Origin of the sequence: Klebsiella sp. RHBSTW-00215, from assembly GCF_014103785.1 — a bacterium.
Taxonomy (GTDB): domain Bacteria; phylum Pseudomonadota; class Gammaproteobacteria; order Enterobacterales; family Enterobacteriaceae; genus Klebsiella.
The window spans coordinates 4,592,108-4,707,450 of record NZ_JABXQS010000001.1; the positions used below are offsets into that span (position 1 = coordinate 4,592,108).

The window sequence follows — 115,343 nt, forward strand, 5'->3', positions numbered from 1 at the left end:
TGGCGTGTTTATTGTTAACACGAAAAACACCGGCTTTATCGCTGTACAGTGCCAGCGGTTTACCATGCTTATCGATATAGCGCCGCGTGGCTTCGAAGTAAGAAAACGTGGACTCCGATTTAACAAACAACAGTTCCATCAGTTTGCTGGTTGCATCATCAACATAGACCAGCGCGGTGCAGGCCGGGCCACGGCCTTCAAACCAGTCGTGATCACAGCCATCTATTTGTATCAGCTCACCAGTACACGGACGCCGGTACCGTGGTTGAGGGATCCTTGCGGCACGTTGTTTACGGGGAACCCATAAGCCAGCCCGCACCATGATGCGCCGGACAGTTTCTTTGCCAAGAAACAGTCCGTGGAGTTCTTCGAGCTTTTCACGCGCCAGAGTCGGACCGAAATCAGCATAACGCGTCTTGATCAGTTCCAGAGCCTGATCTGCGAGCCCGGGTGGCAACTGGCGGTTACCACGCATGCCACATCGTCTGCTGGCCATACCAAGCGGTCCGCCTTCACGGTAACGGGCAAGAAGTCTGCGGCATTGCCTGTCGCTGATACCGAGGTGCTCGGCCGCACGGCGCGTTGTGATGCGACGTTCAATGACGTCCTGTATAATCTTGATCCGGTTGATCTCTTTCAAAGTAAACACTCCTGAGCTTTCTGCGCTCATGATATGCCTCCCGGTAGTTTAAACGGACCAGTGAAGCTTACCATAGCGCGGACATCTGAATTGAGCCACAGGCGGACATTACTATTGAGCCATTACAGTCTCAGTGCGCATAATGTATATTATGTTAAATTAGGCCTTAAGCTTTTAATCCATGTTAGTCTCCCTCATCCCTGCAGTCTTTCAGATGTCTCTTTTATCAGATTGCCCTGTTGAAATCTGATGTTGATATCATCCTGGAACGATCACTATTGAAATTACGTTGCGCGCGATATCTGGCCTCGTATGAAGCTCGCTCAGGCTCATCGCCTTCTCCCATATCCTAAGATGGAAATGAATTCTGCCTCCCAATGTTTCTGGTGCGATGCGAGAACCTTTTGTTTTTAACAATGTTGTCTATGATTAATGGAACACACTAACACAAGGAATACTATGCATATTCGAAAAGGATTAAAAACGGATCTTGTACGCTTGGAATGTTGTGATTTTTCATTCACCATTACTCATGCCGCCAGCGCACCTTTTATAAATAACGATTTGTTAATTGAACCACTAGTAAGTTCGTACATCAAAACTTATGAACTCGATATTCAGACTTTGGAAAATCATTGTATTAATTCGGATTCAATATTTCTCATTGCTGAGACTGAACACCATGAAATTGCGGGATTTATCACTGCCTCACTGAGTTGGAATAAATTTGTCTCAGTTGATTACATCGCCATAGAAAGTTCTAAACGCAGATGCGGCACGGCTAACAAACTGATGTCTGCTGCTCATGTCTGGGCCCGAAGTATGAACGCTGCAGGCTTAAAGCTTGAGACGCAAAACGTCAATGTTCCCGCATGTTTATTCTACAGAAATTATGGATTTTCTTTAGGTGGATACGATCGTTATCTCTATAAAGCATTGCCTGAAAAAGATGAGATTGCGCTGTTCTGGTATTATATGTTGATTTGATGAACAGGTAAATAATCACTGACTTTAAAGCGTTAATTATTCTGAATTTGGATTTTTTGATCACCTAATCGCTGCGAGTGACTAATATTACATTTCATTTGTTAAGGAGGCTGGTATGACATCAGGAAATAACTCAATGCTACATTACCCTCGTCCACCGTTTGTGGAACAACCGCAGCAGACCCCAGGGTTAGCATCTGAAATGAAGCCTCTGCCCGATCACGGAGAGACAAGCTATATCGGCTCAGGAAAACTCAGCGGAAAAAAAGCATTGATTACCGGGGGGGATTCCGGTATTGGTCGGGCTGTTGCCATTGCTTATGCCCGTGAAGGTGCTGATGTTGCAATTGGATACCTCCCGCAAGAAGAGTCCGACGCGGCTGCCGTTATTGCCCTAATACAAGCTGAGGGCCGGAAAGCGGTAGCGATCCCTGGCGATATTCGTATTGAATCATTTTGTGATACGTTGGTTGAAAAGGCGGTAGCAGAACTTGGCGGGTTGGATATTCTGGTCAACAATGCTGGAAGACAGCAGTATTGTGAATCTATTGAAGAGTTAAGCACTGCCGCGTTTGATGCCACTTTTAAAACAAACGTCTACGCTCCTTTCTGGATTACCAAAGCAGCGCTTCGTCATATGACTAAAGGGGCTGTTATCATCAATACATCATCAGTCCAGGCATTTAAACCCAGCGAGATTCTGTTGGATTACGCCCAGACGAAGGCATGCAACGTTGCGTTTACCAAATCTTTGGCAAAACAGTTAGGTTCTCGCGGTATCCGCGTTAATGCTGTTGCTCCAGGTCCATACTGGACACCGCTTCAGTCAAGCGGCGGACAACCACAGGATAAGGTTCAGCAATTTGGGGAGGACACACCCCTTGGTAGACCAGGTCAGCCCGTAGAGATTGCGCCTCTTTATGTTCTGTTTGCCTCGGACAGTAGTTCTTACTCTTCCGGTCAAGTCTGGTGCTCAGATGGTGGCACTGGAGTAGCATAACCGAAATATTGTCGCTGCGGTGCAGCATCCCAACGATACCGCAGCGATTCTTCTGGAACAAAAAATTGGCCTGTAAGGATCCTTTTATGTGTGTATTTTTACTGTAACATCTATTTTTACTATTATTTAGGTTTTTTCTGATATCAAACTTATAACACATACTCTCATCAACCTGGTGTGAGCGAGTCCGAGCTATAATTAAATAGACAGGTTGCAAAACTAAGCGAAGCGGCTAAAATAATTATTAAATGACTAACTACATAGGGAGATATTATGGGTTTCTGGCGAATTGTTTTGACAATTATTCTACCTCCGTTAGGCGTTCTGCTGGGTAAAGGGTTTGGCTGGGCATTTATCCTTAATATTATCCTGACGCTTTTAGGGTACATTCCTGGGTTAATTCATGCCTTTTGGGTTCAGACCAAGAATACTTAATGATGCGTGTTGAAGAGGGATATTATTTTTCGAATTTTGTGATTTAAAAGCCCTGCTATTCTTACACCGGGAGCGGTAATCGCTCCTGGACAAACAATCAAGATATTATACCTGAACATTCACATGTTTGTGAAACGACTAAAATAAGCGAAATATAAGCATCTTGCCTAAAAAACATTGCCGCCTCCTCTCCTCCCTGCAAAGACGGCAATCACCTGTCAAACTAAGCTTCTGGAGACTGACTCTCCAGCCACCGGTAAACCGATGACAGATCCTGCGCCGCAAACCCTTCTTCCGCCGCTTTTTGCCAGATATCGGCAATTTTATCCAGCACCGGCATTGTCGCTGGAGAAGCCAGCGCTAGCGCCAGCTTCGCATCCTTCAGTGCATGCACGAGCTGCATTTGCGGCGCATATTGATGTTTTGCGATAGCGTCCAGTTTTACTTTAACATACGGCGCGGCCAGCGGACCGCCCTCTAGCGCGCTCCAGAACTGCTCTGGGCTGAAGCCAAGATTTTTTGCTAAAAGCGTACTCTCGGCGACCCCTTGCATCATCGAAATTAGCCACGCGTTCAGTACTAACTTCATTTTCTGGCTGTTACCCGCAGCGCCAAACCACTGCGTACCACGCGAAATGGCAGCAAAAACCTGCTCAACGGCGGCACACTTTTCCTGCTCTCCACTGGCGAGAACCAGAATTTGTGCGTTCTCTGCTGGCGCTTTAGTACCGGAAACCGGCGCATCGACAAACTGCATCGCTGGCTGGATCTGCTTGAGCAAGTCAATAGCCTGAAGGGTTTCCTGTACGCCAATAGTCCCCATCTGGCAATAAATTGCCTGCGACTTACAGGCCGGGGCGATCTCAGCCAGCACCGAAAGCGTGGCTTCGGCATCACTCAGCATGCTGATAATAACATCGGCGTCCGATACGGCCTGCTGGGGCTGCGCATAGCACGTCAAACCATAAGCCTCTAGATCTTCCCCTCGCCCCGGAGAGCGGTTCCATGCGGCGACGGTAAAACCTCTTTTCAGCAAGTTACTGGCAAATGCATGTCCCATAGCACCCAATCCCAGCACCGTAACCTTTGGTAAGTTCATCATTTATTCCTGATACGTTGTTAATTCGGATTATGTTAGCAGCAGCACGGGGTCTGCACTGGCAAAGTTCACCGCGATACTTGCTGCTGCCGGAGCCCAGTACAACCCGTTCCAGCTGCCCGTGGCGATTAAGTCCCCCGCGCGTAGAGGTTGAGATTGCGCTGCCGCATGGCGGGCAAGCCAGGGTATCGCACTCAATGGGTCGCCGAAAGGATGAATTCCGCATCCGGCTGCAAGTAGCGTCTGATTCACCTGCACGGAAACGCCGATCGTGCCCCATTGCGGATAAGGCATAAACGCCTGCGCTTCACCGAGGATCAACGCACGATTAAGCTGCCGGTCGGCAAGGCGTAACAGCGCGCTTGGCGCGTCCACTTCATCCCACCGGGAATCGCACAGTTCGATTCCCGGCATCCAGACGTCGATGGCGGAATAAACCTCGGAAAGAGAACACCCGGCATCCAGGTCTCTCCCAAGCCGCACAACAATTTCAGCCTCAATACCATAGGCAAAACAGAATCCAACAGGAATCTGCCAGCCTGATGTATACACCGCCGTCGTAGGGATCCTGGCCGTGCTGGAGGAGCTTCCCGGCGCCCCGCCCAGCTTCCAGATATTTGTTGCATCATCGCTAAACCACCCCAGCGCATCGGCCACCCGTTGCTGTACGGCATAGGCGTCAGCATCAGATACCAGATGCAATCCTGCTGTTGACTGCCGTGATCCAGTCTGCCACCCGCGAATTAAACGCGCGGCAACGCGCTCTACATCAGTCATAAAGGTAGCTCGCTTTTACGCCGACGGACCTGAGCCGGGCCAGGGCGTTTACAGGCCAGAAACTGTCCGCGTCCCTGCTCTCCTCGCGGCTCGCCATCCCAGACAATGTCCCCGCGCGAGAACGTCATCGCGGGCCAGGAACTTAGCTGCATACCGGCATAGGGGGTGTAATCGACATTGTGGTGCAGCATGTCGTTGGTCAGCGTAAATACCCGATCATCATCCCAGATAACCAGGTCGGCATCAGCGCCAATAGCAATGCTGCCTTTACGCGGATAGAGACCGTAAAGTTCTGCCGCATGGGTTGATGTTAGCGCGACAAAGGTCTGCGGCGTAATTCGACCTGTTCGTACACCTTCCGACCACAGCAACGCCATCCGGGTCTCAACGCCGGGGATCCCATTAGCAATTTTATCGAAGGACGCCTGTTCGCCGTGTGCTTTCTTACCATCCGGCCCCTCAAATCGATACGGAGCGTGGTCTGAGGAAAAGATCTCGAAAGCACCGTTTTCCAGGCCGTCCCAGATAACCTGCTGGTTTGCAGCATCCCGCGGCGGTGGACTACAAATGCAGCGTGCGCCCTCAAAGCTGTCATCGCAGCCCAGATCATTGGCGGTTAAAAACAGATACTGTGGGCACGTTTCGGCATAAACCTTCAGGCCCAGGCTTTGCGCCCAGCGGACCTGTTCCACCGCCTCACGACCTGATACATGAACAATAAGGATCGGCACATCAACCAGTTCAGCAAAGGCAATTGCCCGATGGGTTGCTTCGCGTTCAACAAGCATTGGACGAGCGACGGCATGATAACGCGGCGCGTGCAGACCGGCCGCCAGCAGGCGCTCCGTCAGCCAGGCGATACAATCACTGTTCTCAGCATGTAGCATCACCATCGCGCCTTCACGACGTGCCAGCGACAGCGTTTCAAGAATCTGCCGGTCGCCTAGCTTAAGCGCATCGTAGGTCATATAGATTTTAAACGAGGTGTACCCCTCGGCGATCAGCGCCGGTAGTTCATTTTCCAGCACATCGGGCGTTGGGTCCGTCACAATCAGGTGGAAGGCGTAATCTATCACCGGTTTATCACCTACCCGGCGATGGTAATCTTCGACGGCCTCGCGCAACGAACCTCCCTTTTGCTGGCAGGCAAATGGAATGACGGTCGTCGTTCCACCGCATGCGGCCGAGAGCGTGCCGCTGAGAAAATCATCAGCCATCACCGCCCCATCCTCGCTCGGCTGGTCTAAGTGCACATGACTGTCTATCCCTCCTGGCGTCACATAGCGCCCGGCAGCATCAATCTCGCATTTACCCGGCGGCAACTCCATACCCAACGCGGCGATACGCCCATCAATAATACCAATATCACTGGTGAATATATCCGCGGCGGTCACGACTCGAGCACGGCGAATTACGGTATCGAACGGTTGCATATTATCCCTCCGCCATCAACCGACCCCAGCCGGTAGCACGGCGCGTATCGACGCCCATCATTTTTAACATATCCCACACCACAGTCACTACGGTATCAAACACGGGAACGTCGAATTCCTGCTCCCACTGCGTAACGCTACGCGCTGCGTTCAGATTGGTACAAAACGTGGTGACGGCTTGCGCCCCCAATGCAACAACCTTAGCGATTTGCTGTTCCAGCGTGGTTTCGTCCACTTCAGCAAAGGAAAAGTTATCCTGTAACGCCAGATGGCTCTCATGTCTGGCGTCAATGTTTAGTTGCGCATAATTAGCGATGATGCGCTCCTGCACCTCGGCCAGATACGGCGTTACCAGACCAAGCTGACGAACCTGCCAGAGAGCCAGAGCGCGATTCAAAGCCAGAACCGATGTTGTTGCCGGAACTCCGGTCGCCCGGGTGATGGCGGCACATAGCTCAACGTCGGCATCAAAGCCCAGCCAGCCCGCAGATGTGCCGCTCCAGCCAATGACATCGACTTTCGCATCCGCCAGCAATCGCGCGGCTTCGATGACCTGTTCGCATTGAAATTGCCCCAGCGCCTTATCGCTAAGCGCGATTTCAGTCACGCGGAATCGGGAAAAATGCACGCTGACTTCCGGAAAATCAGCGATCAGCGACTGGGTCAGCGGCTCAAGCGCGGTATTTGACGACGGCGTAAGTATCCCCAGCCGGATCCGCTTAGTCATACTGATACTCCCCGTTGTTCTTGGTTTTCATTGCGGTTTACTCCTCCGTTGGTTCTGGTCGTAGCAGCGACAGAATATGGCGTTTGTAATCGTTAAAGATTTTGCTCGTAGGATCGCGTGGGCGATCGAGGTCTATCGGTAGCAGTTCGCGGATCCGCCCCGGGCGAGCAGACATCACCGCGACATGGGTTCCAAGCGCCAGAGATTCATCAATCCCGTGGGTTACAAAAACAATGGTTGCCTTACTCTCTCGCCAGATACGAATAAGCTCGGCATGCATATCGATTTTGGTTTGCTCATCAAGGGCGCCGAAAGGTTCATCCATCAGGATAACTTCGGGGTTCATCAGTAACGCACGAGCAATACCCACGCGCTGATTCATTCCCCCTGAGAGCTCACTGGGATAGTGGTTTTCAAAATTTTTCAGACCGACCATTTCGATAAATTTCTGTGCTTTCTCCCGGCGAATATCTTTGCCAAAGCCACGCATCTTCAAATGGAAAGCCACATTTTCCCAGACGGGTAGCCAGGGCATCAGATTCGCCTGCTGGAAGACCACTCCGCGGTCGGCCCCCGGTGCGCTGACCGGTTGCCCACCGACAATAACGCTTCCCTCGCTGGGGTGATCAAACCCGGCAATCATGTTCAGTAACGTCGATTTGCCGCAGCCGCTGGGGCCTAACAGGCAAAGGAAATCGTTGCGCGCTACGGAGACGCTGACGTTATCCAGCGCCCGTACCCCGGTAGAGCGTTTAGGGTCATCAAATACGCGCGACACGCGATCCACGGTGATAAGAGCCATTTCTCAACCTTCCTTTTGTAAAGTGGAACCACGTTGCCAGCGCAGAAAATATGCGCCGATGCGCTTAATAACGTAATCACTGAGGAAACCCAGCAGCCCAATGCTGACCATTGAGGCAATGACGATGTCGTAGCGCAGGAAGTAGTACGAATCCCACAGCACATAGCCAACACCGCTTTTCACCGCCACCATCTCAGCGGTGACGGTGAGCATCCATGCGGAACCGATAGCAATACGTAAGCCGGAGAAAATAGCGGGCAGCGCCGCCGGAAAAACGATATGTACCAGCAGTTTCCCCGGCGTTCCCCCCGTCATGGCCCCTGCACGTAACAGATTGCGGTCGCAGCTTTTCACGCCATGAATAGTACTCAGCAGAACCGGAAAGAACGACCCCATAAAGACCAGGAATATCGCTGGTTTATCGGCAATACCAAACCAGATGATTGCCAGCGGGATCCAGGAAACCGGCGGTACAGGGCGCAAAATTTGCAGTACCGGTTCGAACAGATTCTCAGCCGTCCGCGACCAGCCAATCGCCATACCCACAACAATTCCCAGAACGGCAGCAAGTGCGAATCCGGCGAACACACGATATGAACTCGAGGCGACGTCAAAAATCCAGTTGCCACTGTAATTCTGCGTATTCCCATCGGTGGCGAATACCCAATCGGCCCAGGCGATGACGACCTGAGATGGCGCTGGCAGTAGCGCCCGAGGTAAAACCCCCGAACGAGAGAAGAGTTCCCAGCCGACAATCAGCAGCACGGGGATGATAAAACGCTCAATGCGTTGATAGATGCGGCCAAACATTGAGGCGCTACCAGAGCGGCCTGCCGCTCGGCTTTGCATGGCGTTGCTCTTCATATCAATACCCTAATTCAGTCTTCGGTTTGCCGGTAACGGCTTCAAGGAACTGGTAGTCCATATTTTTCTCCACCGCTTCGCTGACATCGCTATTGATGTACTTGAGCTGACGCATCATTTGCGCGATGGCAACCGCCGAAGCGCGATGCATCTCATAGTCGGGATAGAGATTGTCGACCGCCCCGCGGGCGATAGCCGCATCAAGGCCAGTCACTTTTTGGATGGTGTTGGCAAACAGCGCTTTATCGGCGGACATAAGCCCGTTGACCTTCACGATAGCGCGCACGGTCTCCAGCACACCTTGCGGATGTGTTTTAATCACGTCCGGACGGGTGATAATCAGGTTTGTTAACTTACCTGCTGCCTGGTCATAGGGATAATCAAAGAATTTCGCCGCCTTTACGTCGCGGATCTGCGTCGCAAACGGCTCAACTGACGTCACCAGTTCCACTTCTCCGCGGCGCAGGGCTTGGGTGTGGTCGGCGGGGTTAGGGATATTGACGAATTGAACGTCCTTATTAATGTCAATACCGTGTTTCAGGAACGCACCGCGCATCTGAATATCCTGCGCATTGCCGCGCGACGCCGCCACGCGGAATGGCTTATCTTCCGCTTTATACTGACGGATCAATTTGACCAGTTCTTGCCAATTTCCGGGCTGAACGGGCAACGAGTTAGCAATAAGAATCTGCGAACCTCCGCTTATCTGCCCTGATATCGCGACAACCTCAAATCCCTTATCGAGCGCGGTGGCATAATGCAGATAGGTGACCTGTGCAATATCAATACTTTTGGACAATAACGCTGTTAATACGTCATTGCCGGTATTAAACGGAATGGCTTCCAGTTTTATTCCTGTAGCATTTTCCGGCGTTAGGGAGAGCGATGTGCAGTGAGCGCACTTTGCATAGCCGAGTTTAATGGTGTTTTGATCGTCGGCCCGGGCCGCCGTTATGGCGCCCAGGCAAAGGAATAGCATGAGACCTGTGCGTATAATCATGCGGAATGGTGAATTTAAAGTGAACATAAAGCCTCCTATTGTCACTAACTGATTGTAGATTGTGACAATATTAATGCAGGCTTTATGCCACAACTGCAGTAAGTCGATTTTTACTGTTATTAGAAAAGAAAAAACCATTTAATATGTTGATTTTTATATTTTTATTTAAATAAAATTATTGTTCTCCATTGAGAAAATAGCGATTTACCCCTTCATTTTTATGCACCATTTTGGTGATTTTTTGCAGAAACGAACCAGGGTAGTGCATGATTAATACGAGTCTTGTTATTTTTTGTGACAGTACTAATATAAATAGTGGCAATTTTAAAAGGATCCTCACGTGCTGACCCAAAACAATGAAACTCCTCTCTCGCGTAAAGCGCGCAACGCCGGGCAAATCCTCGGTACGAGCGACAAGCGTGATGTCATTTATGAACGTATCCTCAACGCTGTTATGGAACATCGACTTATTCCAGGCACGAAATTAGTGGAAGAAAAGCTGGCCAGCGTTTTCCAGGTTAACCGAACCCGAATTCGCGAAGTACTGGCCCGCTTAGCTTATGAAGGCGTCGTAACGACAATTCCTAACCGCGGTGCTTTTATCTCCAGCCCCTCGGTCGAAGAAGCCCGGCACATTTTTCAGGCCCGGCGAATACTTGAACCTGCTTTGATACGCAGCCTGGTCGCCAGAGCTGACCGTTCGCTTTATGAACGTCTACATCAACATATCAGCCTGGAAAGAGCTGCCCGCGAGGCGGGCGATAAACACGCAGTTATTCGCTTATCCGGCGAGTTCCACCTGCTGATTGCGCAAATGGTCGATAGCGCACCACTGACAAAGCTGATGCGCGAGCTAGCATCCCTGACCTGCCTAATCATTTTGTTGTATGACTCTCCGAACGTTCCGGCATGCCCTAATGATGAGCACACTGCTATTGTTGAGGCGCTGGAACAGGACAACGAAGAAGAAGCCATTCGCCTGATGATTAGTCATCTTGATCATATTGAAGCCACGTTGGATCTCTCGGTAGATGACGATACCGATGTTGATCTGGAAGCGATTTTTGGCTAACGCTCTATTTTCTTGGGTATTATCAGGAGCAGCAATGCGGTTATTAATAGTCAATCCGAACATTACGCAAAGCGTTACCGCGCTGATTGAAACCGAAGCCCGACGAACGGCGGCGGCGGATACACAAATTATTATGGCCACCGCGCAAAGCGGCGTAGCCTATATTGAAACCCGGTTTGAAGCGTTGCTGGGCGGGCACGCCGTTGCCACTATTGCAGGTCAACGGCTCGGAAGCTACGACGCGCTGCTGGTCGCTGCCTTTGGCGATCCGGGTCTTTTGCCGCTAAGAGAAGTTCTGGACGTACCCGTGATCGGTATGACCGAATCAGCATTAATGACCGCAGCGCAGCTCGGACCCCGTTTCTCTATTATTGCCATTTCCCGACGTATCACGGGTTGGTATCGCGAATGCGTAGATCGCTATGGCATGTTGTCTCGTCTTGCCAGCATTCGTTATCTGGATAGTCCGCTTCATGATGCCGGTAGCGTGCAGCTGGAGCACGCAGAGCGTCTGCTAGCGCTCTGCCATCAGGCAGTGAATGATGATGGCGCCGATGTCCTGATTCTTGCCGGTGCACCGTTAGCTGGTCTGGCGAGAGCGCTGGCGGGTAAAATCCCCGTTCCGGTGGTAGATGGCGTATCCTGCGGCGTGGCTCAGGCCCAGGTGCTTTATCATCTTGATTCAGGTATTGCCAGGGCGGGTAGCGTTGCGCCTCCACCGCTAAAGCCAAATCAAGGGCTGGATGATGCTCTGCTGGCTTTACTCAATCGCGCGTAACCCGCTGTCCTAACTCAGAATGAACTTAAGGGCTGAGGCAACCAAATACAGCAGACAAATATATTGTATCGTCTGCCATCCCCATCGGGCGTAACGCCAGCGGTAACGTTCGCGGGCGTTAGCTTCAGCAATAGCCGGGTCGATACCCAGAACCGCTTTTTTCGCCTTCCGTCTTATAAAGCTCCAGATTCCCAGGGCAAGAAGTAAAATCATGATCGCTTTTAGCAGCAGGGAGAGGGAGTCATGCATTTTGAAATTAACATCCTGTATTATCCACATGGACGTTCAGTCTATCGCGATTTGTCGTCAAGGCAATCCTGATACTGCAAAACCATGTCTTCACGGATCTCCCCTTCTTGTCTTCATTCTGGTGATAAACCACAATAATTCGAAGGCTAATTAAGGATTGTCGATCGTTAATTAATCTTTCAACTCTGATTGCAAATCGCAAAACTAATCTGACACTGAACCCTCCCTATTTGTAAAAAAATGAAGGTTGAATCACATGTAATTACGGCTGAGTGCCAAATTGCCATGTAGACTTGTCATAACTATTGTTGTTAAATACAAATATGTTACCAAATTGAATATTTCACCAATAAAAAGAACCAGACTCTTCATTCATAAACATGAGAAGGTGGATATGCTATGGTTATTGTTTGCAATTTACTGCAGGTGACAATATGAAAATTATGCAAAGCCACGAGTTTTTCTTGTCAGAAAAACATGCCTTCTGCCTTTTTATGCTTGGTCAACAAAATCTTGAAGAAGTTCATGGGCATGACTTTGATGAGATCGTTATCGTACATGAAGGTAGTGGATTTCACATAATCAACGATAACGTGCAGTTCATCTATAAAGGTGACTTCTTTTTTGTTTCAACAATCGACACGCATAGCTATATATCCACAAACAACCTATCGGTAATTAATGTCCTGATCCACAAAAGCCGCCCTTTTGCGTTCCTGTCAAATGTTAGCAAGCTCATTGCAAAAATAGAAAAAAACAACAGTCTTAACAACCAACACAATGTTTCTTTATCATCGGATGATTTGGAAAGGATCATTACTCTGAGCCAGGTTATTAATCGTCGCCAGGATGACGATTTCGATGATGCCTATTTCTCTGCCACCGAAATGGCCTTCTTTGGCATTATAGACACGCTGTACCAGCGTACGCAGCGAAGAGCCACTCGCCAGTATCTTGATGCCTCTGGAAGAAAATATCTGCTTAATTTTCTGAAATATAACTACCTCCGGCATATTCATTGGGGCGATCTGTGCGATGAAAGTGGCATGGCTAAACGCACGATGTTCAGATTCATTAAAGATATCACCGGTCATACGCCGGGGAATTTTCAGCAGCTATTTCGTCTGTTGAAAGCTCAGGAACTATTACGTACCACGGATAAAACCATCAATGAGATAGCCATCATCTGTGGTTTTCAAAATGCCATCAGATTCACGGAAAGTTATAAGCGGCGCTTCCGCTACCCGCCGTCCCAGGAGAGAAAGCTCATCCGTTAATTAATATAGTCAGCAAACATGTATTAAAACGCCTTATTTATAAGGTGTATTTCCATGCAAGGGAAAGGAATATCGTCATACCTCGAATATTTATCTCATTATAATTATCTCCTTAGAGAGGATAACAAGTATGTCAGTAAAAAAAGTACCCAACCCCTGGTATGTCGGGGTCGTGTCGGGAATGGCATCCTACATTGACTCTGCCGCTATTGTGTCAAACGGTACCGCCCTGGTTATTTATCAAAAAACAATAGGTACCACCGCAACGGAAATAGGTATTCTTTCGGGACTTCTCACATTATGTATTGCGCTTGGTGCGTTTACCGGCGGACGCTTAGGAGACCGCATCGGCAGGCGTAAAGTATTTATTATTACCATGGCCATGATTATCATCGGCACCACATTACTTGCTTTAGGCTCGACATTTCATTTATTGCTGATCGGCACTTTATTAGTCGGTTTGGCAACAGGCGCTGATTTACCCGTTTCGCTGGCAACCATTTCCGAAGCGGCCACGGATAAAAACAGAGGAAAGATCATCGCCCTCTCCAACCTGCTATGGACCATTGGTATCGGCATCACCATGGCGATTGCCGCCGTTGTGGGTGAATGGGGAAGAAGCGGCGCGCAAATCATGTATCTGCACGTGGGATTGGTGGCCGCCGTCTTGTTGATTTTGCGCTGGTCTATTCCCGAATCACCTTTGTGGCTGGTTGCTCGTGATGAGCTCCGTCGTGGCGTCACAACGGTTCGCGCGCAAAAATCCTCATATAAAGATCTCCTTCAGGGAAAATATTTGTGGCCATTTGTCGCGCTTTGTATTTTTTACGCGTTTACCAACCTCGCCGCCAATACCGGTGGACAGTTCGGAACCTACGTTGCGGTTAACGTGGTGGGGATTAGCGTCGGCACAAACTCGTTATGGAATTTGCTCATCATGCCTGTTGGTATGGCCTCCGGTATTTTGTTTATGCGTATTGTCGATACGCATAAACGTATGCCCTTTTATATATTAGGTGCCGTCCTGCTGACCGGCGGATACGCCCTACCGATGATTTTTAACTTCTCTCCAGCATCATGGTTCTGCTGCATGTTATTTACCAATATGGGGAGCGGTCTGGCGTTCGAAGGAATAATGAAAGTCTGGTCGCAGGAGTCATTCCCGACCATGCTGAGATCCACCGCTCAGGGCGTCATTGTTGCCGTTGCCCGCCTGTCATGCGGCCTGCTCGCTTTCGTTACCCCCGTATTGCTTGATGCTGGCCCGATGGTGCTGTACGCCACGCTCTCATCTATCGTCGGTGTTGGTGTGTTTATTGGCTGGCTCTGTTTCCGGGGCAAACAGCGTAATGAATTTAATGATGAAGCAGAAATGCTCTCCCCTGATGTCCGTAATAGCGAAATGAATAAGCATTTAGCTGGTGAAAACTAAAAGGAGCGGTAACATGTTAGCGATTAAAAGCGTGTCATTAAACTATTCCCCAACGCTAAACGGCACTGAGACGATGCCGGTATTGGGCTGGGTGATTGACAGCAGCAATCAAAATGTTGAACAAGTAAATAGACAAATTCAGTTAAGTGAAAACGCAGCCTTCACCAAGGTTGTTTATGACAGCGGTTGGGTTACCAGCGCAGAATCACAAAATATCGTCTTACCTGATCTTGAGCTTAAGAATTCACGTCATTACTTTATTAGGGTGAGGATGGGTGATAATCATGGCGAGCAGAGCAGTTGGAGCGAGAGTGCTGCGTTTATTACCGGGCTGCCGGGTTCAAAGTGGACGGCGGATTTTATCTCTGCTGAAACCAGCGAAGATAAAAATGACTCCAGAGGTACACTGCTCAGAACGCTTTTTAAACTCCAGGACTGCGCCGATATTCATTCTGTTGTTGCCCATGCCAGTGCCCTGGGTCTGTATAAACTGTATGTCAACGGTGAAAAAGTCGGCAAGGATGAGCTGACTCCCGGATGGACCAGCTATCACCACCACCTGCTCTATCAAACCTACGACCTGACTCATCTGGTTAATAGCGGGGAAAATGCGATTGCCGCCAGCATTGGCGCCGGTTGGTATAAAGGCGATATGAGCTTTAATCGCCAGCGTAATTATTATGGTGAACGTACCGCGTTTATCTGTCAGGTCGTCGTGACCTATAAAGATGGGCGTCAAATGATGTTTGGTACGGATAGCCGCTGGCTGGCCGCTGACTCACCGGTATCATTCTCGGAGATTTACGATGGCGAAATCTATGATGCGCGTCGTGAACAATCCGCATGGAATATGGTGAATTGCGATACGGCCGGATGGCGGCCGGTCAGCCTCGTGACAGCAAGCAAACAGGCTCTGCAAGCGCAAGGAGCATGTACGGTGCAGGCTGTAGAATGCCTTAAACCTCTTGCCCTTCTCGTGACACCTGAAGGCGATACTGTTATTGATTTTGGGCAGAATCTTACCGGATGGGTTGAATTCCACGTCAATGGTCAGGCCGGAGACAAGGTTATTCTTCGCCATTTCGAAGTACTGGATAAGGACGGCAACGTCTATCTTGAAAACCTGCGTTCGGCAAAGCAGCGTATTGAGTACACGCTGAAGGGAGCGGATGTCGAAGTTTACCACCCTAACTTTACCTTCCAGGGCTTCCGCTATGTGAAAATTGAATCCTGGCCTGGGACCATTGAGCTGGATGATTTTAAAGCTGTAGTGGTGCATTCACAAATGGAGCAGACAGGCGAATTCCTCTGCTCTAATCCGGATTTAAATCAACTGCACCACAATATTTTGTGGGGCTTAAAGGGGAATTTCGTTGATGTCCCCACCGACTGCCCACAGCGCGATGAGCGTTTGGGTTGGACCGGCGATGCGCAGATTTTCTGCCGCACCGCGAGCTATCTGATGCAAACGCGCAACTTTTTTGCCAAATGGCTGACCGATCTTCGTTATGACCAGACGCCGGAAGGCGGCGTACCGCACGTGGTTCCCGATATCCTCACCGGCAGAAGCGACGAAGACCGCTTTATGCGCGACGGTTGCACTCATTCTGCCGCCGCCTGGGCCGATGCTGCGGTGATCAATCCCTGGACGCTCTATTTGATGTATGGCGATACCGTAACGTTACGCAACCAGTATGGCAGCATGAAGACGTGGGTGAATTTCATGCGCGAACACGCTGTCGATAATAAATGGAGCTATAAATTACAGTTCGGTGATTGGGTCGCTCTTGATGCCAAAGAAGGCAGCTATTTTGGCGCAACGCCAAACGATTTAACCTGCATGGCTTATTATAGTTTATCTACTTTGTTGCTGGCTAAAACGGCAAAAGTACTCGGATATACGGACGACTACACGGAGTATTCCGCGCTTTATACCTCAATCGTCAACAGCTTCCAGCAAGAGTTTTTTACACCTAACGGGCGTCTGGCAGCAAGAACACAAACCGCGCATATATTGGCCCTGCATTTTGATCTGGTCCCGGAACGGTTCAGAGAAAGAACCATCAATACATTGGTTGAACTGCTTAATGAACATGATGGGCACCTGGTCACGGGATTTGTAGGTACGCCCTATTTCTGCCACGCGCTTAGCAACAACGGTCGCAGCAAAGAAGCCTGGCAACTACTGCTAAAAGATGACTTCCCCTCCTGGCTCTATCAGGTTAAAGCTGGAGCAACAACCATCTGGGAACACTGGGATGGTATTAAACCCGATGGTTCAATGTGGAGCCCGGATATGAACTCCTTTAACCACTACGCTTATGGCGCAATTGGCGAATGGATATATCGGGCGGTCGCTGGTATCGACACCGATGAAGATAACCCGGGATTCAGACATATCCTTATTAAACCGACGTTTGGCGGCAATCTTGAGTGGATGAATGCCTGCTACCGTTCGGGATATGGCGAAATTAGCGTGAACTGGCAGAGAGATGAGCATCAGGAGATGACGCTGGATATCACCATCCCCCACAACAGTCGGGCCACGATTATGCTCCCGGCTGCTGGTGAAATTACAGAGCACCACTCTCTCGAATTTACCCACACGGGCGATGAATATCAGGCATCGGTCGGTTCCGGTAAATATAAAATAAAATATCTAGAGTCGCGTTCGTCATAATTAAAACCTCTGCCTCGTCATTATTTGAATGAACGCTATCGTCACACCTTCGATGATGGCGAAGCACGCTTTTGCGCAATATCACCTCTGTTAATTAATGGAATTATATAATGAAAAATAAAACTGCCCTGCTCTCTATGGGGTTATGTCTGGTGGCCCCAGCATCTTTTGCTGACTCACCGGAAATATCAATGGAGCAACGTCTGCAGCGCCTTGAGCAGCGGCTCTATTCGGCAGAATCGCGGGCGCAAACTGCTGAAGATGAAATCAAACAACTGAAGTCCAGTCAGACTCTGAGTCACACGCAGCCAGTCCCGGTAGTGGGAACGGCCTCTGCGAACGAAACGCGTAATAATAAAACGGAGCCGACATTAACGCTCAGCGGATTTGGTGACCTCAAGTTTTATGGCGACGTTGAATTTAATATGGATGCGGAAAGTCGCAAAGGTTCTCTTATTAGCCAACGCGACGATAGTAATGAGAAATGGGATATTAACGGGCGCATCTTATTAGGTTTTGATGGTTACCGGGGGCTGAACGATGGCCGTTTTGCCGGATTTACGGTACAACCGCTTGCCGACTTGAATGGCTCCGTTAATCTTGATGATGCCGCCTTCTTCTTCGGCAAAGAGCAGAACTGGAAAATGAAAGTCGGCCGCTTTGAGGCTTTCGATATGTTTCCCCTTAATCAGGATACTTTTATTGAGCATTCCGGCAATACTGCGAACGATCTGTACAACGATGGTCACGGTTATATCTATATGATGAAAGAAGGTCGCGGGCGGTCTGATTCCGGCGGCAGTTTTATGTTGAGCAAACAGCTGGATAACTGGTATTTCGAATTAAACACCCTGGTTGAGAATGGCAGTTCGCTACTGGTTGATAAAAAATATCACGGTCGCCAGATAGATAATGAGAAAAACGTGGTTTATCTGCGCCCTGTTATCTCCTGGTCTGAAGATGTGCTAAGCGCCGCCGTGGCAATGGAGTCCAACGTCGTGAACAATGCCTGGGGCTATTATGACCAACAGGGGAAATGGGTAAATCAGTCCAGGCGAAACGGCTACGGCGCGACATTCACCTGGAACGGCCTTAAGAAAGATCCTGACAACGGTATTGTCGTTAACCTGAACACCGCCTATCTGGACGCTTCAGGTGAAAAAGACTTCACCGCCGGCATTAACGCCCTGTGGCAGCGTTTTGAACTTGGCTATATCTACGCGCACAACAAAATTGAGCAATTTGATGGCCGTTCGCTGGCAAACTGCGACGATGGCTGCTGGATAACCCAAAAAGGCACATATGACATTCATACGTTGCATACCTCATACCAGCTTCCCGACCTGATGGATATGAAGAACTTCAATATCTATTTAGGCGCGTACTGGTCATGGCTGGATGAAAAAGACGGCGATGAAAGCATGCACGATCGCTACGGTGCACGCGTGCGCTTTAAATACTTTTTCTGATAACTGAGGCGGGTCAGATTTTATGGGGAGCGCCTCGCTCCCCGCACCAGATATAGCCTACAACGAAATACCGGAAAACGACATAAAACCCAGCGACATTAACCCGGCGGTAATAAATACGCTGCCTAATCCGCGTAATGCTTTGGGCATATTCGCGTACTTAAGTTTTTCACGGATTCCGGCCAACGCCACAATCGCCAGCATCCAGCCGATACCGCATCCGGTGCCGTAGGTCAGCGACTCAAGGAAAGTGTACTCACGCTGGACCATAAAAATCGTCGCGCCAAAAATGGCGCAGTGAATGGTCAGCAGCGGCAGAAACGGACCGAGGGCGTGGTTTAACGCATGGAAGTATTTGTCGATAACCATTTCCAGAATCTGCACCAATGCAGCGAGAACGCCGATAAAAGTGATGAAATCGAGAAAGCTCAGGTCAACCCCATCGATCAGGGCATTCTCTTTTAAAAGGTAATTGTAAATGAGGTTGTTAATGGGCGTTGCTATCGCCAGCAAGGCCGTCACCGTCAGTCCGAGACGAAAAGCTACATCAATTTTTTTCGAAATAGCCAGAAAGGTACACATACCAAGGAAAAAATTGAGCGCCATATTTTCGACGAACACCGCACGGATAAAAATATTCAGGTGAGTTTCGAACAAGACAACCTCCATGTCGTTGAGTTATTTCTTAATAGTGCCAAATTTTCAGCCAAAACAGGAAATTAAAACTCGGTTTTGCCGAGTTGATCACCTTTTAATTTCCTGTGTTTTGGTAGGAACAGAAGTCACTCATTCTCTTTCTTGCTTAGCGAAACGAGCGCGAAAGCATCTGAATGTACTCATTAACCGCTACCGGTTTCGAGAAGTAGTATCCCTGATAGATAGCGATCCCCATATCCTTAAGCACCTCAAGCTGGCCCTTATCCTCAACGCCTTCCGCAATGACCTGGCAGTTAAATTTCTTCGCCAGATTGACCATGTTCTTGACCACCAGCGCAGAGGCATTATTGGTCACAATGTTAAAAGTAAACACCTTATCAATTTTGATAATTTCAGGGTTAAACTGCTGAATGTAGTTGTAGTTAGCGTGCCCGGTACCGAAATCATCCAGCGAAAACTGTACGCCCATTTTTCTGAGCCGATCCGTCACTGCCGACGTTTGCAAGGTATTTTCAATCGATTCCCGTTCAGTAATTTCCAGCACCAGGCGTGCCTGTAAGTCTTTCAGTTGCTGAATAAACGTCTGACATAGCGCGACAATCTCGTCGTCCTGGAAGTTTACCGAGCTGGTGTTAAAACAGATAAACAGCCCTTTTGGGATCACTGACTGCTGGCGGCGAAACTGGCGAATGACCTCGGCGAAACAGATCGCCGTGATCTCTTTGATCAACCCGGTCTGCTCAGCGACAGAAATAAACTTATCCGGCGCAATAAACCCCAATTTTGGGTGCTCCCAACGCACCAGCACTTCCCCGCCAACCACCCTTCCCGTCTCATCGCTGACGATGGGCTGAATATACGGTTTGAGCTGTTTAAGTTCGATCGCTTGTCTGAGCTGATACTCAATCGTATTGCGGTAGCGCAGATAATTCCTGAATAAAAACGTGAGCAACAAGGAGGCCAGGATAATCGCGATCAACGTATGTTGCTCATAGCGAATAAACGCCCTCACCCCGGATGCCCAGGCACGATCGGCGATGACTGAGAAGTTAAACTGCTCTGACTTTAAGCTAACGGGGGCTTTGATATCTGGCGTGGCGATGACTTCCCCCTTACGCGTCATCACCCGATCGCCGACCTTTAGATACAAATGCGAGTCGCCATCAAGAACGGTCAGGATATTGTATAAATAATAACCATCAACACCGACAAGAACCGTATTTCCTTTATCATCCTGTTCGCTATACACCATCAATGGATGCATAGGCGTGATTTCATTACCGCTGAATAATTGCAGAGCACCTTGCGTATATTGAGTCCGATCGAATTGAAACTTCCGCCCCCCAAATACCGAGGTGCAGTATATTTCATTATTCTTACCAAAATTCACCGTCCGCACATCAGGAATGGTGGCAACCAGGGTGCGCAACTCTGTCAGGACATTCTCATCACAGTTTTTCCCCATAAAAGGTTCGGCCATATTAGCGGCCTGTTCCGCATGTGAAACCGTGACATCGAGACTCGCTATCGCCTGCTGAAGCCGCGAATGGACATCCTTATCGACTTTTTTTTGCATTTGCCAGTAGCAAAGTCCCGTACCCAGGCTCAGTACCGTAATCAGAAATAAGAATATCCACAGATGGCGGCGTAAAGATGAATATTTCATTGTGTTAATCCAGTTCGACTCACCATGAAAGACTGGTGGTCAATTGTTTGGTCAAATTTTAACAAACCCTGTTTAAACTTGCCCTGAACCAATCAAGTTTTAATGCATATCAATGATATACCATGGCAAACAGTTGCGTGATGCGAGGAAAAATTTATCGTTCTACAACTCACACGTCAACGCGGTGACACATGCAGCTAAACTATTGACTTAATGTCGAATAATACGAAAATGACTCTTTTGCACGACGACCAGAAAAGCTGGCAAATATGATGATCCGCTCTCGTAGCTCTCTTTTGACTAAATTGAAAATATCCGGCGTAGTGATAGCCGCCGCTCTGTTACTGGCTCACTGTACCAGTAAGCCACCTGTTTCTCTGGTCACCCCGATACCGCCCGTAGCGAAGCAGCCAACGTTGCCCAAAAGCCATGAGCCGGTGCGCGGCGTCTGGTTAACGACCGTATCGCGCCTCGACTGGCCGCCGCTGGAATCTGTTAACGGCGGCATCGACGCCAGTCGTCGCATTCGCCTGCAGCAGGAAGCGCTGATCGCCAAGCTGGATAATCTGAAAAATCTCGGGATCAATACCGTGTTCTTCCAGGTGAAGCCGGACGGCACCGCGCTCTGGCCATCAAAGATTTTGCCGTGGTCCGACATGCTGACCGGGAAAATTGGCCAGGATCCTGGCTACGATCCGCTGAAGTTTATGCTCGATGAAGCGCATAAGCGTGGAATGCGCGTTCATGCGTGGTTTAATCCTTATCGCGTCTCCGTCAATACCCGTCCTAAAACCGTGACTGAGCTTAACAGCACGCTTTCGCAGGTTCCCGCCAGCGTCTATGTCCTGCACCCGGAATGGATCCGCACCTCCGGAGACCGCTTTGTCCTTGACCCGGGCATTCCGCAAGCGCGTGACTGGATAACCAGTATTGTTGCTGAAGTCGTTGAACGCTATCCGGTTGACGGCGTACAGTTCGATGATTATTTCTACACTGAATCGCCGGGATCGGCGCTTAACGACAACCGGACATTCCAGCAGTATGGCCAGGGTTTTGCCTCGAAGGCAGACTGGCGGCGGCACAATACCCAACTGCTGATTGAACAGGTCTCCCGCACCATCAAACAGCTTAATCCCGACGTGGAATTCGGCGTCAGTCCGGCGGGCGTCTGGCGCAATCTGTCGCACGACCCGGCGGGTTCCAACACCCGAGGCGCTGCGGCCTACGATGAGTCTTATGCCGATACCCGTCTGTGGGTTCAGAAGGGTTGGCTGGATTATATCGCCCCGCAAATTTACTGGCCCTTCGCTCGCGACGCGGCTCGCTACGATGTACTGGCAAAGTGGTGGGCTGACGTGGTGAAGCCCACCAATACCCGTCTCTACATCGGCGTAGCGCTCTACAAAGTAGGCGAACCGTCAAAGAACGAGCCCGACTGGATGGTCAGCGGCGGCGTGCCTGAACTGAAAAAGCAGCTTGATCTGAATGAATCAATGCCGCAAATTCAGGGCACGATTTTGTTCAGAGAGAACTATCTGAATCAACCACAAACCCAGCAGGCCGTTAACTACCTGAAAAGCCGTTGGGGCGGTTGATTACTTCACCTGACAGGCTAGATGCCTGATACCACAACCATCGCTGGAGGTTTTATGCTTAAGAAATCGCTCATTGCTCTGTCTCTGTTTTGCGCGCTGTCGCCCGCTGCTTTTGCGGGCAATAGCGAAAGTGAACAGTTAAACAAAAAGAACGTTATTGAGTTTTATAACAAAGCGTTAAACGACAAAGATTTTGCTGCCGCGAAGCCCTACCTCGGCGATCGTTACATTCAACACAACCCGATGGCGAAAGATGGCGAGGAGGGTTTTCAGCAGTTTATCGCTTTCCTGAAGAACAAATATCCCGACTCGCACAGCGAAATTAAGCAGGCGTTTGTCGACGGGGATCACGTGATCCTGCACGTCGAGGTTACAGGGCGTGAACCGGGCGTCACGCGTGCAATCATCGATATTTTCCGCGTCGACGAGCAGCATAAAATCATCGAACACTGGGATGTGACCCAAACCGTTCCAGAAAAGACCGCCAGCGGCAATAGCATGTTTTGACCCACCAGCCAGCGGAGCACCTCTCTTTGGCCTTCCCTCTTCCCAAAGCCTCTTTGATCGTATTGAGGGCTTGTTTAAACAATTTATTTACTTTACTGTAAAGTAAATAAATTAATGGGGAGAAAATGATGTTCAGCGGCAAAAAATGGGCAAAGCTGTTTTTTTTCATTGGATTATCACTTTTTCCATGTTTGTTAAGCGCCTCGTTGCTGAAACCAGTTCCCAGCGAGGCGCATCTACTGGAGGCGTGCTCACCCGAACAGGATCCGGCACAGGCTAAACTTTGCCGCACCCTCTTCATCTATGAATATGCGCAGAAACGGCAACACGATCTGCGCGTTCTGTTACAACAGAATATTTTCAGCATCCAGACCTACGACTATCTCTGGAGTGAATATCAGCGCACGAAGTCATGCATTGAAATCCATCGATATCTCGTTGCCAAAGCCTGCGATGTGCTGAACTGCCCGGCGGCACCCTCTTCGCCTTTTCAAGGGCAACGCCCCGACTCCAGCCTTATTGAACCGCCGCCTATTTTCGCCCTGCAAGAACCCATTAACTGATCCGAGGTGATCGCGATGCTGGCCCGCTTTTTTATCTTTCGACCCGTTTTCGCCGCCGTCATCGCCATTTGTATTATGGCCGCCGGAACCCTTGCGCTATTGACGCTTCCCGTCGAACAATACCCGGATATCGCCCCGCCGGGCGTCAATGTCACGGCGAACTATCCTGGTGCCTCCGCTGAAACCGTCGAGGACAGCGTCACGCAAGTTCTTGAACAGCAGATTAAAGGCATTGATGGCCTGCTTTACTTCTCCTCCAGCAGCAGCTCAGCCGGACAGTCGCGGATCAGCCTCAGTTTTGATCAACATATCAATCCCGATATGGCGCAGGTCCAGGTGCAGAATGCCGTCAATCAGGCGATGACTCGTTTACCGCAGGAGGTTCAACAGCAAGGGATCACGGTGACAAAATCGCAGGGTGACAGCCTGATGGTGGTCGCGCTGTATGATGAAAGTCATCAGTTAACCAGTATTGATATCAGCGACTTTCTTATTAGCACTCTTCAGGAGCCACTTAGCCGGGTTGATGGCGTCGGAGAGACGACCGTTTTTGGCGCGCAGTATGCCATGCGCATTTGGTTAAATCCGCTGCAACTCACCAGCTATAACCTGATGCCTTCCGATGTACAGGCCGCCGTTGAAGCGCAGAATACGCAAGTTACCAGCGGGGAAATCGGTTCACTTCCGACGCTAAATGGGCAGTATCTGAATGCGACGGTAACGACCCAATCACGCCTTGAGCATCCACAACAATTTGAAAACATCATTCTGCGCACCAACAGCGACGGCTCCGTGATTTACTTGCGCGACGTTGCGCGCGTTGAGATTGGTGCTGAAAACTATCAGAACCAAACGACGCTTAACGGTTTTCCTGCCGCCGGGATCTCCATTCAGTTAGCATCCGGCGCCAACGCGCTGGAAACAGCGGAGAAAGTCCGGACAGAGGTAGAGCGTTTAACGCCGCGCTTCCCGCAAGGCGTTATCGCCGCTTACCCGCGAGACAGCACGCCGTTTGTGACGGTCTCGATCGAAAGCGTGGTGCATACGCTGATTGAAGCGATTCTTTTTGTGGTGGCTGTGATGTATCTCTTTCTCCAGAGCTGGCGGGCGACGCTGATCCCAACGCTCACGGTTCCGGTTGTCCTGCTGGGGACCTTCGGCATTCTTAGCCTGTTGGGCTACAACATCAACACCCTGACGCTGTTTGCCATGGTTCTGGCGATCGGCTTGCTGGTTGATGATGCGATCGTAGTAGTGGAGAACGTCGAGCGCTTAATGGCGGAGGAAGAACTCACGCCACTGGAGGCGACTCTGCGCTCCATGCAGGAGATAACCGGCGCGATCATCGGTATCGCGTTAGTTCTTTCCGCCGTTTTTATTCCGATGGCATTCTTTGGCGGATCGGTGGGGATTATTTATCGCCAGTTCACCGTGACCATTGTCTCCGCAATGGCGCTCTCTGCGCTGGTCGCCCTGACCCTGACGCCAACGCTGTGCGCCCATCTGCTACGGCCCGGGCACATCAAAAAAGGGATGTTTTTCACCTGTTTCAATCGTGGCGTTGAGATAAGCCAGAATCGCTACCTTGCGCTGCTTCGGCAAATAGCCGGTCGTCCTTTTCGTTTTGCGCTGCTGGCTTTGATGCTGTCGCTATTGATGCTCTGGCAATATCAGAAGCTCGCGACAGGGTTTCTCCCCGAGGAAGATCAGGGCGCAGTGATGGTTCAGTTTACCCTCCCTTCGGGCTCGCCGATGTCGATGACCGAAGAGGTGGGGGCTGAGATTACACGCTATTTTATGACCGAGGAGGCCAACAACCTGAATGTTATCTTTATGGTGACAGGGAGAAATAACGCCGGCAGCGGGCAAAATGTGGGGATGGCTTTTGCTGAATTAAAACACTGGGATGACCGTCCCGGCGCGTTCAATAGCGCGCAGGCCATTATCTCGCGGGCAAACCAGCACTTTAATCAAACATCCCGGATTGCCACCATCAGCATCACATCTCCGCCTACGGTTCGCGGTCTTGGGCAATCCAGCGGTTTTGAACTGTGGTTGCAGGATAGCGCGGGAAATGGCTATCGCGCCCTTACTGAAGCGCAAACCGCTCTGCTTAACGCGGCCAGAGAAAATCCTAATCTGAACGCCGTGCGAATCAACAGCCTCGAAGAAAAAGCCCAGCTACAGGTGGATGTCGACCGACAAAAAGCGCTGGCGCAAAGTCTGGATCAGGTCGATATCAACAGTACGCTCTCCGCGGCCTGGGGCGGGGTTTACATCAATGACTTTATCGATCGAGGGCGCGTTAAACGCGTCTATATGCAGGGCGATGCGCAGTGGCGTTCAGCGCCAGAACACTTATCCGCCTGGTTTGTGCGCGGTAGCAGCGGCAATATGGCCTCTTTCGACAGTTTCGCCTCATCACGTTGGACCACCGGGCCGCAGATGTTGCAGCGCTTTAACGGTTTATCCGCCGTTCAGTTTCAGGGCGGCGCGGCCCCGGGCTTCAGTTCTGGCAAGGCAATGACGGAGATAAGCGGACTGGCGGGCGCTCTTGACGGCTTCGACATACAATGGAGCGGCCTCTCCTTTCAGGAACAGGCATCATCCACGCAAACGCTATGGGTGTATCTGGCGTCGCTGGCATTCGTGTTTTTATGCCTGGCTGCGCTGTATGAAAGCTGGTCTATCCCGATCTCCGTGATGCTGATCATCCCTCTTGGTATTTTGGGGGCCGTGGGCGCATCAAGGCTGGTCGGGTTCGAAAACGACATCTACTTTCAGGTCGGCATGCTGACCACCATGGGGCTCTCCGCCAAAAATGCGATCCTCATCGTGGAGTTCGCCCTGACGCAGTTCCGACAAGGAAAAACGCTGGCTGAAGCGGCCCTGGAAGGCGCGCGATTGCGATTGCGCCCTATCGTCATGACTTCACTCGCATTTGTTGTCGGTGTTATCCCTCTGGTACTCTCTACCGGTGCAGGCGCTTCCAGCCAAAAAGAGATAGGGACTGCGGTGATCGGCGGTATGCTCACCGGGACCCTGCTGACGTTGCTTTTCGTCCCACTATTTTTCTTGCTGGTTCAGCAAGGGATCGTGCAACTGAAAAGACGCAAACCGTAAGGATTGAATCGATGGCGAATCAACGCGGGCGGCCAATGAAAGCCCGCCCCCGCATTTTACAAACTGCCCGCGAACTGTTTCTTCAGCATGGGCTTGATGTATCTCTGGACACTATCGCCGCCGAAGCGGGAACTTCGCGACCGACGCTGTACAGCCATTTCCCCGGTGGTAAAGACGCGCTGCTGCTGGAAACTTTTGAGTTTCTCAATGATAAAATGCAGCCACCCTTGCGCCAGCTCTTACAGGAAAGTCAGCAGGATCTCCCGGCGCTGCTGCGCGGTTTCGCGAAAGTCGTACAGCAACACTTTTATACGCCGGAAAATATTCATTTTCAGCGCTTACTGATCCAGGTGCTGGTGCAGAAACCTGAGCTGTACCTCACTCTCGAACAAAGACCTTCAGGTCGCGTATTACAGGCGTTAAGCGAAATACTGACGCAAAAACGCGACCAGGGCCTGCTGAATATAAGCGACCCGAACCTCCAGGCTACCGCGTTTCTCGGCGCAATTATGGGCTATCTGCTCCCGGGAGCGTTAATTGCGCAAAAAGCGGTGGAGCCAGAGAAGCTGGACCAGCTTGCGGAGTGTGCGATTAACGTCTTTCTCTCGGCCTGGGAATATAAACCGTAAATTTTTTTCATCTAAGCGCAACTTTTCTGCCTGCTCCTGCGAATTGAATAACTGAGTTGACCAAAACCCAGATTGTCCATCCATCGCAGGAGCTGATAATGAAATCAATAAAAACCCTCGTGTCTACCCTGACCCTCGCCGCCGTCATCGCGTTACCTGCATTCAGCGCCAGCGCGGCGCTGCCAGTAGGAGCTAAAGCCCCTGACTTCGAGCTGCAGGGTGCGCTGGCCGGTAAATCGCTGACATTCTCACTTAAAGACGCGTTGCAAAAAGGTCCCGTGGTGCTCTACTTTTTCCCGGCGGCCTTTAGCGCAGGCTGTACCATCGAAGCGCATGATTTTGCTGAAGCCACCGATGATTTCAACAAAATGGGCGCGACGGTCGTTGGTGTCACCGCAGGCAACACCGATCAGGTGAGCGATTTCTCCAAACTAGAGTGTCGGGATAAATTCACCGTGGCAGCCGACCCAGGTGCCAAGGTCGCGGCGCAGTATCAAACGCTGATGGAGATGAAAGGCAAAACGCTTTCCGACCGTACCTCTTACGTGATTGCGCCAGATGGCAACATCTTACTGAGTTACACTGATAGAAACCCGGAAACGCATATTGAGAAAACCCTGGCTGCCGTTAAGCAGTACGACGCATCTCACCCGCAAACCCACTAAGCACAGAGGCCAGCGATGTTAACTGCCATGCTGGCCGCCTTTATTGGCGGCATCATCCTCAACTTTATGCCCTGCGTATTTCCGGTCGTCTCGCTGAAAGCGCTGGGTTTGCTGCGTCACTCAGATAATGCCGCCAGCGCACGGCGCGAAGGACTCGCATTTTTGCTCGGAGTGGTGATAACCATGATGGCGCTGGCAGGCATTCTGCTGGCGGTGCGAGCCGGTGGTACTGCGGTTGGCTGGGGTTTTCAGCTGCAATCACCGCTGGTTATCGCCCTATTGTCGTTGATTATTCTGACCGCGGCGCTCAATTTGCTTGGCGTATTTGAAGTGGGCTTAGCCGCGCAGCGCGTCGGGGCGCTGAATATTAACCGAGGCGAATTTATGCGTTCCGCGCTGACTGGCGCATTGGCTATAGTCGTCGCAACGCCCTGCGCCGCCCCCTTTATGGCCAGCGCCATTGGCTACGCTTTAGTTCAGCCGCCTGCAGTGGCGCTGACGGTTTTTCTGGCCCTGGCGCTGGGTTTTGCGGCACCGTTTACTCTCATCTCACTGTTCCCGGCGCTGGCAAAAGTGTTGCCGCGTCCCGGCGTCTGGATGGATATTCTTAAGCGCGTGCTGGCGTTTCCGATGTTCGGCGCTTACGCCTGGCTGGTCTGGGTGCTAGCACAGCAGGCCGGAAGCAGCGCGCTGGCGGCATTACTTGCGGCCTCCGTCGTGCTAAGTTTTGCCGCGTGGCTGTACGGCATCGCCCAGCAGCGTCGTTTTCACGGCAAAGGTCACAAGGTGCTGTTTACGGTCACCGCGGTTCTGGTGGCTGCGGTTATTGTCCCGCTTCCGGGGGTCATGAAAGCCGAAGGCACGCCGCCCACCGAGGCTCAAACTGCCGACGTGACCGCGCAGAAGTGGACGCCGCAAACCGTCGCGCAACAGCGAGGACAGGGAAAACCCATTTTCGTTAACTTTACCGCCTCCTGGTGTATCACCTGCCAGGTCAATGAAAAAACGTCGCTCTCTACCCAGGCAGTTAAAGAGGCGCTGGCAAAAACCGGGACCCTGTATATGGTGGCTGACTCCACAAAATTTAACCCCGATGTCGATGACGCGCTCAACCAGTTCGGCCAGGGCGGCCTGCCGTTATACGTGGTTTATCCGGCGGACGGTAGCCCGCCGAAGGTGCTGCCGCAGGTTCTTACCCCTGGCATTGTGGTCAACGCACTTAATCAGGCTGCCGGTAAAAAAGCGTCATAGCACAAGGCGGATTATGCAAACAAACGATAGCGCGCGTGAAAGCTGGCCCGCGCTAATGGAACGGGCGCAGGCGGGCGACAGGCTCGCCTACACCCGGCTGTTAAAAGCGCTGGTGCCGGTGATCCGTTCGCAAATACGTAAACAAATCAGCGACGATACGCTAGTCGAGGATGTGATTCAGGATGTCCTGCTGACGGTACATCGGGTTCGCCATACCTACGATCCGGCATTTCCCTTTCTGCCCTGGCTGATGGCGATTATCTCAGCGCGCGTGATTGATGCGCTACGGCGGCGCGGTCGTCGTCAGCACTGGGAAATTAACGAAGAGACTCTGCCGGACGTTCCCTCCACGCCGCAAGGGCAAAATCAGGATACCCAGGAGGAGCTGGCGGATTATTTGCGCCAGCTGCCCGTTCGCCAGCGTGAAATCGTCGAACACGTGCATCTGCGAGAAATGAGCCTGACGGAAGCCGCCGAGCATAACAATCTAAGCGTTGCGGCGGTGAAGTCGCTACTGCATAGGGCGCTGAAGAATCTGCGCCGTTTTGGAGCCCATCATGACCGATCATAATGTGTTGATTGAAAAACTTAGCCGCGAGATGCAGCCGATAAAGCGTCCGTGGCCAACAGACAAACGGGTCTTCGGCTGGCTGGCGGTGGCGCTGCCCTGCGCAATCGCTGTAAGTTACTTGCTACCGCGAGGGTTAACCGATTGGTCACAGCCGGGGGCCATATGGGCTGTCGCGCAGCTACTGTTGGCCTTTTTGCTCGGGACGCTGGCCATCCGCAGCGCTTTCACTATGAGTATTGCCGGGCGGCAGGCGCTAAGTTGGAAAGCATTGCTGCCCATCGGGTTGATGTGGCTCGGGTTAAGCCTGCGCAGTATTCCCGGTGATACGCCAGTGATGCACGATAACGACAGCATTAGCTGCTTTACCTTTCTGCTGGCAGTAAGTTCGCCGATGATTGTACTGATGATTGCCAGCCTGCGGCGCACCCGCGCGCTCAACCCGGTACGCAGCCTGGCGATGGCGGGATTGGGGATCGCCAGCCTGGCGGTGAGCCTGCTGGCCTTTTGTCACCCGGTACATCTGCACGCCCTGGATTTCGTGATGCACCTGGCCGCCATAGTCGCAATTATGGCGCTGACGATTCTGGTCGGTAGGCGTTGGGTGAGCGTTGGCGAGTGATTATTGATTTGTACGACAAATTTTACTATGTGATCTTCATCACTATTCAGCATCGGCCAGGGGGGTAACCTGGAAAAGTTATTTCATTGAAGAGAGAAGCTTATGAACGCAGTAAAATCACTAAAAGCAGACTGGGCGATTATTACGGTGATGATTGTTGTCGCGGTCGTGATGTATGGCTACTTAATTCCTAAGTACTGGTAATCTACGTTATACCTGTGTTGAACCGCCCATCCGTTCGGGCGGCTCACAGAATTATGCCTACTGCTGCGGGTTATTTAACGTCTTAATCAAAAACGGCACCGAGTCGCGTAAAGACGGGTTAACCGTACCGCTATGATCCAGTCCTTCGTAGATATGCACGTCCGCTTGCGTTCCCGCGCTTATCACCGCATCAGCAAAACGTTTTTGCATCGCCGTTGGCACATTCACATCGACGCTACCCATGCCAATAAATACCGGATGATCGATTTTCAATGTTGGATAGAGCATCGTGCCTACGCTGGCGCTGAGCAGCGAATCGATACCCGGCTTGAGAGAATTGCCGGCATTAAGCCCTGCCTTCATCACTTCATCGTTTAATGGCGTAATACACAGGTTGGTCGCCTCTTTAAGCAGCGGCAGCGCTTTCGCCTGGAAATAGTCGGCGGGATTTAGCTGCGGATTAGCATCGGCGGCTGAAAGATAGATATAGAAGATATAGGGAATTTTCGGATCGCCACCGGTCTGGACTTTGCCACCCGCAGGCGGAAGGATGTCAGCAGCGGTGGTCCCTTTTTCAAAATAAGGCGTACCGGTCAACACCGTTGCGCGAATATTCAGCTCTGGCGCATATTCAGGCTGATATCCTGCACTGGCGAACGCGGCATGTGCGCCCTGGGACTGCCCTACCAGAATAAGCTCATTCTTAAGCGGAAATTGTTTCAGCGCCGCGCGAACTCCATCCAGAACACTCCACGCTTCACCACGAGCATTAAGATAATGGTGTAAACCCGAAGAACCCAGTCCGGCATAATCCGGGGCAACCACCGCATAGCCTAACGACAGCCACGTATTCAAATACTGCTTATCGCGATCGCTACGCGGGTTTAACGAAGGCGCACAGTGATTAGCAACGCCAACGGTGCCGTGGGCCCAGACAACCACAGGCCATCCGCCTTCTGGGGTTGTACCGAAAGGAATAAATACGGCGGCAGTATCTTCGCGCACGGTTTTGCCATCAACGCCGCTGTGGGAAGGATAATGCAGGAGATACTGTTTCGCGGCTTCGCTTAATCCGTGCTCTTCACTGAGTGGAGAAATCACATCCGCAATAACCGGTAGAGAGCTCATTGAAAGAAGCAGTAGCGCTGAGGTCGCAGTAAGAAGTTTCTTTGAGATTGAATAAGTCATGACATCCTGTTCCTGTCTTTGTGATGCACTTATTGTAGACCCTTACGCTTGAATATCAGGTCAATGAAGCTAGCACTTCTCAATCAGGTGTAGCTGAACTTTATTACGCCCCGCTTTTTTAGCCGCATATAACGCTTTATCAACGCGATTAAACAACTGATCTATCTCTTCGCCATGCTGATGTTCCGCAACGCCAATACTGACCGTAACAGGTACCAGCAGGTCCGGCGTATGATGTTCGCTGATGGCATAGCGAATTTTCTCCGCCATCTCCAGCGCCGTTTCCAGCGATGCATTTGGCAGGAACAGTAAAAACTCCTCACCGCCCCAACGATAAATTTTATCGTCGATGCCCCCGGCAGCGGCCAGGAGAGCGGAAATTGCCAGCAGAACTTCATCACCCTTCTGGTGCCCGTAATCGTCATTGATCAGCTTGAAATGGTCGATATCCACCAGTAACAGGCAAAATCCTTCCGGTTTAAACGAAGGCGACTCCACGACGCGGTAAAATTCGCGACGATTAAGCAGTCCGGTGAGCGAGTCGTGTGAGGCGGAGAACTCCAGCTCTTTCTTTAAATGCACTTCTTCGGTGATATCGTGAATAATGCACAGCATCAGGCGCACGTTGTATAAAATCACCGGTCCAGCATAGACCTGAACATGCCGTATCGCGCCATCGGAAAGTATGTGGGTAAAATTAAGTGGTTTATGTCCCCCGGGTAAACTCACCACGTTATGCATAATCGGCAGGACGTCGCGGCCGAGGGTATTTATCTGCCAGGTATGCCGGGTCCGAATTTCTTCAGAGGAGTAGTTATAAAAACGCAGCGCCGCAATATTAGCATCAACAATTCGGCCATCTTTATTGGGGTCGATTAATAGCATCGGTGCCGAGTTAGTCATAAAAAAACGGGCAAAGAAACCATTATTACGCCGTTGATAAGAACGAGAGGCTGTATTAACCGATCTATTCTGCGGCAGCAGTTTTACCGCCTCAAAGAGAATTAAGGCTCCCTGCTCCTCTAATGTAATCAGGGTCGTTTTACAGCTGATAGAGGCCAGTCCCTCAGCGGTTTCAATGGTCCATATTTCATAGACTTCGGTAATATTCTGCAAGTAGCGCAAATAGTGCTGTAGCGCGGTTTCCGGGCATGTCGAGAAGGTCCCTTTGCGCATTTGAGCGAGGGTCATATTGCCGCACAGCATCTTAGATGCCTGGTTGGCGAAGATGATATTTTCATTGAAAGGATGGACTACCCAAACGGGGGTGCTTAATAAGTCAAAAATAACAAGTTCTTTTAATAGCATACAAACCTCCGCCCTTCCAAACCTTCCACTTCAACAACCACATCATATGAGCAGGTAATGCATTGAGCGTAAAATTAACAATAATTAATATATTTTTGAACGTATTGCCGGAAGATTGCCAAGTATAGTCCGTTTTGCCAATCAAAAGACCGTTTGTGATAGCAGGATGGCATTTCATTTGAAATAAAAATGAGATTTTTCTTAATTTCAAGAGGATAAGCAAGAAACACGGATCTGGTAGTATCTTTTTAAGAAGAAATATGCATTAAAACAATGTCGTGTCAGCTCTCTTTTCCTGAAATCAGAGTCTCTTCGCTTTTTATCGTTCCAAATAATGATAGATTTTTATCATTAACGGATAAGGAGTGACGTTTATGTCTGCGAAGAAAGTGACCATGACCGACATTGCCAGAGATGCCAGAGTCGGCATTGCGACGGTGGACAGAGTGCTTAACAAGCGAACCCCGGTCAAAGAAAGTACGGAACGCAAAGTGCTTGAATCCGCGCGTCGCTTAGGGTTTGCCCTGGAGCAATCGCACTATCGGCTGGCCGCCGGTCAGTCGGCAGTTCCTCTCAGAATGGGATTTATCCTGCTGCAGCAATCGCACTCTTTTTATTCTCAACTGGCGCAGGCTCTCGAGCTGGCGGCGATGCCCTGGCATGCCCCAAATCAGGCTCCCGTTTTTCTGCATTATGATATTAATGCTATCGACGAGATGGTCGCTGGTATCGCTCGCCTGAGCGATGACGTTGATGTCATTGGCATTGTGGCGCTGGATAACCCGCTTATCCGCCACGCCGTCGCTCAGGCCGCCGATAAAGGCGTGCGCGTATTCACTCTGCTCTCCGACATGGCCGTCGCGCAACGCAGCGGCTACATAGGCCTCGATAATCAGAAAGCGGGCCGCACTGCAGGCTGGGCGGTTGACCGACTGTGCCACAGCGAAGGGGAAATCGGCATTATCGTCGGCGATAACCGGTTTATCTGTCAGGAAAACTGCGAAATTAGCTTCCGCTCTTACCTACGTGAACATGGTAAAGGCGATTGGGTGCTGGAGCCGGTACGCTGCCATGAAAGGACTGATATTGCCCATCAGGTAACGGACAAAATGTTGCAACAATACCCTTCACTGACGGCGATTTACGCGCCCTGCGGCGGCGTTGAGGGTATCATCGCCGCGCTACATGCCCATCAGCGCCAGCATCAGGTCACGCTGATTTGCCATGGTCCCGTGGAGAACGGCGAACTGGCGTTAATCGACGGCACCATTGATTTGATGATTGCGCATCGGCTAAGCGAGTTTGCCGCCGCGACGATACGCGAGTTTGTGCAGGCAACCAGCCAGTCGCAGGCGACGTTTACCGCCGCGCTACAACCTTTCGATCTGCTCACCAAAGAAAATCTCTGATTTCCTGCGTTACCCGCAACGCGCGCTCTTTCTCTGCGCGCCTTCTCGCGCCTGATATTGATAAAAAACTATCAATTTAACTATCAAAATAAATCTTGAATCACATCAAAGAATTTAAATTTCATCATTGTTGATTTTGAAATATTCATTCAATACTGGTCATGTTTTCTCCTCAATCTGCAAAGGAATCCATCATGACCATACATATTGCCAATGCGCCATGTAGCTGGGGCGTCGATGATCCCAAAAACCCCTATCTGCCACCCTGGTCACAGGTGCTGCAGGAAGCGGCGACCGCGGGCTACAAGAGTATCGAACTGGGGCCATGGAGCTACCTGCCGACTCAGGCTGATGAACTTAGCGCGGCGCTGAATAAACAGGGGCTGTCGCTGGTAGCCGGAACGATCTTTGACGATCTGGTCAGCGAAGAAAACTTCCCGAACATTGTCGAACTGACGCACAACCTCTGCCGCAATCTGTCGCAGGTTCCAACGGCGGAAAAAACGCCCGGAAACTCGTTCCAGCCGCCCTACCTGGTGATCATTGATTTCGGTAATCCGCAACGGGCCAAATACGCCGGACGCAGCGACCTGGCACCACGGCTTTCCCCCGCCGACTGGAAGCGGATGATTAGCCACATTGTCACCATCAGCAAACTCGCGTGGCAGGAGTACGGCGTTCGCCCGGTTATCCACCCTCACGCAGGCGGTTGTATCGAATTTGCCGATGAAATAGACCTGCTGGCAACGCAAATCCCGCACGACGTTGCCGGGCTATGCCTTGATACCGGTCATCTCTACTACTCGGGTATGGACCCGATTAGCTGGTTGGATCGCCACTTTGACCGGCTCGACTACCTGCACTTTAAAGATGTCGACCCGGAAGTGTTCGATAGCGTGATTTCCCGCGGTATCGACTTCTTCGCCGCCTGCGCGGAAGGTGTGATGTGCCCGCTTGGCAGCGGCGCTATTGATTATCCGGCGGTTCACGCGTTTCTGGATAAGCGCGGCTATCAGGGCTGGATAACCATCGAACAAGAACGTGACCCGCGCAACGTTGAAGGCAGTTTGCAGGCGGTCACGGAAAGCCTGCGCTACCTGCGCTCCGTCGGATTTTAATCAGGAGATAACCACATGATTAACGGTACAAAACCTGTAGGCAGGTCGTTACGCTGGGGCATGGTTGGCGGAGGTGGAAGCAGCCAGATTGGCTATATTCACCGCTCTGCGGCGCTGCGCGACGGTGCGTTTACCCTGCTGGCAGGCGCATTCGATATTGATGCCGAACGCGGGCGAGAATTTGGTCAGCAGTTGGGGGTGAGTGCTGAACGTTGCTATCCCGACTATAAAACCCTGTTTCGTGAAGAAGCGGCGCGAGAAGACGGCATCGAAGCTGTTTCCATCGCTACGCCGAACAACACTCATTACGAGATTTGCCGGGCGGCGCTGGAAGCCGGGCTGCATGTAGTCTGCGAAAAACCGCTGTGCTTTACTGGCGAAGAGGCCGATGCGCTGGTGGCCCTTAGTGAGAAGCAGCACAAAATCATTGGCGTCACCTATGGCTACGCCGGGCATCAGCTGATTTTGCAGGCCCGAAAGATGATTGAACAAGGGCTGCTGGGCGAGATCCGTATCGTCAATATGCAGTTCGCACACGGTTTCCACAATCAGCCGGTAGAGCAGGAAAACCCCAGTATCCGCTGGCGCGTTGATCCGAAATTTGTCGGTCCCAGCTATGTCCTGGGCGACCTGGCCACGCATCCGCTGTTTCTGGCAGAAACCATGGCCCCGAAGCTCAACATCACCCGTCTGATGTGCTCTCGCCAGAGCTTTGTCAAAAGCCGCGCCCCGCTGGAGGATAACGCCCATGTGCTGATGGAATACGACAACGGCGCGATCGGCTCGATGTGGTGCTCGGCGGTCAACAGCGGTTCAATGCACGGGCAGAAAGTACGTATCGTCGGTGAAAAAGCCAGCCTGGAGTGGTGGGATGAACAGCCAAACCAGCTGCGCTATGAAATCCAGGGCGAACCGGTGCGAATTCTGGAGCGCGGCATGTCATATCTCGACCCGCTGGCTTTACAGGATGACAGGATCGGCGGCGGACATCCCGAGGGGCTGTTTGAGGCCTGGTCAAACCTATATCGGCGCTTCGCTATCGCCATGGATGCGACCGATCGCCGCGACGCCGCGCTGCTGGAAAACTTCTGGTATCCGGATGCCAAAGCCGGCGCGCTCGGCGTGCATTGGGTGGAGAACTGCGTGCGTTCAGCAGATAACGGCGCCAGCTGGGTTGAGTTTCGTTAATGTCGAGCCGGCAACGGCGGCAATCCTGGCATAGGCCGGGTAAGGCGGCTCGCCGCCACCCGGCAAATTAAAACGTGACAATGTCACTAAAATTCGCCAAATTCACAGCATTGTAATCAAAAAGCGAATGTCGTATAACATTGGCCAAACCGAGGGGTGTCCCGTGAGGGCTGAGATGGCGTAAGCCGAACCCTTTGAACCTGATCTGGGTCATGCCAGCGAAGGGACGGGTTGGCATTTCCGCCAGTTTTGCGCCATTGCCTGTTCACACTTCAGCACGCCCGGATCTCCCCTTAATCAGGAGGTCCTGTGATTCTTCCCGCGTTTACTCAAGGTCTTTACGGTCGTCTGCGTCAGCAGGCCGGTGATGACTGGCAACATTACGTCGCCCATCCCTTTCTGCGCCAACTCGCCGACGGTACCCTGCCCGAACCCGCTTTCCGCCGCTATCTGACCCAGGACTACCTGTTTCTGATCCACTTTGCCCGCAGCTATGCGTTGCTGGTCAGCAAGCTGCGTACGCTACCGGAAATGCGTACCGCCGCCGCGTCGATGAACGCCATCCTCGACGAACTCCCGCTGCATGTTGGCTACTGCAACAGTTGGGGGCTGAATGAGGCGACAATGGCCAGCGAACCTGAAGCCGCGGAAACCGTCAACTACACTCGCTATGTGCTGGACATTGGTTATTCCGGTGACGCGCTGGATCTGCTGGCGGCGCTGATGCCCTGCGTTGCGGGTTATGCGGAAATTGGGCTTGGTTTGCTGCACGATCCAGCAACAAATTTGACCGCTAACCCTTATGCCTCCTGGATCCGTAACTACGGTGATGAGGGCTACCTGAACGGCGTCAATGCCGCCATTAGCCTGCTGGAAACGCTCTGGCAACAGCGCGGCGGCGAGGCGCGTTTTGCTGAACTCAGCGCTATTTTTACCACCGCCACGCGGCTGGAAGCTAACTTCTGGCAAATGGGGTTGAATGTCGTCACGGAGCGCCCGGCGTGACTGCGCCCGGCATTACGGTGCGTGGTCTGAGCCTGCGCTTCGGTTCGCGGCTGGTTTTCGATAATCTGACGTTTGATATCCCCGGCGGTCAGTGGGTTTCGCTGCTGGGGGCCAGCGGTGCCGGGAAAACCAGCCTGCTGCGCATTCTCGCCGGGCTGGCAAAAGCCAATGCGGGCGAGGTTCGCGCCAGCGACGGTCAGCCGATAGCTAAACGGCTGGCGTGGATGGGGCAAAAAGATCTGCTCTATCCCTGGCTAAACGTGCGTGACAACGTCTCCCTCGGCGCGCGTCTGCGCGGGGAACGGGTTGATACCCAGCGGGTTGCGACTTTATTACAGCAGGTTGGCCTTGAGTATTGCGCTAACGACCGCCCGGCCTCGCTCTCCGGCGGTATGCGCCAGCGGGCGGCGCTGGCTCGCACCCTGTATGAAGACCGACCCATTGTGCTGATGGACGAGCCTTTTTCAGCGCTCGATACCATCACCCGCACGAAAATTCAGACGCTGGCCGCCGAGCTGCTGGTGAACCGCACCGTGGTGCTGATTACCCACGATCCGATGGAGGCCTGTCGGCTAAGCCATTGCCTGCTGGTGCTCTCTCCCGCCCCCGGTAATATCGACGATTCACACCGCTTATCCGGCGTACCGCCGCGCGCGCCGGACGATCCGCAGCTGTTAACCAGTCAGGCGGAACTGTTACAACAGCTAATAAGGGCTAACGGATGAGCGGGAAACTGTTTCGTGGCTGCGTAGTGTTCTGCGGCCTGCTGCTGCTCTGGTGGTTGGCAAGTCGTAGCGGCATTCCCGCCTTTTTGCTCCCATCGCCGTCGGCAGTCGGTAATGCGCTATGGGTCAATCGGGCTTATCTCGGCTGGCACACTCTGATTACATTGAGCGAAATACTCAGCGGCCTCGCGCTCGGCGTCCTGCTCGGCGTGATTCTGGCGCTGTGCATGATCGTCTCGCCGCGTCTTCAGCGCTGGCTGATGCCGCTGGTACTGACCAGCCAGGCGATCCCGGTCTTTGCCCTCGCCCCGCTGCTGGTGCTGTGGTTTGGCTTCGGCATGAGCGCCAAAGTCATGATGGCGGTGCTGGTGATTTTCTTCCCCGTCACTTCGGCGTTTTTTGATGGTCTGCGGCGGGTCAACAACGACTATCTCGATCTGGCGCGCACCATGGGCGCTTCATTTGGCGCGCAGTTGCGCCACGTGCGGATGATGGCGGCGCTCCCGGCGCTCGGCTCGGGCCTGCGGATGGCCGCCGCCGTGGCTCCCATTGGCGCAATTATCGGCGAATGGGTCGGCTCAGCTGAAGGCCTGGGCTACGTCATGCTCAACGCCAACGCCCGCCTGCAAACCGATATCTGCTTTGCCGCCCTGTTTATTTTGGTACTGCTGACCGTCCTGCTGTGGCTGGCGGTGGATGCTTTTTTACACCGGTTGATCAACTGGACGCCGGAATAACAACATATAAGGAATAACGATGCGTAAATGTATACTCGCCGGAGTCACCTTCACCGCGCTGCTCAGCGCTCAGGCGCTGGCTAACGAGAAGCTCACCCTGGTGCTGGACTGGTATATCAACCCCGATCATGCGCCGATAATGGTCGCCGAGCAGATTGGCGCGTTTAAAGAAGCGGGCCTGGACGTTAAAATTGTACCACCGTCCGACCCGGCGCTGCCGCCACGACTGGTGGCTGCCCGTCAGGCCGACCTGGCAATTACCTATCAGCCGCAGGTGCACTTTTTTGCCGATGAAGGACTGCCGCTGGTGCGTGTCGGCACGCTGATTAACTCGCCGCTAAACACGGTCATTGCGCTGGATAAAAACATCAAAACTCCGGCTGACCTGAAAGGTAAAAAAGTCGGTTATTCGGTCAGCGGTATTGAACAGGCGACGCTGGCTACTATGGCGCAACACGCGCAAATCGATCCCAAAAGCATTAATCTTATCAATGTGAACTTCCAGTTAACCAGCGCCCTGTTGGCCGGTCAGGTTGATGCGGTCATTGGCGGTTACCGTAATATAGAAGCGCTGGAAATTAAGCTTCAGGGGAAAGATCCTGTGGTGATGAACGTCGAGGACTATGGCGTACCGGCCTATGATGAGCTGGTGATTGTCGCCAACCGCGATGAAGTTAACGCTCCGAAAATCAAAGCATTCCTCGGCGCGTTGCAAAAAGGCGTCACTTACCTGCGCGCCCATCCGCAGGAGACCTGGCAGGCGTTCGCCGCCGCGCATCCGGAGCTCAACACCGAGCTCAATAAGCAGGCATGGCTGAAAACCATTCCTCTGTTTGCTACCGATCCGGCCGCGCTGGATAAACCTCGTTATGAAGCTTACGAACAGTTTTTATATAACAACAAGTTGGTGAAAAAAGTCACACCTTTAGCAAATTATGCGCTTGAACTGCATTGATTCATCCTGGTGCTGGCGGAAATTTTTTCGCCAGCAACGTCAGCGAAGCGGTAATAAAAAATGAGAAATTACTTCACTAATAATTACAATTTTAAAGGTCTTTCATCCTTTAAAACACTTCACTTCTATCAATGAGTTACCCCCATTTTTAACAATGTAAAAATAACGTAAAAATACCGCAATCAATAAAACGTTGAATGCGGATTTAAAAAGCCATATATTGTGCCCGCTTTATGCATAGCGATTCAATTTCTTACACCAATTTATTCAACCAGCATTCAACCGTAACGCTGGTTGTGGGAGTGATATGATGACGGATAAAGTCCGTATTGATACTTTAGGCGCAGATTTATTAGATGCAAACAACGATACCTTTTTGGCCCGTCAGGCTGAATTCGAATCGAATGTCAGGAGCTACCCGCGCAAGCTACCCCTTGCGATTACCAAAGCGGAAGGCGTTTGGCTGACCGATGCGGATAACAAACAGTACCTGGACTGCCTTGCCGGCGCCGGTACTCTGGCACTCGGTCACAACCACCCTGATGTGCTGCAGAGCATCCAAAGTGTCATTACCAGCGGCTTGCCGTTACATACTCTCGATCTGACGACTCCGTTAAAAGATCGCTTCTGTGAATACCTGCTCTCCCAGTTACCGGGCGAAGGCAAAGAATACTGCCTGCAGTTCACCGGCCCGACCGGTGCTGATGCCGTGGAAGCGGCGCTGAAGCTGGCGAAAAAATACACCGGCCGTTCTTCCATCATCAGCTTCTCCGGCGGTTACCACGGGATGACCCACGGTGCGCTGTCCGTCACCGGTAACCTGTCACCAAAAGAAGCCGTCAACGGTATGATGCCGGAAGTGCAGTTTATGCCTTATCCGCACCAGTACCGCTGCCCGCTGGGTATCGGCGGTGACGCAGGCGTGAAAGCGCTGACTTACTACTTCGAAAACCTGATTAACGACGTTGAAAGCGGCGTGCGTAAACCGGCGGCGGTGATCCTCGAAGCCGTTCAGGGTGAAGGCGGCGTGAACCCGGCTCCGGTCGAGTGGCTGCAGCGCATCCGTAAAGTGACGCAGGAACACGGCATTCTGCTGATCATCGACGAAGTCCAGGCGGGCTTTGCCCGTACCGGTAAATTCTTCGCCTTCGAACACGCGGGCATTGAGCCGGACATCATCGTGATGTCGAAAGCGGTAGGCGGCGGTCTGCCTATGGCCGTTCTGGGTATCAAAAAGCAGTTCGATGCCTGGGAACCGGGTCACCATACCGGCACCTTCCGCGGCAACCAGCTGGCGATGGCTACCGGCCTGACCACCCTGCGTCACCTGAAAGACAACAACATTGCCGATAAAGTCGCCGCCCAGGGCGAGTGGCTGAAAGGCAAACTGGCCGAGATGCAGAAACGTTACCCGGTTATCGGCCACGTGCGCGGTCTGGGCCTGATGATTGGTATCGAGATCGTCAAACCGAACGAAGCGCCGGATCACATGGGTAGCTACCCGGCTGATGGCGAGCTTTCTGCGCTGCTGCAGAAGAAATGCTTCGAAGCGGGCCTGATCCTCGAGCGCGGTGGCCGTCACGGCTGCGTACTGCGCCTGCTGCCGTCCCTGCTGATCAGCAACGCTGAGCTGGAAATTTTCTTCGACAAATTTGAACAGGCCCTGCTGGCCGCCGGCGTAAAACCGGTCTGAGTGGAGTAAGTGACCGCAATGTCCAAATTGAATCCAATTCTTGCTGGTTCTGCGCAGAGTATTGACGCCTATCAGCAAGCGATTGCTCAGACCAGCCAGGCGGTAGCGCAGTGGCTGCAGCAACCTGAGATGTATCAGGGGAAAAGCGTTGACGAGCTGCGTGAGCGCATCACCCTTGATTTCAACGAACAGGGTCTGGGCAACCAGGCGGCGATTGAACGTGCGATAGAGTACTTCCTGAAAGACAGCCTGTCGGTACACCACCCGCAGTGCGTGGCGCACCTGCACTGCCCGAGCCTGGTGATTAGCCAGGCGGCGGAAGTGCTGATTAACGCCACTAACCAGAGCATGGACTCCTGGGACCAAAGCCCGTCAGCGACCATCATCGAGATCAAGCTGATTGAATGGCTGCGCGATCAGGTTGGTTACGGCGCTGGCGATGCAGGCGTATTCACCAGCGGCGGCACCCAGAGCAATATGATGGGTCTGATGCTGGCGCGTGATGCCTTTTTCGCACGCATGGGTCATTCCATCCAGCAGGATGGTCTGCCGGGCGATATTCGCCAGTACAAAGTGCTATGTTCTGAAAACGCCCACTTCTCGGTGCAGAAGAATATGGCGCTGATGGGCCTTGGCTACCGTTCCGTGACGCTGGTGAAAACCGACGAATTCGCGCGAATGGACGTTGCGGACCTGAAAGCGAAAATCGCGCAAGCGCAGGCTAACGGCGAGCAGATTATGGCCATCGTCGCCACCGCTGGCACCACCGATGCGGGGGCGATTGACCCGCTGCGTGAAATCGCGGCAGTGGCGGCAGAGCACCAGATCTGGCTGCACGTTGACGCAGCCTGGGGCGGCGCGCTGCTGATGTCGGAGAAATATCGCGATCGTCTGGACGGCATTGAGTTAGTGGATTCCATCACCCTGGATTTCCACAAACAGTTCTTCCAGACCATCAGCTGCGGCGCGTTTTTGTTAAAAGAAGCCCGCCATTATGAGCTGATGCGCTATCAGGCGGCCTATCTGAACTCTGAGTTCGATGAAGAGCACGGCGTGCCAAATCTGGTGTCCAAATCGCTGCAAACCACCCGCCGCTTCGATGCGTTGAAGCTGTGGATGGGTCTTGAAGCATTGGGCCAGAAACAGTACGCGGAAATCATCGATCACGGCGTGACGATGGCGCTGAACGTGGCGGATTACGTCGAGACTCAGCCGACGCTGGAGCTGGTGATGCAGCCGCAGCTGGCAAGCGTGCTGTTCCGTTCGCGTCCGCAGCAGATGGCAGGCAGCGACGATGCCGCCATCGCCCTGCTCAACCAGCGGGTTGGCGATGCGCTATTGGCCTCCGGTCGTGCGAACGTCGGCGTGACCGAGCACAATGGCGTGACCTGCCTGAAGCTGACGCTACTGAACCCGATCGTCACCTTAGATGACGTGAAGGTGCTGCTGAGCCTGGTAGAACGTACCGCCCAGGAACTGCTGGCGCAGTAAGCTAGTTTCGCAATAAACGCTGAAAGCCGATAATTCACTTTATCGGCTTTTTTTTATATTTTAAAAAGTGACATTGTCACTAACAATCCCGGAGGCGGTGCTGCGCACCTGTCCGGGCTACAGCTACACAGCCGCCATCGGGCCGGTAGCCCGGACAAGGCGCGTTAAGCACCGCCTCCGGGAAAACAGCGCGCAATCCAACTGCAATCGCTAGCTCAGACTCTCGCCTCTTGTAACAGCTGCTGGATCATCCTCTCCTGCTGGACATAGTCTCCTTCGCCAAAAGCGGTATAGCGCAGCTTGCCTTTGGCATCGAACAGATAATGCGCGGGCCAATACTGATTACCAAACGCGTTCCAGATGGCGTAACCGTTATCTGCCACGATGGGGTAAGTCAGCTGCCATTTTGTGACCGCTTCACGCAGCGCGGGCAGCGAACGCTCCCACGGATACTCCGGAGTATGTACGCCCACCACCACCAGCCCGGCAGCGCGATATTTATTCGCCCACTCGCGCACGTAGGGCAGCGTGTGCTGGCAGTTAATACAGTCCCGGGTCCAGAAGTCGATTAATACTACTTTGCCCTTTAGCGAAGCGTTACTGAGCGGCGGACTATTGATCCACGTACTACCGCCTTCCAGTGCAGGCATTTCGCTGGTTGGTTGCGGCGCAACAACCGGCTGGAGAACCGCTTTTTGCTCCGGCTGCGGCAAACCCGCGCTGAGACGCTGCTCCAGCCGTTGCGTCAATCCGTTAGCCCCTTGCAGAAAACTGTCCGCCCCGCTGGCTATCAGCACCACCGATGCCAGCATCGCCACGCCCGCCAGCTGACGCAGGCGTTCGCTAAAAGCCAGACCTTTACGCAAACGCGCAGTCAGCCGGGAGCCGAATAGCCACAACAGAGCCAGCATCAGCGCGCTACCGCTACCGTAAGACAGCAGTAGTAATCCGCTGGTGACCGAGCTGCCCTGAATAAATCCAAGGCTGAGGATCGCGCCCAGTACCGGCCCGGCGCACGGTGCCCACAGCAGGCCAATTGCCAGACCCGCCAGCAGCGCGCCTGCCCCTCCGGCGTGCTGATAGCTGTGCGCGTTAATACGATTCCCTAACGCCACCACCGGAGCCGCCAGACGCTGCGCGGCCTTTGTGGATATCAGGCTCACTCCGACCAGCGCCAAAAACAGCAGCGCCAGCCAGCGTCCGGCAAGCGTCAGGCTCACCACCCAACTACTGGCAACCGTCACCAGCAGTGAAACGGCGGTAAACATCAGCACCATGCCGCTGAGCATCAGCAGCAGATGTGCCCTTTTACCGCGCACGCTGGCAAAAATTAACGGGATAACCGGCAAGGTACAAGGGCTCAACAGCGTCAGCATACCGCCGAAAAAAGCAATCAGAATGGACATACACGCTCTCCTCAGATGAGTTAGCTGCCTGAAGCGGCAGCCAACCCATTACAGCAGGCGTATGTATGGCTAAAGTGTCTGAAATAGCGGGAATTTGTCAGCTTAGTTATCTGTAGCGCTCGGGGATACAGAAGGATACAAAGCGGTGGCAAACAGCAGCACCGAGGCCTCCAGACCGCCGCTTGAGCGGTTGCGCAACGTCAGCTTGCTCGCCATCTGACTGGCTAGCTGTGCGGCAATTGCCAGACCCAGCCCGGTGCCGCCGGTATCGCGATTGCGCGAATTCTCCAGCCGATAAAAAGGTTGCAGCACCGCCTCCAGTTGATCATCGGGGATCCCTGGCCCTTCATCGGCAACCTTAATTGTAATATCACCGTTTTGCGCATGTTCGAGGCTAACGGTGACGCTATCGCCAAATTTCAGCCCATTATCAATCAGATTGCTCATAATGCGCCGCAGCGCCTGCGGCTGAATCAGCACCGGTCGCTGGATAGCGCCGGGAATAAAGCGCACCGCTTTGCCAATATCAGCATAATCACAGACGATAGTGTCGAGAAAATCATTCAGGTTGAGGCGCTGGCGCGTCTCTTCCAGCGGCTGGGCGGAGCGGGCAAAAGCGATCCCCTCTCTGACCAGACGGGTCATATTGTCCAGGTCCTCCAGGAGCTTGTCGCGTAGTTCCAGCCGCTCCGCCATCTCGACCCGCAGCTTCATACGGGTAATTGGCGTTTGCAGATCGTGAGAAATTGCCGCGAGGATCCGCGCCCGCTCCTGTAAATGGTCGTGAATACGCGTCTGCATGGCGTTAAATGCCCGCGCCGCGTGGCGAACTTCAACCGGCCCTTGTTCCGCCATCACTTCAGGCGCATTCATTGCCGGTTCGATGTGGTCAATGGCGCGGGTGAAACGGGTCATCGGGCGCACCACCTGACGCACAGCGTACCAGGCACAAAACAACAATAGTAAGAATTGTGCGGCCAGTACCACGGGTAGCCAACGGGCGATCGCCGGCAGGCGCGGCCATAAATCAATGGTTAGCGGCGCGCCGTCGTGCAGGGTGACGTGGGCCTGAATATGCTCGCGCGGACCGGGGATCGCCACAATGCTTAGCGGATAAGTGCCGCTGAGCGTTTCTTGCAAAGTCCGCACCGCATCACGTACCCGCCAGCTGGTGGGATAGTCGCCGCCTTGCCCCGCCGTAAGCTGATAGCGATAGTTACCGCGCGCCAGCCGCGCCAGCCACTGTGGGCGTTCGGCGGCAGGAAGACGATTAAGGATCGCCACGCTGGTGGCGACATCGTATTCGAGGTTGCCCAGCATCACGCTGCGGGCGCTGCTCATCCGCTCATAAAGTAGCAATGATAGCGTTAAGGCGTTCGCCAGCAGCAGCGCGAGGAAAATCATCACAACCAGCCGGGACTGCAACGATGCGGGCCAGAGCTTCATTCGCGGGCCTCGCGAATCGACACCGGAACCGAGAGCACATAGCCTTCGCTGCGGACGGTTTTGATATAGGCCGGTTCGCGGGCATCTTCGCGCAGGCGCTGACGTAAACGGCTCACCAGCAGGTCAATGGAGCGCTCGAACAGTTCGGCATCCCTTCCCTGCGTCAAATTCAGCAGCTGATCGCGATTCAGTACCCGCTGCGGGTGATCGAGGAAAACCCGCAATAACCGATATTCCGCACCGCTTAGCGCGACGATAGTGCCGCTGTCATCAAGCAGATGCCTTGCCGAGGTATCCAGCAGCCAGTCGCCAAAGGCGATGAGTCGTCCGGCCTCGGTAATCTGCAAATTTGGCGGCAGCGCCCGGGTGCGGCGCAGAATGGCCTTGATGCGCGCCAGCAGCTCGCGAGCGACAAAGGGCTTCACCAGATAGTCATCGGCACCCATTTCAAGCCCCAGAATTCGGTCGCTGTCGTCGGTGCGCGCGGTCAACATCAGAACCGGAATGTCCTGCTGACCGTTGCTGCGCAGTTGGCGACAGAGAAGTAAACCGTCGTCGCCGGGCAGCATCAGATCCAGAACGATCAGGTCCACCTGATGCGCGTTGAGCACCGCCCACATCGCCTTGCCGTTGGCGGCCCCCGTCGCACGATACCCCGACTTTTCCAAATAACCGGTGACCAGCTCACGAATATCGCGGTCATCATCAACAACCAGAATATGATCAATACGTTCCAAAGCAGGCTCCGGTAAAAAAATGCCACTCAAAGAGAATATGCGCTATCGCCGGAAGCGCAACTTCACACCCCGGCGCAGCAGTTACAGATGATCGGCATCGACAACCGCCTGCACGAACGCCTGGGGGGCTTCCTGCGGCGGGTTATGGCCGATATTGCCTTTGAATTCGCGATGCTCGTATTTGCCAGTAAATTTAGCGCGATAGCTTTCAGGTGCCGGGTGCGGCGCACCGTTGTTATCACCTTCGATGGTGATGGTCGGAACGCCAATAGTCGGCAAAGCCGCCAGTTTCTGCTCGTAGTTTGCGTATTTCGCTTCGCCTTTCTCCAGCCCTAAGCGCCAGCGGTAGTTGCTAATGGTCACCGCCACGTGATCGGGGTTATCCAGCGCCTGCGCGCTCTGTGCAAACTGCGTATCACTAAACAGCCAGCCCGGTGAAGCCTGGTGCCAGATAAACTTCGCAAAATCGTGAGTGTTCTGCCGATAGCCCGCCTCACCGCGTGGGGTGGCAAAATAGAACTGATACCACCACGACAGCTCAGCCTGCGGCGGCAGCGGTTTTTCGCCAATTTGCTGACTGCTAATCAGATACCCGCTCACCGAAACCAGCGACTTCACCCGCTCCGGCCACAGCGCGGCTACGATATCCGCCGTACGTGCGCCCCAGTCAAAACCGGCAAAATCAGCTTGTTTGATATGCAAGGCATCCATCAGATTGACGATATCTTTCGCCATTGCCGAAGGCTGACCGTTACGCGGCGTTTTCGCTGAAATAAAGCGCGTGGTGCCGTAACCGCGCAGATAAGGCACGATCACCCGGAAGCCCTTCTGCGCCAGCGCCGGGGCGGCGGCGTAGCTCTGAATATCATAAGGCCAGCCGTGTAGCAGGATCACCGCTTGCCCGTCGCGGGGGCCGATATCCACATAGCCAATATTGAGATCGCCCGCCTGTATCTGATGCAGAGCGTTAAAGGCGGCGCTGTCCTCCGCCGCGCAGACGCTGGCGGAAACCAGTGAGGAGCAGATTAGCGCCAGGGCGGCATATTTACGGGATAAAAAAGTGGTGTTCATGATGGTTGCCTCTTCATGGTTTGGATGACAGGCCTATCACAACACCGCGATGTATCTGCACTGTGCGCGCAGAGGGGGGATTTTGTCGCACCGTGTATCGTCATTGAACTCAGATACACGGTGATACAAAACGGAAAAATCAGACATTATCCGGCGGCAAATAGTTAGCCACAAAACGAGTCAAAATCGACGATGCCACAGGACTCTCTTCGACTTCACGGCTCAGTTTATCCGGGTCAACGCCCTCATTACGCAGAACCGCCTGACGATACGCAATCAGCGAGCGGGCAATTTCCGGAGTGATTTCCGGGTGGAACTGCGTGGAGACGGCATGCTCGCCATAGCGAACAATCTGGTGCGCATCGTGACTGGACGAGGCCAGCACCTTCGCCCCTTGCGGCAGTCGGGTCACGGTTTGCATATGCGTCAGATGTGCGCTGAAGGGGGCCGGATGGTCAGCCAGCAGGCTGTCAGTTAATCCATTCGCAGAGAGAGTAACGGTTTTGCTTCCGGCTTCGCGCCCTGCAGGATGGTAATCCACCTCGCCACCAAGGGCGTGCGCCATAAGCTGATGCCCATAGCAAACGCCAAACAGCGGCATCTCAATAGCCATCGCGTCGCGGATCCACCCGGCGGTCATTTCACTCCATGGCAGGCGCTCGGTCACCATATCCCATGACCCGGTGATCACCGCCACGGTGTGGTTATCCGGCGCGGGAAGCGGTTCCCCGGCAAACACCCGCGCCACGCTGATTTTATTGCGCCACGGCGCGAGCAAATGACCGAACCAGACGGGAAGATCGCCATGGTCAGAGGCGATTTCAACCGGCGGAGTGCCGGTCTGGATAAGAAGTAGCGTATTTCGGCTTAACGACATCAGAACGCCTTTTTCACAACAACACAGAACTCTACTATGAGCAAAAGCGCTAACGGCGGCAAATAACCAATCCGTTAACGCTTATGCTCTGAGTGAATAATGCCCTATTGCGCGTCAGCGCTGTCTACCTGTGGGACGGTTGACTCCGGGTCCTGTCCCGCTGGCGCATTGGCAGGGTCAAAAATATGGTCGAGGATCGCGCGTGCCGTTGGCCCGGCAACCACGCCATCGCCGCCACCGTTTTCCAGAATCAGCGCCATCGCTACCTTCGGATGCTGATACGGCGCAAACAGGGTATAGAAAATATGATCGCGCAGGCGTACCGGGATCATTTTGGCGTTATACACCTGATTCTCCTTCAGGCTGAAGACCTGCGAAGTCCCGGATTTCGCCGCAATCTGATACGGCGCGGTATGAAACAGCTTATAGCCCGTGCCGTTGGGCTGGTTCGCCATGCCGTACATCCCGTTGCGCACGATTCCCCAATACGGTGAATGCGGGTCGCCAACCTGCGGTAAATTTTGCGGCGGCTGATAGCGCTCGACCTTGTTGCCCTGCTTCATAGAGTAAAGCAGATGCGGGTTTTGCACTTTGCCGTTATTGATAAGCGTAGTCAGCGCTTTCACCATCTGAATCGGCGTGGCGATCCAGTAGCCCTGGCCGATGCCGACGGAGATAGTGTCCCCTTGATACCACGGTTTTTTATGCACCCGTTGCTTCCATTCCCGGCTCGGCAACACTCCAGCGTACTCTTCGTTAAGATCGATGCCGGTTGATTGGCCATAGCCGAATTTGCTTAACCACTCATGGATACGGTCGATGCCCATTTCGAACGCCACCTGGTAGAAAAAGGTATCCGCCGACTCTTCAATCGCTTTGGTGACGTTAAGCATGCCGTGACCGCTCTTCAGCCAGTCGCGATAGCGCCGCTGGGTACCGGGTAGCGTCCAGGTCGGCGCGCCGAAGAAAGAAGTTGTTGGGGTGATGACCCCAGCCGACAGCGCCGACAGCGCCATATAGGGTTTAACCGTTGAGGCGGGAGGATACAGCCCCTGGGTGACCCGGTTAATCAGCGGCCGGTCAGTATTATCAAGCAGCGAGCGGTAGGCTTGATAGCCAATACCTCTGACAAACGGGTTTGGGTCATAGCTCGGGCTGGAGACCATCGCCAGCACGCCGCCATCGCGCGGATCCACGGCCACTACCGCCGCTCGCTGCCCCTTCAGCACCGACTCGATATACTGCTGCAAATGCAGATCCAGCGTCAGGTAGATGTTCTTTCCGGCAACCGGCGGTACCTCTTTTAGCAGACGTACCACCCGGCCATGGTTATCCACCTCAACTTCCTGATAACCCGTGGTGCCGTGCAGCGCTTTCTCGTAATAGCCTTCAATGCCCTGCTTGCCGATATTATGGTCAGCGGCGTAGTTCTCTTCTTCGCCCGCTTTCGCCAGCTTTTGCAGGTCACTGTCGTTGATTTTCGAGACATAACCGACAACGTGCGCCAGCTCCGCGCCATACGGGTAATCGCGCTGCTGATAGCTATCAACGGTGACGCCGGGGAAATGAAATTCATTGACCGCAAAGCGCGCCACTTCCACGTCGCTGAGATCCGATTTTAAGGTCACCTCTTTATAGCGGCTGTTGTGGTGCATGTCGTCGCGGAAATCAGCAATATCTTCGGGCGTTAAATCAACAATCGGCGTGAGCTGTTGCAGCAGCGCCGTCATATCGGCGATTTTGCTCGGGATCACCTGTAAACGGTACAGGGTGATGTTTTGCACCAGCGGAATGCCGTTGCGGTCGAAAATCAGCCCCCGGCTCGGCGCAATGGGCAGCATTTTGATGTCGTTCTGATTTGAGCGGGTTTGATAGAAGTCGTGCTGATCTACCTGCAGGCGGTAGAGGTTAATAATCAGTATGGCAAAGCAGACCACCACCAGTAGAAAAGCAATGACAGCACGGCGAATAAATAGCATCTCTTCCGCTGAGTGGTCGCGAATTTCATCTCTCATTAGGGACATTAGCGGTCATTTACCTAGATTACAAAGGGCCTGAAAAGGGAAAAGCGGGGAAGAATAGCGTTATCGACGCGGGAGCCCTACCGAAAGGTTGCTAATGATTTGGCAGAAATGTATCAGTATGTGAGGGATAATAAGTGACAACGTCACACTGTTGACCTCTGCTGGCGACTCAACAGAGGTCAAACCCATTAGCCAGCATAAAGAGAGGCCGTCTGCTACCTGCGTGCCTCAAAGGCGATTTTAACCGCCATCCCCGCCAGTACCGTCGCCATCAACCAACGCTGAAACTGTTGCCATAAAGGACGTCCAACAAGAAACAACGAAACCTGCCCGGCCAGCACCACAAGCAGCGCATTGACCGCCACGCTAATTATTGCCTGCGTAAACCCCAGCACCAAAGACTGAGAGAGAATGCTGCCGTGTCCTGGCGTAATAAACTGCGGCAACAAAGAGAGGTACATAATGGCGATTTTTGGATTCGCCAGATTGGTCACAAAGCCCATCAAAAACAGTTTGCGGCCGCTATCTGCGGGCAGATCGCGCACCGCAAAGACCGAACGGCCTCCCGGCTTCACCGCCTGCCAGGCCAGATACAGCAAATATGCGACGCCGCTAATGCGTAAAATGTCATATGCATAGGGAACAGCGAAGATCAGCGCGGTGATACCGAAGGCGGCGCACAGCATATAAAACACAAAACCCAGCGCCACGCCGCCCAGGGAAACCAGCCCGGCCCTTCTTCCCTGGCAAATCGAGCGCGAAACCAGATAGATCATATTCGGCCCCGGCGTCAGCACCAGACCAAGGGCGACAAGAGCAAAGGTTAGCAACGACGAAAACTCAGGCATAGCATATCTCCAGTCAATGAAGTGATGCCCAGGCGCGCGGCGGCTAAAACCATGCTCCCCAACAGTAACCTGTCTTAAGCGCCAGTAACATGGTGCTGAACAGTATGGTCGCGTTCGGCGGCGAGCGGCAACTCACCTGAACAGGTGGGCGTCATCTTTTAGCTGATTTTGTCTTTTTCTGCCGTACTGGAGCGATAGATAAAGAAAAGCGCCAGCCCCAGGCAGATAATCGCCCCCAGCCGTCCAGGCGAAAAAGTGATGGCATCATTTCCCAGCCAGCCAAAGTTATCAATCAGCAGACTCATGGCCAGTTGGCCAAAAATCACCGCCACCGTCGCCGTTGCGGTGCCAATACGCTGTACCGCCAGCACCATAATCACAATATAGGGCACGCCGCAGAATGCGCCCAGAAGCTGCCATTTCGGTACGTCCAGCAGCGTAGCCGCCTGGCGGGGTTCAAAGTAAAAAATCAGTAGCGCCGTAATCACTCCACCTACCGCAAAAGTGAGAAACGCACTACGGAATACGCCAACCTGGCTGCCTAACCGGCCATTGATCGCTGCCTGCATGCTCAACATTGCACCGCCAACCAGCGCCAGCAAAATCATTATGCTACTCATGAGATATTCCTCAGCTTGTGGCGATTAAAATCAGGGCGACAACGATAAACAGCAGAGCGATAAGCCGCCGACCATCAATTTTACGTTTTGGCGAGCCAAACAATCCGTAATGGTCGATCAGCAGGCTTTTGCATACCTGACCGGCGAGAATGCCAATCATGGTCATGGCGATACCGATAACCGGCACGGCAACAGTTAAGATGACGACGTAAATCGGCCCCAGAATTCCCCCGGTGAGCTGCCAGCCCGGCAAGGAGAAAAATGAAGGGCTTTGTCGTGGGCCAAACAGCAGCATCAGCAGAAACGTCAGCGCGGTTCCAACGCCAAAAATACTGAATGTGGCCCATAAATCCCCTACCTGCCCGGCCAGTGGCCCTAAAAGACCGGCTTCAACGGACAATCCCATACCGCCGACAATCACCAAAAAAATCAGTAATAACTGCATCGTTGCTACTCGCTTATTGATCAGGCGGCAGAGCATAAAGCAGCGGAGTGATGTAAAAAACGATACAATCAAGGAAACACTTTTGCGGATATTGCATTAATGAGTGATGCAGACAATGTGAATTTTCGGGCGCTACAGCTATTTATCGCTGTTTACGACAGCCAGAGTTTTTCAGTCGTCGCGCGGCGGGAAGGTGTTTCTCCCTCTATGGTGTCGCGGGTCATCCATCAGCTTGAGGACTCCCTCGGTCAACAGCTGTTTTATCGAAACACCCGCGCAGTGGTGCCAACCGAAGCCGGACGCCTGTTCGCCACTCATGCCAGAAGCATCAGCGAACAGTTCAGCGCCGCCAGGCGCGATCTTCAGGACCGGAGCCTCCAGCCTGGTGGACTGGTGCGCATCAACGCCCCGGTCTATTTTGGTCAGCGCCATATCGCACCGTGGCTGCCGGGCCTGACGGAACAGTATCCGCAGATGCAAATTGAACTGGCGCTGACCGATGACTTCATCGACCCTCACCGTGAAGCGACCGACGTTATTTTTCGTATCGGCAGCCTGCCGGACTCCAGCGTTCATGCCAGAGTGCTTGGTATGCAGCACCACTACCTGGTTGCAGCCCCGGAATATCTACAACGGCGCGGCATTCCGGAGACGCCAGAGGATCTTCGCCAACACAACACGCTGGTCTACAGCGGTTCAAACGGACCTAATCGCTGGCTGTTCCGCCTTGCGGATGGAGAATGGGTGCACTATCCGCAAACTCCGCAGCTGGCCTCAAACAATGCCGATGCGTTGCTAACCTCTGCGCTGGGCGGTATGGGCGTGGTGCTATTTCCTGACTGGATGGTGAATGAAGCGATTGGCGAAGGAAGGCTTATTAAACTGATGACCGATTATACCGCCGCTATCAGCAGTACGCCTTCGCCGGTTTCCGCCATTTACCCTCACGCCCGGTATCCCTCACTAAACGTGCGCGCGGTGATTGACTATTTTATCGACGCTTTTGGTACGCCTTTATACTGGCAGCGCTAAGCGGTTATACGCACTAAAATTGTCATAACTCAAACAATTAGCATTCGATGAAGACGAAAGCACTTTAACGTTTCCTTTACCCCTTTGTTACGACTATGGTTATTACGGTGGTTGTGATAACCAACCGTTTAACAACAATAATTGCACGGTTTTTATAATAGTAATTGAACGGAAATAGCTATTAAATCCGTAGACTCATTCAAATATCGCTTATTGGTAGCAGTGTATATCGTAATGGCATTCACAAAAGCAAACGGAGCCTGATATGAGCACGTCAAACGATCCTTCGAACACTCCATCGGCAGGGAAATGCCCTTTTCACGCCGAAACGCCAACGCAGAGCGCCGGTGGTGGTACCGGCAACCGCGACTGGTGGCCAAACCAACTACGTGTGGACCTGCTAAATCAGCACTCCAATCGATCGAACCCGCTGGGTGAAAATTTTAACTACCGGGAAGAATTCAAAAAACTCGACTATTCAGCGCTGAAAGCCGATATCCGCGCCGTGTTGACCGACTCGCAGGAGTGGTGGCCAGCAGACTGGGGCAGCTATATCGGGCTATTTATTCGTATGGCCTGGCACGGCGCCGGTACTTACCGTACCGTTGACGGACGCGGCGGCGCAGGCCGTGGTCAGCAGCGCTTTGCGCCGCTGAACTCCTGGCCGGATAACGTCAGCCTGGATAAAGCTCGTCGCCTGCTATGGCCGGTGAAACAGAAATATGGTCAGAAAATTTCCTGGGCCGACCTGTATATGCTCGCAGGTAACGTGGCGCTGGAAAACTCCGGTTTCCGTACCTTTGGTTTCGGTGCCGGTCGTGAAGATGTGTGGGAACCCGATCTGGATGTTGACTGGGGCAACGAAACCGAGTGGCTGGCGCATCGCCATCCGGAAAGCCTGAATAAGCAAGCCATTGGCGCCACCGAGATGGGTCTGATCTACGTAAACCCGGAAGGGCCTAACGCCAGCGGTGACCCGCTCTCCGCAGCCTCTGCGATTCGCGCCACCTTTGGCAATATGGCGATGGACGATGAAGAGATCGTCGCGCTGATCGCCGGGGGACATACGCTGGGTAAAACGCACGGTTCCGCAGTGACCACCCACGTTGGCGCCGAGCCGGAAGCGGCACCAATCGAAGCACAGGGCCTCGGCTGGGCGAACAGCTACGGCAGCGGCGCGGGCGCGGATGCCATCACCTCCGGCCTGGAAGTGGTCTGGACGCAAACCCCGACCCAGTGGAGCAACTACTTCTTCGAAAACCTGTACAAATATGAGTGGGTACAGACCCGCAGCCCGGCTGGCGCAATCCAGTTTGAAGCGCAGGACGCTCCGGAGATTATTCCTGACCCGTTTAATCCGGATAAAAAACGTAAGCCGACGATGCTGGTTACCGACCTGACGCTGCGCTTCGATCCGGAATTCGATAAGATTTCCCGCCGTTTCCTTAACGATCCGCAGGCCTTTAACGAAGCCTTTGCCCGCGCGTGGTTCAAACTGATCCACCGCGATATGGGGCCGAAATCCCGTTACATGGGCCCGGAAGTACCGAAAGAAGATCTGATCTGGCAAGACCCGTTACCGGCAGCCATCCACGCTCCGACCCCAGCGGATATCGCCACGCTGAAAACCGCCATTGCCGAGGCAGGCCTGTCGGTCAGCGAACTGGTTTCCGTTGCCTGGGCATCAGCGTCCACGTTCCGTGGTGGCGATAAGCGCGGCGGTGCCAACGGCGCGCGTCTGGCGCTGGAGCCGCAGAAATCCTGGCCAGTCAACGCTATTGCCTCCCGCGTTCTGCCGACGCTACAAGCGATTCAGAAAGCGTCGGGCAAAGCGTCATTGGCCGATATCATCGTGCTGGCAGGCGTGGTTGGTATTGAGCAAGCCGCTGCCGCTGCGGGCATACGGGTAAACGTACCGTTTGCGCCTGGCCGCGTTGATGCGCGTCAGGATCAGACCGATGTTGAAGCGATGGACCTGTTGCAACCATTGGCCGATGGCTTCCGTAACTATCGCCGCGTTGAAGGCGGCGTTTCAACAGAGACCTTGCTGATCGATAAAGCACAGCAGCTAACCCTGACGGCTCCGGAAATGACCGTTCTGGTCGGTGGTCTGCGTGCGCTGGGAGCGAACTTTGATGGCAGCCAGCACGGCGTATTTACTGACCGTGTGGGCGTGTTGAGCAATGATTTCTTCGCCAATCTGCTCAGTATGGGCACCGTCTGGAAAGCCGTGGACGAGCAATCTGAGCTGTTTGTCGGTCGTGACCGTAAGAGCGGCGAAGAGAAATACACCGCGACCCGCGTTGATCTGGTATTTGGTTCCAACTCCGTGCTTCGTGCGCTGGCGGAAGTTTATGCCAGCAGCGATGCGCAGCAGAAATTTGTCACCGATTTCGTGGCAGCATGGACCAAAGTGATGAATCTGGATCGCTTCGATCTGTAATCCCTTCCCCCGACGGGCTTCGCGCCTGTCGGGGTTTTCTCTCGCTCTACTTCCATCAGTCGGTTCACGGCAACTTTTGCAAAATACTCGCCATGATCACCGTAAAATTCCGCACATCTGTTTTAACGTTAAACGCAGGGTTTATCGCTTTGCGGCCAATGAAGCCATCAATAAGCGCGAAAATGGTCATTGTGGCCTCTTGCGCGTTAACATGCGGACTAAACTCTCCAGCCGCTACGCCTTTGCGGATAATGTCCGCCACGCCCTCGCGCATAACCTTGTCGCTGGCAGAAAAAGCCGCGCGCAGATGCTCTTTTCTGGCCGACTCCGCAATGATCTCCACCCACAGTTGATGAGATGACGGATAGCCCACTTCCTCTATGCACGAGGTCGCGAGAGTGCAAATCTGCTCAAAACAGGAGCCGTGAAACTGCTCCTGATGCTTTGCTAGCGCTGATTTCTGCTCTTCAAAGATGATCGCTTCAATCAGCTCATCTTTGCCTTTGAAATAGGTATACATCGCCCCGAGACTAATCCCTGCACGCTGAGCAATCTCCCGCACGCTGGTGCCGTTAAAGCCCTTTTCAGCAAAGCAGGCAGCCGCCGCGACGATCAGTTTATGGTACGTTTCTGAATCTTTTGACATTTTTACAACCTCCAGCGATGGGCAATTTTAGCCTCTTTTGCGCGGGACTGGCTAGACGTTGTACCGTGATACTTGCGCAAACTTCAGCTGAGAGATATGGTGAATGAACGTTCGTTCATTTTTGTGTTCACATCTGACCTGAGGACTTCATGACTCACTCAACTCACGATAATCTCCGTCTGATCTTCCCGCAATGGCAAGGCGGGAACAACGCGCCCTACTATTTTGGTTCCCAGCTTCTTGCCTGGCTGGCTCCCGCATCGCAGGGGCCGGTTGCTGAAGTCGCCGTCACGCCGCCATCCGATAAACCGCTGGTGAATGAAAACGGGATTGTGGGACGTCGCCAGGTTGTTGCCCAGTTGCGTGATGCGCAGGAGAAAATCGCCGCGCACCGTCCACAAACCATTGTGACGCTGGGTGGCGATTGTCTGGTCTCACTGGCGCCGTTCGCTTATCTCACTGAGAAGTATGGCGATAAGCTTGGCATCCTGTGGATTGACTCGCACCCGGACGTGATGACCCCGGCACAATATCCGCACTCTCATGCTCACGTCCTTGGCGCGCTGATGGGCGTGGGAGACAACGAGCTGACTCGCGACGTTAAAACGCCTCTATCGCCGCGCAAAGCGATGATTGCCGGTATTCACAGCCCGCTGGAATATGAAGCACAGTTTATTGCCGACCACGCTATCGCGACCTGCGATCCGCAAGCGGTGAGAGACGGCGCTCAGGCGGTAAGTGACTGGATAACCCGCGAAGGTATTGAATATCTGGCTGTCCATCTTGACCTTGATGTGCTTAACCCCGAGCTATTCCGCTCGGGGCTCTTCGCCAGACCGGGACGCGGGGAACACGATTTTGGTGATGTGGCTGAGGGTAAACTGACAATGCCCGAGGTGGTTACCTTAGTTAATCAGGCCTGCGCGCTGGCCGCTCCTGTAGGGCTTACCGTCGCGGAACATCTGCCCTGGGACGCAATAAACCTTAAGCAGATGCTTGCCGAATTACCACTTCTCAAATGATTGCCGTTCCCCTGATATCTTCAGGGGAACACGGCCTACTCCCTGATGGGGATGCCGTCATGAAATTCATTGAATAATCAATTAAATAAGAACTCTGGATAACTGAATCTGGCAACGCTTAATGATTGACACCAATCGTTATATATTGACATACATAGCGATCATCTCTACCCTTAATCATCATACAATTATAATTCGTACCCTTCAGACGGAGACGTGAGTCGCTCTCGCCTCATTCCACTTTCACCAGTCTGAAATTAAAACTCATGCGCTTAACGAAACTCGCTTTATTGACCGGGGTTATTCCCTGCACCTCATTGTTTATGGCGATGACCGCCCATGCCGAAGAGACCATGGTGGTCAGCGCCGCGCCGCAGGCCAACGCAGAATCTCTTGATGACAATACCCCTGCAGCACAAAAGCAGGCGACGCTGGGTAACCTCGGCAAACGCAAGCTTCTCGATGCACCGTGGGCGGTACAAACCATGTCGGATTCTCTGATTCGCCAGCAGCAGCTCAGCAGCGTTAAAGACGTTTACCGCTATATGCCTTCCGTACAGGGCGAAGGCGTGCGCCCGCAAACCCGCGGCATGCAGGGTAGCGTAGTACAAAACAGTATGATTGATGGCCTTAACGTAGTCTCAACCACCGAATACCCGGCGGAGCAGTTCCAGCGTATCGAGGTGTTGAATGGTATGGCGGGCGCGCTGTACGGGCCGGCTAACCCAGCGGGGATGTTTAACCTGGTATCAAAGCGGCCAACCGATGTTCCGCTGCGTCGGGTAACCGTCGGCGGCGGCACCGGTTCGGGTGCCAACGCAGCGCTGGATCTGAGCGGACCACTGGATGCTGGTGACCGGGTTAAATATCGTCTCAACCTGATGGATCAGGATGGTAGCGGCTATACCCACGGCAGCCGCCAGCGCAATCAGTATGCCGGGCTGGCGCTGGATTTTCAGCTGACCGATAAAACCGTGCTTGAGAGCAACTTCAGCTACTATCACTTCTATCAAAAAGGGATGCCCGGCAGCTTTGCTCTCGCCAAAGGCACCCATTTCCCGTCGGCATTGGACCCAACGAAAGACAAATATGGCCAGTATTACGCCGGGAATGATGACACCACCACCACCGGTAGCCTGCATATCAAACATGACTTTGACGGCAACTGGCTGCTGGATGTTGGCGTGCTGCGTCAGATTGCCGATCGCGAATCCACCGCCGTCACCAATACGCTCACCGATAATAAAGGCAACTACACCACTACGACTGCCAACTCTGCCGCCAGCCGTTTTACGATCAACAGCTATCTGGCGAACCTCACCGGCAGCGTGGAGACCGGATGGCTACAGCACGATCTGGCGTTCGGCATGCGCGGTTTTGTGTGGAAAAACTATAATCCGCGCAGCGGCGGCACCCAGACGCTGGGCAGTTCCTCGCTAAACGATAATCCGACGTTTGAGCGCCCAAATTATCCTGATTTCACTGACCGCTATCATTCAGCCACTACCACCCAGCACGTGTTTCTGCTGAGCGATACGCTGACCTTTAACCCGCAGTGGAGCCTGCTGCTTTCCGGCAGCGAAAACCTGTTTACCGTCAGCAACTACAACAAAAGCAGCCAGCGCAGCAGCAAAAGCGATGATAACGGCGTCAGCGGTTCCGCCAGCCTGATGTATAAACCGATTGATAACGTCACCCTCTATACCACCTGGGCCAACAGCATGCAGCAAGGCGATAGCGCGCCAACCGGTGCTAATAATGCCGGTGAAGTGCTCGACCCCTACCGCAGCCACCAGATTGAAATCGGTGCCAAATATGCGCCGACACAGGATTTGCTGCTAAGCACCGCGCTATTTCAGGCTGAACGTCCGTTTGCTTATACCAACAGCAACGGCGATTTCGCTCAGGACGGTACGCAGAAAAACCGCGGGATCGAGCTGATGGCCGATGGTCACGTCACCCGTAATCTGCGCCTGTTTGGCGGCGCGACCTGGCTTGACCCACGCCTGCATGACACCTCAAGCGCCAACGCGGATGATAAACAGGTCGTTGGTTTGCCGCGCTTCACCGCCAACATGCTGGCGGTTTACAGCATCCAGCAGCTGCCAGGCCTCGACGTGAATGGCAACATTCATTATGTTGGCCGCCGCGCGACCGATAACGCCAACGACAGTTGGGTCGGCAGCTATACCACTGTCGATCTTGGCAGCAACTATCGCACCCGGTTGTTCAATACCGACACCACCTTTAGGTTAGCAGTCACTAATATCACCAATCGTCACTACTGGACCAACATCGTTCCCGGCGCGTTAACCGGCTATACCGGCGCCGGATACGCCAGCGCGCAATTAGGCGCGCCGCGTGAAGCGACGGTCTCAGTGCAGTTCGACTTCTAAGGAGCCCAATGAAAAAATTAGCTGCTGGTTTACTCTGCGCTTTTCTGGCCTTCCCGGCGCTGGCTTCCCGTCAGGTGACCGACGATGCCGGACACAACGTTACCCTTCCCGACAGCGTGGACAGGATTGCCGAAGGCTGGTACGCCCACCATTCGCTGCTGATGACGCTGGGAGTGGGCGACAAAATTGTCGCTACCGTCAACCGCCCTGACGCGCGCCCGTGGATGTTCCATATTGCGCCGAAGCTGCATCAGGCACTGATCGCTCGCGGGCCGCACTTCACCAGCGAGGCACTGCTCGCCCAGGGAGCCCAGGTGGTATTTGTCGCGAAAGATAACGGTGACGCCGCCGCATTTCGCCAGGCGGGCCTGCCGGTTATGGAGATGCGTTTTACCGACTATCCTTCGCTACAGCACTCGTTAACCACCACCGCGCAGGTGATTGGGAGTCAACAGGCTCTGGCGCGGGCTAGCGAATATAATCAATATCTTCAATCAGTTATTGATAGCGTCGGGCAAAAAACAGCGTCACTCAGTGATAATGAACGCCCACGAGTACTGCATATTCAATCGCTGAAGCCGCTGAAAGTTGACGGCAGCCATACGCTGATTGACACCTGGATCCGCCTGGCGGGAGGTCAAAACGTCGCAGAGGAGATTAATGGCAACATGCAGGAGGTTTCGCCGGAAAAAGTGCTGGCCTGGCAGCCGGATATTATTATCCTCGGCCCCGGCAGCGGCGACTGGCAGACATCGGCCTGGGCTGGGCTTTTTGCCAGCCTGAAGGCGGTGAAAAACGGTAAGGTGGTGCAGAATCCGTCAGGCGTTTTCCCGTGGGATCGTTATGGCACCGAAAGCGCATTGCAAATTCAGTGGGCAGCAAAGCTGTTTCATCCTCAGCGCTTCGCCAATGTTGATATGGTGAGCGTCACCCGTGATTTCTATCAGCGCTTTTTTGATTATCCGCTTAATGAGAAAGAGGCTGGGCGGATTTTACAGGCGCTACCGCCGCAACAGTAAGTCAAAACCCCAGGCCACAGGCCCGGGGTTCAGATTGCTGACAAAGTGCACCTTTCTGGAATTGCCCGGTGGCGGCTAGCGCCTTACCGGGCCTACGAAAAATGCACAATTTGTTGATATTGTGGGTTTTGTAGGCCGGGCAAGGCGTCAGCCGCCGCCCGGCAGAAACGCGAGCACAATCTTTAAAACTGGTTTGTCATCAGTCTCAACCCCAGGCCCGGGGTTCCTTTTATCTTATCCAGATAGTCAGCAAAATAATGATGACCGCAATCATCACCACCCGAATAAACACGTTATCCAGCGGAGTTTTTCGCATTATCTTTTCCTCACTCTATGATTTGCCGGAGGGCCAACAGCAGTACCAGTAAACCCACCAGGAAAAACATCAGCGCGATGAGGTTGTCTGGAGAACGATTCATCTCGACACCTCCTTTTCATCAGAACCACTGACCGAACCGTTTGATATAGAAGCGCTTCATCCCTTGCGCCACCAGGCAGTAGCTCAGCAGCGTGGCAACCAGCCACGGGAAGTAGCTCAGCGGCAGCGGCTCTAATCCCACCATCGCCCCCAGCGGCGAGAACGGGATATAGATACCCAGCGCCATAATCAGCACGGTGGTCAGCAGAACCGGCAGCGTGGCGCGGCTCTGGATAAACGGGATCTTCTGCGTTCTCAGCATATGCACAACCAGCGTCTGCGACAGCAGCCCTTCGATAAACCAGCCGGACTGGAACAGCGCCTGCGCTTCGACATTATTCGCCGCAAACACGTACCACATCAGCGCAAAAGTGGAGATATCGAAGATGGACGACGTCGGGCCAATCCACAGCATAAAGCGACCGATGTTTTTCGCATCCCACTTACGCGGTTTGCGCAGAAACTCTTTGTCCATCTTGTCCCACGGCAGCGACAGCTGGGACAGATCGTACATTAGATTCTGGATCAACAGATGGATCGCCAGCATCGGCAGGAACGGGATAAACGCGCTCGCGACCAGCACCGAAAAGACGTTGCCGAAGTTAGAGCTGGCGGTCATGTTCAGGTACTTAATAATATTGCCGAAGGTCTCACGCCCCTTGATGACGCCCTCTTCCAGCACCATCAAATCTTTTTCCAGCAGGATGATATCGGAAGCCTCTTTGGCGATATCCGCCGCACTATCGACGGAGATCCCCACATCAGCGTCACGCAGCGCCGGTGCATCGTTAATACCATCACCGAGGAAGCCAACGGTATGGCCGTTTTTCTGCAATGTTTTCAGAATGCGTGATTTCTGTAGCGGCGTCAGTTTGGCGAACACCGCGCGCTTTTCTACTTCGCGCTCCAGTTCGTTATCCGTCATCGCTTCGATCTGCGCCCCGGTCAAAATGTCGTGCGCATCAATTCCTACTTCAAGGCAAATACGCGCTGTCACCACCGGGTTATCACCGGTTAACACTTTCACCGCTACGCCGTTATCACGCAGCGCGGTAATCGCTTTTCCCGCGCTCTCTTTCGGCGGGTCGAGGAAGGTCAACATTCCTTCGACCGTCAATCCCTGCTCATCGGCAGTACTGAGCGGAGTTGTCAGAGCGGCATCATCCAGCTTGCGGGTCGCCAACAGCAGGACGCGGAAACCCTGAGCGTTGTAGTCCTCAGTTTTGGCTAACAGCAGATCGCGACGGGTTTCATCCAGCTCGACCACCTTATCGCCTTCGCGCAGATGCGTCGCCACCATCAGCATCTCTTCAACTGCGCCCTTGCAGATCAGGCTTTTGTCGCCATGACGCACATCTTCTACCGAGACCGACACACGGCGACGCACAAAGTCGAACGGCAGTTCATCGAGCTTCACAAAGCGTTCTTTCGTCGAGGGGGAAATCCGCCCTTCGCCAAAACGCAGCACCGCTCTGTCCATCAGATTACGCGCGCCGCTCTGGCTGCTGCTGTTCAGCCACGCCAGGGTCAGCACCCGGTCGCTCTCGGCGCCGCTCACATCGAGATGATGCTCAAGAATGATATTGTCCTGAGTCAGGGTGCCGGTTTTATCGGTGCACAATACGTCCATCGCGCCAAAGTTCTGAATGGCGTTCAGACGCTTGACGATCACTTTGCGCCGCGACATGGCGATAGCGCCTTTCGCTAAGTTTGAACTGACGATCATCGGCAGCATTTCCGGCGTCAGGCCCACCGCGACCGCCAGGGCGAATAATGACGCCTCGACCCAGTCGCCTTTGCTGAATCCGTTGATCAGCAACACAATAGGCACCATCACCAGCATAAAGCGGATCAGCAGCCAACTGACGCTGTTCACTCCGCGATCGAACGCCGTCTGGGTACGGGTTCCAACAATGGATTTCGCCAGTGAACCAAACCAGGTACGGTTTCCGGTCGCCACAACGACCGCCTGCGCCCTGCCGCTGGTGACGTTGGTACCCATCAGGCAGATGTTGCCCAGTTCAAGCAGGCTTTTATCCTTGTTCGGCGAAGGTAGCCGATCGCTGTCCTTGCCGGAGACGCTGGCCATCACGTCATATTTCTCAACCGGTAGCGACTCGCCGCTGAGAATCGACTGGCTGACAAACAGGTCCCGCGACTCCAGCAGACGAACGTCCGCCGGAACCAGGTCGCCCGCAGCGAGGAAAATCACATCGCCCGGCACCAGTTCTTCAATAGGAATCTCTTCCTGAACCGGGCCGATATTGCCCGGGCCGCGACGCAGCACCGTGGCGGTAGTGCGAACCATCGATTTCAGCGCCTGCGCCGCCTTGTTGGTGCGAAACTCCTGCCAGAAACGCAATAACCCGCTCAGGCTGACCATCGTCACAATAATGATAATTCCGGTCAGATCGGTCTCTTCGCCGTTACGCAGCGGTAGCCAGTAATCGGTCACGAAGCTGACGGCGGCCAGCGCCATCAGGACATAGATAAACGGGTTATTGAATGCCTGCAGAAGCTGGATCAGCGCCGGAGGTGCCTGTTCATGCGCAACCTCATTGCGGCCATAATCCTCAAGCCGCTCAAAGGCATCTTCCGTTGTCAGCCCCTGACGGCTGCTGTTTAGCCGCGCCAGCGTATGGTCCGGGCTGTTAAACGCCTCAGTCTCAATTGCGAAGCTCTTTTTATGCTGCTTATCATTTTCTGACGCAGACCGGTTTACTTTCCGGTTTTCTATTTTCATGTCAGTCATGATTGTTCCCCAAATTTAAAACGTGTTTGTCCCTGCATAAAATATCTATGCATAATGTATTTCTTTTGCTATTAAGCGCGTATTACTTTAGGCCTATGGGAATATCCATCATTCCCTCCTTATGCGACCATTCGCAGGGTAATTGAATTAAGAAAGCGTTAGTGAAATATAAAAAAGCAGCAAGCATCCTTCCATTTTACGGGAAGAAAAAAACTGCCAATTTTAACGATGACGCGACAAAACCTCGCCCTGACAGGCGATTAGCGTCGAAGATGTGGTGGAGGAAACAGCGTGTTTTTAAACATGAACATAACGATTATCCTCGCAGCAGCGCTGCGTTTACTTTATATGGGATGCAATCGTCAATAACAGGAGGATTGCTGCCCGCCGGGTGGCAAGCAGCGCAGAAGAAATAGCGTCAGCTTGCCTTGATGTTTAAGTAAGGGTGACTGTCCAACATATTTCTCCTGATTGAATTTGTGCTCATTATAGTCACTCAATTATTTGAGTAAAGTTAAAATGTCGCTCTGGTGATGGTTTGTTTAGAATTATCTAATAGCTAAAATTATTTGATCATTTGACGTTACAGAAAAAGAACTCAGGCCCCCATTCCGCTTCCCCCGGTGGTTTGCTTCAAATCCTGCCGCCTGTGTCGCTTAAAACCAGCGTATTCACGAACACTTTCACATTTCATCAACATTTTCCGCTGCACAGCGTCGTTAAGAGAAGCGATTAAAAATTTAAAACTATTAACAATCAATTAACATTAGCAGGCAAACATTTTATCTGAGGAAAATAATAATATGTCTACCACCCAGGTTCTGGGCGACGCCACGTTCGCCTCCCCAGGACAACCCCACGCCAGCTTAACCGCTCGCATCGATGCGCTGCCCGCCTCCATCGGCCTGTGGTCTTTTATCACTCTGCTGGCGCTGGGCGGCTTCTTCGAGCTGTACGATCTTTTTCAGACCGGGTATATCAGTACCGGACTGTTGGCAGAGGATATTTTCCATACTGGCGAGAACGGCATCTTTGGTATCTCCGACCAGGCGGCTTTCGCCTCATCCACCTTTCTGGGGCTGTTTATCGGTGCCAGCCTGCTTGCACCGCTGGCGGATAAACTGGGGCGACGCCACACCTTTATGTTTGCGCTCGCCTGGTACGGCATTTTTTCATTGATTATGGCTTTGCAGAACAGCGCCGAAGGGGTAATTTTCTGCCGCTTTCTGGTCGGGATCGGCCTAGGTATTGAGCTGGTAACCATCGACACCTATTTAAGCGAATGGGTACCGACGCATCTGCGCAACAAAGCCTTCGCTTTCGCTTTCTTTATCCAGTTTTTATCGGTGCCTGCGGTAGCGCTGATGTCATGGATGCTGGTGCCGCTCACCCTTTTCGGCCTCACCGGCTGGCGCTGGGTGATTATCTTCGGTGCTCTTTGCTCCCTGGTAATTTGGGTTATTCGCAAAAAGCTGCCGGAGTCAGCGCGCTGGCTGGATGAAAAAGGCCGTCATGAAGAGGCGCACGAGGTGATGTGCGAAATGGAACAGCGCTGCGGCGTTTCTCCTTCCCCCCGCCACCATGTCGAAAAACAACCGTCTCAGCGCAAAATGGGGGCTTTCAAAGAGATCTGGGCTCCGCAGTACCGCAAACGCACCATCATGCTGATGGTGATGAACTTCTTCCAGGCAATCGGCTTCTTTGGTTTTGGTAACTGGCTGCCCGCGCTGCTTTCCGGCCAGGGGGCAAGCATCACCCATAGCCTGCTGTATGCGTTCTTTATTACGCTGGCCTACCCGATTGGCTGCCTTTTCTGCACCCGCTTCGTACATCGCTTCGAAAACAAATGGCAGATAGTTCTCTCGGCGCTGATGACCGTGGTGTTCGGCACCCTGTTTGCGCTACAAAACAGCCCGGCGCTGCTGGTGATTTGCGGATTTATGATCACCTGGTCCAACGCCTGGCTGACCATCAGCTACCACGCCTATCAGGCTGAAGTGTTCCCGACACGTATTCGCGCACGGGCGGTAGGTTTCTGCTACTCCTTCAGCCGCCTGTCGACGGCGATCACCAGTATTCTGATCGGCATTATTTTGCAATATGCCGGTACGCCAGGCGTCATCAGCTTTATTGTCGCCAGTATGCTGATGGTGATGCTGTCAGTGGGAATTTTTGGTCCAAAAACCCGGGGAATTAGTCTGGAAGATATCTGATAGCGAGCGCCACTCTATGCCTGACAGAACACACGTCAGGCTTGAATTTATCCAGTCGCAGATGGCAGGCTAAGAGCGAGTAGTCGCTAATCAGGTAGGAAAAATGGATCATCCTTCAGCAAAAAACATCGTCGCGCTGTATGAAAAGCAGTGGGCCACGTTTCAGACCCTGCGCTCTACCAGCCTGTTTGAAAAGCCGTGGCTGGACAGATTTCTCAGCATCATCAAGCCTGGAGGAGCGATCCTGGATATTGGCTGTGGCAATGCCTCGCCGATTGCCGAATATCTGCTCAGCCGGGGTTTTCGCGTGACGGGTGTTGATGCTTCGCCGTCAATGATTGCCCTGTGTCAGCAGAAATTCCCCGCCGGCCGCTGGCTAACCGGAGATATGCGCGAACTGGCGCTGGCAGAAAAATTTGATGGCGTGCTGGCGTGGGACAGTTTTTTCCATCTTCCGCGGACCGATCAGCGCAGGATGTTTAGCCTCTTCGCCGCCCATGCTGATGACGGCGCGGCGTTGATGTTTAATACCGGTACCAGCAACGGCGAGGCGATCGGCCTGTTTGCTGGCGAGCCGCTTTACCACTCGAGCCTGGCATCGGAGGAGTATCAGGCATTGCTACAACAATATGCTTTCAAGGTGGTGAAACATAGCGTGGAGGACCCGCAGTGCGGTGGCCGCACGGTCTGGCTGGCGGCTAAGCGCGGCTAGCTTACCGACTCGCCAAAAATCCTTTGCGCATCGGCAAAACATTTTTCCGCCAGCGACGATACCGGTTCTTTGTTGCGCATAATCAGCGCCAACATCGAGTCGATTTCAGTCTCCGCGATGGGTCTGATGTCCAGATTATCGCTCAACGCTTCAAGACCGTTATTGAGCGGCATGATCGCGCAGCAGATCCCGGCCTGCACCGCCTGGATAATCTGAAAAGTAGAGTCGCTTTCGAAGACGTACTTCGGCGCCAGCCCCTTGGCCTTAAAGCTCATTTCTATCGATTCGCGGTAGTACATGCCCTTCGTCAGAAACCCCAGCGGCAGCGCGGCCAGCGTCTCCCATTCAGGAGTCGTATCCTCAAACTGATAGTGACGCTTATCATGCAGCAAACCCATGCGGGTATTTGGCAACCAGACCACATTAAACAATTGGCTATCGACGTGGTGCAGATAGCAGATCCCAAGATCCAACTGGTTGCGGCTAACGCCGTCGATGATCTGCTCCGAAGTCATCGATAGCAGGCTGAACTGTAGCTCCGGGTATTTATCCGCCAGCGGTTTAATCAGTTGCATCGGATTCAGGCTGGCTAACGGCACCATTCCGACTCTTAACTGACCTACCATCTGCCCGCGACAAATCGCCGCCTCCGCTTCCAGCCCGTCGTGCGCTGCCAGCAGCGCTCGTGCCCACGCCAGAATGCGTTCCCCTTCCGGGGTAAATCCCTCAAACCGCTGCCCACGCTGGATCAGCGTCAAATTAAGTTCTTCTTCAAGATTGCGAATACGCATAGAAAGCGTGGGCTGAGTGATATAACAGGCCGCCGCGGCCTGGCCGAAATGACGCGTCCGGTCGAGCGCAATCAGATATTTAAGCTGTTTGATATCCATCAGTTACCCAGTGTGTTTGCGCTTTCTCATTGTGCTGTAAACACAGCAGAAAATGTTAGTTAAATGTTATGTGCAGCGTTGACGAAATTCAAGCGCCGTTCGGCTGTTGCTGGTCCCACGTTCACAGGGCTACACTCATGCCATGCACTGGCAGGAGAAACCGTTGAAAACTCGCCTTCATCACGTTCAGCAGCACCGGCTAACTCTGCCGGGGCTGGAAGCCATGTCGTTAGTCACGGAACAGAGCTTTCCGCGCCATTCGCACGATCAATTTGGTATCGGCATTTTCACTCATGGCGCGCAGCACTCGTGGAGCCATCTTGGCAAAATCGAGGCCGCCGCCGGAAATATAATTATGGTCAACCCGGGAGAAATGCACGATGGCATTCCGCTGGATGGTCCCCGCAGCTGGCAGATGGTTTATCTCAACCCTGAACGGGTTGCTGGCGAATTTCAGGGAGAGAGGAAGGCCGAAGATATTCTCCTGCGCCCGGTCGTTGAGGACCCGCAGCTGCGCGGGCTTATGCAACGGCTTTTTAGCGAGATTACCGCCCTTGTGACCGACGATATTGCAGTGGAAGAGGCGCTGCTGCAATGCCTGATGCGGGTCACTCGTTTTCATCTCTGCACCAGGTCGCCTGATAAATGCGACTCTCCGGCTGTTGCGCTGGCCAGACAATATATTGATGATGCCCCTGAAGAGAAAATCTCTCTCGACGTTCTCGCCGCCCTGAGCGGTATCAGCCGCTTTCAACTGATCCGCGGCTTCGCACGCGAAACCGGCATCACGCCGCACGCCTACCTGATACAGTCCCGCGTGCGATTGGCACGCCGTCTGTTAGCGGCTGGCCATTCACCCGCTGACACCGCGCTGATGGCCGGTTTTGCCGATCAAAGCCATCTCACCCGTGCCTTTCAAAAACAGTTCGCCATGACGCCAGGACGCTATCAGGCGCTCCGTTAGCTGGCGGCGTGCAATTTTGTTCAATACCGACGCGACGCTTTCATAAATACTCAGGCCTTCGATTCTTTACGCCAGGAACTACGTTATGTCGTTAATCAGCCCTGAGTTTCTTCTGACTTCACTTATTGTGGTTATCGCCCCCGGCACCGGGACGCTTTACACCATCGCCACCGGTTTATCGAAGGGAAGGCGCATGAGCTTTGCCGCGGCCTTCGGCTGCACGCTGGGCATTATTCCGCATATGCTTGCGGCGATAACCGGGCTGGCGGCGATCCTCCACAGTACGCCCGGCGCATTCGAACTGGTGAAATATGCGGGCGTCGCCTGGCTGCTGTATCTGGCGTGGGCCACCCTCACCCAGCGCGGTAGCCTGAGCGTGGAAAATAGCGAGAGACGCAATCTACTCCAGGTGATTACCCACGCTATCCTGATCAATCTGCTTAACCCCAAACTGCCGCTCTTTTTTCTCGCCTTTTTGCCACAATTTATCCACAGCGACTCAGCTTCCCCGATCAAGGAGATGCTGATATTAAGCGGAATATTTATGCTGATGACGCTGCTGATTTTCATGCTCTATGGCGCATTTTCAGCGGCGATGCGCGGATATGTGCTAACACGCCCCAGGGTCTTACAGGGACTCAGAGTGAGCTTTGCCGCCGGGTTTGTCGGGCTGGGTATTAAGCTTATTCTGGCGCAAAAGTAGCGGAGCACCCACGGCGGTAAATACGCCGTGGGTGAATATTGACCTAACGAATCCCTTCCAGCGTACGGATCTCTTTCGAGCGTAGCGTCAAGCGAATAGGCGCCGATTTATAAGAGGGCGTGCCGCTCTCTTTATCGAGATAATCCAGTGGCACCAGGACGTTAGCTTCGGGATAGTAAGCCGCGACGGTGCCCGGCGCGATGCTGTAAGCGACCAGCGTGATATCTTCCAGCCGCTGGTGATTACCCGGCAGCGCGGAGCGAATATCCACCCGGTCGCCGTGCTCGAACCCCTGCTCCGCCATATCCTGCTCATTCATAAACAGCACATCGCGACGGCCAAAGACGCCGCGGTAACGGTCGTCCATGGCGTAAATCGTGGTGTTGTACTGATCGTGGCTACGCAGCGTAACCAGACGCATCACGTCGTCACCATCAACTTGCTGGTTTTCGTGCACGCCGTGGAAAACCGAGAACATCGCTTTGCCGGTCGGCGTCGGCCAGATACGTTCTGTTGGCGGCAGCGGCATTCGAAAGCCGCCGGGATGGCGAATACGCTGGTTGTAATCATCGAAACCCGGGATCGTCTGCTCGATCAGGTCGCGGATCTTGTCGTAATCGGCGACCAGCCCCAGCCAGTCAATTTTACTCTCCGGTAGGGTCGCCATGGCCATCGCAGCAACAATCGCCGGTTCAGAGCGCAGCTGCGGTGAACCCGGTTTTAGCTTGCCCGACGAGGCATGAACCATCGACATCGAATCTTCCACGGTAATCGACTGACGCCCCGTCTGCTGGATATCCAGCTCGGTACGCCCCAGACACGGCAGAATAAAGGTCTCTTTCGCCACCAACAGATGCGAGCGGTTAAGCTTGGTGCCAATATGCACGCTTAGATCCAGGCTTCGCACCGCCGGGAAAGCGCGCTCATGATCCGGCATCGCCACCGCGAAGTTACCGCCAAGGCACAGCAGTGCTTTTGCTTCACCGTCGATCATCGCCTGTAGCGCTTTTACCGCATCGTGACCATGCTCCTGCGGCGGCGTGAATCCGAACACCCGTTGCAGGTTGGCAAGGAACTGGGCGCTCGGTTTTTCGGTAATGCCCACGGTGCGGTTGCCCTGCACGTTGGAGTGGCCGCGCAGCGGGCAGATCCCGGCCCCTGGCTTGCCAATATTGCCACGCATCAACAGCAGATCGGCAATCAGGCGTACGTTCGAAGTGCCCTTGTTATGCTGGGTGATGCCCATCCCATAGGTAATAATGGTGGCGTTCGATTTGGCATAAGCCAGCGCCACGCGTTCAAGACTGTCGCGCGTCAGGCCCGACTCGCGTTCAATATCCGGCCAGCTTGTGGCGTGCAGATCCTGCGCAAAGTCAGTGAAGCCCAGGGTATGTTCGGCGATAAACTCCCGATCCAGTACTTCGCCCTGCTCTTCTTCCATCCGCAGCAGCGCCTTCGCAATGCCCTTTAACGCCGCCGCATCGCCGCCCGCTTTAACCTGGAAATAAGTGGAGGCGATGTTGGTCGAGCTGTAGGTCGCCATCTCTATAACGTTCTGCGGATCGGCGAAGCGTTCGAGCGCCCGCTCTTTTAGCGGGTTGAAAACAATGATCGGGACACCACGGCGCGCCAGTTCGTGCAGCGTGCCCATCATGCGCGGATGGTTGGTGCCGGGGTTATGACCGATGGAGATAACCAGTTCAGTTTTCTCAAAATCATCCAGCGAAACCGTGCCTTTACCGATGCCAATAGACTGCGGCAGGCCGACGCTGGTCGATTCGTGGCACATATTGGAGCAGTCCGGGAAGTTATTGGTGCCAAATTCGCGGGCAAACAGTTGGAATAAGTAAGCGACTTCATTGGAGGCGCGCCCGGAGGTGTAAAATTCCACTTCGTTGGGTTGCATCGCGCTGAGGATTTCGCCGATGCGGGCAAACGCCTCTTCCCAGGCGAGCGGACGTAGCGTATCGCTGCCCTTATCGTAAACCAAAGGCTGGGTTAAGCGCCCGTAGCCTTCCAGTTCGAAATCGCTCTTCGCCAGCAGCGAAGTGACGGTGTTGGCCGCCAAAAACTCCGCGGTGACGCGTTTGCTGGTGGCTTCCCAGGTAACCGCTTTCGCACCGTTTTCGCAGAATTGAAACGTCGATTTATGCTCTTTGTCCGGCCAGGCGCAGCCGGGGCAATCAAAACCATCCGGCTGGTTGGTGCGCAGTAGCGTTGCGGGGGCATCAAGCGCATCCATTTGCGTGCGAACGGCGATGGCGGTGGCTTTTAATGCTCCCCAACCGCCCGCCGGGCCATCATAGGGATGGACGCCTGGGACGACACGTCTTTTATTACTCATGTTGACTCCTGATACGCTTTCGGCGGCGGATTGCAGGTGAAGCGCCGCATTATTTCTTATCGCCCGCTACCAGCAAGTATGACAGGCGTTTTGTTAACGAAAGCATAACAATCAGGGCGGTAACTGTATAATCAATGTTATCTATCACGCGTTAGATTTAACTTATTTAACGATTAATAAACATACAGTTTCATTTGTCAGATCAGGTTAAATTGTAATAACGATCGGGCTCAAGCTTATCCGGCAGAGGGTGCTGATCGGTCATATCCAGCAGGTTGCGTTCAATGGTGTTGCACATCGCATTGAGCGGCAAGTCGTTAGCAGCGGTGCCAAACGGGTCTTCCAGCTCCTCCGCCAGCGAATCCCAGGACAGGAAGGTATAGGAGATAAACACCGAGACAAATGGCGTCATGTAATGCAGGTCGCCAACCAGCGCGAACGGCAGCAGCGCACAGAATAGATACACCGTGCGTTGTAAAATCAAGGTGTAGGCAAAAGGCACCGGGGTACTCGCCAGGCGCTCGCAGCCGCCAAGGGCATGACCGAGCTCATCGAGCTTATTGTCCATCAGGCTGTGGCTGATATCGCTCATCTTCCCTTCTGCCCGAAGACGCCCCAGTTCATCGCCCGCCAGCAGCAGGATGCGATTGGTCGGCATCGAGCTGGCAAGAATCTCGGCAACCGTCTGCGGCGGCAGTAACCGCGCTAAATCCGCGCCCGGGTCCGTTTTACGCAACTGATGCTTAAGACTCCAGCTAAAAGCAATCAGGTAGCTAACCAGACGTTGGTGAGATTCACTCTCCATCGGAAGAATATTTTTTAGCTGACGCACCAGCGTTCTCTGGGCAATCAGCACCGTTCCCCACAGATTGCGAGCTTCAACAAAGCGGTTATATCCTGCGCTATTACGAAAACCGAGGAAAATGGCAATGGCGATCCCTAGCAAGCTAAGGAAGGTGCGAATAAGCGGGGAAATTCTTCTCGGCTGACTCAGTCATTTCATTTCTTCATGTTTGAGCCGATTTTTTCTCCCGTAAATGCCTTGAATCAGCCTATTTAGACCGTTTCTTCGCCATTTAAGGCGTTATCCCCAGTTTTTAGTGAGATCTCTCCCACTGACGTATCATTTGGTCCGCCCGAAACAGGTTGGCCAGCGTGAATAACATCGCCAGTTGGTTATCGTTTTTCAGCAACCCCTTGTATCTGGCTTTCACGAAGCCGAACTGTCGCTTGATGATGCGAAATGGGTGCTCCACCTTGGCCCGGATGCTGGCTTTCATGTATTCGATGTTGATGGCCGTTTTGTTCTTGCGTGGATGCTGTTTCAAGGTTCTTACCTTGCCGGGGCGCTCGGCGATCAGCCAGTCCACATCCACCTCGGCCAGCTCCTCGCGCTGTGGCGCCCCTTGGTAGCCGGCATCGGCTGAGACAAATTGCTCCTCTCCATGCAGCAGATTACCCAGCTGATTGAGGTCATGCTCGTTGGCCGCGGTGGTGACTAGGCTGTGGGTCAGGCCACTCTTGGCATCGACACCAATGTGGGCCTTCATGCCAAAGTGCCACTGATTGCCTTTCTTGGTCTGATGCATCTCCGGATCGCGTTGCTGCTCTTTGTTCTTGGTCGAGCTGGGTGCCTCAATGATGGTGGCATCGACCAAGGTGCCTTGAGTCATCATGACGCCTGCTTCGGCCAGCCAGCGATTGATGGTCTTGAACAATTGGCGGGCCAGTTGATGCTGCTCCAGCAGGTGGCGGAAATTCATGATGGTGGTGCGGTCAGGCAAGGCGCTATCCAGGGATAACCGGGCAAACCGACGCATGGAGGCGATTTCGTACAGAGCATCTTCCATCGCGCCATCGCTCAGGTTGTACCAATGCTGCATGCAGTGAATGCGTAGCATGGTTTCCAGCGGATAAGGTCGCCGGCCATTACCAGCCTTGGGGTAAAACGGCTCGATGACTTCCACCATGTTTTGCCATGGCAGAATCTGCTCCATACGGGACAAGAAAATCTCTTTTCTGGTCTGACGGCGCTTACTGCTGAATTCACTGTCGGCGAAGGTAAGTTGATGACTCATGATGAACCCTGTTCCATGGCTCCAGATGACAAACATGATCTCATATCAGGGACTTGTTCGCACCTTCCTTAGTTGCCGACTGGCAGGGGTCGATATGAACCATCATATTAAGGACGTTATGATTTTTTAATACCCGCGCGCGGGCCGACAGCGCAATATCATGCCCTTCAACAACTGACAAATTCCCCGCCACCTCAACGTGTACATCAACCAGGATTAAATCCCCGGCGCGGCGGGTTTTCAGGTCATGCAGTGCGATGACGCCGGGCGTCGCCAGAATAGTCGTTTGTATCTGCTGTTCGGTATCGCTATCCACAGCGCGATCCATTAAGTCATGCAGTGCATCAATGGCAAACGAGTACCCCATGCGGGTGACCAGCACGCCGACAACCAGCGCGGCAACCGGGTCAAGCCATACAAACCCGGCAAGGTTACCGATAATACCAACCGCCACCACCACCGACGATGCAGCGTCGGAACGGGCGTGCCAGGCATTGGCAATCAGCATCGAAGACTGAATTCGCTTCGCCACCGCCAGCATATAGCGAAATAAAACTTCTTTGGCGACCAGCGCGGCAAGAGCGACCCACAGAGCGATGATATGAACATCCTGAATGGATTCGGGGTGCAGCAGTTTGTTGCAAGCAGACCACAGCATACCCAACCCAACGATCAACAACAGTGCGCCAATCACCATTGAAGCACCGTTCTCATAACGCCAGTGGCCATAATGGTGATCGCTATCCGAAGGCTTGCGGCTTTTTTTATTAGCGAGCAGAACCACAAAATCAGCGATCAGATCGGAAAAGGAGTGAATCCCATCGGCTATCAAGCCCTGTGAGCCGGAAAATATCCCTGCCAGCACTTGAAAGCTGGATAAAAAAAGATTTACCACCACGCTGATTAGCGTACTTTTACGTGCGACCGTGGAACGCTGATGATATTTATCATCAGCCTGAGTTTTCATCGTCATTGAACACCTCTATTGAAAGAGAGACAACGTACACGATTTTGTTTAATTTTTCCTGAACAACATGCTGCCGTTAAGCCAATGTTTAAATTTTTATAATATCGTCAATATTTAAATGCGAATAATTTCTTTTTATAAAAAATAGCCTCAACAATAATAGCCTTAGCTATATTTATGCAACGCTTCGCATTCCCGAATAATTAATATTCATTCATCCGTCGCATCGCGCAATGATAAGCGCCATTGCGTACCGAAGCGCGCAGGACGCGAGCCACACCGTGTACGGTCATTCGCGCACTATGTCGCTGCATTGCGCTCATCGGCAAATTAAGCTTCTCCTGCGCCCAGGATGGCAGCAGGTCGATACCAGCGCGCATCATCATCCGCCCGACCGGCTGACTCAGGCGGCCCGGCAACCGCGTTGATAACAGCACGTTAGCCACTTCCTGCGTGCGTTCGTCGCAGCGCAGCACTGGTCGCATATCCTGCAAATAGTCGGTAACCTGCCGCGGCGTGACCGGGATGTCGCGAGCCCCCAGACGGCGGGCGATTTCGGCGGCTTCCTGATAATACTGTTCCTGCCGGGCAGCGCTGATCACGGTCCGTTTGTAACGCAAATGGGAAGCCATAAAGCTGCTGCATTCGGCAACGTGAACCCAGGTGAGCAGTGCGGGATCGCTGGCCTGATACGGCGTACCGTCTTTATCCTGACCGCTCACGCGCAGATGAATTTCCTGCACTTTGGCGATCAGCCGCTCGGCGTCGACGGTGGTACCAAAGGTAGTGGCGGAAATAAACTGGCTGGTGCGGCGCAGGCGACCAAAAATATCTTCGCGGAAGTTCGAGTGATCCCAGACTCCTGCCAGCGCCAGAGGATGTAGCATCTGTAATAACAGCGCGCTGACCCCGCCGCACAGCATGGACGTGAAATCCCCATGAACCTGCCAGATGGCCGACTGCGGGCCAAACAGCCCCGGCTCGCCTTTAGGATGTTCAAAATCGATCTCTTTAAGCGCCATGCCGGTTAAGCCCAAAACCTGAGCTTCAATCATTGTGCGTATACTGGCCATTGCGTGACTTGCTCCTTTCCGTAAGCGGAAAAGATAGCATTAATCTACGCAAGTGACATTTGCCAGCCGTGGCGTTAAAGGAGGGAGTGCCCGCCTGATGCGGGCAGCGGGGAATTATGGATTAAGCTGGTAGTCGAGGCTTATCTCAGCATTAAGCACCTGCGAGACCGGGCAACCGGCTTTCGCTTTTTGAATAATGCCGTCAAACACATCGGCCTCGATGCCTGGCAGCACAATTTTGCTCTGCAGCGCGATTTTGGTAATCGCAAAACCGCCGCCGGATTTATCCAGCGTCACCACAGCCACGGTATCAATTGAGGTTGCGATATAGCTCTCTTCGCTGAGCATCAACGACAGCGCCATCGAAAAACAGGCCGCATGGGCCGCGCCGATCAACTCTTCCGGGTTGGTCCCCTTCACGCCTTCGAAGCGGGTGTTAAAGCCATAAGGTTGCTGGTTCAGCGCGCCGCTCTCGGTGGAGACGGTTCCTTTACCGCTTTTCAGATCCCCTTCCCAATGCGCCTGACCTTTCTTATGGATTGCCATGATATCGCTCCTTTTTGACATTAAAGAAATAAAGTATAGAAGCCATTTCTCTTTCAGGCAGCGCACTGTCGTTTAATCAGACGAATCCAACGGGATATTTTTGCTCATATTAACGCCGGTAACGCGAAATCCGGTGGCTTCGTAGACATGGCGAGCGCGTTGATTATCCCCGGCGACGCGCAGTTTAATTTGCATAAACCCTTTGCTTGCAAGTTCACGTTCAAAAGCGGTCATCGCCTGCTTGCCCAATCCCTGCCCTTGAAAAACGGGGGAAATATAGAAATCGCAGATAAACGCGGAGCGCGTTTTCGCTTCCGGCTTATACCAGAGATAGCCAATTCGTGTTTCCGCGCCCTCAACATGATTGAGTAAACAGAGTAGAACCTGGCCGCAGGTGTTAACGCCATCGGGTAAATCTTCGGCGATTTCCCGTTGTGCCTGAGCTAAAGCCGCCGACGGCGAAAGCCCGTAGTTTGCGGCAATTTCCGCCGCGTAATCGGGGATAAAATAATCGAGGTAAGCCGGGTACTCATCCTCGTACATGGGTCGAAACAAAATCATCCATTCACTCCTTTAGATCCGTGGGTTGCGCCAGTCGTTGCTGAACCTCTTCCAGAAACAGCGGCAGCGCGCTGGGCTGATAATCGCGTGAGAGATAAATCCCATACACGCTTAGCGCTTTTGGCTGATAAGACGGTAAAACCTGCTTTAGCGCCCCGCCGTTAAGCGCCCGCTGCGCCTCCAGCTCCGGAAGCATCGCGATGCCACAACCGGCCACCGCCGCCTCCAGCAGGAGAGAGGAGATCCCGGCGCTGAGATTACCGGAAACCGCCACCGCCACGCTATCGCCTTGTGGATCAGTAAACTGCCAGGTCTGACTGGCGAAATGGCTGTAATGCAGGCAATTGTGGCGAGATAAATCATCCGGCGTGTGCAGTGGTCCATTCTGCTGTAGCCAACGTGGAGAAGCGCACAACACCGAACGGCAAACACCAAGACGACGAGCGATAGCTCCCGGCTCCGGGTTATCGGTGATGCGGATCGCAACGTCAATCCGTTCACCAATCAGGCTCACCGGATGATTATTGATATCCAGCTCAAGGCGAAGCTGCGGATAACGGGCAAGAAAATCGGGCAACAGCGGAGAAATGAGCTGCATAGCGGTGAAGTGCGCGCAGGCTACGCGCAGCGTACCGCTGGGGACCGCGCGCTCGGTTTGTCCAGCGATTTCATCCGACAGCTGCGTGAGCGTGCGCGTTTTTTGCAGTACCTTTTCCCCGGCGGAGGTTAGCGTCAGCTTACGGGTTGAACGGTGTACCAGCCGGGTTCCGGCCCACTGCTCCATCTGCTCGAGATAGCGGCTGATCATCGGGCGCGACATCCCCAACGCTCGCGCGGCGGCGCTCAAACTCCCCAGTTCACAAATACGTATATACACCTGAGCGGCGATCACCCGATCCATCATTCGATTCCATCTGCACGATTTATGAAACTCAGCATCTCTTTTTTCAGGAATATTCGCAAATCATGAAATGCGTAAAATAGCGTTCATTCACCTGATAAAGAGAAAACGCGCATGAAATCATCTGTCCTTGCCATCGCAACCACCCTGTTCAGCACCACCGTACTGGCTGCGCCTTTGACGCTGCAAACCTACAACCCGCAGGAAAACGGCATTTTTGCCGTCAACTCCACCCTCGCCACCGGTCCGCATGAAGCGGTATTGTTCGATGCCCAGTTCAGCGTGAAGGATGGTGAGAAGCTGGTCGAGATGGTTCAAAAAAGCGGTAAGAAACTGACTCGTATCGTGATCACCTCCGGCGATCCGGATTTCTATTTTGGCCTGGAGCCGCTGGTCAAAGCGTTCCCGCAAGCCAAAGTGGTCGCGACCGCTGAAGTGGTCAAACATATTAATGCTACCAAAGAAGCCAAACTGGCGTACTGGGGCCCGCAGATGAAAGACGGTGCGCCGAAGCAGGTTTATGTGCCACAGGTCATCGAAGCCAACACGTTCACCATCGATGGTGAAAAAGTCGAAATCCGCCAGCCGCAGAACTACGCCGCTTTCGTGTGGATCCCGGCGAATAAGGCGATTCTCGGCGGAACCGGCGTGGCATGGGGAATGCACGTCTGGACGGCGGACACACAAAGCGTCGAAAGCCGCCAGCAGTGGGTTAATACGCTCAACGAAATGGCTTCACTGCATCCGCAGCAGGTGATTCCAGGCCACTATCTTGGCACGCCGCCAGCAGGCGACCGCGCGATTGTCTTCACCCGCGATTACCTGACGCAGTTTGAGCAGTCGTTAAAGGATCATAAAGATTCCGCGGGCGTGATTAAGGCGATGAAGCAGCGCTGGCTGGGGCTCGCAGAAGAGAGCTCGCTGGAGCTGAGCGCCAAAGTAAATACCGGCGAGATGAAGTGGTAGTTCTGGCTATCTGCAATCCAAAAGAGACTGTTCTTAATCTGTCACGGCAACATTGCTAAACCTGACAATATGAACCACGCTGATTATCGCCGCACCAAAAATGGGCGGCGTACTTAGGGTTAAATTTCGTCCGATTTACATCGGGCTTGTCCTTGAAACCAGAACCGGATAAAGGAGTAAGAATGAAATCGAACCATCAGGCACGTCATCTTCTCGGTCTGAACTACAAGCTTTCCCAGCAGAAAAAAGTGCTGCTGGAAGGCGATGCGGAAACCACGCTAAACCGCATCCATGCTACCGGTCGCAAACGCCGCGGTGGCTAATTTTTCAGCTGAGTGATGATAGAAACACCGTCCTGCATGCAGGATGGTGTTTTTTTAAGACTATCGACTGCATGTTTACCCTTCTTTGATGCCATCTGCTCTATACTCTGCGCGCTGCAATTCCCTGCCAGCCCCTCGCCTGTCGCCGCGCCTGGGCTGAAGCGATCACCAAGGAGTTAGTGCGATGCAATTCACTCATAAAAAAAACCGTTCTCTTTACATCCCTTACGCAGGCCCCGTTCTCCTTGAGTTTCCGTTACTCAACAAAGGTAGCGCCTTCAGTATGGAAGAGCGCAGCAGTTTTAACCTGCTGGGACTGCTGCCAGAAGTGGTCGAAACCATCGAAGAACAAGCCGAACGCGCGTGGATCCAGTATCAGGGATTTAAGACCGAGATCGACAAGCATATTTATCTGCGCAACATCCAGGATACCAACGAAACGCTGTTCTACCGCCTGGTTGGCAACCACCTCGACGAGATGATGCCGGTTATTTACACTCCGACGGTAGGTGCTGCCTGCGAACGTTTCTCTGAGATCTATCGTCGCGCCCGTGGCGTTTTTATCTCTTATCAGAACCGTAATAACCTCGATGACATCCTGCAAAACGTGCCTAACCATAACGTCAAAGTGATCGTCGTGACCGATGGCGAGCGTATTCTCGGTCTCGGCGACCAGGGTATTGGCGGGATGGGTATTCCTATCGGTAAGCTCTCGCTCTACACCACCTGCGGCGGCATCAGCCCGGCCTACACCCTGCCGATAGTGCTGGATGTCGGTACCAACAATCAGCAATTGCTTGATGATCCGCTGTATATGGGCTGGCGTCACCCGCGTATCACCGACGACGAGTATTACCAGTTCGTCGATGACGTTATTCAGGCGATTAAAGCCCGCTGGCCGGATGTGCTGCTGCAGTTCGAAGACTTCGCGCAGAAAAACGCCATGCCGCTGCTTAACCGTTACCGCAATGAAGTTTGCTCGTTTAACGACGATATTCAGGGTACCGCTTCAGTGACCGTCGGCACGCTAATTGCCGCCAGCCGCGGCGCGGGCAGCCAGTTGAGCGAGCAGAAAATTGTTTTCCTTGGTGCCGGTTCCGCAGGCTGCGGTATCGCCGAGCAGATCGTAGCGCAGATTCAACGTGAAGGTTTAAGCGAAGAAGAGGCCCGCAAACGCGTATTTATGGTTGACCGTTTTGGTCTGCTGACCGACGCCATGCCGAACCTGCTGCCGTTCCAGAGCAAACTGGTGCAAAAGCGCGAGTCTCTGCAAGGGTGGGATACCACTAACGATGTGCTGTCGCTGCTTGACGTGGTACGCAACGTTAAGCCAGATATTTTGATCGGCGTTTCCGGCCAGCCGGGGCTGTTCACTGAAGAGATAATCCGCGAGATGCATAAGCACTGCTCGCGGCCGATCGTGATGCCGCTGTCGAACCCAACTTCTCGCGTGGAAGCAACGCCGCAGAATATCCTTAGCTGGACCGACGGCGAAGCGCTGGTCGCCACCGGCAGCCCGTTCGCACCGGTGACGCTCAAGGGCAAGCAGTACGTTATCGCCCAGTGCAATAACTCCTATATTTTCCCAGGAATCGGGCTTGGCGTTATTGCTTCCGGCGCATCCCGCGTCACCGACGAGATGCTGATGGCCGCCAGTGAGACTCTCGCGAAACACTCACCGCTGGTGAATAACGGTGAGGGTCCGGTTCTGCCGGAGCTGAAGGATATTCAAACCGTTTCGCGTGCGATTGCTTTTGCGGTGGGCAAAATCGCCCAGGAGCAAGGCGTGGCGGTGAAAACGTCGGCGGAAGCGCTGTTGCAGGCGATTGCCGATAACTTCTGGCAGCCGGAATACCGGAATTATCGCCGGACTTCGATTTAAGCGAAAACGCTGCTGATAAAAACGTAGGAACGAACCGGGGCCTAAAAATCAGGCCCTGATTCGTTCACTGCTAGCCAAAACCGCGTTATCCCTCTACACTGCCGTCACCCATCAACTAACTGAATAGAAAAGGAGGATCCCATGCCGTACTGTGAAATGTTTAGTTTTTCACATACATTTGGCGATCGCACCAGCTCAAGCGTTATCGGTATCGTGCTGCGATAACTTCAGCTTGAGCGAAGAAACCAAAGACTAAATCCCTTCCCTCGGGCTTACCGGGTTATCGTCAGCGATGTTTGACGAGGCATTTCTATGCCTGTAACTCTTGAGTAAGTTCACAATGAGCACATTACTAACTGCACAATCTCTTCATGTTGATACGGCGTTTGGCCCGCTGTTCACCAACCTCTCCTTTACCCTGAAAAAAGGCGACCGCATTGGCCTGATTGGCTATAACGGCTGCGGTAAAAGTACCCTGTTACAGGTGCTCGATGGCACGCTGTCCCCCACTTCAGGTAATGTGGCGCTGGCTAATCATTGCCTGATGGCGCGCGTAGAACAACATCTCCCGGATACGCTGTTAGCGCAGCCCCTGCTCGACGTTGTGCTGGCAAAACTCACGGCTGTCGATCGCGAAAGTCAGCGCTGGCAGGCGGAACGACTGCTGGCGGAGATGGGCTTTACGCTAGCGGAAACTCAACAGCAGGCGTCAACCCTGAGCGGTGGTCAGCATACCCGACTACTGCTCGCCAGGGCGCTGATTCAGCAACCGGATCTGCTGCTGCTGGATGAACCGGGAAACCATCTCGACCTGCCGACCCTCCTGTGGCTGGAAAGCTTCTTGCAAACCTGGCAGGGGAGTTTCGTTCTGGTGTCGCATGACAACCCATTATTGGATGCTGTAACTAATATCAGTTGGATCTTGCGTGACAACACCTTGCACGCCTTCTCCCTGCCCTGTAGCGCCGCCCGTCAGGCGCTGGAAGAGCAGGACGCCAGCGACGCGCTGCGTCATAAAGCGGAGCAAAAAGAGATCGACCGCGTCGCCGCCAGTGCCAAACGATTAGCTATTTGGGGCAGGACGTACGATAACGAAGATCTCTCGCGCAAAGCCAAGCAGATGGAGAAACAGGTTCTGCGCCTGAAGGAGAGCCAAACCGACCTCACTGCCGGAACGCCATGGCGGCTGGCACTGCACGGCGACGCGCTGCGGGCAGACCGACTGCTGGAGATAGAACAGCTCCCTGTTCCGCCAGCGCCGGGGCTACCCGCGCTGTTCACTGCGGGCCTGGCTCGCCTGAAAAGCGGCGACCGGGTGGCGATTATGGGGCGCAACGGCTGCGGTAAATCCTCACTGCTGCGTCTGCTGTGGCGGCATATGCAACAGAACACAACGGAGAACGGTTTACGTCTGCATCCGCGACTGAAGCCGGGTTATTACGACCAGACCCTGCATCAGCTTGCCGATGACGTCACTCTTCTTGAGGCACTGGAGGCTTTTGAACCGGCACCGGAAATGCGCAAGCGAGCGCTGATTTCCGCCGGATTCAACTGGGTGCGTCACGGGCAAAGGGTAAGCACCCTAAGCGGTGGCGAACGTTCACGACTGCTGTTTGTTGGCCTGTCGCTGGCCTGCTATAGCCTGTTGTTGCTGGATGAACCAACTAACCATTTAGATATTGATGGCAAAGCGGCGCTGGCAGAAACGCTGCGCGATTATCCCGGCGGTCTGCTGTTAGTCAGTCATGACCGGCAGTTAATCGACAACAGTTGCAACCGTTTCTGGCTTATTGATGAACACGGGCTCAGCGAATGGAACAGCGCCGATGAAGTCTATGAAAATCTGCGCGCCGCCGTTCGTCGCCCGATGGCGCAGACCGCGACAGCACTCACCATCGAACCTGAAGAGGATAACGATACGCTGCTGGAACGGCTAGTCATGCTGGAGCAACTGTTGGCTGACGATCTGACCCGTAGGCCAAAACATCAAAAACCGCAGTTGCAAGCGCAATGGCGTGAGGAGATTGCTACCATCAACACACTGTTAAGTTAATGGTTTTCCCCCGGCGTGAAATAACTGCGCCGGGGGATTATTTATTATGATTATGTCGACTGTTTTACCCGAGTAAACTGCTGTTCGGTCATCATCCTGCCCCACTGCTCCCCCTGCCACTCTTTGTGAAGTGTGAATCCAAAGGATTCATAAAGGCTGCGCGCGGCATTCAGTCCGCTGAACGTCCACAACTGCACTGTCGAAAAATCCTGGCCGTCACAAAAGGCCATAGCTTCGCTCAAAAGACGTCTGCCGATTCCGCTCCCCCGACAGCTATCGTCAAGAATAAACCAACGCAGATGCGCCTCATTATTACCAAGATCCTGACCGTCAATCGCCACCGACCCGACAATTCTCTCGCCCTGCACCGCAAGCCAAATCCGGTTACAAGGCGTATCAAGACGACCAGAAAATTCCGCCAGTCCACTGGCGACTTTACTCTCAAAAAAGTGACCAAACCCATAGTGCTTCGCATAGTACTCGCCGTGCATCTGCGCAATGCGGCCAATCATTCCCGGTCGATAACCCGTGAGGATGCTGATCTCTTTTTTCGGGGCGACGGCCTCAGCATCACGGCATTTTTCTAGCGCGTAAGCCCAGGTTGCGAGGCCCTGCGCAACGTTTTGTTTTTGGTCGTCGGTCAAATAAGCCAGCGCATTAACGACCCGCATTGCTCCGTAGGCGTGAATTTTGCTGACGGTGGCCACGCCTTTTGCTGTTAATTCAAGCTGCTTAAAACGCCCATCGTGAGCAGCGGGTTTTTCCTGTAGCTCTCCGACAGCAAGCAGTCGGGAAAGCATTCGGCTGACGCTCGATTTTTCAAGACCCAGAATCTGAACCAACTGAGCAGCCGTCATGGCACCGCGAACCGAGATTTCAAGTAAAGTGTGGACCGCAGAAGGTGAATAATCCGTGGCGGCAAGCGTGGTATTCATAAAGCCCAGCTCGCGCACCATCAGGCGGGAGGCGGTTCGGATTTCATCAACAAGCGAGGATGTTATCATTTCAGGTCAACAGATTCGATAAATGGTTGCATGATACAACCACTTTCAATCGTATGCTGTCAATAAGTGATGCTGGACGTACGGCAGATGCTCCAGCATCATAGCGGGGCTGATTGCCTGAATACTGGCATATTTATCTACACGAACATTGATATTGCGTAGAAAAATCGACAGGCACCGGATGGTGCCTGTTTATTCATCTATTGCGGATTTTTCTCTTTCCAGGCGTCCCATGCCGCTTTAATCTCCTGCTTCGCGGCGGCGGCATCGTTAAACCCGTTCAGCTCAACTTTTTTGCGGCCATCCGGCAGCTGTTTGTAAACCCGGAAGAACGCCTCCAGGCGCTCCTGCTCAATTTTTGGTAGGTCGCTCACGTTTTTGATGTCATCGTAGGTCGGATCGATTTTACTCGCCGGAACGGCAATAATTTTGTCATCCTTCTCGCCGCCATCAATCATCTTCAGCACGCCAATCGCGCGCAGCTTAATCAGCGTTCCCGTAACCATTGGCGCACGGGTATAAAACACCACGTCCAACGGGTCACCGTCTCCCGCCAGCGACTGGGTCAACGAACCATAGTTAGCCGGATAGGCCACCGGCATTGACTGAAAACGGTCAGCAATCAGAAAACCGGTTTTGGCGTCAGTTTCATATTTGATAATGCCGCCCGCCGGAATTTCAGTGACCGCATAAAACTCTTCGGGATTGTTTTTCGGCTGCGGAAAATCCAGAACGTTTTGCGCCTGAGCGGCAGCAGTAAACAGAAGACCTGCGGCAAGGATAGTTTTTACCAGATGCATTGTAATATCGCTCTATCGTTATATACCCGTCATACTTCAAGTTGCATGTGCGTTGGCTTTCCTCGCTCACCCCAGTCACTTACTTCAGTAAGCTCCTGGGGATTCTCTGCGTCGCCGCCTTCCTGCAACTCGAATTATTTAGGGTATAAGAAATTGAAAAACAACACGATAAAGTGATTTGATGAATTAAATATGACGTTAATTTTTCATTACGATGAACGCCAGCCTCTAAAAATCCCCGCTGCGAATATACGAATTGCTTTTTATGCAAATGCTTAGCGTAAATCCTTATTTCCTTTGTCAAAACGCGCGCCCGATGATGGCAACACAATAGATAACAAAGGAATTCACCATGCAAACCCGTTTTCGCCTCCCCGCGCTGGCGGCACTTTTTTTAACCGGTACCTTTTCCGTGTGGGCCGCCGACGCGCCGGTTAAAGGCGGCACGCTAATTTATCTGGAGCAGCAACCGCATACCAACCTTTATCCGCCAGCCGGAGGGTTCTATCCCAACGGCGGTATTCTCAATCAAATAGCCGATAAGCTCACCTGGCAAAACCCGGAAACATTACAAGTCGAACCGTGGATTGCCGAAAGCTGGAGTGCTAACGCCGATAAAACCGAATATACCTTTAAGATTCGCCCTGGCGTCACGTTCTCTGACGGCACGCCACTGGATGCCAATGCGGTAGCAAAAAACTTCGACACCTACGGTCTGGGAAATAAAACGCATCGCCTGCCGGTTTCTGAAGTGATTAATAACTACGACCACAGCGAAGTTATCGACCCATTGACGGTCAAATTTTACTTTAAAAAACCGTCACCGGGTTTTCTGCAGGGCACCGCCACTATTGGCTCCGGGTTGGTCTCTATCAGCACACTCGCACGTAATTTTGAAGAGCTGGGCGACGCCCGCCATATTATTGGCTCCGGACCGTTTACCGTTAAAGATGAAAAGCCGGGGCGCGAACTCACCCTGGTGGCGCGTAAAGATTATCAATGGGGGCCAAAAAACCTCGCTCAGCAGGGGCCAGCGAATCTCGACGGCATCACCTATATCGTGACGCCAGAAGACAGCGTGCGCATTGGCGCGCTATTAGCAGGCCAGGCCGATTTTATCCGCCAGGTTCAGGCCTATGATGAAAAACAGGCGACCGATCAGGGCTTTAAAATCTATGCAGCTCCGACGCGCGGTGTTAACGACAGCCTGAGCTTCCGCCCGGATAACCCGCTGGTCGCCAATCTGCGCGTCCGTCAGGCGCTGCTGCATGCCACCAACGCCAAACAGGTAGTTGAAACCCTGTTCTCCGCCAACTATCCGCAGGCCACCTCCGTCATCGCCACCACGGCGGCGGGCTACGTTAATCTCAGCGATAAACTGGCGTTCAATCAGGCCAAAGCAAAACAACTGCTTGATGACGCTGGCTGGAAACCGGCCGCCGACGGCATTCGGATGAAGGATGGGCAGCGCCTGGCATTAACCGTCTATGAATCGCTGCCGCAGCCGCAAAACAAGGAAGTGTTGCAACTGATCGCCCAGCAGTGGCGTCAGGTTGGCGTCGCACTGGCGGTAAAAGCCGGCGATGCCGGCAGCCATACGCTGGATAACCTCGACCCGCTGAAAACTCCGCTCACCGTATCTGAAGTGGGTCGCGCCGACCCGGACGTGGTCAAAAGCATGTTCTTCCCCAACAACCGCGATGCACTGCTGCAAAAAGGCGGCTCCAGCGACAAGGTACAAAGCTTCCGCGACGATAAACTCAACGCGCTTTTGACCGCCATTTCCGCCGAGGTTGAACCGCAAAAACGTCTCCAGCTTACCGGCGATGCCCAGCGCTATCTGCTCGATAACGCCTACGTGATCCCCATTTTTGAAGAGCCGCAGGTCTTTGCCGGCGCGCCGTGGGTCAAAGGCGTCAGCTTTGAAGCGGTAGGCCGCCCGTCGTTCTACAGCGCGTGGCTGGAAAAGCACTAAGGAGTATGCGATGAACCATTATCTTCTGCGGCGTTCAGGCCAGGGATTACTGGTGCTGTGGGCGGCGTTTACCCTTTCTTTCGTGCTGCTACAGGTGCTGCCGGGAGATGCTGTACTGATCAAGTTTCAGAATCCGGACCTCGGACTCAGCCCTGAACAAATCGCCGAAATGCGCATCGCTTATGGTGCCGACAGCCCTTTGTGGAAACAGTATTTTCATACTCTGTTCGCCATGTTGCAGGGAGATTTTGGCTATTCGCTACAGGCCGGGCTACCGGTCAGCACGCTTATCGCCAGCAATCTGCCGGAAACAATAAGCCTGGCGCTGCCCGCCTTCGCACTGGCGGTATTGCTGGCTTTTGCCCTCGCCTTTGCTTCACGGCTGCCGGGTCTGCGCTGGTTAAGCAACTCTCTGCAATCACTGCCGGTGCTGTTTATCTCGCTGCCAACGTTTTGGCTGGGGATTGCCCTGATTCAGCTTTTCTCGTTCCAGCTGCGTTGGATCCCGGTTATTAATCCGGGTCCGATAGAAGGCCTGATCCTGCCGATCGTCGCCGTCGCAATACCGATTTCGGCCCCGCTGGCGCAAATCCTGATGCGCAGTCTGGATCAGGTCGCCGCGCTGCCGTTTGTCGCCGTCGCCCGCGCCAAAGGAATGAGTGAGACCGGCGTCCTGTGGCGGCACGTCATCGGCAACGCCCTGCTGCCGGTGCTCAATATTGCCGGGCTACTGCTGGGGGAACTTATCGCCGGAGCGCTAATCACCGAAACCGTGTTTGGGCGCGGTGGACTCGGTTTGCTGACCCAACAGGCCGTTAATAATCAGGATATTGCCGTGCTTCAGGCGGTGGTGATGATTTCCGCCCTTGGCTTCGTCCTGATTAATCTGCTGGTCGATCTGCTGATGCCGATGTTCGATCCGCGCCTGAAAACCGTTATCGGAGGTGTAGTATGAGCCTGGTTGATTACGCCACCGCCGCTCGTCGCAGAACGACAAACTGGCGCTCGCTGCGCTTGCAGCCCGGTTTACTGCTTGCCTGGACGGTGATGAGCGTTGCCGTACTGATGGCGATTGCTCCACAGTTATTTACCGCTTATAACCCGCTGGAAGGCTTTCCAGGCGCACAGCGTCTAGCTCCGCAGGCGGGTCACTGGCTGGGAACCGACCAGTTGGGCCGCGATCTCTGGAGCCGCATTGTCTACGGCGCAGTGCATTCGCTTTGTGCCGCGCTGGTGGCGGTGGCAATTGGCCTGATCGTCGGTACCGCGCTAGGCACCCTCGCCGGGGCGCTGGCGGGACGTGTTGAATCGGTGGTTATGCGCCTGGTCGATGTTCTGCTGGCGATCCCCTCTTTATTACTGTCGCTCACGGTCATTATTCTGCTCGGCTTCGGCACGCTCAATGCCGCCGTGGCGGTTGGCGTCGCGGCGATAGCCAGCTTTGCCCGTCTGGCGCGAGCTGAAGTGGTGCGCGTACGCCACAGCGATTTCGTTGAAGCCGCATACGGCAGCGGCGGCACCTTTTTCGCCGTCTTCTGGCGGCATATTCTGCCCAACTCACTCACCGCTGTTCTGGCCTTCGCCACCCTTCAGTTCGGTCAGGCGATTCTCGCGCTCTCGACCCTCAGCTTTCTCGGCTACGGCACGCCGCCACCGGTACCAGAGTGGGGATTACTGATCGCCGAAGGCCGCAACTACCTCTCCACCGCCTGGTGGTTAACCACCCTTCCCGGCATTGCGGTCGTCGCCGTCGTGCTTGCCGCCAACCGCATTAGCCAGCAATTTAGCGGAGAACGCCGATGAATGTTTTAACCGTAGAGAACCTGCGTATTAGCTATCGTTCACAGCGTGAATGGCGCGAAGTGGTGCACAACGTCAGTTTTAACGTTAAACGCGGCGAAATGCTGGCGTTCGTCGGGGAATCCGGCTCCGGAAAAACCACTACCGCTCAGGCAATTATTGGCCTGCTGGCAGATAACGCGCGCCGGGATAGCGGGCGTATCAGCATTAACGGTGAGGATATCAGCAACTGGTCCGCAAAACGCCTCGATGGCCTGCGCGGCGCGCGGATTAGCCTGGTGCCACAGGATCCGGGTAACTCTCTTAACCCAGTCAAAACTATCGGCGCGCAGGTGGGTGAGATCCTGCGCCTGCATCAAAAAAGCAGCGCCGCGGAGCGCAAAGAGCAGGTGCTGGCGCTGCTGACTAAAGTCGGTTTGAGCCACCCGGAACAACGCTTTGATCAGTACCCCCATCAGCTTTCAGGCGGTATGAAGCAGCGGGTACTGATTGCTATCGCTATCGCCCTGGAGCCTGATTTAATCATCGCCGATGAGCCGACCAGCGCCCTAGACGTCACGGTACAAAAACGCATTCTTGACCTGCTGGATACGCTACGCAGGGAGTCCGGCACGGCGGTACTGTTTGTCACTCACGATCTGGCGCTGGCGGCGGAACGCGCCGACCGCCTGCTGGTCTTCCGCCACGGAGAGATTCAGGAGCAAGGCGCAACCGGCGATGTGGTGCGCACGCCGCAGCATGCCTATACCCGCCAGTTGCTCAGCGATCTCCAGGGATCGACGCTGGCCATAGCCCCAACCTCCGGGCGTATCCTGGCGACCCCGGCAATTCGCGTTGAGGGCATCAGCAAACGTTTCTCATTGGGTCATTCTCACTTACAGGCGCTGGACGCGGTGAGTTTCGAGGTTAAACGCGGCAGTACTCATGCGCTGGTTGGCGAGTCCGGTTCCGGCAAAACCACCCTCGCACGGATCCTGTTGGGGTTTGAAAAGGCTGATATCGGTCACGTCTCTATCGATGGTATTGATGCCGGGCATCTCAGCCGCGAGGCGCTGCGCCAGCTGCGACGCAAAATCCAGTTCGTCTACCAGAACCCCTTTGCCTCACTGGATCCGCGACAAACGCTATTTGAGATTATTGAGGAGCCGTTAAAAAACTTTGACCATCTGAATGTCGAAGCAAGACGTCAACGCGTGGAAACGGTCGCCGCCCGCGTGGCGTTAGCCCCAGAACTGCTCTCGCGAACCGCCCGGGAACTTTCCGGCGGACAGCGCCAGCGGGTCGCCATCGCCCGCGCCTTAATCCTTGAGCCGACGATCCTCGTGCTGGATGAGGCAACGTCCGCACTGGACGTCACCGTACAGGCGCAAATTCTGGCCCTGCTGCAACAGCTTCAACAACAGCTCGGGCTGACCTATCTGTTTATTACTCATGATTTAGCGACGGTACGCCGTATCGCCCACAGCGTCACGGTACTCCGGGCTGGCCGGGTGGTTGAACACGGCGAAGTCAGCCGACTGTTTGCCGCCCCACAGCATGACTATACCCGCGAGCTTATCGCCGCCATTCCCTGGTTTTCATCGCCGAGCAAGGAGGTCGCATGACCCGCAAACGACTGGGATTTTTCACCCGCCTGTTAGATAACGCCACGCCGAAAGAGCGCTACCGGCTGGCAACCGAGCAAATTCGCCACGCCGAGCGCCTGGGGTTTGATAGCGCCTGGATTGCCCAGCACCATTTTCATGAACATGAAGGCGGTCTGCCGTCGCCGCTGGTGTTTCTCGCCCACGTAGCGGCGCATACCGAGCACATTCGTCTGGGAACCGCCATTATCACCCTGCCGATGGAAAACCCGCTGCGGGTAGCCGAGGATGCCGCAGTGCTGGATCTGTTAGCGGATGGTCGGCTGGAGGTGGGCTTCGGCTCAGGCGGAACCCCCACCTCGTTCCTGCCCTTCGGGCTGACAATCGATCAGCGCAGCACGGTGTTTAGCGAGCATTTGCATTTGATCCAAAGCGCCTGGCGCGGCGATTCGCTATCGCATCCGGATAACCATCTTTACCCTCAGGCGCCGCAGCTTGCCGAACGCATCTGGATTGCGACATTTTCCATTGAAGGCGCCGTTCGCGCGGCTCAGTCCGGGCACGGATTAATGCTCTCGCGAACGCAACCGCGCCCATCAGGACAACCCACGCTGCCGCTGGATGCTATTCAAAATCCAATTATTGATGCTTACCTTGCGGCGCTGCCAGCAGGCGTTGAGCCACGAATACTCGCCTCGCGCACTGCGTTCGTCGCCGATAGTCAGGCGTATGCGCTGGAAGTAGCGGAACCCGGTTTACGCCAGCAGGCCGCGCAGCATCGGGCCGCAGGTCATGAGATCATTGGTGACACCGTCACTGATTATTTATCCCAGCTTGACGCCCACGTTGGCGACGCAGAGCACGTTGCCGCTTCGCTGGCGCAGGATAGCGTGCTACCGCGGGTCACTGATATTTCGTTTCAGGTGCACTCCGTTGAACCGTCGCACCGCGACACGCTTCGTTCCATTGAGCTGATCGCTCAGCATATTGCCCCGCAGATACGATAAGGAGTCACCATGACGTTAAGTCAGGATATTTTGGCTGAACTGGCAGAGATTGCCCCGGATTCCGCTTTAGCGGCGGCGCGCGCTGTGCGCGAGGCAGCAACCCGCCACGCGCAGGGAAGCTACGAAGTGCTGTTCAGTCAGCAGGATAACGATTTTCCGCTGGACGAGCGTTTTGCCATTGCTGCGAAGGTGGCGAAACTGCACCAGGCCGATGCGCTGGCCGCCCACTATGCCGGTTTTGGCATTGCCGACCCCACGTCACCTCGACTGACCCCGGCGCTGGCCTTCGCCCGACTGTTAACATTTACCCCGGTGGAAGCCACACCGTCGGCGCTTGAGGCCTTGATCCGCGCCAGATGGAGCCTGCGCGGTATTGTGACGCTTGCCCAGCTTATCGCCTTCGTCAGCTTCCAGAGTCGGCTGGTCAATGGGCTACGTCTGCTTAACGGCAAACCCACCGCCGTCGCGGAAACCCCGGAGGTAGCGGGCTTCTGGCACACCGCGCCGCAGACCGTCAGCGGTAAGAGTGCGCCGGTACATTTCACCCGCGATGAACTGCATTGGGAACCGTGGCTGGATGCCAAACCGCTGGCGGAATTTACGCCGGATGAACAAACACTGCTGGCGAAATTTGGCCATAGCGATTCGCCCTATTTCCGCCTGCTGGCGCGCAACCAACCGGTACTGGAACAGCGCACATTAACCGATAAGGGGATTTTCTATACCCCCGGCGGCCTGCCTCGTGCTGAACGAGAACTGGCGGCGACGGTAGCGAGCAAAATCAACGGTTGCATCTACTGCGCCTCGGTGCACGCTCGCAAGGCAGCACAGCTAGCGAAAGATGAAACGGCAGTTGAAACGCTGCTGGCAGTGACGCCGGGAGAAAAGCTGAGCGACGGGCAGACGCCGCGCTGGCAGGCGCAAATCGATTTCGCCGCCGCGATTTCCGTTACCCCTCCTGCGCTCGCCACCCGCCACCTGACGGCAATTGAACAACAGGGGCTGGATACGCTGGCGCAGCTGGATTTGCTGCAATCGGCGGCCTTCTTCGCCTGGGCCAACCGTTTAATGTTAACCCTCGGCGAACCGTGGCAGGCGTAATCGCGACGGAATCAATCAGACCAAACGCTGCTGATAGCGGGCATAAATCAGCAGCGAACTGAGTGCCAAAAACGAGAGCAGCGCGGCCGGTAAAGCAACGGAACTCCAGCCAAAACCGGCCGTCACCACCATCCCGCCGAACAGCGCCCCAATGGCGCTGCCGAGGTTAAAGGCGATTTGTCCGCCCGCCGCCCCCAGCATCTCGCCGCCTTTGGCATTTTGCAGCAGCAGAATTTGCAGCGGCGCTGCCAGGGCAAAAAGCGCCGCGCAGCAAATAAATGCCAGCGTTAATGATGCGGCTTTATTTTCACCGAACAGAAATATCAATAATAAAGTGGCGACAATAATCCCATCCGTGACTGCGGCAATACGTAACGGGCTATAGCGAACGGAAACTTTACCACTGAACAAATTGCCTAATACCATTCCCAGACCCACCAGCATCATAATAAATATGACGGCACTCTCGCCAAAACCGGAGACGTTAATCATAAACGGCTTAATATAGCTAAACCACGCAAATACCCCGGCATTACCAAACATCGTGGCGGCAAAAATAAGCCACGGTGCGGGAGATTTCAAAAAATGGAATTGCTCGCTCAAGCGCGCCGTTGATTTATCAAACAGCGTGGGAATCCACCAGGCAATAGAGACCAGAACTGCAACGTCAAAGACTGCAATCGCCAAAAAGGTATAGCGCCAGCTGAACTGGTGTCCAAGCCAGGTCCCGGCGGGAACCCCCAGTAAATTGGCTACCGTCATCCCGGCGATCATCCCCGCTACCGCCGCAGTGACCTTCCCCGGAGGAGCGGTTTTCGACAGGATGATGGCCCCCACGCCGAAAAATGCACCGTGCGGGAAGCCGGAGATCAGGCGACCCAGCGCCAGCATCGAATAGTTGGCGGACAAGGTAAATATGGCATTGCCGATAACGCAAAGGGCCACCAAAAACAGCATGACCGACTTTAACGAAAAGCGGCTGGAGAATAACGCCATAATCGGCGCGCCGATGACCACGCCAAAAGCATAATAAGAGATCATATTGCCAGCGGCGGGAATGGATATGCCGACATCATGAGCGATTTCAGGTAATACGCCCATAATGCCAAATTCCGCCATGCCGAGTCCGAAGGTGCCAAGCGCTAATGAAAAAATTGTTTTTTTCATACATCTGTTACAGGAGTGAAAAGACGGCCGGCATTATTGACTATTCAGCACCAGCAAACCAGATAAAAACGCGCGGCGGGGGTTTTATCCATATAACAGCTCGATTCGTTCATGCGAAGCCCGGACGGGCCGCGTGAAAATGGTTTAAATGTCAGCGTCCAGCTCTAAAAATCAGTGGGCTCAAACGGTTAAACGCCCCCTTGATCTCAACTTAACTTAAGGTTGTAGAGTGTCCTCCCTCAGCAATCCACAGAGTGAGAAAAGCATGCAACCTGTTGATGTCGGCTTCACCCATGTCGCCTTTACCGTTCGCTGCCTGGCAAGCAGCATTGATTTTTATACTCGTTATACCGCAATGACGGTTATCCACCAGCGTGAGCCTGATTTGCCCTCAGCGCGTAAGGTGGCATGGCTCAGCGACCATACCCGACCCTTCGCGCTGGTGTTGGTGCAGAGCGACGAACCGGCCGATACTCCGCTGGGTCCCTTCGGCCACCTCGGAGTCGCCTGCGCCACCCGGCAGGAGATTGACAACAAAGTCGTCGAGGCGCGACGCGAAGGCGTCTTACGCCGGGAACCTGAACAGGCGGGCGATCCGGTCGGGTATTTCGTCTTCTTCGCGGACCCTGACGGTAATACCCTTGAGCTTTCATGGGGGCAACAGGTCGGCCTTCAGGTCATCAATGGCGGGCTTCCTGCCTGAACGACGACACGTTCGCCCGGCCGTATCTTAACGGGCAATATTTCCCGCCGCCTTGCCGCTCAACGATTACACTTCAAAGAGATATCACGGCAGCACGGAGAATCGAGATGGGTAAAAAAAACAGCGGCAAAGCGTCCGATACGGCCATGAAGGTCGCTCCGCTCGATAATAAAGAGTATGAAAAGGCATTGCGTCGGCTACACGTTGAGCTGGTGAAGTTACAGCGCTGGGTGGTGCATAAAGGGCTGAAGGTGTGCATCGTCTTTGAAGGCCGCGACGGCGCCGGTAAAGGCGGTACAATCAAAGCGATAACCGAGCGAGTCAGTCCGCGAATTTTCCGCGTCGTCGCCTTACCTTCGCCAACCGAACGCGAAAAGAGTCAGCTCTATTTCCAGCGCTATATCAAGCATCTACCCGCCGCTGGCGAGATTGTGATTTTCGACCGCAGTTGGTACAACCGCGCTGGCGTTGAACGCGTGATGGGGTTTTGTACCCCCGAAGAGGTGCAAAAGTTTCTCGAAGGCGCGCCAATGGTGGAGCGTGGCATGGTGGAGTCCGGGATCATCTTGCTTAAATACTGGCTGGAGGTAACCCCGCAAGAGCAAGAGCGTCGTCTGCGCGACCGGATCGACGATGGACGCAAAATCTGGAAGCTCTCGCCGATGGATATTAAGTCTTTCAACCGCTGGGACGACTATACCGAAGCCCGCGATGCGATGTTTGCCGCCACGGATACTGCCTGGGCGCCGTGGTTTGTTGCTCGCTCGGAGGATAAGAAACGCGTGCGCCTGAATATTATTACCCATTTGCTTTCACAAATACCCTATGAGTCTCTGCCCGTGGAACACGTTACCTTACCAAAACGCAAAATAGGCAAAGTCAAAGCAACCAATTTCCCCTTCCGCTTTATTCCTGAAAAATATTAATTTTCCCCTCACCTCTGCGCAGACTTTTCCCTGCGCAGAGGATTATTACGATAACCGTTAATATTTCATTCTGTTGCTTTACGCTGGAAGCCGTCTCGCAAAATAAAAAACAAAGTTAATAATAGCGTTTATTTCTAAGTTTGGTGGAGGGATAATAAGGATATCAACAGGAAGGAGTCTATAATGAAGAGCAACGCGATGAACAAAAACAGGGCTGGCGAACATGATGCATCAACTCAGTCTGCCTCATCTCAAAAGACATCTTGCGTAACGGACAAGCAGAAACGGAACAAAGAATTCATTAATGCAATGAATGATTTTATTGCAAAGAATGGGACCATTACGGATGATGAATTTTTCAGGGTGTTTTAATGCTTAAACAATTTAATGTATATAGAAATTGCTCCATGCAGACTAATAAAACACTGCCTTATTATATGATAGTGCAGAATGATTATTATGCTGATCTGGCAACCAGAGTCATCATACCTTTAATGCGAACCCAGTTGTTACCTTGTTGGCACCAGCATGTCGCACCAAAGGTTAATATAGAATTCGAAACTTTATTACTTTGCACGCCAATGGTGACTAACTTAAATAATAAAAAAATACAGCAGCAAGATTTCGTCTGTAACCTGAGCAATGCTCGCCAGGGGGTTATTGACTCTATCGATACCCTGATTACAAATTGCTGATAACTTTAGACCCGCTCCGTCATCACCGGAGCGGGGAACCATAGCTATGGCTTACTTCAGCCCTTCACGACTTTCTTTCTTCGCTTCCATACGCTCCACGTCGCGATACCAGCGCGGGTGATGCTTCTTCGCCCAGCGGCGGCTCACCTTCCCTTCGATCATTCCCTTAATCGATCCTTTAACCCAGAATGCCATATACATATGGATCAGAATCGCATGAATGAGAATAATCGCCGAGGCCGCGTGGATCAGCAGGCTATAGCGAATCACCTGAATCGGGAAATAGTGGGCAAAATAAGGCCGCCAGATAATTACACCGGTCACCAGCAGCACAAAGATCATGCTCATAATGGTCCAGAACATCATTTTCTGCCCGGCGTTATATTTCCCCACTCGCGCCACTTTATGTTCGTTGCCCTTCAGTACCTCGACAATGCCCTTCAGCCACGGAATATCCTGTTTATCAGGAATATTGTGATGGACGAAACGCACGAACATAAACATCAGGGCGACGAAAATCAGCACGCCAAAGAACGGATGCAGAATACGTCCCATCTGCGGCGTACCGAAGGTTTCAGTCAACCATTGCAGGGTCGGGAAGAAAAACGAAATTCCCGATAGCGAGACCAGAAAGAAGCAAATCACCACCGTCCAGTGACAGGCGCGGTCGATAAACTTCGTGCGCACAATCATTTTCGATTTACTCATCATGCTCCTCCTCATCGTCATCCACTTCCTTGTTCGGCCCAATCCCGATGTAGTGATAAATCAGCCCGGCAAAGGTGGCGACAAAACCGATGGCGGAAAGCGGCTTCAGCGCCCCTTTCCACAGATTGATAGAGGTATCGATCTGCGGCTCTTTCGGCAGGTTATGGTACAACTCCGGCCGATCGGCATGATGCAGTACGTACATCACATGCGTACCACCGACGCCCGGCGGGTTATAAACGCCAGCATGCGGATAGCCGCGTTTCTTCAGCTTTTCAACCCGCTCATGCGCCACTTCCAGCATCTCTTTCTTGGTGCCGAAATGGATAGCGCCGGTTGGGCAGGTTTTCACACAGGCCGGTTCCTGGCCGACGCTGACCCGGTCAACGCACAGTGTGCATTTATAGACCCGGTTATCCTCTTTGTTGAGGCGCGGGACGTTAAATGGACACCCTGCGATGCAGTAGCCGCAGCCAATGCAGTTCTCCTGCTGGAAGTCGACGATACCGTTAGCGTACTGAATAATCGCCCCGGCAGACGGACACGCCTTCAGGCAGCCCGGATCCTCACAGTGCATACAGCCATCTTTACGAATCAGCCACTCCAGCTTGCCGTTCTGCTCGGTTTCGCTAAAACGCATCACCGTCCAGGACTTAGCGCTGAGATCGGCGGGGTTATCGTAAACCCCGACGCAGTGCCCCACGTCATCGCGGATATCGTTCCACTCGGAACAGGCCACCTGGCAGGCTTTGCAGCCCACGCAGGAGGAGACATCAATCAGCTTTGCCACTTCCGCCTTAAAATCCCGCGCGCGCGGCGCGGGCGTGATCGGGTTGGTGGCGGAGCGTTTAATGATGTCCTGAGTTTCCATCGCCATTCATTCGCTCCTTACGCTTTCTCGATGTTGACCAGAAACGCCTTGTACTCCGGCGTTTGCGAGTTGGAATCACCCACGTTCGGCGTCAGGGTATTGGCGATGTAACCTTTGCGGGCCACGCCTTCAAAACCCCAGTGCAGCGGGATCCCGACGGTTTCCACCTGCTGACCGTTAACGTTGAGCGTTTGCAGACGGCGGGTTACTACGGCCACCGCACGAATAAAGCCGCGCTTGCTGCTGACCGTCACCCGATCGCCATTGGCAATCCCCTTCGCGCTCGCCAGACCCTCGCTGATTTCGACAAACTGTTCCGGCTGCGCAATCGAGTTGAGCAGCGCATGCTTAGTCCAGGTGTGGAAATGCTCGGTCAGACGATAAGTGGTACCGACATACGGGAACTTGTCCTTCTTACCTAAACGCAGGGCATCTTCTTCATACAAGCGCACCACCGGACTGGAGATGACGTTCGGATGCAGCGGGTTGGTCCCCAGCGGCGTTTCCATTGGCTCGTAGTGCTCCGGGAACGGCCCTTCAGCCAGCTTATCCAACGCAAAGAGGCGGCCAAGACCTTCTTGTTGCATGATAAACGGCCCGGTTTTACTGCCCGGCGGCGCGGTATTGAAGTCCGGAATATCATTCCCGACCCATTTACTGCCGTTCCACTGGATCAGCATCCGTTTCGCATCCCACGGTTTACCGTTGATATCCGCCGAGGCGCGGTTATACAGCACGCGGCGGTTGAGCGGCCACGCCCATGCCCAGCCCAGCGTATTGCCAAGCCCTGACGGATCAGCGTTATCGCGGTTGGCCATCTGGTTGCCCTGCTCGGTCCAGCTCCCGGTGTAGATCCAGCAAGACGAAGCGGTGCTACCGTCATCACGCAGCAACGCGAAGCTGTTCAGCAATTGACCTTTCTTCGCCAGCAGCACACCGTTGGCGTCGTATAGATCTTCCAGTGCATAGCCGTTGTTCTCTTTGGCGATCTCTTCCGACTCCGGATGATCCGGCTGTTTGTAGTTCCAGCCCATCTTCAGCAGCGGCTCGACGCCTTTGCCGCCTTCAGTGCGATACATCTCACGCAGACGGTGGTAAATACCGGCCAGAATTTCGCCGTCGTTACGTGCTTCGCCCGGCGCATCCTGACCCTTCCAGTGCCACTGCAACCAGCGCCCGGAGTTGGCGATAGAGCCATCTTCTTCGGCAAAGCAGGTGGACGGCAGACGGAATACTTCGGTCTGAATCGCGGCGGAATCGACGTCGTTAGACTCGCCGTGGTTTTGCCAGAAGGTCGATGTTTCGGTGACCAGCGGATCGATAACCACCATGTACTTCAGCTTGCTCAGGCTGCGGACAACTTTGTTTTTGTCCGGGAACGAAGCCACCGGGTTAAAACCCTGGCAGATATAGCCGGTGACTTTGCCGTTATCCATCATATTGAAATACTTGATAACGTCGTAAGCCTGGTCCCACTTAGGTAACCAGTTAAAGCCCCAGTCGTTCTCTTTCTGCGCCGCGTCGCCATAGAAGGATTTCATCAGGCTGACGAAGAACTTCGGATAGTTGCTCCAGTAGTTCACCTGATCGGCAAGCGTTGCTTTTGGCGTATTCGCCGCCAAGTAGCTTTGCAGGCTCGTCTGTTTTTCAGATGGCAGCGTCAGATAACCGGTCAGACTGGTCGAGAGCAGACCTAAATCGGTTAATCCCTGGATATTGGAGTGACCACGCAGCGCGTTCACGCCACCGCCCGCCATGCCCATATTGCCAAGCAGCAGCTGGATCATCGCCATGGTGCGAATGTTCTGCGCCCCAACGGTATGCTGCGTCCAGCCCAGCGCGTACAGGAAGGTGGTGGTTCTATCCGCTGCGCTGGTAGAGGCCAGCACTTCGCACACTTTGAGGAAATCGGCTTTCGGCGTGCCGCAGATGTTCTCCACCACCTCTGGCGTATAACGAGAAACGTGCTGTTTCAGCAGGTTCCACACGCAGCGAGGATGTTGCAGAGTTTCATCGCGCATGGCGTAGCCGTTTTCGTCGAACTGATAGTTCCACGAAGATTTATCGTACTGACGTTTTTCAGCATCGTAGCCGCTGAACAGGCCATCATCAAAACCGAAATCTTCACGAATCAGCAGGTTAGCGTTGGTGTAGTGTTTAACGTACTCCGCATTGATTTTGTTATTTTGAATCAGGTACAGCAGAACGCCCGACAGGAAAGTAATGTCGGTACCAGAGCGAATCGGCGCATAGATATCAGCCACCGACGCCGTGCGCGTAAAGCGCGGGTCGACGACGATAAGCGTCGCATCGTTGTTGTTTTTCGCTTCCATCGCCCAGCGGAATCCCACCGGATGGGCTTCAGCGGCGTTACCGCCCATCACCACCACGACGTTAGCGTTTTTGATATCAACCCAGTGGTTGGTCATCGCACCGCGACCAAATGTTGGAGCAAGACTTGCTACCGTTGGTCCGTGTCAGACGCGCGCCTGGTTATCTACCGCCAGCATGCCGAGAGATCGCACAAACTTCTGCGTCAGCATACCGGTCTCATTACTGGCCGCCGAGGCGCACAGCATCCCGGTGGAGAGCCAACGATTCACCGGGACGCCCTGTTCGTTTTTCTCGATAAAGTTGGCGTCGCGGTCGGCTTTCATCAGTTTAGCGATGCGGGTAAATGCCTCATCCCATGAGATACGCTGCCATTTATCTGAACCCGGCGCACGGTATTGCGGATAGCGCAGACGGTTTTCGCTATGGACGTAGTCCAGCAGACCCGCGCCTTTCGGGCATAGCGCACCGCGGCTCACCGGGTGATCGGAGTCCCCTTCAATATGGTAAATCGATTCTTTCGCGTTTTTCGCGCCGTCGCCCAGGCTATACATTAATAGCCCGCAGCCCACGGAACAGTATGTGCAGGTGTTGCGGATCTCTTTCGCACGCAGCAATTTATAGTTGCGCGCCTGAGCCAGCGCCATTTTGGGTGCAAAACCCAATGCAGCAACTGTTGTTCCGGCCATACCGCCTGCGCAGATTTTAAAAAACTTTCTGCGGCTGACGTCCATTGTTCCCCTCCATGCGGGATGTTTATTCATCGCGGAAGGGAAAACTAACAGCAAAGCCCCTGTTTTATTTGCGTCAAATCAATGTCCAAAACGCATGCCCCCTTAATAGTCAGGAACGTCGAATTTCATTACCCCATTAGTATTAAGCGTTAAGGAAAATATCCCCCTGAAGCCAACAAAAAGTGTTATAAAACCCGACTGCATTTGAAGCAACATCAGGTTAAATATGGAAAAGAAGAGAGCTACGCTGATTGGATTCGCCGCCATCATTCTCTGGAGTACGATGGTCGGGTTGATACGCGGCGTTAGTGAAGGGCTTGGGCCGGTGGGCGGTGCAGCGATGATCTACAGTCTGAGCGGTATTTTGCTGATCTTTACCGTCGGCTTCCCGCAAATACGCCAAATCCCTCGCCCCTACTTACTGGCAGGTAGCCTACTGTTCGTGAGCTATGAAATTTGCCTGGCGCTGTCGGTAGGATTAGCCGGAACTCGCCAGCAGGCGATTGAAGTGGGAATGGTCAATTATCTGTGGCCCAGCCTGACGATTTTATTCGCCATCCTGTTTAACGGGCAAAAAAGCAGCTGGCTGGTAATCCCTGGATTATTACTGGCGTTATTTGGCGTTACCTGGGTATTAGGGGGCGAGCACGGTCTGAATATCGATGAAATAATCAGCAACGTAGTCTCCAGTCCGCTGAGCTATATTCTGGCCTTTGTCGGCGCGTTTATCTGGGCGGCCTACTGCACGGTTACCGCCAAATACGCAAAAGGCAAAAACGGCATTACTCTGTTTGTCCTGCTCACCGCCCTGACCCTGTGGCTGAAATTCCTGTTCAGCGAGCAGCCGCCGATGGTCTTTAGCTGGCCGGTCATCATCAAGCTGGTCACCCTGTCAGTCGCGCTGGGATTAGGATACGCGGCGTGGAACGTCGGTATCCTGCACGGCAACGTTAGCCTGCTGGCCGCCGCCTCCTATTTTACCCCAGTGCTCTCTTCGGCGCTGGCGGCGTTGTTGCTCAGCGCGGCACTCTCGTGGTCATTCTGGCAGGGTGCCGGGATGGTGTGCATCGGCTCCCTGCTCTGCTGGCAGGCAACCCGGCGCTAACCGAGATCGCCCCCGGCAACCGGCAGCGTCACGCCAGTGATATAGCTGGCCTCATCGCTGGCAAGAAACAGGATTGCATTGGCCTGTTCTGCCAGCGTACCGTAGCGGTGCATCAGGCTGCTCGCCACCGTTTGATCCACCACCTGTTGATACCATTCCTGCTCCTGCGCCGACGGCTGCTCTTCATTACGCGGCGTCAGGCGCGTTGGCGCTTCGGTACCTCCAGGCGCAACGGCGTTAATCCGGATCCTGCTCTCGCTATATTCAAGGGCCAGCGAACGGGTCAACGCATTAACACCGCCTTTTGCCGCGGAATAAGGCACCCTGTTCACTCCCGCCGTCGCCACCGAAGAGATATTGACGATACAGCCTTTGCCCTGCTTCAGCATCCACGGTAGTGCAGCCCGGCAAGCCCACAGCGTCGGAAACAGCGAGCGACGAATCTCTTTCTCTATCTGCTCCGGCTGATATTCGGCGAATGGCCGCGCCCATATGGTGCCGCCAACGTTATTGATCAACACGTCCAGGCAACCAAAATGGGCTACGCCATCAGCAAATACCCGTACGGTGCTTTCCCATTGTTCTAGATCTGCCTCCAGCGCCAGTACTTCGCTACCGGTTTCGATCAATGCTGCTGCCAGTTCATGCACATAGCCTGAGCGGTCAATCAGCAGCAACCGCGCGCCTTCGCGCGCCGCCTGCTCTGCCGTCTGTCGGCCAATCCCCTGTGCTGCGCCGGTGATCGCCACCACTTTATTATTAAATCGCATGGTTGCTCCTTATGCCGCCGCGCTCTGGCTAGCGATAAATTTTTCATACCAGAATCCCGTCGGCGAGATCCCCCGCTCACGCAGCGCCGTTGATACCGCATTGACCATCGGTGGCGGCCCGCACAGATAGATATCGACATCCCCATCGTTAAGCATGGCATCATCCAGATGCTCGGTCACAAAGCCGCGCTGGGGACAAACGCTTTGCGCATCAGCCACCACCGGTAGCCAACGATATCCGGGAAGCAGGCCAATAAGTGCCTCTAGTTCCTCAGTTTTCACCAGATCACAATCGCGAGTCACACCATAGAGCAGCGTAACGGGGCGCGTGCTGCCCTGAGAGGCCAGCGTTTGCAGCATCGACAGCAGCGGCGCTAAACCGGTACCACCGGCCAGCATCAACAGTGGGCGCTCGCCGCCGCGCAGATAAAAACTACCCATAGGGCCGCTCAGGGTGAGGCGATCGCCTAAGCGCGCGCGCTGAGTCAGCCACTGGCTCATTAACCCACCCGGCACGTTACGAATCAGGAAGCGGCCTTCCCTCGCGCCCGGCAGTGAGCTAAACGAATAGGCGCGGACCTGAGACGTCCCTGGAAGCTGAATATTGATGTACTGTCCGGGCAGAAAAGCGAGCGACTCGTCCAGCTTGACCACCAGTTCAATCGCCGTATCGGAAAGTAGATTGACCTGTAGAACCTCCGCACCAAGCGTCTCAAGCGTGGTTTTGCACTGGGCTGCTGCTACCGGAACATCAATCACGCAATCGCTGGTTGGCACCATCTGGCAGGTCAAAACCTGGCGTTCCGCGGCTTCATCCTCGCTCAGCGCTTCTTCAAGATAATCTTCACCCAGGCCATATTCACCGCTGGCGCAATGGCATTTGCAGGTGCCGCAGACGCCGTCCGAGCAGTCCATTGGCAGATTCACCTTCTGACGATAGGCGGCGTCGAGCACTTTCTCCCCGGCATTACACTGAATAAAGCGGGTGATGCCGTCCTCAAAATTGAGAGCAATATTGAAAATCATAAGCACCTCTTAAATGTGGTAAACGTCAATTACCTGACGGATGTAATCGTTATTCAGGCGCACGGTTTTACGAGTGATTTGCGCTTTGCCGTCGTCTTCAATAAGCGTGCAGCAGGTGGAGCCAAACCACGCATCGGTATGCTGATACCGGTGGCAATAGGTGACCCAGTTATAGCGCACCTCAATGCCTTGCTCAGTTTCGCCAAGTAATTCAACGTTGCTGATCATATGGGTGGTGCGCGGCTCAGGAGTACTGGCCCCGGACCGTTCAGTTTTGATGCGGTACACCCGGTCTTCAAGGCCGTCCCGGTTCGGGTAATAAATCAGCGATATTTCGCGCTGCGGATCGCGGGTGAGCTTATCGTCGTCGCCCCAGGCTGGCATCCAGTACACCACCTTCGGGCTGTAGCAATTCAGCCACTCATCCCACTGGCGGTCGTCCAGCAGGCGGGCTTCGTAATAGAGAAACTGGCGAACCTGTTCAAGAGTCAACATCAGGCCACCTCCACACGTTTGGTAATCGACTGGTCGTAGCGCTGCTGCTCTTTCTCCAGCGCCGCGAGCATCACGTTTTGCCAATGGTGGTGATGGGCGATATACAACGTTTCATCTTCTGATTTCACCCCGCTAAGCAGCGGCCTGAACCCCGCCTGCTGTGCGTGTTCGTCCGGCCCGTCGACCCAGTGCAGCGCGCCGCGGCTCAGATCGCTCCACGCCAGATTTTCACCAAGATAGCCGCGCTGGCAGGCGCTAAACTCTTCGAGATCGTCAGGCGTGCCCATACCGCTGACGTTAAAGAAATCTTCATACTGGCGAATACGCAGCGCCCGCGCCTGGTCCGATTCGCCCTTCGGCGCGAAGCACCAGATGGTCACTTCGGTTTTGTCCACCGAAATGGGGCGGATCACGCGGATCTGTGTCGAGAACTGATCCATCAGATAAACGTTCGGATAGAGGCATAGGTTGCGCGTTTCGTTGACCATCTGGTCGGCGCGAGATTCACCGAATTCAGCCTGCAGGCGTTCGCGATGCTCGTAGACCGGGCGCACTTCAGGATTCAACGCCCGGGTCCACAGCAGCATATGACCATTATCAAAACCGTAACCGCCGCCTACGCTTTTCGACCAGCCGTTGGCATCAACCGCATGCGTTCCTTCGGCTTCGTAGTTGCGGCGCGACATGGTTGAGGCGTAGTTCCAGTGCACCACGCTAACGTGATAGCCGTCAGCACCGTTTTCCGCCCCCAGCTTCCAGTTGCCTTCATAGACATAGCTCGACGAACCATTCAGCACTTCCAGCCCTTCTGCCGCCTGGTCAACGATCAGGTCGATAATTTTGCAGGTTTCACCGAGATACGCTTCCAGCGGCTGTACCTCTGCATTCAGGCTGCCAAACAGGAATCCGCGATAAGATTGAAACCGTGGCAGTTTTTTTAAATCGTGGGAACCTTCATGTTTGAATGTATCCGGGTAGCCGCCGGTGCTTTCATCTTTGGCTTTTAATAGTTTGCCGTTATTGCTGAACGTCCAGCCGTGGAATGGGCAGGTAAATGAATTTTTATTGCCAGTTTTACGTCGACATAACATCGCCCCGCGATGTGCGCAGCTGTTAATTAATGCATGTAGTTCATTCTTTTTATCTCGGGTGATAATCACCGGCTGACGCCCGAGGGTCAGGGTATAATAATCGCCCGCATCAGGTATTTGGCTTTCATGGGCAAGGAATACCCAATTGCCTTCGAAGATATGCTTCATTTCAAAATCAAATAGCTGCTGGTCAGTAAATATTGAGCGATGGCAGCGATAAATATGTTTTTCACGATCGACAATTAAGGCGTTGCTGATTTTATCTTTTAATGTGGTGAACATTTTTTGCATGAGTCGGCCCCTCCTGCATAATTCAGGAATAGAAAGTCTATGTATCGGAATTTTCACTTTATTCCCCGGCCGCAATAAGGCCGGAGAACAGGATTAACGCCGCGACTTACTCCTGCGCACGCAGGCGCGTACCGCGATGTTCTTCATCAACGCTGAGCGCTTTACACAGAGTAAAATCAAAACGTACTTCGGTATGCTCACCTTCCAGCTCGCGTTGCTGAATAAGCTCACGATCGGTGATTTTTACCGGGTCGGCAATCAGGCCATCACGAGTGGCGAAAGCAAAATCATCCCACAGGTACTTATCGCCGTTGAGGTTGATCTGGCTGGTCAGGTGCTTATGTCCTGGCGCGGAAACGAAGAAGTGAATATGCGCCGGGCGGTTACCGTGACGCCCTAACTGGTCAAGCAGCTTTTGGGTCGGGCCATCCGGCGGGCAACCGTATCCGGATGGCATAATGCTGCGTACGCTGTAGCGACCGTCAGCACCAGTACGAATACGGCGGCGCAGGTTGTATTCACCCTGGCTCTTGTCGAAGAAAGAGTAGTTCCCAAGGGTGTTGGCGTGCCAGATATCGACGACTGCGTTAGCGACCGGGCGGCCCTGGGTGTCGTTTACCTGACCGTACAACCACATCACTTCTCCCGCGTCTTTTCCATCATCCATACGGGTATGTCCTTCCGCCAGGGGGGCGTTCGCAACATACAACGGCCCTTCAATGGTCCGCGGCGTGCCGGTTTCACGCTGCGCTGCGGCATCAACGGCATCCTGACGCAGGTCAAGGAAGTGTTCAAGGCCAAGACCCGCCGCCAGCAGAGCTGCTTCCTGACGTCCGCCCAATTCATGCAGATAATTTATCGCGTACCAGAACTCTTCTTCCGTTACGTTATAGTCATCAATCAAGGTGCAGATATTTTCCAGCAGGCGATGAATCATATGTTTAAAACGTTCGTCACCGCCTGCGACATTTAAACCTGCACTTTCACGTAATAATTCCTGCACAGCATTTTGTTTTACGAATACATTACTCATAATTACTCTCACTTATTGTTGTAGGATATTTGCCGGAATAACCCGGCGCAAGGTTAGTTCTTCTTATTATTAACGGTCGTCTTCGTGAATCGAGGAAGGATGGCGACAAAGTGCCTCCACGCGAATTTGCATAAAGGGATATAACGGTAAAGCCATTAAAATTTGATGCAATTCTTCAGCGTCTTTAACATCGAAAATACTGACGTTGGCATAAAGTCCGGCAACGCGCCAGATATGTCGCCATTTTCCTTCGCGCTGCAGATGTTGTGAATAATTTTTCTCCCGCAGTTTAATTTCCTCAATTTCTGCAGCAGGAAATCCCAGTGGAATATTCACGGTCATATCAACTTTAAATAACATGATGCTCTCCTATTACGCTTTACGGCTGTAATAGCGCAGTTTGTCTTCATCCAGCTCCACGCCCAGCCCAGGCATTTGCGGCAGCGTCACCACACCTTCAGCAAAAGTGAGCGGGACGCTGACGATGTCATCTTTGAGCAACAGCGGGCCAAACATCTCGGAGCCCCACGGCAGCGGCAGCGTGGACCACGCATGTAGCGAAGCCACGGTTCCCACGGTACCTTCAAGCATGGTGCCGCCGTACAAACCAATTCCCGCCGCCTGCGCCACTTTCGCCAGCGCCAGCACGCTGTTTGGCCCTCCGGCTTTGGCAATCTTCAACGCATAGGCCCCGCTAAAGCCCTGCTGCGCCAGACGATAACCATCGTAGTGGGTCGCCACCGCTTCATCGGCCAGAATAGCCGTGTCGATATCATGACTGAGGCGCACCAGAGCGGTGTTATCCTGAGCGCTGACCGGCTGTTCAATCAGGTCAACCCCCATCGCCGCCAGTTCGCGACAGCCTTTTGCCGCCACGGTGGCGTCCCACGCCTGATTGACATCAACGCGAATGCTGGCCCGGTCGCCCAGCGCCTCCACAATCGCGCGAGTATGATGCAGGTCAGTCGACAACTCGCGGGCGCCAATTTTTAGTTTAAATGCCTGATGGCGACGCTCTGCCAGTAGCTTTTCACCTTCGGCAATATCTTTGTCGGTATCACCACTTGCCAGCGTCCACAAGACCGGCAGCGAGGTTGTCAACGCCCCGCCTAACAGCGCCGAAACCGGCAGGCCCAGTGCTTTACCCTGCGCATCCAGCAGTGCGGTTTCAATCGCCGATTTGGCAAAAGTGTTGCCTTTAACCGCGCTATTCATCCACGCAGTGAGCACATTAAGGTTATCTGCGGGCTGGCCCTTCAGCAGCGGTGTCAGGTAATCGTTAATCGCCGAGGCGATCGCTTCCGGGCTTTCGACACCGTAACTCAGGCCGCCAATGGTGGTCGCTTCGCCAATACCGCAAATACCATCAGAGCGGGTAATACGGATGATCACCAGTGTCTGGCAGCCCATGGTGGTCATGGAGAGTTTATGCGGTCGAATAGTCGGGATATCTACCAGCCAGCTTTCAATACGTTCAATAGTCGCGCTCATTTTTCCTTCCTGCTTATGAAATGCATAACTTTTAATACCCCTGAACATAACCCAGGGTAACGATGCTTTTGACAATAGGTCTGCGTGCTGGAGGCGGTCAACGGCGATAATCGAAATGTTGTGCGATTATCGACGCGTTTGTTAAATTGGGGTTAATAATGTGATCGACATGGTAAAACCAACACAAGGAATCGCCGCGTTATTTTCCCGCGATATAGTGATGATCCGTGAGTCGATGTCTTCAATAAAAGAGGGGTTATATGAGTGAAAAAAAACCTGATACCCTCTGCGCCCGCCAGGCAGAGCACGATCCTAACTTTATGTTGTCACTGGCGCGCGGGCTGGAAGTCCTGAACGCATTTACCCCGCAGCGTCAGCGCCTGACCATTTCCCAGCTTAGCCAGAAAACTCAGATCTCCCGCGCCGCCGTGCGCCGCTGCCTCTATACGCTCGCCGCGCTAGGTATGGTGCACAGTCCGGATGGACGCAGCTATGAACTGTTGCCGCGCGTGCTGGCGGTTGGCCACGCCTACCTCGCCGGTACGCCTCTGGCAAAAGTCGTGCAGAATGCGCTGGATAATCTGGGTAAAACACTGGGTGAATCCTGTTCCGCGGCCACTTTGGATGGAGATAACGTGCTGTATGTCGCCCGCGCGGCGGTGAATAATCTACTTAGTGTGGATATTGGTCGCGGCAGTCGTCTGCCCGCGTGGGCGACTTCGATGGGACGCGTCTTGCTTAGCGCGCTGCCAGAGGAACGGCTTGATATGACACTGTCACGCGCGAGTCTAATCCGCTATACCCCACATACGCTCTGCGATATCTCAAGTCTACGGGAGGAAATTGGCCGCGTGCGTATGCAGGGCTATGCGCTCGCAGACCGGCAAATTGAGGTGGGATTGTGTTCGCTGGCAGTACCGCTGCTCTCGCGTAGCGGCCAGGTGGTGGCGGCACTTAACGTCGGCGTCCCGGCGGCCAGCACCAGCGCAGCGGCGCTGAGAGAGAAAGCCCTCGCACCGCTGCGGCGGGCAGCGATGGAGCTTTCTCTTCAGCTATAAAGGGTTAATTTAGCTCCGGCGCTTTCGCCAGGCTGCGCCAGATACCTGCCGTCAGCAGTAAAAGCAGGACGCCGGCCGTCGCCAGCACGATGCTGTGCGAGCTGATAAACGCCGTCTTCGCCGCCTCGATCAGACTTTGCGCCGGAATGGCGGGCATCGACTGCGCCAGCTTAATCGCCTCGCTAATCGATGATGACGCCTGCTCTGCCGCCGCGCCTTCCACACCCATCGGCAGAATAATTGACGACGTGTAGCTACGAGTCAGGATCAGGCCAAATAGCGCAATCCCCAGGCCTGCACCCAGCTCGTAGGCCATGGTTTCAATGGCTCCTGCCGCTGCGGCTTTCTCCTTCGGCGCGGCAGCCATAATCGCTGAGCTGGAGGCGAGCAGCGCGCTGGCGACGCTGAAGCCCAGTAGCGTCATCAGCCCCCAGGCCTGCCACTGCTGAGTGCTGAAATCGGTCATCGACAGGCCGAGGAAGCTCAGGGCGCTCAACAACATGCCGCCGGTCGCCACCTCGCGCAGCCCTAATCGTGACACCAGCATCCCGGCAATCGGCCCGCTAAACCCGCTGGCTACCATCACTGGCAGCATAAATAGCCCGGCCTCAAAAGGCGTTTTGTTATGCACAAACTGGAGTTCCTGCGCCATTAGCAGCTCGAAACCGACCAGGGTGATCAGCGCCGTCATCGCCATCATCACACCACTTAAAATAATGCGGTGGGTAAACAGACGCATATCGACCATCGGGCGTGCCGCCGAGAGCTGCTTACGCACAAACCATGTCAGCATCGCTGCGCCAGCAATCGCCACCAGCCCGGTTATCCACAGCGCCATTTGCCCTTTCAGCGCCGTTTTGGCGCTAAATACCAGCATCAATATGGCGGCAATAAGGGTCAACGCCTGGAATAAATTGAGCGGCTGTTCGCGCCGCGCGGGCTGGCGTGGGACCACTTTGGCATTAATCGCCATCACCACCAGCACGATCGGTACGTTGATCAGGAATACCGAGCCCCAATAGAAATGCTCCAGCAGCATGCCGCCAACCAGCGGGCCAAATGCCGCACCGCCGGAGCCGACCGCCGCCCACAGGCCGAGCGCCATGTTACGATGGCGGGCTTCCGAGAAGGTGCTACGGATCCCGGCGAGCGTTGCCGGGACGATCATCGCGGCCCCTACCGCTAACAGCGCGCGGGAAGCAATGAGCGTCGCTGCCGTGGGTGAAAACGCCGCCGCCAGCGATGCCGCGCCAAAAATACCGCTACCGAGTAGCAGCAGCCGTTTGAAGCCGATTTTATCGCCCAGCGCGCCCATCGGCAGCACCATACCGGCCATCACCAGCGAATAGATATCAATAATCCACAGCAGCTCATTGCCGCTGGTTCCCAGCGCCACGCTTAGCGTCGGCGCAGCCACATGCAGTACCGTGGCGTCAATCGCCACCGGAATATAAACCAACAAAATCGCCATCAGCGTCAACCATTGCCGAGACATACTACTTTTCCTCAATGTTGAAATTGGACATTTGTCCAGGATGGCGATCCTGCCGCAATGTTGAACGAGTGTCCAACTTTTTGTTACTATCGCCAAAAAAACAGGGGTCACGGAACGTTATGAGCTATTTAAATCGCGATGCGCGTCGGGAAGTCATTGTTCTGGCAGCCATGCGCGTGGCGCTAAGAGGCGGACTGGGCGCGATGACCGTCCGCCAGATAGCGGCTGAGGCTGGCGTTGCCGCCGGGCAGTTGCATCACCACTTCACTTCCACTGGCGAGTTAAAAGCCCATACCTTTGTGCGCCTGATCCGAGAAATGCTCGATATGCCGCTGGTCAGCAATGATGCCAGCTGGCGCGAGCGCCTGTTTTCAATGGTCGGGAGCGATGACGGCAGGCTTGAGCCCTATATTCGCTTATGGCGCGAAGCACAGCTGCTGGCCGACAGCGACAGCGATATCAAAGGCGCATACCTGTTAACCATGAGCATGTGGCATGAAGAGACGCTGAAGATTATCCTGGGCGGAATCGAGGCGGGTGAGTTTCAGCCCAAGGACAACGCGGAAAGTATCGCCTGGCGGCTGATCGCCCTGGTCTGCGGCCTCGATGGTATTTACGCGTTGGGGATGCAGGAAATTGATGATGCCACCTTCAACCGTTATATAAACTATTATATATCGATGGAGTTATTTTAATTCAGCGTTACATTCTGTAACAAATAATCCCCCCCGATTATTCGCGCGTCTCCTTATGACGCGCTTTTCTTATCTATTCTTCAATCATTACAACGGATAAAAAAACCACCTCTGCATACAGTATTTTCTTAATTTACTGTTTTTACTTATTTATTCTTTTCACTGAATACTGTTCATTCGAGGGCAATATGTCGACAGAAAATGAGAAGAAGAATCATTACCTTTTAAAAAAGTGGAAGCCAGAAAACGCGGCATTCTGGGAAAATAAGGGAAAGAAAATAGCGCGGAGGAATCTTTGCATTTCTGTGGCTTGCCTGCTACTCGCCTTTTGCGTGTGGATGCTATTTAGTGCCGTCGCGGTCAATCTCAATAAAGTCGGATTTAATTTCACCACCGATCAACTCTTTTTATTAACCGCCCTGCCTTCACTTTCCGGAGCAATATTACGCGTACCCTACTCCTTTATGGTGCCTATATTTGGCGGGCGCTACTGGACAGTATTAAGCACGATTATTCTGGTGGTGCCCTGCATCTGGCTGGGAATTGCTATTCAAAATACCGCTACTCCATTTTGGGTATTTATCACCATTGCCCTGCTGTGCGGTTTTGCTGGTGCCAACTTTGCTTCCAGCATGGGAAATATCAGCTTTTTCTTTCCCAAAGCCAAACAGGGCAGCGCGCTGGGGGTGAACGGCGGGCTCGGCAACCTCGGCGTCAGCGTGATGCAGATGATTGCTCCGGCAGTGATCTTCCTGCCGATATTCGCGTTCCTCGGCGTTCACGGGGTTCCCCAGGAAGATGGCTCCATCCTCGCGCTAAGCAACGCGGCTATTGTCTGGGTACCACTGCTGGTCATCGCCACCATTGCTGCCTGGGTGGGCATGAACGATATCGCCAGCTCAAAGGCTTCGGTTCGCGATCAGCTCCCGGTCCTGAAGCGCCCGCATATGTGGCTGTTAAGCCTGTTATATCTGGCGACGTTTGGTTCTTTTATCGGCTTTTCCGCCGGTTTTGCGATGCTGGCGAAAACGCAGTTCCCGGACGTCAACATCCTCAAGCTGGCCTTCTTCGGGCCGTTCATCGGCGCGCTGGCGCGTTCATTCGGCGGCATTATCTCCGACCGTCTCGGCGGCGTCCGGGTCACCCTGATCAACTTTATCCTGATGGCGCTATTTACCGGCCTGCTGTTCCTCACCCTGCCTGGCTCCGGTTCCGGCAGCTTCCTCGCCTTTTACGTGGTGTTTATGGGGTTGTTTCTGACCGCCGGTCTCGGCAGCGGCTCCACCTTCCAGATGATCGCCGTAATTTTCCGTCAGATCACTATCGAGAGCGTTAAGAAGCGCGGCGGCAGCGACGAACAGGCCCAGCATGAAGCGGTGACCGATACCGCGGCGGCGCTCGGGTTTATCTCGGCCATCGGCGCGATTGGCGGCTTCTTTATCCCGAAAGCCTTCGGTACGTCGTTGGCGATGACCGGCTCGCCGGTCGGGGCCATGAAAGTGTTCTTTGTCTTCTACGTCGTGTGTGTGCTGGTGACGTGGTTGGTCTATGGCCGACGCACACCGGCAAAAAAATAACGAGAAATTTGCCGGATGGCGGCTAACGCCTTATCCGGCCTACGGGATCGAACGGTCTTGTAGGCCGGATAAGCCATCCGGCAATGGCACGATGCCGTACATTATCGAAGCAGGAGAAATGTCATGAGTAAACTACTGGATCGCTTTCGCTACTTTAAGCAGAAAGGCGAGACCTTTGCCAACGGTCATGGTCAGGTGTACAACACCAACCGCGACTGGGAAGATAGCTACCGTCAGCGCTGGCAGTTCGACAAGATTGTCCGCTCAACGCACGGTGTGAACTGTACGGGCTCATGCAGCTGGAAGATTTACGTTAAGAACGGGCTGGTCACCTGGGAAACCCAGCAAACCGACTACCCGCGCACCCGCCCTGACCTGCCCAACCACGAACCCCGTGGTTGTCCGCGCGGCGCAAGCTACTCCTGGTATCTTTACAGCGCTAACCGCCTGAAGTATCCGCTGGCGCGCAAGCGGCTGATCGAGCTATGGCGCGAGGCGCTGGCTCAGCATCCGGATCCGGTGATGGCCTGGGACAGCATCATGCAGGACCCGGTCAAAACCCTCAGCTACAAACAGGTGCGCGGTAAAGGGGGTTTTATCCGCTCCAGTTGGAAAGAACTGAACCAGCTGATTGCCGCCGCCAACGTCTGGACGATTAAAAACTACGGCCCGGACCGCGTCGCTGGCTTCTCGCCGATCCCGGCGATGTCGATGGTCTCTTACGCCGCCGGTACCCGTTACCTGTCGCTGCTTGGCGGTACCTGCCTGAGCTTCTACGACTGGTATTGCGATCTGCCTCCCGCATCGCCAATGACCTGGGGCGAGCAAACCGATGTCCCGGAATCCGCCGACTGGTACAACTCCAGCTACATTATCGCCTGGGGTTCCAACGTTCCGCAGACTCGCACGCCGGACGCCCACTTCTTTACCGAAGTCCGTTACAAGGGCACGAAAACCATCGCCATTACCCCGGATTATTCGGAAGTCGCCAAGCTTTGCGATCAGTGGCTGGCCCCAAAACAGGGTACCGACAGCGCGCTGGCGATGGCGATGGGCCACGTGATCCTTAAAGCGTTTCACCTTGATAACCCCAGCGATTACTTCCTCAACTATTGCCGCACCTATACCGATATGCCGATGCTGGTGATGCTCGACCCGCGCGAAGATGGTAGCTACGTGCCGGGGCGTATGGTACGGGCCTCCGATCTGGTTGACGGGCTGGGCGAAAGCAACAATCCGGAATGGAAAACCGTGGCGTATAACAGCGCAGGCGAGCTGGTCGCGCCTAACGGTTCAATTGGCTTCCGCTGGGGTGAAAAAGGTAAATGGAACCTTGAGCAGCGGGCTGCCGGGCAAGAAACAGAATTAACGTTGTCGCTGCTGGAAAGCCACGATAGCGTCGTTTCGGTTGGTTTTCCCTACTTCGGCGGCAACGAAAATCCGCACTTTCGTAGCGTCAAACAAGATCCAGTGACGATTCATCAGCTCCCGGTCAAAGAGCTGCCGCTGGCCAATGGCGAAACCGGCCTGGTAGTGAGCGTTTATGACCTGATCCTCGCCAACTACGGACTCGATCGCGGCTTAGAGGACGCCAACGCGGCAAAAGATTTTGCTGAAGTGAAAGCCTATACCCCGGCGTGGGCCGAACAGATCACTGGCGTTCCACGCCAGCATATCGAGCAGATCGCCCTGGAATTCGCCGATACCGCACATAAAACCCACGGTCGGTCGATGATTATCCTCGGAGCCGGTGTCAACCACTGGTATCACATGGATATGAACTACCGCGGGATGATCAATATGCTGGTGTTCTGCGGCTGCGTTGGTCAGAGCGGCGGCGGCTGG

103 protein-coding genes, 2 pseudogenes and 2 riboswitches (2 of these 107 running past the window's edge) are annotated in these 115,343 nt (G+C 53.8%); of the genes and pseudogenes, 57 read left to right on the forward strand and 48 right to left on the reverse strand.

What is annotated here, in order from left to right; all coding sequences use genetic code 11:
- Window positions 1-670 carry the 5' end (the start) of an ISNCY-like element ISKpn21 family transposase gene (locus HV127_RS21790; RefSeq protein WP_001567368.1) on the reverse strand. The gene continues 734 nt to the left of window position 1, outside the view, so only the first 670 of its 1,404 coding nucleotides appear in the window; its start codon is at window positions 668-670; its stop codon lies beyond the left edge, outside the window.
- Between the two features lie 429 nt (window positions 671-1,099).
- On the opposite strand from HV127_RS21790, the gene HV127_RS21795 reads away from it, so the two are divergent.
- The 3 genes from HV127_RS21795 (at window position 1,100) to HV127_RS21805 (ending at window position 3,062) form a co-directional block, all read left to right on the forward strand.
- A complete protein-coding gene (locus tag HV127_RS21795) occupies window positions 1,100-1,627 on the forward strand; it encodes a GNAT family N-acetyltransferase (protein ID WP_139539749.1) in 528 nt (175 codons plus the stop codon).
- 115 nt (window positions 1,628-1,742) lie between these two features.
- Window positions 1,743-2,627, forward strand: a complete 885-nt coding sequence (locus HV127_RS21800; protein WP_182238693.1) for an SDR family oxidoreductase — start codon at window positions 1,743-1,745, stop codon at window positions 2,625-2,627.
- Window positions 2,628-2,900: 273 nt separating this feature from the next.
- On the forward strand, window positions 2,901-3,062 hold the full coding sequence (locus tag HV127_RS21805; RefSeq protein WP_139539747.1) for a YqaE/Pmp3 family membrane protein: 162 nt from the start codon (window positions 2,901-2,903) through the stop codon (window positions 3,060-3,062).
- A gap of 223 nt (window positions 3,063-3,285) precedes the next feature.
- Here the strand turns inward: HV127_RS21805 and HV127_RS21810 are convergent, their stop codons facing one another.
- From HV127_RS21810 to HV127_RS21840, 7 genes are read right to left on the reverse strand one after another with little or no spacing between them, the layout of a single operon-like run.
- Window positions 3,286-4,164 carry an NAD(P)-dependent oxidoreductase gene (locus tag HV127_RS21810; RefSeq protein WP_182238695.1) on the reverse strand — a complete coding sequence of 293 codons (879 nt, stop codon included), beginning with the start codon at window positions 4,162-4,164 and terminating at the stop codon, window positions 3,286-3,288.
- A 27-nt stretch (window positions 4,165-4,191) separates the two neighbouring features.
- Window positions 4,192-4,938, reverse strand: coding sequence for a fumarylacetoacetate hydrolase family protein (locus HV127_RS21815; protein WP_182238697.1), 747 nt, complete (start codon window positions 4,936-4,938; stop codon window positions 4,192-4,194).
- The gene (hydA, locus tag HV127_RS21820; protein WP_182238699.1) at window positions 4,935-6,371 is read right to left on the reverse strand and encodes a dihydropyrimidinase; all 1,437 of its coding nucleotides are present in this window, start codon (window positions 6,369-6,371) and stop codon (window positions 4,935-4,937) included. The genes HV127_RS21815 and hydA overlap by 4 nt, the downstream gene beginning before the upstream one ends.
- Window position 6,372: 1 nt before the next feature.
- Window positions 6,373-7,098: an aspartate/glutamate racemase family protein gene (locus HV127_RS21825; RefSeq protein WP_139539743.1), complete on the reverse strand. Its 726-nt coding sequence runs from the start codon at window positions 7,096-7,098 to the stop codon at window positions 6,373-6,375.
- A 37-nt stretch (window positions 7,099-7,135) separates the two neighbouring features.
- Window positions 7,136-7,900, reverse strand: coding sequence for an ABC transporter ATP-binding protein (locus tag HV127_RS21830; RefSeq protein ID WP_182238701.1), 765 nt, complete (start codon window positions 7,898-7,900; stop codon window positions 7,136-7,138).
- A gap of 3 nt (window positions 7,901-7,903) precedes the next feature.
- The gene (locus tag HV127_RS21835) at window positions 7,904-8,764 is read right to left on the reverse strand and encodes an ABC transporter permease (RefSeq protein ID WP_220471430.1); all 861 of its coding nucleotides are present in this window, start codon (window positions 8,762-8,764) and stop codon (window positions 7,904-7,906) included.
- Window position 8,765: 1 nt separating this feature from the next.
- Window positions 8,766-9,791, reverse strand: coding sequence for an ABC transporter substrate-binding protein (locus HV127_RS21840; protein ID WP_220471431.1), 1,026 nt, complete (start codon window positions 9,789-9,791; stop codon window positions 8,766-8,768).
- A 313-nt stretch (window positions 9,792-10,104) separates the two neighbouring features.
- Here HV127_RS21840 and HV127_RS21845 point away from each other — a divergent pair, with 313 nt between their 5' ends.
- Window positions 10,105-10,836: a GntR family transcriptional regulator gene (locus HV127_RS21845; protein WP_182238703.1), complete on the forward strand. Its 732-nt coding sequence runs from the start codon at window positions 10,105-10,107 to the stop codon at window positions 10,834-10,836.
- 34 nt (window positions 10,837-10,870) lie between these two features.
- Complete coding sequence (locus tag HV127_RS21850) at window positions 10,871-11,614, forward strand: aspartate/glutamate racemase family protein (RefSeq protein ID WP_182238705.1); 744 nt, start codon at window positions 10,871-10,873, stop codon at window positions 11,612-11,614.
- 9 nt (window positions 11,615-11,623) lie between these two features.
- Here HV127_RS21850 and HV127_RS21855 read toward each other — a convergent pair whose 3' ends face one another.
- Complete coding sequence (locus tag HV127_RS21855) at window positions 11,624-11,863, reverse strand: hypothetical protein (RefSeq protein WP_182238707.1); 240 nt, start codon at window positions 11,861-11,863, stop codon at window positions 11,624-11,626.
- A gap of 434 nt (window positions 11,864-12,297) precedes the next feature.
- On the opposite strand from HV127_RS21855, the gene HV127_RS21860 reads away from it, so the two are divergent.
- From HV127_RS21860 to HV127_RS21875, 4 genes are all read left to right on the forward strand, one after another.
- Window positions 12,298-13,140 (forward strand): helix-turn-helix domain-containing protein, encoded by an 843-nt coding sequence (locus tag HV127_RS21860; RefSeq protein ID WP_182238709.1) that lies wholly within the window; start codon window positions 12,298-12,300, stop codon window positions 13,138-13,140.
- A 130-nt stretch (window positions 13,141-13,270) separates the two neighbouring features.
- Window positions 13,271-14,572, forward strand: coding sequence for an MFS transporter (locus HV127_RS21865; RefSeq protein ID WP_182238711.1), 1,302 nt, complete (start codon window positions 13,271-13,273; stop codon window positions 14,570-14,572).
- Window positions 14,573-14,585: 13 nt separating this feature from the next.
- Window positions 14,586-17,252: an alpha-L-rhamnosidase gene (locus HV127_RS21870; protein WP_182238713.1), complete on the forward strand. Its 2,667-nt coding sequence runs from the start codon at window positions 14,586-14,588 to the stop codon at window positions 17,250-17,252.
- A gap of 110 nt (window positions 17,253-17,362) precedes the next feature.
- The gene (locus tag HV127_RS21875) at window positions 17,363-18,721 is read left to right on the forward strand and encodes a carbohydrate porin (RefSeq protein WP_182238715.1); all 1,359 of its coding nucleotides are present in this window, start codon (window positions 17,363-17,365) and stop codon (window positions 18,719-18,721) included.
- Window positions 18,722-18,778: 57 nt separating this feature from the next.
- On the opposite strand, the gene nqrE is transcribed toward HV127_RS21875, so the two are convergent.
- Both nqrE and HV127_RS21885 read right to left on the reverse strand, forming a co-directional pair.
- Window positions 18,779-19,390, reverse strand: a complete 612-nt coding sequence (gene nqrE / locus HV127_RS21880; RefSeq protein ID WP_228725746.1) for an NADH:ubiquinone reductase (Na(+)-transporting) subunit E — start codon at window positions 19,388-19,390, stop codon at window positions 18,779-18,781.
- 133 nt (window positions 19,391-19,523) lie between these two features.
- On the reverse strand, window positions 19,524-21,044 hold the full coding sequence (locus HV127_RS21885; RefSeq protein ID WP_182238717.1) for a cyclic diguanylate phosphodiesterase: 1,521 nt from the start codon (window positions 21,042-21,044) through the stop codon (window positions 19,524-19,526).
- A gap of 305 nt (window positions 21,045-21,349) precedes the next feature.
- On the opposite strand from HV127_RS21885, the gene HV127_RS21890 reads away from it, so the two are divergent.
- From HV127_RS21890 to ykgR, 10 genes are all read left to right on the forward strand, one after another.
- A complete protein-coding gene (locus HV127_RS21890; RefSeq protein ID WP_182240770.1) occupies window positions 21,350-22,639 on the forward strand; it encodes a glycoside hydrolase family 10 protein in 1,290 nt (429 codons plus the stop codon).
- A 54-nt stretch (window positions 22,640-22,693) separates the two neighbouring features.
- Window positions 22,694-23,146: a nuclear transport factor 2 family protein gene (locus HV127_RS21895; protein WP_182238719.1), complete on the forward strand. Its 453-nt coding sequence runs from the start codon at window positions 22,694-22,696 to the stop codon at window positions 23,144-23,146.
- Between the two features lie 125 nt (window positions 23,147-23,271).
- The gene (locus tag HV127_RS21900; RefSeq protein ID WP_182238721.1) at window positions 23,272-23,709 is read left to right on the forward strand and encodes a hypothetical protein; all 438 of its coding nucleotides are present in this window, start codon (window positions 23,272-23,274) and stop codon (window positions 23,707-23,709) included.
- Window positions 23,710-23,724: 15 nt separating this feature from the next.
- On the forward strand, window positions 23,725-26,832 hold the full coding sequence (locus tag HV127_RS21905; RefSeq protein ID WP_182238723.1) for a multidrug efflux RND transporter permease subunit: 3,108 nt from the start codon (window positions 23,725-23,727) through the stop codon (window positions 26,830-26,832).
- 11 nt (window positions 26,833-26,843) lie between these two features.
- Window positions 26,844-27,461, forward strand: coding sequence for a TetR/AcrR family transcriptional regulator (locus tag HV127_RS21910; protein WP_182238725.1), 618 nt, complete (start codon window positions 26,844-26,846; stop codon window positions 27,459-27,461).
- A 98-nt stretch (window positions 27,462-27,559) separates the two neighbouring features.
- Window positions 27,560-28,126: a peroxiredoxin gene (locus HV127_RS21915; RefSeq protein ID WP_110276491.1), complete on the forward strand. Its 567-nt coding sequence runs from the start codon at window positions 27,560-27,562 to the stop codon at window positions 28,124-28,126.
- 15 nt (window positions 28,127-28,141) lie between these two features.
- Complete coding sequence (locus HV127_RS21920) at window positions 28,142-29,377, forward strand: thioredoxin family protein (RefSeq protein ID WP_182238727.1); 1,236 nt, start codon at window positions 28,142-28,144, stop codon at window positions 29,375-29,377.
- Window positions 29,378-29,390: 13 nt separating this feature from the next.
- Window positions 29,391-29,948: a sigma-70 family RNA polymerase sigma factor gene (locus HV127_RS21925; RefSeq protein ID WP_182238729.1), complete on the forward strand. Its 558-nt coding sequence runs from the start codon at window positions 29,391-29,393 to the stop codon at window positions 29,946-29,948.
- The gene (locus HV127_RS21930) at window positions 29,935-30,567 is read left to right on the forward strand and encodes an NrsF family protein (RefSeq protein ID WP_182238731.1); all 633 of its coding nucleotides are present in this window, start codon (window positions 29,935-29,937) and stop codon (window positions 30,565-30,567) included. Before HV127_RS21925 ends, HV127_RS21930 begins: the two co-directional genes overlap by 14 nt.
- 102 nt (window positions 30,568-30,669) lie before the next feature.
- Window positions 30,670-30,771, forward strand: a complete 102-nt coding sequence (gene ykgR, locus HV127_RS32040; RefSeq protein WP_275944290.1) for a small membrane protein YkgR — start codon at window positions 30,670-30,672, stop codon at window positions 30,769-30,771.
- A 57-nt stretch (window positions 30,772-30,828) separates the two neighbouring features.
- Here ykgR and HV127_RS21935 read toward each other — a convergent pair whose 3' ends face one another.
- Both HV127_RS21935 and HV127_RS21940 read right to left on the reverse strand, forming a co-directional pair.
- Complete coding sequence (locus HV127_RS21935; protein ID WP_182238733.1) at window positions 30,829-31,959, reverse strand: alpha/beta hydrolase; 1,131 nt, start codon at window positions 31,957-31,959, stop codon at window positions 30,829-30,831.
- 69 nt (window positions 31,960-32,028) lie between these two features.
- Window positions 32,029-33,267, reverse strand: a complete 1,239-nt coding sequence (locus tag HV127_RS21940; protein ID WP_182238735.1) for a diguanylate cyclase — start codon at window positions 33,265-33,267, stop codon at window positions 32,029-32,031.
- A gap of 374 nt (window positions 33,268-33,641) precedes the next feature.
- Here HV127_RS21940 and HV127_RS21945 point away from each other — a divergent pair, with 374 nt between their 5' ends.
- From HV127_RS21945 to HV127_RS21985, 9 genes are all read left to right on the forward strand, one after another.
- On the forward strand, window positions 33,642-34,676 hold the full coding sequence (locus tag HV127_RS21945) for a LacI family DNA-binding transcriptional regulator (protein ID WP_182238737.1): 1,035 nt from the start codon (window positions 33,642-33,644) through the stop codon (window positions 34,674-34,676).
- A 194-nt stretch (window positions 34,677-34,870) separates the two neighbouring features.
- Window positions 34,871-35,794: a TIM barrel protein gene (locus HV127_RS21950; protein ID WP_182238739.1), complete on the forward strand. Its 924-nt coding sequence runs from the start codon at window positions 34,871-34,873 to the stop codon at window positions 35,792-35,794.
- Between the two features lie 15 nt (window positions 35,795-35,809).
- A complete protein-coding gene (locus HV127_RS21955) occupies window positions 35,810-36,982 on the forward strand; it encodes a Gfo/Idh/MocA family oxidoreductase (protein WP_182238741.1) in 1,173 nt (390 codons plus the stop codon).
- 142 nt (window positions 36,983-37,124) lie between these two features.
- A riboswitch (TPP riboswitch) is annotated at window positions 37,125-37,226 on the forward strand.
- Window positions 37,227-37,291: 65 nt separating this feature from the next.
- Window positions 37,292-37,987, forward strand: a complete 696-nt coding sequence (locus tag HV127_RS21960; protein WP_182238743.1) for a TenA family protein — start codon at window positions 37,292-37,294, stop codon at window positions 37,985-37,987.
- Complete coding sequence (locus HV127_RS21965; RefSeq protein ID WP_182238745.1) at window positions 37,984-38,712, forward strand: ABC transporter ATP-binding protein; 729 nt, start codon at window positions 37,984-37,986, stop codon at window positions 38,710-38,712. The genes HV127_RS21960 and HV127_RS21965 overlap by 4 nt, the downstream gene beginning before the upstream one ends.
- Entirely contained in the window at window positions 38,709-39,449 is a 741-nt protein-coding gene (locus HV127_RS21970) for an ABC transporter permease (RefSeq protein WP_182238747.1), read from the forward strand. The genes HV127_RS21965 and HV127_RS21970 overlap by 4 nt, the downstream gene beginning before the upstream one ends.
- Window positions 39,450-39,468: 19 nt before the next feature.
- Entirely contained in the window at window positions 39,469-40,404 is a 936-nt protein-coding gene (locus tag HV127_RS21975; protein ID WP_182238749.1) for an ABC transporter substrate-binding protein, read from the forward strand.
- 307 nt (window positions 40,405-40,711) lie between these two features.
- Window positions 40,712-42,097, forward strand: a complete 1,386-nt coding sequence (locus HV127_RS21980) for a diaminobutyrate--2-oxoglutarate transaminase (protein ID WP_181486203.1) — start codon at window positions 40,712-40,714, stop codon at window positions 42,095-42,097.
- A 9-nt stretch (window positions 42,098-42,106) separates the two neighbouring features.
- Window positions 42,107-43,588, forward strand: a complete 1,482-nt coding sequence (locus HV127_RS21985) for an aspartate aminotransferase family protein (RefSeq protein WP_182238751.1) — start codon at window positions 42,107-42,109, stop codon at window positions 43,586-43,588.
- A 215-nt stretch (window positions 43,589-43,803) separates the two neighbouring features.
- On the opposite strand, the gene HV127_RS21990 is transcribed toward HV127_RS21985, so the two are convergent.
- The 9 genes from HV127_RS21990 to HV127_RS22030 form a co-directional block, all read right to left on the reverse strand.
- Window positions 43,804-44,994, reverse strand: a complete 1,191-nt coding sequence (locus HV127_RS21990) for a cytochrome c biogenesis protein/redoxin (protein ID WP_182238753.1) — start codon at window positions 44,992-44,994, stop codon at window positions 43,804-43,806.
- A 102-nt stretch (window positions 44,995-45,096) separates the two neighbouring features.
- Window positions 45,097-46,440 carry an ATP-binding protein gene (locus tag HV127_RS21995; RefSeq protein ID WP_182238756.1) on the reverse strand — a complete coding sequence of 448 codons (1,344 nt, stop codon included), beginning with the start codon at window positions 46,438-46,440 and terminating at the stop codon, window positions 45,097-45,099.
- Window positions 46,437-47,177 (reverse strand): response regulator, encoded by a 741-nt coding sequence (locus tag HV127_RS22000; protein ID WP_182238758.1) that lies wholly within the window; start codon window positions 47,175-47,177, stop codon window positions 46,437-46,439. The genes HV127_RS21995 and HV127_RS22000 overlap by 4 nt, the downstream gene beginning before the upstream one ends.
- Window positions 47,178-47,258: 81 nt before the next feature.
- Window positions 47,259-48,248, reverse strand: a complete 990-nt coding sequence (locus HV127_RS22005) for an alpha/beta hydrolase (protein WP_182238760.1) — start codon at window positions 48,246-48,248, stop codon at window positions 47,259-47,261.
- A 139-nt stretch (window positions 48,249-48,387) separates the two neighbouring features.
- Window positions 48,388-49,125, reverse strand: a complete 738-nt coding sequence (locus HV127_RS22010; RefSeq protein ID WP_182238762.1) for a glutamine amidotransferase — start codon at window positions 49,123-49,125, stop codon at window positions 48,388-48,390.
- A gap of 104 nt (window positions 49,126-49,229) precedes the next feature.
- Entirely contained in the window at window positions 49,230-51,149 is a 1,920-nt protein-coding gene (gene mrdA / locus HV127_RS22015) for a penicillin-binding protein 2 (protein WP_182238764.1), read from the reverse strand.
- A 215-nt stretch (window positions 51,150-51,364) separates the two neighbouring features.
- Window positions 51,365-51,997 (reverse strand): LysE family translocator, encoded by a 633-nt coding sequence (locus HV127_RS22020; protein ID WP_182238766.1) that lies wholly within the window; start codon window positions 51,995-51,997, stop codon window positions 51,365-51,367.
- 19 nt (window positions 51,998-52,016) lie between these two features.
- Window positions 52,017-52,096, reverse strand: a riboswitch (ZMP/ZTP riboswitch).
- 59 nt (window positions 52,097-52,155) lie between these two features.
- The gene (locus tag HV127_RS22025) at window positions 52,156-52,617 is read right to left on the reverse strand and encodes a DMT family transporter (RefSeq protein ID WP_182238768.1); all 462 of its coding nucleotides are present in this window, start codon (window positions 52,615-52,617) and stop codon (window positions 52,156-52,158) included.
- A 10-nt stretch (window positions 52,618-52,627) separates the two neighbouring features.
- A complete protein-coding gene (locus HV127_RS22030; RefSeq protein ID WP_181486193.1) occupies window positions 52,628-53,062 on the reverse strand; it encodes a DMT family transporter in 435 nt (144 codons plus the stop codon).
- 99 nt (window positions 53,063-53,161) lie between these two features.
- Here HV127_RS22030 and HV127_RS22035 point away from each other — a divergent pair, with 99 nt between their 5' ends.
- Both HV127_RS22035 and katG read left to right on the forward strand, forming a co-directional pair.
- Window positions 53,162-54,094, forward strand: a complete 933-nt coding sequence (locus HV127_RS22035; protein ID WP_182238770.1) for a LysR family transcriptional regulator — start codon at window positions 53,162-53,164, stop codon at window positions 54,092-54,094.
- A gap of 265 nt (window positions 54,095-54,359) precedes the next feature.
- Complete coding sequence (katG, locus tag HV127_RS22040; protein WP_182238772.1) at window positions 54,360-56,537, forward strand: catalase/peroxidase HPI; 2,178 nt, start codon at window positions 54,360-54,362, stop codon at window positions 56,535-56,537.
- Between the two features lie 64 nt (window positions 56,538-56,601).
- Here the strand turns inward: katG and HV127_RS22045 are convergent, their stop codons facing one another.
- Complete coding sequence (locus HV127_RS22045; RefSeq protein WP_182238774.1) at window positions 56,602-57,183, reverse strand: TetR/AcrR family transcriptional regulator; 582 nt, start codon at window positions 57,181-57,183, stop codon at window positions 56,602-56,604.
- Between the two features lie 149 nt (window positions 57,184-57,332).
- On the opposite strand from HV127_RS22045, the gene HV127_RS22050 reads away from it, so the two are divergent.
- The 3 genes from HV127_RS22050 to HV127_RS22060 all read left to right on the forward strand — a co-directional run bounded on the left by HV127_RS22050 (window position 57,333) and on the right by HV127_RS22060 (window position 61,620).
- The gene (locus tag HV127_RS22050; protein ID WP_182238776.1) at window positions 57,333-58,205 is read left to right on the forward strand and encodes an arginase family protein; all 873 of its coding nucleotides are present in this window, start codon (window positions 57,333-57,335) and stop codon (window positions 58,203-58,205) included.
- A 266-nt stretch (window positions 58,206-58,471) separates the two neighbouring features.
- On the forward strand, window positions 58,472-60,601 hold the full coding sequence (locus tag HV127_RS22055; protein ID WP_182238778.1) for a TonB-dependent siderophore receptor: 2,130 nt from the start codon (window positions 58,472-58,474) through the stop codon (window positions 60,599-60,601).
- Window positions 60,602-60,609: 8 nt separating this feature from the next.
- Window positions 60,610-61,620, forward strand: coding sequence for an ABC transporter substrate-binding protein (locus tag HV127_RS22060; protein WP_182238780.1), 1,011 nt, complete (start codon window positions 60,610-60,612; stop codon window positions 61,618-61,620).
- 326 nt (window positions 61,621-61,946) lie between these two features.
- Here the strand turns inward: HV127_RS22060 and mgtR are convergent, their stop codons facing one another.
- Both mgtR and mgtA read right to left on the reverse strand, forming a co-directional pair.
- Window positions 61,947-62,039: a protein MgtR gene (gene mgtR / locus HV127_RS22065; protein ID WP_182238782.1), complete on the reverse strand. Its 93-nt coding sequence runs from the start codon at window positions 62,037-62,039 to the stop codon at window positions 61,947-61,949.
- 18 nt (window positions 62,040-62,057) lie between these two features.
- Window positions 62,058-64,790 (reverse strand): magnesium-translocating P-type ATPase, encoded by a 2,733-nt coding sequence (mgtA, locus tag HV127_RS22070; RefSeq protein WP_182238784.1) that lies wholly within the window; start codon window positions 64,788-64,790, stop codon window positions 62,058-62,060.
- A gap of 161 nt (window positions 64,791-64,951) precedes the next feature.
- Between mgtA and HV127_RS22075 the strand changes: the two genes are divergently transcribed.
- From HV127_RS22075 to HV127_RS22085, 3 genes are all read left to right on the forward strand, one after another.
- Window positions 64,952-65,206 carry a hypothetical protein gene (locus HV127_RS22075; protein ID WP_182238786.1) on the forward strand — a complete coding sequence of 85 codons (255 nt, stop codon included), beginning with the start codon at window positions 64,952-64,954 and terminating at the stop codon, window positions 65,204-65,206.
- A gap of 387 nt (window positions 65,207-65,593) precedes the next feature.
- Window positions 65,594-67,003 carry an MFS transporter gene (locus HV127_RS22080; RefSeq protein WP_182238788.1) on the forward strand — a complete coding sequence of 470 codons (1,410 nt, stop codon included), beginning with the start codon at window positions 65,594-65,596 and terminating at the stop codon, window positions 67,001-67,003.
- 103 nt (window positions 67,004-67,106) lie between these two features.
- Entirely contained in the window at window positions 67,107-67,715 is a 609-nt protein-coding gene (locus HV127_RS22085; RefSeq protein ID WP_182238790.1) for a class I SAM-dependent methyltransferase, read from the forward strand.
- On the opposite strand, the gene HV127_RS22090 is transcribed toward HV127_RS22085, so the two are convergent.
- Entirely contained in the window at window positions 67,712-68,605 is an 894-nt protein-coding gene (locus HV127_RS22090; RefSeq protein ID WP_182238792.1) for a LysR family transcriptional regulator, read from the reverse strand. The genes HV127_RS22085 and HV127_RS22090 overlap by 4 nt on opposite strands.
- 163 nt (window positions 68,606-68,768) lie before the next feature.
- On the opposite strand from HV127_RS22090, the gene HV127_RS22095 reads away from it, so the two are divergent.
- Both HV127_RS22095 and HV127_RS22100 read left to right on the forward strand, forming a co-directional pair.
- Window positions 68,769-69,569: an AraC family transcriptional regulator gene (locus HV127_RS22095; RefSeq protein ID WP_182238794.1), complete on the forward strand. Its 801-nt coding sequence runs from the start codon at window positions 68,769-68,771 to the stop codon at window positions 69,567-69,569.
- Window positions 69,570-69,654: 85 nt separating this feature from the next.
- Window positions 69,655-70,272 carry a LysE family translocator gene (locus HV127_RS22100; RefSeq protein WP_182238796.1) on the forward strand — a complete coding sequence of 206 codons (618 nt, stop codon included), beginning with the start codon at window positions 69,655-69,657 and terminating at the stop codon, window positions 70,270-70,272.
- A 43-nt stretch (window positions 70,273-70,315) separates the two neighbouring features.
- On the opposite strand, the gene HV127_RS22105 is transcribed toward HV127_RS22100, so the two are convergent.
- The 8 genes and pseudogenes from HV127_RS22105 to HV127_RS22140 form a co-directional block, all read right to left on the reverse strand.
- Window positions 70,316-72,616 carry an FdhF/YdeP family oxidoreductase gene (locus HV127_RS22105; protein WP_182238798.1) on the reverse strand — a complete coding sequence of 767 codons (2,301 nt, stop codon included), beginning with the start codon at window positions 72,614-72,616 and terminating at the stop codon, window positions 70,316-70,318.
- 202 nt (window positions 72,617-72,818) lie between these two features.
- A pseudogene (locus tag HV127_RS22110) lies at window positions 72,819-73,565 on the reverse strand (bestrophin family ion channel); the annotation flags it as partial.
- A gap of 148 nt (window positions 73,566-73,713) precedes the next feature.
- Window positions 73,714-74,694 (reverse strand): IS5-like element IS5 family transposase, encoded by a 981-nt coding sequence (locus HV127_RS22115; RefSeq protein ID WP_042934497.1) that lies wholly within the window; start codon window positions 74,692-74,694, stop codon window positions 73,714-73,716.
- 40 nt (window positions 74,695-74,734) lie between these two features.
- Entirely contained in the window at window positions 74,735-75,667 is a 933-nt protein-coding gene (locus HV127_RS22120; protein ID WP_182238800.1) for a cation diffusion facilitator family transporter, read from the reverse strand.
- 197 nt (window positions 75,668-75,864) lie between these two features.
- Window positions 75,865-76,734, reverse strand: coding sequence for an oxygenase MpaB family protein (locus HV127_RS22125; RefSeq protein ID WP_182238802.1), 870 nt, complete (start codon window positions 76,732-76,734; stop codon window positions 75,865-75,867).
- Between the two features lie 114 nt (window positions 76,735-76,848).
- Complete coding sequence (locus HV127_RS22130; RefSeq protein WP_182238804.1) at window positions 76,849-77,280, reverse strand: OsmC family protein; 432 nt, start codon at window positions 77,278-77,280, stop codon at window positions 76,849-76,851.
- A gap of 72 nt (window positions 77,281-77,352) precedes the next feature.
- Window positions 77,353-77,841, reverse strand: coding sequence for a GNAT family N-acetyltransferase (locus tag HV127_RS22135; RefSeq protein WP_182238806.1), 489 nt, complete (start codon window positions 77,839-77,841; stop codon window positions 77,353-77,355).
- A 4-nt stretch (window positions 77,842-77,845) separates the two neighbouring features.
- Window positions 77,846-78,742: a LysR family transcriptional regulator gene (locus HV127_RS22140; RefSeq protein WP_182240772.1), complete on the reverse strand. Its 897-nt coding sequence runs from the start codon at window positions 78,740-78,742 to the stop codon at window positions 77,846-77,848.
- Window positions 78,743-78,856: 114 nt separating this feature from the next.
- Between HV127_RS22140 and HV127_RS22145 the strand changes: the two genes are divergently transcribed.
- From HV127_RS22145 to HV127_RS22160, 4 genes are all read left to right on the forward strand, one after another.
- Window positions 78,857-79,708, forward strand: a complete 852-nt coding sequence (locus HV127_RS22145) for a Vmh family MBL fold metallo-hydrolase (RefSeq protein WP_182238808.1) — start codon at window positions 78,857-78,859, stop codon at window positions 79,706-79,708.
- 182 nt (window positions 79,709-79,890) lie between these two features.
- On the forward strand, window positions 79,891-80,031 hold the full coding sequence (sra, locus tag HV127_RS22150; protein ID WP_182238810.1) for a stationary-phase-induced ribosome-associated protein: 141 nt from the start codon (window positions 79,891-79,893) through the stop codon (window positions 80,029-80,031).
- Window positions 80,032-80,215: 184 nt separating this feature from the next.
- Window positions 80,216-81,913, forward strand: a complete 1,698-nt coding sequence (locus tag HV127_RS22155; protein ID WP_182238812.1) for an NAD-dependent malic enzyme — start codon at window positions 80,216-80,218, stop codon at window positions 81,911-81,913.
- A 340-nt stretch (window positions 81,914-82,253) separates the two neighbouring features.
- Window positions 82,254-83,966: an ABC-F family ATP-binding cassette domain-containing protein gene (locus tag HV127_RS22160; protein WP_182238814.1), complete on the forward strand. Its 1,713-nt coding sequence runs from the start codon at window positions 82,254-82,256 to the stop codon at window positions 83,964-83,966.
- Window positions 83,967-84,016: 50 nt separating this feature from the next.
- On the opposite strand, the gene HV127_RS22165 is transcribed toward HV127_RS22160, so the two are convergent.
- Both HV127_RS22165 and HV127_RS22170 read right to left on the reverse strand, forming a co-directional pair.
- Window positions 84,017-84,970, reverse strand: a complete 954-nt coding sequence (locus HV127_RS22165; protein WP_182238816.1) for a helix-turn-helix domain-containing GNAT family N-acetyltransferase — start codon at window positions 84,968-84,970, stop codon at window positions 84,017-84,019.
- 200 nt (window positions 84,971-85,170) lie between these two features.
- Window positions 85,171-85,770: an inorganic diphosphatase gene (locus HV127_RS22170; RefSeq protein WP_182238818.1), complete on the reverse strand. Its 600-nt coding sequence runs from the start codon at window positions 85,768-85,770 to the stop codon at window positions 85,171-85,173.
- Window positions 85,771-86,122: 352 nt separating this feature from the next.
- Here HV127_RS22170 and HV127_RS22175 point away from each other — a divergent pair, with 352 nt between their 5' ends.
- From HV127_RS22175 to HV127_RS22200, 6 genes are read left to right on the forward strand one after another with little or no spacing between them, the layout of a single operon-like run.
- Window positions 86,123-87,745, forward strand: coding sequence for a TIGR04028 family ABC transporter substrate-binding protein (locus HV127_RS22175; RefSeq protein WP_182238820.1), 1,623 nt, complete (start codon window positions 86,123-86,125; stop codon window positions 87,743-87,745).
- Between the two features lie 10 nt (window positions 87,746-87,755).
- Entirely contained in the window at window positions 87,756-88,700 is a 945-nt protein-coding gene (locus HV127_RS22180; RefSeq protein ID WP_182238822.1) for an ABC transporter permease, read from the forward strand.
- Window positions 88,697-89,548: an ABC transporter permease gene (locus tag HV127_RS22185; protein ID WP_182238824.1), complete on the forward strand. Its 852-nt coding sequence runs from the start codon at window positions 88,697-88,699 to the stop codon at window positions 89,546-89,548. The genes HV127_RS22180 and HV127_RS22185 overlap by 4 nt, the downstream gene beginning before the upstream one ends.
- A complete protein-coding gene (locus HV127_RS22190; RefSeq protein ID WP_182238826.1) occupies window positions 89,545-91,149 on the forward strand; it encodes an ABC transporter ATP-binding protein in 1,605 nt (534 codons plus the stop codon). Before HV127_RS22185 ends, HV127_RS22190 begins: the two co-directional genes overlap by 4 nt.
- On the forward strand, window positions 91,146-92,135 hold the full coding sequence (locus HV127_RS22195) for a putative FMN-dependent luciferase-like monooxygenase (RefSeq protein WP_182238828.1): 990 nt from the start codon (window positions 91,146-91,148) through the stop codon (window positions 92,133-92,135). Before HV127_RS22190 ends, HV127_RS22195 begins: the two co-directional genes overlap by 4 nt.
- Before the next feature lie 9 nt (window positions 92,136-92,144).
- Entirely contained in the window at window positions 92,145-93,236 is a 1,092-nt protein-coding gene (locus HV127_RS22200) for an alkylhydroperoxidase domain protein (protein WP_182238830.1), read from the forward strand.
- A gap of 15 nt (window positions 93,237-93,251) precedes the next feature.
- Here the strand turns inward: HV127_RS22200 and araJ are convergent, their stop codons facing one another.
- Window positions 93,252-94,403, reverse strand: coding sequence for an MFS transporter AraJ (araJ, locus tag HV127_RS22205; protein WP_182238832.1), 1,152 nt, complete (start codon window positions 94,401-94,403; stop codon window positions 93,252-93,254).
- Window positions 94,404-94,668: 265 nt separating this feature from the next.
- On the opposite strand from araJ, the gene HV127_RS22210 reads away from it, so the two are divergent.
- From HV127_RS22210 to HV127_RS22225, 4 genes are all read left to right on the forward strand, one after another.
- Window positions 94,669-95,106: a VOC family protein gene (locus HV127_RS22210; protein ID WP_182238835.1), complete on the forward strand. Its 438-nt coding sequence runs from the start codon at window positions 94,669-94,671 to the stop codon at window positions 95,104-95,106.
- Window positions 95,107-95,213: 107 nt separating this feature from the next.
- On the forward strand, window positions 95,214-96,032 hold the full coding sequence (gene ppk2 / locus HV127_RS22215) for a polyphosphate kinase 2 (protein ID WP_182238837.1): 819 nt from the start codon (window positions 95,214-95,216) through the stop codon (window positions 96,030-96,032).
- A gap of 183 nt (window positions 96,033-96,215) precedes the next feature.
- Window positions 96,216-96,404, forward strand: a complete 189-nt coding sequence (locus HV127_RS32105; RefSeq protein WP_182238839.1) for a hypothetical protein — start codon at window positions 96,216-96,218, stop codon at window positions 96,402-96,404.
- The gene (locus HV127_RS22225) at window positions 96,404-96,727 is read left to right on the forward strand and encodes a CcdB family protein (RefSeq protein ID WP_182238841.1); all 324 of its coding nucleotides are present in this window, start codon (window positions 96,404-96,406) and stop codon (window positions 96,725-96,727) included. Before HV127_RS32105 ends, HV127_RS22225 begins: the two co-directional genes overlap by 1 nt.
- Window positions 96,728-96,778: 51 nt before the next feature.
- Here the strand turns inward: HV127_RS22225 and fdnI are convergent, their stop codons facing one another.
- From fdnI to fdnG, 3 genes are read right to left on the reverse strand one after another with little or no spacing between them, the layout of a single operon-like run.
- Window positions 96,779-97,435, reverse strand: coding sequence for a formate dehydrogenase-N subunit gamma (gene fdnI, locus HV127_RS22230; protein ID WP_142982273.1), 657 nt, complete (start codon window positions 97,433-97,435; stop codon window positions 96,779-96,781).
- Complete coding sequence (gene fdxH, locus HV127_RS22235) at window positions 97,428-98,312, reverse strand: formate dehydrogenase subunit beta (protein WP_181486154.1); 885 nt, start codon at window positions 98,310-98,312, stop codon at window positions 97,428-97,430. Before fdxH ends, fdnI begins: the two co-directional genes overlap by 8 nt.
- An 11-nt stretch (window positions 98,313-98,323) precedes the next feature.
- Window positions 98,324-101,371 (reverse strand): formate dehydrogenase-N subunit alpha, encoded by a 3,048-nt coding sequence (gene fdnG / locus HV127_RS22240; RefSeq protein ID WP_182238843.1) that lies wholly within the window; start codon window positions 101,369-101,371, stop codon window positions 98,324-98,326.
- A gap of 226 nt (window positions 101,372-101,597) precedes the next feature.
- Between fdnG and yddG the strand changes: the two genes are divergently transcribed.
- On the forward strand, window positions 101,598-102,476 hold the full coding sequence (gene yddG, locus HV127_RS22245) for an aromatic amino acid DMT transporter YddG (protein ID WP_182238846.1): 879 nt from the start codon (window positions 101,598-101,600) through the stop codon (window positions 102,474-102,476).
- Here the strand turns inward: yddG and HV127_RS22250 are convergent.
- The 7 genes from HV127_RS22250 to HV127_RS22280 form a co-directional block, all read right to left on the reverse strand.
- Window positions 102,473-103,246 (reverse strand): 1,6-dihydroxycyclohexa-2,4-diene-1-carboxylate dehydrogenase, encoded by a 774-nt coding sequence (locus HV127_RS22250; RefSeq protein WP_182238848.1) that lies wholly within the window; start codon window positions 103,244-103,246, stop codon window positions 102,473-102,475. The two genes, yddG and HV127_RS22250, sit on opposite strands and share 4 nt — an antisense overlap.
- A 9-nt stretch (window positions 103,247-103,255) precedes the next feature.
- Entirely contained in the window at window positions 103,256-104,272 is a 1,017-nt protein-coding gene (gene benC / locus HV127_RS22255; RefSeq protein WP_182238850.1) for a benzoate 1,2-dioxygenase electron transfer component BenC, read from the reverse strand.
- Window positions 104,273-104,281: 9 nt separating this feature from the next.
- Window positions 104,282-104,767, reverse strand: coding sequence for a benzoate 1,2-dioxygenase small subunit (gene benB, locus HV127_RS22260; RefSeq protein WP_182238852.1), 486 nt, complete (start codon window positions 104,765-104,767; stop codon window positions 104,282-104,284).
- The gene (locus tag HV127_RS22265; protein ID WP_182238854.1) at window positions 104,767-106,149 is read right to left on the reverse strand and encodes a Rieske 2Fe-2S domain-containing protein; all 1,383 of its coding nucleotides are present in this window, start codon (window positions 106,147-106,149) and stop codon (window positions 104,767-104,769) included. Before HV127_RS22265 ends, benB begins: the two co-directional genes overlap by 1 nt.
- A gap of 106 nt (window positions 106,150-106,255) precedes the next feature.
- Complete coding sequence (catA, locus tag HV127_RS22270; RefSeq protein ID WP_182238856.1) at window positions 106,256-107,182, reverse strand: catechol 1,2-dioxygenase; 927 nt, start codon at window positions 107,180-107,182, stop codon at window positions 106,256-106,258.
- Between the two features lie 69 nt (window positions 107,183-107,251).
- A complete protein-coding gene (catC, locus tag HV127_RS22275) occupies window positions 107,252-107,542 on the reverse strand; it encodes a muconolactone Delta-isomerase (protein WP_182238858.1) in 291 nt (96 codons plus the stop codon).
- A gap of 12 nt (window positions 107,543-107,554) precedes the next feature.
- Window positions 107,555-108,721 (reverse strand): muconate cycloisomerase family protein, encoded by a 1,167-nt coding sequence (locus tag HV127_RS22280; RefSeq protein WP_182238860.1) that lies wholly within the window; start codon window positions 108,719-108,721, stop codon window positions 107,555-107,557.
- A 121-nt stretch (window positions 108,722-108,842) separates the two neighbouring features.
- On the opposite strand from HV127_RS22280, the pseudogene HV127_RS22285 reads away from it, so the two are divergent.
- Window positions 108,843-109,731, forward strand: a pseudogene (locus tag HV127_RS22285) (IclR family transcriptional regulator C-terminal domain-containing protein).
- A gap of 4 nt (window positions 109,732-109,735) precedes the next feature.
- Here HV127_RS22285 and HV127_RS22290 read toward each other — a convergent pair.
- A complete protein-coding gene (locus HV127_RS22290) occupies window positions 109,736-111,226 on the reverse strand; it encodes an MFS transporter (RefSeq protein ID WP_182238864.1) in 1,491 nt (496 codons plus the stop codon).
- 119 nt (window positions 111,227-111,345) lie between these two features.
- On the opposite strand from HV127_RS22290, the gene HV127_RS22295 reads away from it, so the two are divergent.
- The 3 genes from HV127_RS22295 to HV127_RS22305 all read left to right on the forward strand — a co-directional run.
- A complete protein-coding gene (locus HV127_RS22295; RefSeq protein WP_182238866.1) occupies window positions 111,346-111,921 on the forward strand; it encodes a TetR family transcriptional regulator in 576 nt (191 codons plus the stop codon).
- A 188-nt stretch (window positions 111,922-112,109) separates the two neighbouring features.
- The gene (locus tag HV127_RS22300) at window positions 112,110-113,498 is read left to right on the forward strand and encodes a NarK family nitrate/nitrite MFS transporter (RefSeq protein WP_182238868.1); all 1,389 of its coding nucleotides are present in this window, start codon (window positions 112,110-112,112) and stop codon (window positions 113,496-113,498) included.
- Between the two features lie 123 nt (window positions 113,499-113,621).
- On the forward strand, window positions 113,622-115,343 hold the beginning of the coding sequence (locus HV127_RS22305; RefSeq protein ID WP_182238870.1) for a nitrate reductase subunit alpha. 2,019 nt of this gene lie beyond the right edge of the window; only the first 1,722 of its 3,741 coding nucleotides appear in the window; its start codon is at window positions 113,622-113,624; its stop codon lies off the right edge, out of view.

Coding starts and splice junctions, on each gene's coding strand:
- HV127_RS22130 (WP_182238804.1), bottom strand. CDS start 77,280: ATGGCAATCCATAAGAAAGGTCAGGCGCATTGGGAAGGGGATCTGAAA.
- HV127_RS21935 (WP_182238733.1), bottom strand. CDS start 31,959: ATGACTTATTCAATCTCAAAGAAACTTCTTACTGCGACCTCAGCGCTA.
- HV127_RS22185 (WP_182238824.1), top strand. CDS start 88,697: ATGAGCCTGGTTGATTACGCCACCGCCGCTCGTCGCAGAACGACAAAC.
- HV127_RS21850 (WP_182238705.1), top strand. CDS start 10,871: ATGCGGTTATTAATAGTCAATCCGAACATTACGCAAAGCGTTACCGCG.
- HV127_RS22175 (WP_182238820.1), top strand. CDS start 86,123: ATGCAAACCCGTTTTCGCCTCCCCGCGCTGGCGGCACTTTTTTTAACC.
- catC (WP_182238858.1), bottom strand. CDS start 107,542: ATGTTATTTAAAGTTGATATGACCGTGAATATTCCACTGGGATTTCCT.
- HV127_RS22020 (WP_182238766.1), bottom strand. CDS start 51,997: ATGCCTGAGTTTTCGTCGTTGCTAACCTTTGCTCTTGTCGCCCTTGGT.
- HV127_RS22120 (WP_182238800.1), bottom strand. CDS start 75,667: ATGACGATGAAAACTCAGGCTGATGATAAATATCATCAGCGTTCCACG.
- HV127_RS21920 (WP_182238727.1), top strand. CDS start 28,142: ATGTTAACTGCCATGCTGGCCGCCTTTATTGGCGGCATCATCCTCAAC.
- HV127_RS21815 (WP_182238697.1), bottom strand. CDS start 4,938: ATGACTGATGTAGAGCGCGTTGCCGCGCGTTTAATTCGCGGGTGGCAG.
- HV127_RS21865 (WP_182238711.1), top strand. CDS start 13,271: ATGTCAGTAAAAAAAGTACCCAACCCCTGGTATGTCGGGGTCGTGTCG.
- HV127_RS22280 (WP_182238860.1), bottom strand. CDS start 108,721: ATGTTCAGGGGTATTAAAAGTTATGCATTTCATAAGCAGGAAGGAAAA.
- HV127_RS21810 (WP_182238695.1), bottom strand. CDS start 4,164: ATGATGAACTTACCAAAGGTTACGGTGCTGGGATTGGGTGCTATGGGA.
- HV127_RS22135 (WP_182238806.1), bottom strand. CDS start 77,841: ATGATTTTGTTTCGACCCATGTACGAGGATGAGTACCCGGCTTACCTC.
- benB (WP_182238852.1), bottom strand. CDS start 104,767: ATGTTGACTCTTGAACAGGTTCGCCAGTTTCTCTATTACGAAGCCCGC.
- HV127_RS22290 (WP_182238864.1), bottom strand. CDS start 111,226: ATGTCTCGGCAATGGTTGACGCTGATGGCGATTTTGTTGGTTTATATT.
- HV127_RS21940 (WP_182238735.1), bottom strand. CDS start 33,267: ATGCTATTAAAAGAACTTGTTATTTTTGACTTATTAAGCACCCCCGTT.
- mgtA (WP_182238784.1), bottom strand. CDS start 64,790: ATGACTGACATGAAAATAGAAAACCGGAAAGTAAACCGGTCTGCGTCA.
- HV127_RS22125 (WP_182238802.1), bottom strand. CDS start 76,734: ATGGCCAGTATACGCACAATGATTGAAGCTCAGGTTTTGGGCTTAACC.
- HV127_RS22200 (WP_182238830.1), top strand. CDS start 92,145: ATGACGTTAAGTCAGGATATTTTGGCTGAACTGGCAGAGATTGCCCCG.
- HV127_RS22010 (WP_182238762.1), bottom strand. CDS start 49,125: ATGTCGTTAAGCCGAAATACGCTACTTCTTATCCAGACCGGCACTCCG.
- HV127_RS21895 (WP_182238719.1), top strand. CDS start 22,694: ATGCTTAAGAAATCGCTCATTGCTCTGTCTCTGTTTTGCGCGCTGTCG.
- HV127_RS22090 (WP_182238792.1), bottom strand. CDS start 68,605: ATGGATATCAAACAGCTTAAATATCTGATTGCGCTCGACCGGACGCGT.
- HV127_RS22105 (WP_182238798.1), bottom strand. CDS start 72,616: ATGAGTAATAAAAGACGTGTCGTCCCAGGCGTCCATCCCTATGATGGC.
- HV127_RS21860 (WP_182238709.1), top strand. CDS start 12,298: ATGAAAATTATGCAAAGCCACGAGTTTTTCTTGTCAGAAAAACATGCC.
- HV127_RS22145 (WP_182238808.1), top strand. CDS start 78,857: ATGAAATCATCTGTCCTTGCCATCGCAACCACCCTGTTCAGCACCACC.
- HV127_RS21900 (WP_182238721.1), top strand. CDS start 23,272: ATGATGTTCAGCGGCAAAAAATGGGCAAAGCTGTTTTTTTTCATTGGA.
- HV127_RS22005 (WP_182238760.1), bottom strand. CDS start 48,248: ATGAACACCACTTTTTTATCCCGTAAATATGCCGCCCTGGCGCTAATC.
- HV127_RS21875 (WP_182238715.1), top strand. CDS start 17,363: ATGAAAAATAAAACTGCCCTGCTCTCTATGGGGTTATGTCTGGTGGCC.
- HV127_RS21975 (WP_182238749.1), top strand. CDS start 39,469: ATGCGTAAATGTATACTCGCCGGAGTCACCTTCACCGCGCTGCTCAGC.
- HV127_RS21945 (WP_182238737.1), top strand. CDS start 33,642: ATGTCTGCGAAGAAAGTGACCATGACCGACATTGCCAGAGATGCCAGA.
- HV127_RS22225 (WP_182238841.1), top strand. CDS start 96,404: ATGCTTAAACAATTTAATGTATATAGAAATTGCTCCATGCAGACTAAT.
- HV127_RS21955 (WP_182238741.1), top strand. CDS start 35,810: ATGATTAACGGTACAAAACCTGTAGGCAGGTCGTTACGCTGGGGCATG.
- katG (WP_182238772.1), top strand. CDS start 54,360: ATGAGCACGTCAAACGATCCTTCGAACACTCCATCGGCAGGGAAATGC.
- HV127_RS21930 (WP_182238731.1), top strand. CDS start 29,935: ATGACCGATCATAATGTGTTGATTGAAAAACTTAGCCGCGAGATGCAG.
- HV127_RS21885 (WP_182238717.1), bottom strand. CDS start 21,044: ATGAAATATTCATCTTTACGCCGCCATCTGTGGATATTCTTATTTCTG.
- HV127_RS21825 (WP_139539743.1), bottom strand. CDS start 7,098: ATGACTAAGCGGATCCGGCTGGGGATACTTACGCCGTCGTCAAATACC.
- HV127_RS22180 (WP_182238822.1), top strand. CDS start 87,756: ATGAACCATTATCTTCTGCGGCGTTCAGGCCAGGGATTACTGGTGCTG.
- HV127_RS32105 (WP_182238839.1), top strand. CDS start 96,216: ATGAAGAGCAACGCGATGAACAAAAACAGGGCTGGCGAACATGATGCA.
- HV127_RS22050 (WP_182238776.1), top strand. CDS start 57,333: ATGACTCACTCAACTCACGATAATCTCCGTCTGATCTTCCCGCAATGG.
- HV127_RS22080 (WP_182238788.1), top strand. CDS start 65,594: ATGTCTACCACCCAGGTTCTGGGCGACGCCACGTTCGCCTCCCCAGGA.
- fdxH (WP_181486154.1), bottom strand. CDS start 98,312: ATGGCGATGGAAACTCAGGACATCATTAAACGCTCCGCCACCAACCCG.
- fdnI (WP_142982273.1), bottom strand. CDS start 97,435: ATGAGTAAATCGAAAATGATTGTGCGCACGAAGTTTATCGACCGCGCC.
- HV127_RS21995 (WP_182238756.1), bottom strand. CDS start 46,440: ATGAAGCTCTGGCCCGCATCGTTGCAGTCCCGGCTGGTTGTGATGATT.
- HV127_RS21800 (WP_182238693.1), top strand. CDS start 1,743: ATGACATCAGGAAATAACTCAATGCTACATTACCCTCGTCCACCGTTT.
- HV127_RS22155 (WP_182238812.1), top strand. CDS start 80,216: ATGCAATTCACTCATAAAAAAAACCGTTCTCTTTACATCCCTTACGCA.
- mgtR (WP_182238782.1), bottom strand. CDS start 62,039: ATGAATCGTTCTCCAGACAACCTCATCGCGCTGATGTTTTTCCTGGTG.
- HV127_RS22295 (WP_182238866.1), top strand. CDS start 111,346: ATGAGCTATTTAAATCGCGATGCGCGTCGGGAAGTCATTGTTCTGGCA.
- HV127_RS21830 (WP_182238701.1), bottom strand. CDS start 7,900: ATGGCTCTTATCACCGTGGATCGCGTGTCGCGCGTATTTGATGACCCT.
- HV127_RS21870 (WP_182238713.1), top strand. CDS start 14,586: ATGTTAGCGATTAAAAGCGTGTCATTAAACTATTCCCCAACGCTAAAC.
- HV127_RS22035 (WP_182238770.1), top strand. CDS start 53,162: ATGAGTGATGCAGACAATGTGAATTTTCGGGCGCTACAGCTATTTATC.
- HV127_RS22250 (WP_182238848.1), bottom strand. CDS start 103,246: ATGCGATTTAATAATAAAGTGGTGGCGATCACCGGCGCAGCACAGGGG.
- HV127_RS22265 (WP_182238854.1), bottom strand. CDS start 106,149: ATGCAAAAAATGTTCACCACATTAAAAGATAAAATCAGCAACGCCTTA.
- HV127_RS22030 (WP_181486193.1), bottom strand. CDS start 53,062: ATGCAGTTATTACTGATTTTTTTGGTGATTGTCGGCGGTATGGGATTG.
- HV127_RS21990 (WP_182238753.1), bottom strand. CDS start 44,994: ATGTCCATTCTGATTGCTTTTTTCGGCGGTATGCTGACGCTGTTGAGC.
- HV127_RS21840 (WP_220471431.1), bottom strand. CDS start 9,791: ATGTTCACTTTAAATTCACCATTCCGCATGATTATACGCACAGGTCTC.
- catA (WP_182238856.1), bottom strand. CDS start 107,182: ATGAGTAATGTATTCGTAAAACAAAATGCTGTGCAGGAATTATTACGT.
- HV127_RS21925 (WP_182238729.1), top strand. CDS start 29,391: ATGCAAACAAACGATAGCGCGCGTGAAAGCTGGCCCGCGCTAATGGAA.
- yddG (WP_182238846.1), top strand. CDS start 101,598: ATGGAAAAGAAGAGAGCTACGCTGATTGGATTCGCCGCCATCATTCTC.
- HV127_RS22085 (WP_182238790.1), top strand. CDS start 67,107: ATGGATCATCCTTCAGCAAAAAACATCGTCGCGCTGTATGAAAAGCAG.
- HV127_RS22115 (WP_042934497.1), bottom strand. CDS start 74,694: ATGAGTCATCAACTTACCTTCGCCGACAGTGAATTCAGCAGTAAGCGC.
- HV127_RS21980 (WP_181486203.1), top strand. CDS start 40,712: ATGATGACGGATAAAGTCCGTATTGATACTTTAGGCGCAGATTTATTA.
- sra (WP_182238810.1), top strand. CDS start 79,891: ATGAAATCGAACCATCAGGCACGTCATCTTCTCGGTCTGAACTACAAG.
- HV127_RS22055 (WP_182238778.1), top strand. CDS start 58,472: ATGCGCTTAACGAAACTCGCTTTATTGACCGGGGTTATTCCCTGCACC.
- HV127_RS21910 (WP_182238725.1), top strand. CDS start 26,844: ATGGCGAATCAACGCGGGCGGCCAATGAAAGCCCGCCCCCGCATTTTA.
- araJ (WP_182238832.1), bottom strand. CDS start 94,403: ATGAAAAAAACAATTTTTTCATTAGCGCTTGGCACCTTCGGACTCGGC.
- HV127_RS21855 (WP_182238707.1), bottom strand. CDS start 11,863: ATGCATGACTCCCTCTCCCTGCTGCTAAAAGCGATCATGATTTTACTT.
- HV127_RS21950 (WP_182238739.1), top strand. CDS start 34,871: ATGACCATACATATTGCCAATGCGCCATGTAGCTGGGGCGTCGATGAT.
- HV127_RS21915 (WP_110276491.1), top strand. CDS start 27,560: ATGAAATCAATAAAAACCCTCGTGTCTACCCTGACCCTCGCCGCCGTC.
- HV127_RS22045 (WP_182238774.1), bottom strand. CDS start 57,183: ATGTCAAAAGATTCAGAAACGTACCATAAACTGATCGTCGCGGCGGCT.
- ykgR (WP_275944290.1), top strand. CDS start 30,670: ATGAACGCAGTAAAATCACTAAAAGCAGACTGGGCGATTATTACGGTG.
- HV127_RS22100 (WP_182238796.1), top strand. CDS start 69,655: ATGTCGTTAATCAGCCCTGAGTTTCTTCTGACTTCACTTATTGTGGTT.
- HV127_RS21795 (WP_139539749.1), top strand. CDS start 1,100: ATGCATATTCGAAAAGGATTAAAAACGGATCTTGTACGCTTGGAATGT.
- HV127_RS22140 (WP_182240772.1), bottom strand. CDS start 78,742: ATGGATCGGGTGATCGCCGCTCAGGTGTATATACGTATTTGTGAACTG.
- HV127_RS22210 (WP_182238835.1), top strand. CDS start 94,669: ATGCAACCTGTTGATGTCGGCTTCACCCATGTCGCCTTTACCGTTCGC.
- HV127_RS22195 (WP_182238828.1), top strand. CDS start 91,146: ATGACCCGCAAACGACTGGGATTTTTCACCCGCCTGTTAGATAACGCC.
- HV127_RS21835 (WP_220471430.1), bottom strand. CDS start 8,764: ATGAAGAGCAACGCCATGCAAAGCCGAGCGGCAGGCCGCTCTGGTAGC.
- HV127_RS22165 (WP_182238816.1), bottom strand. CDS start 84,970: ATGATAACATCCTCGCTTGTTGATGAAATCCGAACCGCCTCCCGCCTG.
- HV127_RS22190 (WP_182238826.1), top strand. CDS start 89,545: ATGAATGTTTTAACCGTAGAGAACCTGCGTATTAGCTATCGTTCACAG.
- mrdA (WP_182238764.1), bottom strand. CDS start 51,149: ATGTCCCTAATGAGAGATGAAATTCGCGACCACTCAGCGGAAGAGATG.
- HV127_RS21805 (WP_139539747.1), top strand. CDS start 2,901: ATGGGTTTCTGGCGAATTGTTTTGACAATTATTCTACCTCCGTTAGGC.
- ppk2 (WP_182238837.1), top strand. CDS start 95,214: ATGGGTAAAAAAAACAGCGGCAAAGCGTCCGATACGGCCATGAAGGTC.
- HV127_RS22170 (WP_182238818.1), bottom strand. CDS start 85,770: ATGCATCTGGTAAAAACTATCCTTGCCGCAGGTCTTCTGTTTACTGCT.
- HV127_RS21970 (WP_182238747.1), top strand. CDS start 38,709: ATGAGCGGGAAACTGTTTCGTGGCTGCGTAGTGTTCTGCGGCCTGCTG.
- nqrE (WP_228725746.1), bottom strand. CDS start 19,390: ATGGAGGTTGTCTTGTTCGAAACTCACCTGAATATTTTTATCCGTGCG.
- HV127_RS22300 (WP_182238868.1), top strand. CDS start 112,110: ATGTCGACAGAAAATGAGAAGAAGAATCATTACCTTTTAAAAAAGTGG.
- hydA (WP_182238699.1), bottom strand. CDS start 6,371: ATGCAACCGTTCGATACCGTAATTCGCCGTGCTCGAGTCGTGACCGCC.
- HV127_RS22160 (WP_182238814.1), top strand. CDS start 82,254: ATGAGCACATTACTAACTGCACAATCTCTTCATGTTGATACGGCGTTT.
- benC (WP_182238850.1), bottom strand. CDS start 104,272: ATGATTTTCAATATTGCTCTCAATTTTGAGGACGGCATCACCCGCTTT.
- HV127_RS22025 (WP_182238768.1), bottom strand. CDS start 52,617: ATGAGTAGCATAATGATTTTGCTGGCGCTGGTTGGCGGTGCAATGTTG.
- HV127_RS21905 (WP_182238723.1), top strand. CDS start 23,725: ATGCTGGCCCGCTTTTTTATCTTTCGACCCGTTTTCGCCGCCGTCATC.
- HV127_RS22060 (WP_182238780.1), top strand. CDS start 60,610: ATGAAAAAATTAGCTGCTGGTTTACTCTGCGCTTTTCTGGCCTTCCCG.